The following is a 115,343-nucleotide window of genomic DNA, read 5'->3' on the forward strand; positions in this document are numbered from 1 at the left end:
TGGTGACTGGTGTATTGGAGGATGGGGAGGTATCGAGGCCTCCTACGACTTGGTCGACCTTATGAAGAGCGAGGGGATGATTGCTTCCAACGGTTTGTACGATAACCGATTGTACGGAACCCTTTATTTTAAAGATGATTATTACAATGATACAGAAACCAATGCAATGCAAGGATTTACATGGGATGTTCTTGTATCCGATACTTACGGCAGCCCAGACGCAAAAGATGGCAGTGCATACTTTAGGAAATGGTTGCCCAATTATGTTTGGGACAACGGTTATATTGGAATCAATTTAACTTTAATGCGCTATGCGGATGTACTCTTGATGTATGCCGAAGCACTGAACGAGACCGGCAGCACTGCTTTGGCCATACCAATAATAAATGAAATACGGGAAGTCCATGGTTTAATGCCCCCAACCACCGCTTCAACACAGGAAGAAGTGAGGGAACAGATTATACACGAACGTATTATGGAGCTTACCTTGGAGTCAACACGATTTTTTGATCTAAGGCGCTGGGGCATGTTAGATCAGGCTATGCAAGCGGCCGGCAGATCTGGATTTAGTGCAGCGGAACATTCTTATTTCCCAGTCCCTCTATCCGAAATTCAAGCCAATCCAATGGTAGGAGAATAAATTCAAGTTAATTTAATTCAGTTTTGAGTTTAGTTTTTGCACCTAGGAGTTTTTTAACTCTTAGGTGCTCTTTTTTTAAACACTAAAAGCTCATCAACTACTCATCAAAACTAAAAGAAAATAGAAACTGTTATCGGCTCTGGGCCTATGATGATTTGCTGTAGGTTTAAATTGATCAAAGTTATTTGATTTTGATCTCTTTTGCACCTTGTATTTTTTTGCTTACCTCAGGATAGGTGTCCTGGAAGGTTTTGAATATAAAATCAATAGGAACATCTTCAAAGTGACCGTAATCCTCCATATACTCCATAAACTGTTTGTTGTCCCTGTTATATTCCTGAAAAATGGAGTCTTGAGTGCCATCAAACTCCAAGGGAGCAACATTATAGCGATCACAGAGCTCTTTGTTAAAAGCAGGCGAACATTTGAACCATTTGCCATTGAAGAATACATCTACCAAACCATGAGGGGCTATTTCGTGCGAGCCCAAAGTTTCTTCTAAGTGTTCCGTCGCGATATGGTTGGCCACTTTGGCCAAACGTAATCTGGCAGGTATGTGCAGTGCGCGGAGCCCTGCTACATATAAAATAGCTTTATCGATACAGTGGCCTACCGTTTTTCGGGCAATGGCACTGGCTTTATAATGCGCAGGTGTCAATCCAATATTGTATGGGTTGTAACGCCAACCGTCTCTAACTTTAAGATACAATTGCTCGATTTTTTCCTGGTCGGAAACCAAATTTTTAATGCTCTCCACCATTTTTTGAATTTCTGGACTGGAATGATCAAAGTAAAAAGTCTCCTGAGTGTATACCATAATTTTAAAAGGAAAGGTTTTTGGTTAAAGTTCTCTTTTTAAGATATAATTTTTGGAACTAAATGTTTCTTGTAAAGATAAACTATCAAATTAATTAGATATTTCTTTTCTGATTATTTCCAGTAAGGGATTTATAAAAGTAATTATTATCGTAAACAGTTATTGAAACTCAACTTGAGTTGAAGGGTATAGGAGACATTATACTGCATTTTAAAGGTATGAACATTTAATTGAAACTAATAAAGGCGATAGGCTAAATAATATAATTGTGTGCCATTGCTTCCAATTGAATTGACCATATAACATTGAATTTAAATAGTTGTGGGAAAAAACTGTAATAATGTATGGATCAAGAGGTTTTATGCAGATTTTTTGAATTGAATAACAACAGGAACGACCTATTAGACACAACAAAGTTCGAAGATGACAACAAAAATATGTATACGAGGGCTTTAAGAGCTTTTTTTGTTTCAAGTAATACATTAGACCAACCTCAAAATGGCCAATTTTACCTCTTCGTACGCAGATCGTTTATTGAAAAGCATTTGCATTTTGTTAATGTTTTTTGCGTTTAACCAAGTACAAGCCCAGTTAAGTGATCTTCATTATCTTCCACCTTTAAAGCAAGGGCGAAACAACGAAGCTGTCCAGCAACAAGCAGTCTATCTGTCAACACCGGAGCCGGTAACTTTTGTGGTAAATGCCTATCGTGGGACGAGTGCAACACCGGTTGCCACATTCAATATTTCGAATACCAATCCAGCGGTATACACCTTGCCCAATGGGGATAACAATATCACTTTGGTTACCAATTCCAATACTGGGGTTGTACTGAACAATTCAGGCCTAAGGTTCGAATCTCCGAGCGGAAATAAATTTTACGTCAATTATCGGGGATATTCTGGGTCCCAAGCAGCATCGCTGACATCCAAGGGAAGAGTGGCGATGGGTACACGTTTTAAATGGGGAGGGGTGCCTAATTTGGGTTCACACGTATCAAAATCCAATACATTGGGAATAATGGCGACCGAGGACAATACCACGGTTACCGTTTTTGGGTACGATCCAAACTGTAGTTTTAGATTGGGTAACAATGCCTATGGTATTACCGACGACACTTATACCGTAACGTTGGACGCCAACGAGTCCTTTGTGTTTGAAAATTATGTAGGGAATTCTCCTTCCAACGCACATCGCGATGGTTGGATAGGGGCTTCCATTGTTTCAGATAAAAATATTGTGATCAGTAATGGTTCCATGAACTATGGACGACAAGCGAACAATAGTAATCGTGACGCGGGAATCGATCAACCCGTGCCCGAAAATAAATTGGGAAAGGACTATGTGTTTATTAGGGGCAATGGAGCTTCCAATGGATGGACAGAATTTCCTTTGATCATTGCCACCGCCGATAACACGCAAGTATACGTTAATGGGTCGGGAACACCTATTGCTACACTGGACAATGGTGAATTTTTTGAAATTCCCAGTAGTTATTATACATCCAATACAGCTGGGGCCAATATGTTTGTACAAACCTCAAAAGACGCTTATGCTTATCAGTGTATAGGGGGGGATAGTAAAGCTTATACCCAAGGATTGAACTTTGTGGCACCGGTAAACTGCTTGCTGCCCGATGTTATGGATAACATTCCCGATATACGGAACATGGCCGGTACCAATGTTACCGGGGGAGTTACTATTATCGCGGCCGTAAACACACCAGATGCTAATATTTCTGTGACAGATGGAAATGGATCTGTAACACTTCCTGCCTCTAATCCCGTTGCAGGATCAACAGATTGGAAAACGTTTTTTATTCCAAATCTAACAGGAGATGTCAGCGTTCAGTCCACAGGACCAATAGCCGTCGGATTTTTTGGCTATAACGGAAACAGGGGTGTTGCCGGATATTTTTCCGGGTTCGATACGGTCCCCGAAGTAACTCTTGAGGTTAGGGGAGGTACCGGATGCTTTGTGGGGTCCGAAATATATGAGGCAACAGGAAACTTTGATGCATACCAATGGTACGAAGATGGTGTGGCCATACCTGGGGCCAATGGACCCAGCTTTGCAGCAACACGTGCCGGGGACTATTTTGTTAGAGGAACCAAAGGGCCATGTACCTACGATTCGCAACCCTTAACGGCCCTGTACTGTGATCCCGACGTAGCACTGGAAAAAACGGTCGATAAACCTGAAATAATGGAAGGGGAAACGGCAACGTTTACAATTAAGGTGAGAAACTTTGGAGATGGACCATTGACCAACCTTCAAATAACAGACAATATCCCTGCCGGACTTACTTTGGTCTCGGCATTCACAATTACGGGAAGTTGGAGTGGAAACACTTGGAATGTCGGAACCTTGAATGGTGGCGAAACCGCCTTTTTGGAGCTAGAAGTACAGGCAGATGAAATTGACACACTTCCTTTGTTGAGTTTGATCAATACAGCAGTAAATACACAAGATCAAACCGATACCAATATTACAGAAGATGTCCCATCCGCCCGTATAGTGGTTCACAACGATTCGGATAACGATGGGGTAAATGACATCACCGATCTAGATGATGACAATGATGGTATTTACGATGAGGACGAGTGCGATACCCTTTTGTTCAACATATCCAATGGTGACCCGCATAGTGGCAGTTTGATTAGTGTTGACAACTATTTGGTGTTCGACGTGTTCAGTTTGGACAACTCGTTCAACTTCAATATCAATGGAGTAGATGTGGCAGGTGAAATACAGTTCCAGCTTGGCGCAAGTGGAAATTTTGCCCGTTTTAACGATGGAACTACCTACGGAGAAGGAGGAAACCCCGATATATGGACAATTACAGGAACGCATGGCAGTCCCTTGCTGCGTGTAGTGGTAGATCAGGCCGGGGAGTTCCAAATATACGGTGCAAGATCCTCGGGTGGTCCTCTGGAGCCAATGAACCTGACCACGCCAGCAAATGTGGTAAATTGGGATCCGACCGGAAACAACACGGTGTCCATAGGACAAGATATTGTAGGGCCCACCAACATGCGGGGCGTATTGTTAACAGCAGGCTGCGATACCGATTCCGATGGTATTCCCGATTCACTCGATTTGGATAGTGATGGCGACGGTTGTACCGATGCCGTAGAATTTTATAAAGATGAGAATGCCGACGGTGGAGATGGCGGGGAATACGGTTCAGGAGTTCCAGTGGTGGACCCAACCGATGGAACTGTAAATGCTGCCTCCTACACCCAAGTATACGCCCCTGAAATATTGCTTGGCAATACATCCGAAAATTTAAGCGCGGTGGATATCAATGGCCAAGGAATCAGTTTAGGGCAAACCTTTCAGTATGTGCTCCGTTTTCAAAATACCGGGGACGATGATGCTACAAACTTCGAAATAACCGATATCCTGCCCAACAATGTTACATTGGACAATGTGGATGTTTCCAATGCCTTGGGTACGACACATAGTTATGACATCAATACAAATACACTGCAATTCCAGGTCCCAGATGCACTTGTAGAAATCGGAGACCCGGAGTATAGCATAAAAATCACAGTGACCGTTTCAGGAAACTGCTCCGATTTTGTCGATGCCTGTTCATCCGAGTTGCAGAACTTGGCTTACGCATCATTCCAAGGGGTCGTTAATTCAACCACTTACACCGATGAGCCCGGTTCTTCCAATTTCCCGTGCGATGTAACCCCACAAGTGGCCACTAACAATATTTTGGACGACTTGGCCAATTGCGGTCAAGCCAGAACAGTTCAATTATGTGGAGATGATGCTCTATTAACGGCAGGTTCCGGATTTGCAACCTATACTTGGGCATTGGATAACAATGGGAATGGTCAAATAGATGGTGCCGATACCATCTTGGATGATGGTGATGCCGACCCAAGTACACTATTGGTAACAAATATTGGAAACTACATTGTGGAGAAATCAGGAGGAGGAAGTTGTCCTGATTTAACAGAGCTTATCACTGTAGAACGTTTTGGCGACACACAGACCAATCCCATAATAAGCTATTTTAACCAGGTAAATGCCGATAGTAATCCAGATAACAACATACAGGGAGAAATCGTAACGTGTTCCGTTGATGGTGATTTATTGCCTAAAATATTTTTGTGTGGTGAGAATGATGAAGTTACCCTTCAGCTCGGTATAACCGATGCTCTGGACATCGTTTGGCAAAAACTGGACGAAGGCAGTTGTTCGGATGCAGGTGATGATTGTGCCAACAAAAGCAATATGTGCACATGGAGCGATGTAGTGGTGCAAGACAATTTTACAGTTACCGAAAGTGGTAAATATCGAGTGGTCATCAATTATAAGAACGGATGTTTTAGCCGTTTCTATTTCAACGTGTTCAAAAACACCTTGGATATTGACTATACGCCGACGGATATTTTGTGCAGCACTCCTGGAAACATTAGAGTCAACGGAGTAGGGGCCAATTACGGGTTCCAATTGATAGATGCATCCAACGGAAACATTGTGGTGCCATTTTCTGCCAACAATGGACCTAGTTTTGATATAACCACAAGTGGTACTTATACAGTTCAGGTTACTCAATTGAACCCATCAACAGGAGATCCTATAGAAGGAAGCTGTATTTTTGAAACAGAGGATATTGGTATCTTGGAAAGAAATTTTCAGGTAGATGTCGATACAACACCTGCCGATTGCAATCAATTGGGAACCGTAAGTATCCAGGCATTGAACGTACTGCCCAATTACAAATACGAACTTAGGCTGGACGATGGCTCCAATAGTGGTCTCGGAACCTTGATCGCACAACAAAATCCAACCACGGACAACACCCATACGTTTAACAATGTAAACCCAGGAAACTACAATGTAATCACCACAACGGATGACGGCTGTACCGATACCAAACAAATTACGGTAAATGAAATTCCTGAATTGACGCTTACCGCATTGACCACCGATAATATAACCTGTACCGCGGGAGTAATTACCTTGACCCCCTCGGGTGGTACTCCGACCCCGGATTATCAAATGGCCATTTGGAGCAAAGATGGGGTGGATTTGTATGCCGACCCGTCAGACGTTCCTACTTCCGAAATGCAGACCAATACCAACTTTTTGTTCGGATATAGAGGTACACCGACCACCTATTTCCCAAATGAGGACGGTGATTATCAATTCATCGTTTTTGACGACAATGGTTGCTATGCTATCTCCAATAGTGTGAGAATGGAAGAACTTGGTGGCCTTACCGTATCTGCGACCCACTCGGGAATCGTATGTGCTGATTCATCTACGGCAACCTTGAGTGTATCCGTAACGGGAGGGACAGCACCTTACCAATATAGCTTGGATGGTGGAGCTACTTATCAAACCAATAACGATTTTGGCAACTTGCCTGCCGGACTTTATACCATTACCGTAATGGATTCCAGCGGTAATGCAGGTACTGGATGTGTCGAAAATTATGATTACGAAATAGACCAACCGTTTAGGTTGACGGCCTCGCCGGCCATTGTTCAGGACGCCTCATGTGACCCGAATGGTGCGTTGGTGAAGATATTGAATGCCAGTGGAGGACAAGCCCCGTACACCTATAGTTTTGATGGCGGTAGTAATTTTGTTCCCACCAACGACCGTTATTTAATGCCCGGCAATTACAATCTTGTCGTTAGGGATAATTTAGGTTGTACGTACCCTATGGAATTAGAGGTTCCTGCTATGGCAGCAGACCCAGACTTTACAACCACAATCGATTATGCTTGTGATGGATTGGCTACCATTTCCATTGGAACATCCAACGCAACGGATTTTGATTATACCTATAGTTTGAACGGTTCGCCCAATACTCCGGTCGATAATAATATATTCAACAACATTGGAGACGGAACACATACAGTTACCGTAGGATACTCCAGTAGTATCGCTCCGGATCAAAGCACACTTTTTCAAGAAAACTTTGGAACAGGGATTACTACCCAAATTGGAGAAATTGGATCCGGTTATTGTTATGAACCACAAGATGGAACAGAAACAGCATGTAATTTGGGGCCTGCCGGTATTTTGGTAAACGGCGAATATACTGTAACCAACTTCGTGACCAATCCAATTCCCGCTTGGAGAAGTCCTAACGATCATACTGGTTTGACAGATGGTCGCTTTTTGGCTATCGATGTGAGTACCTTAGCAGGAGACTTCGGTGTTCTTTGGGAAAGGAATGGAATAGAGGTGCTTCCTAATCAAGATATCACCTTCTCATTTTGGGCCTATAACCTTATGGTAACCTCCGGCAATGGAAACAATCCGGAAGTTTTGGTAGAGTTGGTGGATGGCTCGGGTACCGTAATTTCTAGTATCCCTACCAACGAAATCCCTAAAAACACAAATGCGGACGATTGGCATTTTAGAGAAGTAACCTTTAATCCAGGAGCAAATACTACCGTTGGCATCGTATTAAGAACCAATTTGAACAGTGATTATGGAAACGACCTAATTTTGGATGATATCCAGGCAGTACAATCGCCGGAAATCTGTGAAAAAACTCAGGATATTATTGTGGTTGTGGAACCCAATAAAGCATTTGAAGCTCAATTGTTGACCGTTGACGACCCAAGTTGTAACGGTGCAGCCGATGGCTCCATTACTTTTGAAGTGGGCAACTTTGATGCTGTGGCAGGATTTGAATACTCTTTGGATGGAGGTGCCACCTGGATTGCTTCAATGTCATCTCCTGTGACAACGGCATCCAATTTGGCCGATGGAAGCTATACCGTTATGGTCAGAAAAGCAGATGAAACCACCTGTTCGGTAAGTTTTGCAGCTACTTTAACGGAACCTGCCGCCATCGTACCTTCATTGAACTTAACGGCCGACTATACCTGTTTCAATACAGGAGCAACATTAGAAGCTTCAGTTACGGGAGGAACACCGGGTTATACCTATCAATTGGAGGATACCTTGGGGAATTTGGAAGTCGCTTACCAATCTAATCCTATTTTCTTAAATGTAGCGGATGGCGATTATTTAGTGCGGGTAAGGGATGCCAATGGATGCGATGTGCTTTCTGCAGCGCCGGTCGCGGTATCGCCTCCTGAGACCATTGCTTTCACTACTTCGTCCACGGCATGTTACGATGGTTTGAACAATGCTACCATTACGGCAACGGTTACCGATGGAAATGGAGATTATACCTTTAGAATAAATGGAGGGGCATGGATAACTCCGACACCGTCTACCGATACCGAGTATACGTTTACAGGATTGGCAGAGGGTAGTTACGATATAGAAGTGGCGGACGGATATGGCTGTGGACCTGTATTGCAGACCGTTGTAATTCTGCCCACGATTACCGCTCAAGTAGATAAGCTGGATGTAACCAGCTGTGGAGATGGCAATATTACCGTTACTCCAACTGGCGGTGATGGAAATTATGTGTATGCCTTTGTGCCCACAGGATCAACTCCTTTGGCAGGTGATTTTGGAGGGTTGAATACGGAAACAATTACCGCCGGAAACGAAGGTACATTTGATGTATTCGTAAGAGATAACAATGGGACTGCTCCCTATTGTGAATATAAAGAAACGGTTACCGTGTCGGCAGCACCAATTTTGGCCTTCACAACAACGCCAACAGCACCAGAATGTCACGATGGTATGGGTAGTATTGCGGTGAATATCACATCTGGGGATGCACCATTTACCATCGAGATTGTAGATTTGGACAATGGAGGGGCATCGGACCAGATCCTTAACAACGTACTGTCCAATACACATACATTCTACAACCTGTCACCAGGGAATTATACCATCAATATTTCCGATACGTACGGTTGTCCTTTGTCGGAAACCCCGGTTACCATAAATAATCCAGATGAGCTAACTGCTGATATTATTGGAAGATATCCATCAAACTGTGGAGGTGGACCAATGGACTTCGGATTTGATTTTGTTAACTATCCATTGACCTTGGGCACCCTGGAATTTAGTGATGATGGTGGTGCTACTTGGCAAGCCACAGATCAACTCAGGGGATATAATTCAGGAGATTCTGTATATCCTTCCATAAGAACTTTAGACGGAACGGGCAATCCAATTTGCCAGACCGATTTCCCTGAATTTATTATTCCATATCCATTGGATGATCTGGATATTACTATTTCTGCCGTGGTCGTGAACTGTAATGAGTTGCAAGTAAAAGTCCAGGGATCGGAAGGTGTGGCACCCTACGAATATGCTTATTCGGACGATCCTTCCAGTTTTGATCCCGCTACGGCAACATGGATTGTAGGTGGCAACATCGATGATTCATCAGGGACTCCGGTAGTAGTTCCAGCTGGTCATGGAAATCATGTATGGACAGGTTTGGTGCCCGGAAGAACTTATGTGTTCTATGTTAAGGACAACAATGGTTGTGTAAGGCAGAGTAATGTAAACGTAAATGATCTCTTTGTTCACCCATTTGATATAACATCCAATATTACCCCAGCTTGTAATGGATTGAACAATGGAAGTATTGAATACACCATAGTGGAAAACACCGTGTCACCTGGCTCCGAAATTGAGTGGACTTTCTACGATATTTCTTCCGGTACGCCTGTGGTGGTAACTACAAGCGGCGTAAATGTTCCATTTTCTTCTCCTCAATCGCTAACGTTCAATGCTTTGGGTGAAGGGGAATATTTCCTTGAGGTAACTAAAAAGGATGGCGCAAGTTCCGGATGTGTCAGTGCTTCTGAAAACGAAGCGTTGGAGGAACTGGATGCCTTGTCCGGAAGCCCTACGGTACTGCAGGATATTACGTGTAGCAACCCAGGCCTTATCCAAATCCCGGATATTTCTGGAGGTGGAGGAACCTATTATTATGATGTTACCGGACCAGCCGGGTTTGCTGGAGTCTCTGGCACGTTGGACAACCCTATCGAAATCCCGGCCAATTCACCGGCAGGAACTTATAATGTATCTGTTGCCGATCAATATGGTTGTTCACAAAGTTTGGGAAGCGTACATTTGGACCTTGCCCCAAACCCAACAATAGATAGTATTGTTGTGGATAATTGTGATACCCAGGCCGATGTAAATATTGTTATGGCCACAGGCGCCATGCCATTCTATTACTCTTTGGACGGAGGTGCTAATTATGTAAACAATGGAGGAACTTTCACCAATGTGGTTCCCGGAACATACACAGTAAGTGTTTTGGATAGTAACGGCTGTACCGCTACAGATACCGTTACCGTACACCCGACCATGCAGGCAAATGTTAGCTTGGCAGAAACTTTAGGTTGTGGAGCCGGTAACGAAGCTGAAATTTTGATCAATGTTACCAATGGTTCCACCAATTATGAATATGAAATATTGGGTACTTCCAGTACTTTGGTTGGAAGACAGGCAATGGGCGGTAGCACAGTTACCGAATTGGTAACGGTTGCAGATACCTATACCGTAAATATTTACGACATTGGGGTGGAAGGTCCTGAATGTTCCAGAACATTCACAGTTGAGGTTCCTGCCGCAATCCAGCCAAGTTTTACGGCCACTCCGACCGCTGTATCTTGTAATGGAGCATTGGATGGAACCATTGCAATCACAGAGAACAACAATGGTATTAATCCGTTGACCTATACATTGAGTCCAAATGTGGCGGTCTTCGACCCTACGACCAATAGTTTCAATAATTTACCTGGAGGTACTTATGAGGTAACGGCCGTGGGTCAAAATGGATGTGATACAGTTGTTTTGAACATTGTAGTTGCAGAACCCAATCCTATCACTTTTGATGTGCCAACCGTAGATCCATTTGGTTGTACTGCAGGTAATGCTGCCGACAATGCCACAATTACGATCAACGTTGCTAGCATTTCCGGTGGAAGTGGCACATACGTGCGCTACGAATTTATCGATGACGCAACTTCAACAATGCTTCAATCTGGAGCGAACCCCAGTTATATCCATGCAGATTTTGCAGGAGGCAATATCATTGCAAGAGTGGTGGACAACAAAGGATGCTCTGCCGAAATTATGGTCAATATTCCAGAGTTCGATGAAATGAATACGCCGACAATTCACGTTGATGATCCGATCAGCTGTGTCAATTTGGGCGAGGATGTTACCATTAATGTTACAAGTAGCCTAACAAGTTACGCCACAGATCCGACCAACTATCAATTTAGATTGTTGCCATCGGCAGTATATCAAGCATCCAATCAATTTGTAGATCTTCCAGCAGGAAACCACACCTTTGGCGTATTGAACGTTGCTACGGGTTGTGAAATTACAATCAACCATTTAGTGGAAGAACCCAACACGTTCGATGTAATTGTGGACAAATTGACCGATGCCGTTTGTTTTGGGGACGATGGTAGTATTCAATTGACTTTGGTGGATGCTTCCTATGCATCAGGTTTTCATTGGTATATTTTTGATACCAATGGTACACCGGCCGATCGTTCCGATGATGGAGCCTCAATATTGAACGGTTCATCTATCAACCTTGGACCAACAGCTCCGATATTTGTTCCTGCCGGAGATTATGTAGTGGAAGTAGTGCAGGACGCATTCCCAGAGTGCAGCCAAGTACGATTGTTCAGTATTGCCACACCTTCGGCCCCTGTTACATTGAATCCAATAGAATTAACCGATGTAGGTTGCACCAATGATCAAGGAAGTGCTTTAATTTCTCCTGCTGGCGGACAAGGGCCATATTCCATGGATTTGACCCATGTGGGTAGTGGAATAACCACAAGTGTTACCGGAGTGAACAGTCACCTGTTCCAATCCTTGGTTGCCGGACAGTACAATGTAACCGTGACCGATGCATTGGGATGCACCCAGGTCTTCAACAACGCTTTTGAACTGTTGCTGCCCGACCCCATATCCGGGTCCATTACCAATACTGGTTTAGTTTGCGAGGGAGATACCGATGCCTCCGTGACCATAAGTTTAAACGCTAGAAATGTGACCACGAACTACCGATATGTGTTGAATACATATTCCGATGCTTTGGGAACAACACTGTTAAGTTCGTCCACAACCTCAACATCGCCAACTTTCGATAATTTGGGAGCAGGGTTCTATAGTATTTCGGTAACGGACGATATGGCCTGCGACTTCGAATCCAGTATTGTGGAAATAGTACAGCCTACCGATGTGGATGCTATGTTGGTTACACATCAACCATTAAGTTGTCAGTCGGATGCTGAATTACTGTTGGTAGCATCTGGAGGAACAGCACCTTATACTTGGAGTACAGATGGCGTTAACTTTACCGCAATGAACGGGACTGTTGCTTCCGATACACATCTATTGCAAAATATCACGGCAGGAAACTACAGATATTATATAAGGGATAGTTTTAATTGTGTATCCACAATTTCCAACGAAATAACCATTGCCCCAATAGAAACCCTTACCGTGGATTTGGACATCTCGGCGGCACAAGTAAATTGTAATGGTGAGAGTACGGCTTTTGTTGAGGCATTTGCCAACGGGGGACTTGGAAATTACCAGTATGCCTTATTTGCTGATTTGGCTTTGACCAACCAGATCAGGCCCGATCAAACCAATGGCAGGTTCAGTGATTTGCCTGCAGGAAGCTATTATGTACGGGTGCAAAGTGAAGATTGTATCGTCATCTCGGAAGAGATCGTTGTAGAAGAGCCTACACCTTTGGTGGTAACCCCTACCATTAACAATATTAGCTGTAATGGTGCTAACGATGGTAGTGTGGTTCTGGATGTACAGGGCGGATCCGGTGATTATCAGTTTGCAATATCGCCCAACCTCAACCAATTTGTGGACGAGAATAGTTTTGATGATTTATCACCAGGCGATTATCGGGTAATCGCACAGGACAGCAATGGATGTTTTGAATTGATCGAGTTCACATTGACCGAACCCGATGAGTTACAAACAAGCTCAACCGTTACCAACGAGATTTGCTTTGGAAGTAGCGATGGAACCGTTTCATTACAAATTTCGGGAGGTACAGCTCCATACTATACGAGCTTAAATACCAATAACGATACGGATTTTGTTCAAGACCGATTTACTTACCAAGATTTGAGCAGTGGCACACACGTATTGTTTGTTAGGGATGCCAATGGTTGTGAAATGGCCGAGGTGTTCGAAGTGCAGGCCGGAGCCAACTTAAATGGAGAGGCCGAAATTTTGTACGAATGTGACACTATGGGAGCTGCGTCCAATGCAGTTCGGATTCTACTCGAAGATTCCGATGTTTACAGTGATGTGATTTTCGGATTGGATACCGATGATCCCAACCAGATGCAATTAGATCCTTACTTTGAAAATTTGACGGCAGGGCAACATTACATTACGGCACTGCACAGCAATGGATGCATCAATACGTTCGAATTTAACATAACCATTTTTGAACCATTGACATTGGAGTTGAGCGATCAAGACATCAACCGTATAAAAGCATTTGCAGAAGGAGGTGATGGTAATTATTCCTATAGTATAAATGGAGGTCCGGAAACCTCGGATTCTGAATTCCATATTACAGCGACCGATACCTATACCATTACAGTTACAGATGGCAACGGTTGTAGTGTGTCGCAGGATATATTTGTTGAGTTTATAGATATAGAGATCCCAAATTTCTTTACTCCGGACGGTGATGGGCAGAACGATACTTGGGCCCCTAAGAATATTCAGCAGTACCCGAATATATTTATCAAAATATTTGATAGGTACGGTAGAAATCTGTTCCAATTCAAAGGCAATCAGGATGAGTGGAACGGAGAGTACCAGCTAAAAGGATTGCCAACAGGTGATTATTGGTACATTATCCGATTGAACGGAATAGAAGACCAAAGGGAATTTGTTGGACATTTTACCCTATATCGTTAAATGAAGAGGAAAATAAACAGTGTAGTTTAACCTAAAAACGACATTCGCAACATGAATTAGGGCTTTTACAACCAAAGGTTGCGCTTTTTTAAGGCTAGTATTTATTTTGTGTCAAGAATATAGAAAAATGAGGTTTAGAAAAACGATTGCGATACTGTGTTTTATGATGGCAAACTGGTCGTTCGCACAATTGAGCGACCTCCATTATTTGCCACCTTTGCGACAAGGACAAAATAATGGTGCCATACAACAGCAATCGGTGTACCTGTCAACACCCGAAACAACTCCATTCACGGTAAATGTATATCGGGGAACCAGTGGAACGCCGATAACTTCTTTCACGATTTCGAATGCAAGTTCTGGGCTGTACAATTTGCCCAATGGAAACAACAATATCACTTTAGTGGATGATGGCAATACAGGAGTGGTACTCACCAATGGAGGATTACGATTTATTGCACCGGGCGGGAACAAATTCTATGTAAACTATCGCGGAAGGTCCGGTTCGCAAGCCGCTTCTTTAACATCGAAAGGGCGAGCAGCTTTGGGAACTAGCTTTAAGTGGGGCGGGGTGCCCAACTTGGGAACCCATGTGTCAAAATCCAACACTTTGGGCATTATGGCCACGGAAGATAATACGACCATAGATATTTTTGGTTACGACCCTAATTGCGAATTTAGAGTGGGTTCCAATCGAGCAGGAATTACCGCGGACAGCTATCAAATTGTGTTGGATGCCAACGAATCTTTTGTTTTTGAGACCTATATCGGAAACAATGCGACCCAGGCCCATGAAGATGGGTGGATAGGGGCATCTATTGTATCCGACAAGGATATTGTGATCAGTAACGGATCCTTGAACTATGGACGGCAAGCCAATAGCAGCAACCGTGATGCAGGAATAGATCAGCCCGTGCCCGAAAACAGACTTGGTAAAGAATATGTTTTTGTAAGAGGAAATGGAAGCACCAATGGAGCAACAGAGTTCCCATTGATCATCGGTACCCAAAACAATACGGAAATTTATGTGAATGGTTCGGTAACACCGATTGCAACCATTAACAATGGGGATTATTTTGAAATACCCAGTGGCAATTATTCCTCAAATACGGTCGGCGCCAATATGTTTGTTAGAACCTCCAAAGATGTTTACGCTTACCAATGTATGGCAGGCTCAAGTGCAGTATATACCCAAGGATTGAACTTTGTGGCGCCCGTTAACTGCCTTATGACCGATACCATGGACAATATTCCGGATATCCGAGATGCGGCAGGTATTAACGTATCAGGTGGTATTACGGTCATTGCATCTACCGCTACACCAGATAGTAATATTGTAGTTTCCGATGCAAGTGGAACCGTAGGATTACCTTCGGCCAACACGGTGGCCGGAAGCTCTGACTGGAAAACCTTTTACATACCCAACCTCAATGGAGATGTCAGTGTTCAGTCAACCGGGCCTATTGCCGTTGGATTTTTTGGGTTTAATGGAGCAAGAGGTATTGCAGGTTATTATTCAGGTTTTGATACAGCACCGGATGTAAATTTACAGATAACAGGTAATTATTGCTTGCCCGGTGCCTCATTGGGGATTGCCAGTGGGGAAACCTTTGATGCCTACCAATGGTACGGGGACGGAGCTCTGATTCCCGGTGCAACCTCGGCAACATATAATGCCAGTATGGCGGGAGATTATTATTTGCGGGTGACCAGGGGACCATGTACCTACGATTCCAATACGATCGAAGTATACTATTGCGATGCCGATATTGTTCTCGATAAATCTACGGTCGATGTTTCCGTGAATGAAGGAGATCTTGTCACATTCGATATTTCGGTGGAAAGTTTAGGGCACGATCCTGTTACCAATCTACAAATAACAGATTTATTGCCCACAGGTCTGGATTTTGTGTCCGCGAGTGTATCCAAAGGATCGTTCAGTTACCCCAATTGGAATGTAGGCACCATGAGTAGAGGCGAACTGGTGACCATGACGTTGGTAGCGAAGACCCGATTGGATAATATTTACAATGCATCCGTAACCTACACCAATACCATTACCAATTCACAAGATCAAACAGATGGCAACATCACGACAGATAATCCATCAGTGGATGTTCAGGTCAATCGGATTGCTCCAACATCGGTAATTACCAACCGGAGAATTACCGTTCGCGTAAACCGAAATTGACGGTTTCAACGAACGTGCCTTTTGATCAAAAGTAGGCAGGAAATGCAATCAATAACAATCCATTCTTAATTGTCCATTGCTTTGGAGTAGATCAAGGTCCAGCTCAGTGTGTTCCAGAAGTATGGATTCCAAAACATCCAGCACTTGTCTTTGCATGGCCAAGGAACCACAGATCATAATACAACCGCCATCTTTTATAGTTTTCAAGATATGGTCTTCTTGTTTGGAAAGCATGTCCTGAACGTACATCTTATTTTCCTCTCTCGAGTAAGCGATATATTGGGCAATATTGGTATTGTGCCCGATGTTATTTTCTATATACTCACAGTATAAATCTGTGGAAGATGTATAACGCACCCCCCAGAGTAGGCTGATTTTAATAGTATTGTGTTGGTGGATCATTCCCAAAAATGGTGCAATCCCCGTTCCATTTGCAATGAGAATGGCGGAAGGTGTTTTTTTAGGAAAATGAAAGTGTGGATTTTTGTCGATACTTGCCATCAGGGTGCTTCCTTGCTCCAATTCGGATAGAAAGGTTGAACAAAGGCCGAAATCATGCTTTTTAATACTTAAAACAATGTCTTTTCCAATTTTAGCTACCGAATACTGTCGGGCAATATCGGAACCCTTGGGGTAAATGGACAACAGATCGCCAGAAGTACAATCAACCCTGTTTTTGGGCCTCAGCCTGAGTAAAAAGGTATCATCAATGTTTAAATCCGAGCGGTGGACGACGTCAAAAGGGACAAGTTTGATTTTTTTCTGTTTTTTTGAAGCGGGTCGTAGAGAAAATTCAATTTTTGAGGCTTTGCTCCACTCCTTTGCCCAGTCATTAAACGTAGAGAACGCAGCATTATTTATTTTTTGAAGCGGCAAAAGAGGTGTAAAGTTTTCCCGATGGTTAAGGGCATTGTCCACTTCAATGGCATATTTGCAATAATCAGGATATTCGGTAGAGCCAAAACCAACAACCGAATAGTTCAGGTCTTTAGGTTGATGCACTGATTTTATCCTACCCAGAAATTTTCTGGCATTGGTCGGGGAATCGCCCTCACCATAGGTAGAGGTCAAAATAATAATGTGCTCTGCGTTTTGGAATGTGGTGTAATGGTTCAACTCGGTAAGGTAGACTTTTTTATTGGTCGAACTCATTGATCGGTATAATTGCAGTGCAAAATCGTAGGTGGTTCCGGTTTCCGAGCCCACCAAAATTATAATCTCGCTCTCATCCTTATCCGGCATTTGATCTAAAGTAATGTGCTTTTTACCACGTTTTATCCGTTTTACCGACATCACAGCCCCGGAATAGATAAAAAACAAGATCGAAGCGCTTGCCAAAAGTAGGACCAAAGACCACACAAAACTGCCCTCTCCCGTATGCAGGTTAAAACTCACCCTGGAAGCTAAGGCCACAAAAGGATAGGAAGCACTGGCGACTATGTCGCCAGTTTCTTGGTTTACCTGGATTTCTTCGTACTTTAGTGAGATTTGGTAAAACTCTTCCGGATCCTCGGAGAAAGGAAACTCTACCATTCTAACATCCTGAAGTGTTGTGTTTTTGAAGAAAGGGATATTTAGAACACTATTGTATTTGTTCTGGGACCGGATTTTCTGTTCTACCCAATGTTTTGTGCTGGTGTCCGGAAGTAAATTGAATTTTTCCAACGAAAGATAAACGCCGGTAACGGAAAGGATGATAATCGGGATAAAAAACCATCGACTTAAAATTACATGATAGCGAAGCTCCATATAATCTTGCTGTACCTTGGAGAACAGTTTTTTTATCCCTCCTTGTCGCTTGGCCAACAGCACCAATCCGGTTAGGGCGATCAAGAGCAATAAAAACGAAATTGACCCCACAAAAAACCGCCCAATGCCCTTTAAGAACAGTGAGCGGTGTAAATTGGTGGCAAAACTATAAATGCCAGGTCGGTCTTGAACCATGCCCAGTTGTTCACCCGTTCTTGGATCGATATAAATATCATGTGTTTCCAAATCCATGGTCAGAACCGAGGCCTTTACAAAATGGGATGATTCTACCTCAAAGGAGAAAACCTCCTCATAATTTTGATTAAGTGCATGGATCGTGGTTGCCAGCGAAATTTGGTCCAAATCATTGATTGCATGCCCTTTGGCTTGATGCTGTATAGGTTCCACGGCCAATATTACACCGGTAACGGAAGCAATCAAAAGAAATATGGATGAAACCAGAGCCAATAAAAAATGGCTGTATCGCCAAATGGATATGGTCATAGATCTTTTTTACTGCGCGAGCATTCGCACGTAGCGGATAAATCCTTTGCCCTCTTTCTTGCTTTTCAGGTTATCCGAAGTCAGCTCAAATTGGATGTCATCCATGTAATACTCCTGATCTTCAACGGAAGTCTCAAAGCGAATACGATATCCTTTATCAATTTTATCCTCGGGTATCTGCAAAACGGTAACAGTACGTTCGCCCCCACTTATGGTTTCACCGGAAATACCATCTATATTGGGACGATATTTGCCATAGAACTTCCACCATTCGGGAATTTCACTGTACCATTCACTATCCTTACCTTGGACATAGAGGGTTTGATCATATTCACCATCAGGTTTAAGGAGAGAAACCACCAAATACGCACCTTCACCAGTATAATTGGTCATTTGGATTAGACACTTTACCGTTTTGGTCTGGGTGGGTGCAAAGGCGGTGAACAGTAATCCTGCAAGCATAAGTACAGGAACTAGTTTAATCAATTTTTTCATCTTACTTTAAAAAGGTTAATACGATGTTTTGTTGTTGTAAGAGTTCATTTTCACTGGCCAGATCATAAACCGTTTCCTCAAAGTCGGTCTTGATGTTTATATCGGCACCTTTTGATATCAAATACTTCATTAATTTATCATCATCGGCTTTCATTGCAGCTAAATGCAATGGCGTGAGCCCCTCGGCGTTTTTGGCATTCACGTTGATACCAAGACCATCCAGTTTTTTGGCAAGGGATACGTTATTGTTCTTGGCCGCCAAATGGTACAAGGTATTGCCATCGGCCTGTGCCGTATCGAATACCACATCCTTATTCTCCAACATCTTTCTTTTTTCTTCAAAGGCTGCTATATTTTTGGCGTTATAAGAGGCTGCCCAATAGTAGGCCATTGAATTTCCAGAGTTGTCGCTCAAAGTGGCATCGGCGCCTTTGGAAAGCAAATATTCCACCACTTCGGGAGTGTTGTTTTCCAAGGCGAGCATTAAAGGTGTCTGCCCTTCGTTGTTTTTTGCATTGAAGTTTGAAACATCTGTTGATAGTAGTTTGACCATCTCTATATTGTTTCGGGCAGCAGCATTGATAAACGGAGTAGTACCATTGATATCTTTCTGATTTACATCTGCTCCGGCCGCAAGGAACAAATTAAAAATAGCTTTGTCCTTATTGTTGTAGGCCAAACGGTGAAGAGGCGTATAGCCATCTTGGGTTACCATATTGGGATTTAACCCTAGGTTTTTTAAATACTCATAGACAGATATTGGGTTGCTAAATCCACGCCCTCCTTGTGCTGCAAATAGAAAAGCATTGGCACCTTCCTTGTTTGGTGTTTTATAATCGACCCCTTTTGATATGAGCAAATCAAGGAATTGAGTATTTCCTTTTTTTGCAGCGTAATTAAAAATACCGTTGCCTGATTGGTCTTTACTGTTCAACTGGAATCCTTTATTTAGGAAAAAGTTGAGCTCTTTTTCATTGTTCAGAGCTGCCGCTACCAATAAAAGAAGGTTGGCACCGTTGTCGCTTTTTTCTTCGGTAAGAACTACTCCATGCTTTTCGAACGTATTGTACAGTTCTGGATTTTTTTGACCAGAATTGGCGGCAAAAGCCAAGGGAGTGTATCCATGACTGTCCAAATCGGTCACCGAAGAACCTTTTTCCAGTAAATAATCTACCATCTCAATTTTTCCTGCGTATGCTGCCCAATGGAGATAAATACGGCTATCGTGGGTATTCTTGTCCACGGAATTTCCTTCTAAGGATAACAAATAGGTAATAACCCGGTCGTCCGCTTTTTCCAAAAGGGCGTACACCACTGCATCAAAAGCATTGGCATTGAGCGCCACAGGGTCGTTGCCTTCTTTGATTTTGTTTTTTACGGTTTCAACATCTGGGTTGCTTTTCCAGAAAGCTCTATCAAGTAAAACATTGCTGTTTTGCGCGACCAAGGAAAAGGTAGGCAAGAACAGACCCAATAAAAGTATTTTCTTTAGTGATTTCATGTATTGGTTATTTTACAAAAGCTTCGATGATCTCATCAATTTTGCCTTTTTCGTTGTAGGCCTCTTCATCCAACAAATATTTAAAAAGAACTTTGTTGTCCACTTTGTTCTCTAGTTGCAGATCAGTGTTTCTGCCGTAGACCTCGTCCCATTTGGCGCGAACCATGGCCCATTTTTCTTGGTTTTCCTTCCACCATTTGGCAGCTCCGGCACATCGGCTATCATCTACTTTTACATAGGTATTGTACCCTTTTTCTTTGGCCAAAACAAAGTCTTCTTTCCCCTTTTCACGTATGATCTTTGCGTTGTCCTGTTCGTGCAACCATCCATAATCCGTTATTTCCTGGCGGTTTCCCCTCATGGTCAGATTGTAGTCGCTTCGGGTGGTATATTCTCGACGGGGGAGGGGAGCAGGAGTTGTATTTTCCCAATAGCTTTTTCCATCTACGTGTACCCAGGTGGCGGAACCTTCGTAGCGGGGACTATCATCCACTTGATATACCTTTTGGGTCCACTGACCTTTAACTTCTGCCGGGTCCAATTGTTGGTAGGTCCACTCATTATTGGCGTTGAACTTATACAGGTCGGTATTCTCGAACAACCAATCCTGTCTCCAGTGTTTTACAATGTAGGGCTCATTTGGGTTGCCTACCTGTAATAGGTGTTGTATGGAAATCTTGTTGTCCTCATCAGTAACCAATTGTGCCCACTCCAATCCCTTGTCCACTTTTGTTTTAGAGGGTTTGTATAGGGAATCGTTGGCATAATTAAAGGTTTCGGCAAAGTTAAAAGTAACCTCGTAGCAACCACACATATTCTTAATGGCTTCGCGATCTTTATCTTTTTTTTCGGTTTGAGAAAAAGCATTGGCGGAAATCAAAACAACCAATGCAGAGAACATGATATTTTTCATCAGGAAAGTTTACATTATTTAGTTACGCTGACAAAAATAATTAAATATAATTAATCTAAATAAGAATAGTGGAGCTTTATTTTATTGAAGCGTTTTGTGCCCAAAAATTAGAATTCTAACTCTTGCTATTGAATTGAAAATAAATTGCTTACTACAGTTTTTATTTGGGATGAAATATGTTTGCCTTTCGATTTTTAAGATTTTATCTTTAAAAACAACGAAGGTTTCATAGAATCGGTTGCAGTACTTTCCATACATTTTCGGCAACCAATTTTTGCCCTTTTATGGTTGGGTGAATGCCGTCACTTTGGTTAAGATGGGGGATGCCTGCCACATTTTCCAATAGGAAAGGAATTAAATATATTTCTTCGGATGAGGCCAGTTTTGGAAAGATTTCTTCAAATTCTTTGGTATATTCGGGTCCCATGTTTGGTGGGATTTTCATTCCGGCCAAAATAATCCTTGCGTTTGGCAAGGTTTCCCGGACGGTATCCACCATGCTTTTTAGGTTGGACTCTGTTTCCGACAAGGGAATGCCCCTTAGACCATCGTTGGCACCCAATTCTATAATTACAATATCAATATTTTCTTCGAGAACCCATTCCAATCTGTTTTTTCCACTGGCCGTGGTCTCTCCGCTTAATCCGGCATTGATCACGGCATAATCCAAATCAAGGGAATCTATTTTTTGTTGAATTAAAGTTGGAAAGGCCTGACCCATTTCAAGTCCATAACCTGCGGTTAGGCTATCTCCAAAAAATAAAATTTTTTTATCGGAACCTTCGGTCGTAATCGTTTCGGTTTTTTCAGCTGGATTGTCCTTGATCGCGTCTTTCTTAACGGATTTATCACCACAGCCAATTAAGAGTAAGATCAAAAAATAACAAAACATTAACGGCCTAGGGAAGCTTGGTATTTTCTTGGACTTGTCCATTTTAGTATTTTGAGAGTTTTAACCAAAAACGAGTTATGTCAAAGATATTAAAAGTTCAACACCTCTCTAAAACCTACCGGAGTGGTGAGCAAGATCTTACTGTTCTGAATAATGTGTCTTTTGAAGTGGATGCCGGAGAAAGTTTTGCGATTGTTGGGCCATCCGGAAGTGGAAAAACCACATTGTTGGGACTTTGTGCAGGGCTTGATACTACTGATGAGGGGGAGATTTGGCTTTGTGGCCAAAATTTGTTGAAATTGGATGAGGACGGAAGGGCACGGTTAAGAAATCAGAATGTAGGTTTTGTTTTTCAGGACTTTCAATTATTGCCCACTTTAACGGCTTTGGAAAATGTTATTGTTCCCTTGGAGTTAAGAAGGGTTAAAAAAGCCGCTCAGCAAGGAAAGGAGCTTTTGGTTAAAGTCGGTCTTGGCGATAGGGCCGGACATTATCCTTCACAATTGTCCGGAGGAGAACAACAACGGGTTGCCCTGGCCAGGGCTTTCGCCAACAAACCATCCATTCTTTTTGCGGACGAACCAACAGGAAATTTGGATGATGAGACTGGGACAAAAATAGAGCAATTACTTTTTGAGCTAAACAAAGAACAGGGCACTGCTTTGGTGATAGTGACCCACGATCTGGAACTCGCCAAAAAAACAGATAAGAGCATAAGGCTAAGGTCTGGCAAAATAGAGCAAACTGTAGTTGGGTAATGGGAAACAACAATACTGGGATTTCTTGGTTGGTAAAAATGGCATGGCGAGATGGTAAAGCAAGTTTTGGCAAGCTAATACTGTTCGTTTTTTCCATTACATTGGGAGTGGCAGCTGTGGTCAGTGTATACTCGTTCAGTGGGATTTTAAAAAAGAACATTGCTTCGCAATCTAAATCACTTTTGGGTGCAGACTATTTAATCGAAAGTGATAAACCCGTCAACGATAAGGTACGGGCTATTATAGACTCATTGGGTGGAGCCGACGCCAAGGAAATCAATTTTTTGTCCATGGCCGCTTTCCCCGGTTCCAATGGCACAAAGCTCTTGGAGGTTAGGGGAGTGGAAGGTGGTTTTCCATTTTATGGTGAATTGGAAACAATCCCAAAATCAGCAGCCAAAGATTTTGTGCAGAGTGGAGCATTGGTAGATGCAACCACAATGCTGCAGCTCGATCTAAAAGTAGGGGACAGCATTAAATTGGGCGCGATTACACTCCCTATTGCCGGATCGCTGGAAAATGTTCCAGGAAGCACATCGGTTTTTGGTGCAATTGCACCGCCGGTACTTATACCTTATATATATATAGATGCAACAGGACTGATACAGACAGGAAGTAGAATTGAATACAAATATTACTTTAAGGCCGATGAGAATGAAGACTTGGTATTGTTAAATGACCAACTAGCCCCGGTGCTGGATGCCGAAGAAGCAGACTTGGATACCCATATTTCGGAAGCACGACGTTTGGGCAGACGCTACGAAAACTTTGGCAAGTTTCTGAACCTGGTCGGGTTTATAGCTTTGCTTTTGGGTTGTGTGGGCATAGCAAGTGGCATGGGCATTTATGTTCAAATGAAATTAAGGAGCATAGCCGTACTAAAATGTTTGGGAGCATCAAAAAGGCAGAGTTACTTGATTTTCTTTATACAAATTGCAGCCATGGGTATTGTAGGAGGGTTGTTGGGTACAACGGTCGGTTATCTTCTTCAACAATTGTTCCCGGTACTTTTGGGCGATTTACTGCCTGTGGATGTCGACATTAGCATGTCATATCAAAGTATGGTTCTAGGTGTCGCCTTAGGCTTGGTGATGTCCATTTTGTTTGCATTATATCCGTTGATGAAAACTTTATATGTCTCACCATTGCAGGCATTGCGTGTGGTGGGGGATACAAGGTCGCGTCCAAAAAGGGCTACAATGGCAGTGGGATTGGGCATTGTTCTTTTTGTACTGTGTTTTTCCTATTGGCTGTTGGGCAATTTTGAACGCTCTCTGGCTTTTGTTGGAGGTTTATTGGCCGTGTTTTTGGTCCTAACTGCGGTTGCCCGTGCTTTTATGGCCCTGTTGAAGAAGTTTTTTCCAGATTCGTGGGGTTTTATTCCCCGCCAAAGTTTAAAGAATCTGTTCCGACCGCAAAATCAGACTTTGGTTTTGGTGCTGTCCATAGGTATAGGAACATTTTTGATCAGCACCTTATATTTTACCAAGGATTTGCTTTTGGAAAAAGCCTCCATAGAAGATAGTGCAAACAGCGCAAATATGATTCTTATGGATGTACAGAGCAATCAGGTCAGCGCTATATCCAAAACCATTACGGATTCAGGTTTGCCCGTCATTGATCAAATTCCGATTGTTACCATGAGAGTGGAAAAACTCAACGGAAAACACGTGGAAGAAATTCGCAAGGACACCACGTCTCAAGTCGGTCGGTGGATTCTGAACCACGAATTTAGGGTTACCTACAGAGATATCCTTATCGGCTCGGAAAAAATAACCGAGGGCAGTTGGAGGGGTACGTCCAGTTCAAATACCGATATTCCCATTTCAGTAAGTAGTGACTTTGCACGAATGGCACGGGTAAGCGTCGGAGATCCAGTCGCCTTTAATGTGCAAGGAAGAATTATGGATACCCGGGTGCAAAGTATACGCGAAGTAGATTGGAGCAGGCTACAACCTAATTTTTCTGTGGTATTTCCAAAAGGAGTATTGGAAAATGCACCACAATTTGGCGTAATCACCACAAGAACAAAGACCGATGTGGGTTCGGCAAAGCTACAGCAGCAATTGGTCAAACAATTTCCTAACGTTTCAATCTTGGATTTAAAACGTATCTTAAGTTTGTTGGAAGAAATATTGGGTAAAATAAGCTGGGTCATCAATTTTATGGCATTTTTCAGCATATTTGTTGGTATTGCTGTTCTTATGGGAGCCATATATAGCAGTAAGCACCAACGGGTAAGACAGGGAGCCTTGCTCAGGACTTTGGGTGCCAAAGGTCACCAAATTTTAAAATTGATTGCCATCGAGTATGCTATTTTAGGCTTTTTAGGTGCGTTTATGGGCGTTGTGCTGGCTGTTTTCGGAAGCTCACTTTTGGCATGGGTCTTATTTGATACGGCATTTGCACCATCCTGGATTCCATTTGCAATAATTCTTCCGGCCATTACGTTGTTGGTATTTGTGTTGGGAGTGGCCAATAGTTTAGGAATTGTGAGAAACTCCCCACTTTCGGTTTTAAAGAAGGAAAAGAGTTGATCATAGTTTAAAAACTTAGATGTATTTCCTTTATACTGTGTAGGGACTCGACTTTACCCATTATCTAGATGATTAAAAACTCAGGGGGTTTTCAGGAAATCATAAAAAAAATTGCTCAAAATATTTTTATTAAAGTTTTTTTTATAATTTGTTAACGTTTTTTGGTAGTATTTCAATTGGTTTTTAATCGAATCTAGGAAATAACAGCAACTTTCCTTTATTAAAGATTCTCTCTTTAAAAGAGAATATTAGGCGTCGGTACTTTTTTTGTTGAAAACTTAAAAAGATCCTCATATGGTTTGTTCTAACTGTTCTGTGTTATGTAATGATGATATGTTGAGAATTGGCAAAAAATTGCCCAATGCGAATAATATTTGGATTGTGACATACCTAAAAAGAAAGGTGAAATAATGGGCCAAAAAAGTTTTACAAACGAAACCTACCTCATTGAACAGCTGCAAAATGGCTGTAAAGAGGCCTATGCCCACTTGTTTGGCCTATACCATAGGGAGTTGTGCAATTATATGACTGCAATTTCGGGTAACCAAAAAGCTGCAGAGGATATTGCCCAACAGACTTTCATCAAAATTTGGGACAACAGACGAAAACTTTCCGTTTCCGAAAATAAATTAAAGCGCTATTTATTTAAAATTGCCTATAATTTGTTTATCGACTCACAACGCAAAAAGAAGAAAGAATTTCAACTTTTGGAAAAATTAAAGGACGAAGCCTATTTGGAAATGGCCGAAACCGACAGCTCACTTTTTGAAGAGCGATTGAAAAAAGTAGAGCAAGAGATCGATAATTTGCCCGAACAATGCAAAAAAGTGTTCATTATGAGCAAAAGGGAAGGATTAAAATATCGGGAAATCTCGGAACAACTTCAAATATCCATTAAAACAGTAGAGGTGCACATGGCCAAGGCCATGAAACGACTTAGGGCACAATTGACTGTTTTTTTATAATTATTTACTTCTCAAATGTCTGATTACTGGGATTTTATAGTCAATAAAACCCTTCTTTAATCATGGATTTCACATTTTAAATGTTAAAATTTTAAGTCCTTGTAAGGGTTTTTTAAAAATCTTGCGTCTCTTTTAAAAGTGACAATAATACTCAGATGACCAAGATTGATATCAGACGAATAATTACAAGGTACATCAACCAAGAAGCTTCGCAGGACGAATTGACGATTTTGTTCGAATGGATCCAAAAGGGAAATAATGCAGAAGTGTTCAAAAAGTTGGTGCAGGCAGATTTTTTGGTCAAGTACGAAGATAAGCCTTGGGCTACCGAAGCTGCTTTTGAAAGTTTCTTGGATACCATTAAAGAAAAAGAAAACAGAAAGATCAGGTCGTTGTTTGTGCGAGAGCATGTTTGGAAGTATGCTGCCGTGATCATGATTGTTTTAGGTTCCTCACTGTACTTTTTGCTCAATCAGAACCCGTTGGGGGACATTCAGGTGAATTTAGACCCCAATCAAATTACCATACAATTGGATAATGGTGAGATTTTGACCATTGATCCAGAAACCAATGCTACGGTAAAAAGTAAAAAGGGCAATACGGTAGTATCTTTTGTAAATGGAGTTTTGAGTCAAACCGAAGAAGGTGAGAACAAAGGAGAGGTTGCTCATAATACCATTAGGGTTCCTTACGGCAAAAACCTTTCCGTTACGTTGCAAGACGGTTCCGTGGTGATGTTGAATTCTGGTTCAAGCCTTACGTATCCTTCCAGTTTTGAAAACTTGGACAAACGGGAAGTTGCCCTAAACGGAGAGGGCTATTTTGAAATAGCGAAAAACCCCGAAAAACCTTTCATAGTTAAAACAGAAACTATGTACACTCAGGTTTTTGGAACGGTATTTAATGTTTCCGCCTATAAGGAAGATGGTCCAAGCGAAGTGGTGTTGGTAGAAGGGTCAGTTGGTGTTGGTGAGCTTAATGGTTTGGTAAACAGCGATTTACAAATGATAGTGCCATCGCAAAAAGCTACCAAATCCAAAGGAGAGGGCTTTATCGTGGAACATGTGGATGTGTCCTCATATATATCGTGGACCAAGGGAATATTGGCTTTTGAAAATGAATCCATGGCACAGATCATAAATCGTTTACAGCGTCAGTACGATATAAAAATCGTAAATCAATATAGAGAATTGGGAGAGCGGAGATTTACGGGTATGTTCGATGAGGAATCAATAGATAATGTGCTCAGAACCATACAGGCACATACCCATTTTAAATACGAAGTTGAAGGAAATACGATAACAATAAAAAAGAACAAATAAGAATAGTGCCTATGATGTGAAAACCTTTAGAAACCAAAAAACTTAAATTACTAACTAGACTAATTCAATTATGAAAAAAACCAAGACTATATGTGCCATAGTTCCTAAACTCGGGCAAAAATTGCTTTATGGATTTTTCCTGCTCTTTATGTTTGGGCAAGTCAATGCAGCGTCTTGCGCGCAATATGATAAAGTGGCCGCGAACTTTGATGACACACGATTGAGTGATGTGTTCGAAACCATCACAGAAACAACAGGTTATAAGTTCTTTTATGAGGCCACCGAGGTCAACATAAACCGAAAAGTAACCGTAAACGGTGCAAATCTTTGCATCGAGGATTTCTTAAAAGAGGTATTTAAAGGTACCGACCTTTCTTTTGAGATCATTGCTAGACAAATAGTGGTGAAAAAGAAAGAAAAGACTTTGAAAAGCCTAGTTCCACAAAAGAAGATCAATGCTGAAAACCCACCACAGTCCAACTTAACCGGGGTTGTATTGGATAATGCAGGAATTCCGTTGGCAGGAGCTACCATTATAGCAAAGGGTACCACGGTTGGGGCTACTACGGATTTTGATGGTAATTTCGAAATTACCATGCCATCCGGTGTAACGGTAATCAGAGTTACCTACATTGGTTTTAAGGCAAAAGAAGTCGATGTTGCCGGACAAACTTCCGTTAATATCACCCTGGAACAAGATGCTGCCGCTCTAGAAGAGGTAGTAGTTGTTGGATACGGTACATTGGCAAAGAAAAAAGTAACCGGGTCTGTGGTTTCCATTACTCCGGAAACCATAACCGAAGTACCGGCTCTGACTCCGGAAAGCGCCCTTATTGGACAAGTAACAGGTGTTCAGGTGCAAGAAGTTTCTGGTGAACCAGGTGCTGCACCGAATATTCGAGTTAGGGGGTCGGGATCTATTTCTGCGGGAAACGATCCATTGTTCGTGGTAGATGGGATTCCTATTTCGAGAAACCTTACATCATCTAGTCAATTGGGTGGGGTGGCAAGCCAAAGAGCTGCGTTTCAGCCTCCTACAATTAACCCATTGGCAACCTTGAACCCAAATGATATTGAGTCTATCCAAGTATTGAAAGATGCAAGTGCCGCTGCCATTTATGGTTCAAGAGGTGGTAACGGTGTTCTTTTGATCACTACAAAAAAAGGATCTAACAATGATGAAGGAGTTTTTTCCTTTGATTCTTATGTGAGTATTCAATCGGTAGCCAACAAATTGGATTTGATGAATGCCGAGGAACTCATAGATTTTACGAGAGATGCAAGAAACAATGCGTATCTTCAGGATGTTCCGGGAGCATCTGTCGATGATCCGATCGGTCCTGGTGATAGAGGAAATGCTAATTATGAGATGCCGGAATCATTCCTTAACTGGGATGGAACCGATACCGATTGGCAAGATATTATGTTCAAGACAGGGGTAGTGCAGAGCTATAACTTTTCCTATGCATCACCGGTAAGAAATAAAACTAGTTTTTACGCTTCTACAGGATATTTTTCGCAGACTGGTATTATTGACAAGGCCAAGTTTGAAAGATATTCCGTATTGTTGAACGTAAATTCCCAATTAACGGAAAAACTGAACCTTGACCTAAGATTGGCTCCTACGGTGACAGAGAACCAAAGGGTTCCGGCAAATTCACCATATTTTGGAACACCTCCTGGAATTGTATATTCCGGTATAGTTCACTCGCCAACAGTTGCTCCATACAATCCCGATGGAACAATCAACCAGCTGAACAACCAGTCTTATTTAGGAGGAGGTACAACTACAGCGAGTAACCCATTGGCCATTATTGAAGCGGTGGATGATCAAATATTCCAGTTTCAAACAAGAGGTAATCTTGCCTTGACCTATGATATTCTTCCGGAATTAAGCTTCAAGACCTTTGGTGGGGTTTACATCAACCTATACAACCAAGATTTTTACAGGGCCAGTACATTGTTATATCGTAATTCGGCAGATGGGAATCCATACGGACAAGCATCTTCTTCTACGGAGACCAACTGGTTGTGGGAGAACACCTTGAACTGGACCAAGGAGTTCGGCGATCACTATATAGACGCAGTAGTTGGTTATACAGCGCAAAAGGACAATGTACACCTGAAAAGTGTTTTGGCCAATAATTATCCGGACGATCTTGTGCCGACCGTTAGTGGTGGACAGGTGTATGGCGGTACTGCCATTAAAGAGCAGTGGTCTTTATTGTCCAGCTTGTTTAGGGTGAATTATAGTTACAAGGATAAATATTTGTTTACTGGAACTTTCCGTTCCGATAAATCTTCTCGTTTTGGTAAAAACAACCAAACAGGATACTTCCCTTCCTTTTCTTTGGGATGGAGATTGAACGAAGAGGACTTTTTGGCGGATTCAGAAACTATATCCGAACTTAAATTGCGTGCCAGCTGGGGACAAACAGGTAACTTTGAGATTCCGAATTATGGGGCTGTTGGTCTTTTATCGCCTCAGAACTATAACCTTGGAGGAAACCAAATCAATGGTCTTGTACAGAGCACAATTCCAAACCCAAACCTAACTTGGGAAAAATCCGAGCAAATAGATTTAGGTATAGAATTAGGGTTGTTCAACAACAGAGTTTTCCTTTTGGCCGATTACTACGACACTAAAACAAGGGATTTGTTGCTTAACGTGGCCATTTCTTCAGTTTCTGGTTTCGAGACCACTTTAAGAAATTTGGGAGAAGTACAAAACAGAGGTTTTGAACTTGCTTTGAGCACCAAGAACTTTGTAGGTGAGGATTTTACTTGGAATACCGATGTTAATTTCTCCACCAACAAAAACGAAGTACTTTCCCTGAACGAGGGCAATGAGCCTATTTATTCTTCAGGTAGTGCGGGTGTACGACACGTAACCAGGGTAGGAGATCCTATAGGTAGCTACTATGGTTATGTAGTGGACGGAGTATATCAATCCCAAGCTGAGATTGATGCTGCACCATTCGATACACAAGCGCCCGATCCAGCACCTGGGGATTTCCGATTCAAGGATATCGATGGTGACGGAGAGATCACTCCAGATGATAGAACCGTAACAGGAAGTTACTTTCCGGATTTTAACTGGGGTATTAACAACAGGCTGACCTACAAGAACATCGATTTCAGTTTCTTGATTCAAGGTGTGGAAGGCAATGAAATTCTAAACCTGACTTCAAGACACATGAAGAACGGTGAGGCCAACTTTAACTCCTATGCCATATTCAATGACCGTTGGATATCGGAATCCCAGCCAGGAAGCGGTTCTGTGCCAAGGGCGGATAGGGTATCCGGAAATCACGGTAACAACAATAGACCTTCTTCTTTTCAAGTAGAGGACGGTTCTTATGTTCGATTAAGAAATGTAACCTTGGGTTACACTTTGCCGACCGATAAGTTTTTTGGAAGCAAAATTCAGAAACTTAGGTTCTATGTTACGGGAACAAACCTCTTTACCATTACCGATTACCTCGGTTATAACCCAGAGGTTAGTAGCATTACCACGAATAGTTTAACCCCTGGGGAGGACTATGGAGCATTTCCATTGGCTAAATCCTTTACCTTGGGCGTAAACCTTAAGTTCTAACCTAAAAACTGAGAAAAATGAAACGAATTCTATATATAATGCTATGCACGGCACTATTTACCGGGTGTAGTGAAGATTTTACCGATCTAGCACCAATTTCCAATAGGAACGAGGCGGACTTCTATAACACTGCGGAAGATTTTGAAGCCGCTGTTACCGCCAGTTATGCCGGTCTTCAAAGCACTGGTGTATATGGTAGAGGGTATTGGACCATGTTCGAGATGCGAAGCGATAATACAGATCAAGGTCCGGATGCTACCGGATTGGCACGTCAGTATACCGAAATAAATGCATTTACCGAAGACGCCTTGAACGAGCAGGTTACCTCTGCATGGAGCGAATCTTACAGGGTAATAGCCAATTGTAACGTTATCTTGGATCGTATTCCAAATGTTGAGTTGGACGCAGCACTTAGTGATCAACTTGCTGGTGAAGCATTGTTTATTCGATCTTTAATGTATTACCATTTGGCAATCGGTTTTGGCAATATTCCCTTGCAGTTGACCCCATTTGTGGCTGGAGACGAGCTTACGCAAGTGGACGAAACTACAGTGCTACAACAATTGGTCACCGACTTGACCACTGCAGAACAAGGTTTGCCAGTATCCTACAGCGGAAGCGAAGTGGGTAAAGCGACCAAGGGAGCTGCAGCAACATTGTTGGCCAAAGTATTGTTGACATTGGGCGAAAATTCCGCCGCAGAAACCGTGCTCAGAAGAATCATTGCCAACTATGGTTACGAATTAGTACCAAATTATTCGGATCTATGGGGCGTGTCCAACGAGAACAATGTAGAGTCCATTTTCGAAGTGCAGTATATCAGTGGAGGAATTGGTCAAGGTAGTTTGTTTACCAACGATTTTTCACCAAGTACCGATCTGCAGACCGGATCTGGTTTTGGTAGAAACCGTCCAACGCAATCTATGATGGATGCTTACGAAGATGGAGATTTGAGATATGATGTTTCCATGGCAGCTACTTACGAAAACCTTGAAGGTGAAACCGTTGAGCAGCTACATGTGAAGAAATATCAATCAGATTTGGCCATAGAAAACGATTCTGATATCAATTTTGTGGTGTTCCGTTATGCCGATGTATTGTTGATGCTTGCCGAAGCCTTGGGTGAAACATCGGAAAGCTACGATTTGATAAATGAAGTTAGAAATAGAGCAGGATTGGCAGATATCGATGCATCCAGCCCAGGAACTTTTGAAGAAAAGTTGTTGCAGGAAAGAAGAGTTGAACTCGCATTTGAGAACCATCGATGGGCAGACCTTAAACGTTTCAATGCAACGGATAAGGTAATTGATGCAGAGGACTTTATAACAGGCACAAGAGAATATTTCTATATCCCACAAAGGGAGATGGACATCAATCCAAATTTTGTGCAAAACTAAAGATCGACAACGAAGTATTCGTGAGTTTATGTTTTGTTTTCATTCATTAAGTTAGTTTGTTTGATCGGTCCCAAACCATGGATTACCTACTTATACCTATGGACGATCAACTAACTTAAAGTGTTGAAAAAGAACAGTGTAGTTGCTTTTTTATAAAGCGACCAGAAACAGAATTGTAAAATAATAACCTAATAAATAAAATAGTAAGATGAGAAAGTTAATTATGGCTGTTTGCTTATGCTTTGCCGTGGCAACATTGCAGGCACAACAAAAAAAAGTGTTGAATATTCTGGCCATCGGAGCACACCCGGATGATTGTGATTCCAAATTTGGTGGAACTGCAGCTTTGTTCGCTAAAATGGGACACAATGTAAAGTTCCTATCGTTGACCAATGGTGATGCAGGCCACCATGCAATGGGAGGTGGTATTTTAGGCAAAAAGCGAAGACAAGAATCTGTAAATGCCGCTAAGGCATTGGGCATTGCAGAGTACGAAGTATTGGACAATCACGATGGTGAATTGTTGCCTACTTTAAATGTTCGTTTGGAGGTAATCCGCAGAATACGTGATTGGAACGCAGATATTGTTTTGGGCCTTAGACCCAACGATTATCACCCAGACCATAGAAATGCAGGTTCAGTGGTACAAGATGCAGCTTACATGAACATAGTTCCCAATGTAGCTCCCGATACCCCACCACTAAAAAAGAACCCGGTATTCCTTTACATGAGCGATCATTTCCAAAAGCCTTATCCATTCATAAAGGATATAGCGGTAATTGTGGACGATGTAATCGATGTAAAAGTAAAAGGTTTGGCAGCTCACGATTCCCAGATGTTCGAATGGTTGCCTTGGACAAGAGGTGTAGACCTTTCTACCATACCAACAGAGGAAAAAGCAAGATTGGCATGGCTAAAAGAAAGATGGATGGACAGAAAACCGGATGCAAGCACATTGGAAGCTGTTAAAAAATGGTACCCAAATGTAGATGTGTCAAAAGTTAAACAAGTAGAGGTTTTCGAAATTTGTGAATACGGAAAGCAACCTACCGAAGAGGAAATCAAAGAAATGTTCCCAATGTTGGGTTCTAAATAAGAAAATAGGCATTGACCACCCAGGAAAAATCCAAGTGTAATTAACCAACCAATTAAAATGGAGAACAGCAAGCCCACGACCAAAAGGTATATACATATTATAGGCTTGGTAATGATCGTATTTTTTGTGATATCGTTCATTACTAATATCCTTAATTCGATTATCGTTGATGTAAAGGACAGTTTTGACCTTAGTCTTACATTGACAGGATTATTGCCTTTCACCTTTTTTATAGCATATGGGATTATGTCCATACCAGCCGGGTTTTTATCAGAAAAATACAGTGAACGGACACTACTATCCGTTTCATTTTTGGTCATGGCGCTTGCTTCCCTGGGTTTTGCCCTATTACCGCAATACGCTGTTTTTAGTATTACCCTTTTTGTATTGGGTTGTTGTATGGCCGTATTACAGGTAATTATCAATCCAATGTTGCGCGTAGCGGGTGGCGAAGAGCATTTTGCCTTCAACTCGGTACTGGCACAATTGGTATTTGGTGCAGCCTCCTTTTTAAGTCCCTATTTGTACAAATATTTGGTGAGCAAGGACAACACGGACGATACCTTGGCAGAAACATTGCGCGGATGGGTCCCACAAGATTTACCATGGGCCTCATTGTATATCGTTTTTGCAGCAATCGCGTTGATCTTGTTCTTTTATGTATTCTTTACCAAGTATCCGAAGTTTGAAAAAACGGAAGAGGAAAAAGCTGGGGACCGTAGTTCTTACTGGGACCTTTTAAAAAATAAATGGACCATACTTTACTTCCTGGGAATATTTTGTTACGTGGGAACGGAACAAGGGGTGGGTAACTGGATATCACAGTTCCTAAGTCAATATCACGGACTGGATCCACAAACGGTAGGTGCGAATACAGTATCCTATTTCTGGGCCATGTTGACCGTAGGCTGTTTACTGGGCTTGTTATTGCTTAAGTTTATGGATAGCCGAAAACTCTTGATTTTGGCCACGTCCATTACCATAGTATGCTTGGTGGTGGCACTTACCGGTTCCGCCCAAATGGCATTGATCGGCTTCCCAATGGTAGGCTTCTTTATCTCTGTAATGTATTCCATAATATTCTCATTGGCCTTGAATTCGGTCAAGGAACATCATGGATCATTATCCGGAATTTTATGTACCGGTATAGCTGGTGGAGCAGTAATACCTTTCATAGTTGGAGGGCTAGGGGAAATCATGTCCCTACAATCGGGAATGTTCTTTCTGATCATTCCTTTGGGCTTTATCCTATCTATCGGATTTTGGGCCAAACCTTTAGTAAACAATAAAACCATCAGCTTAAAGAAAGACTAGTGGCAGAAGAAACACGAACAGTTTTGGGAGTGGATATCGGAGGAACCAAGATCAAAACAGGCAGGGTTTTGGGAACACAAGTGGAACGGACAGGTTTTTCCATGGTGGATAAAAATGATTCCCTGGAAACTTCACTGGCCAAATTATACGAAACCATTGAAGAAGTGATGAACGACTCCGTTACCGCCATTGGCGTAGGTGTGCCGGCAGTGGTCGACGCAGATTCCGGCGTGGTGTTCGATGTACAGAACATTCCATCTTGGAAAAAAGTACCATTAAAGCAATTCTTACAGGATAAGTTCAATGTACCGGTTTTCTTAAACAACGATGCCAATTGTTTTGCATTGGGAGAAAAGCATTTTGGAAAAGCTACCGATTATAAAAATTGTGTAGCCCTTTCCTTGGGAACCGGTCTCGGTATGGGAATCATAATAGAAAATAAATTGTACAACGGAGTTTTGTGTGGTGCAGGGGAAGTTGGAATGCTATCGTACAAAGATGGAATTTTGGAACAGTACACGGGCAGTTTCTTTTTTGAAGATGCCTATGGTACATCTGCAAGAATTCTCTACGCAAAAGCTTTGGAAAATGATATAAAAGCTATCGCTGCCTTTAAAGAATATGGTATGCATCTGGGCGAAGCGATAAAGAACATATTGTATTTGTTTGCTCCGGAAGCCATAATTCTAGGTGGCTCCATAAGTAAAGCCCATCCTCTATTTAAATCCGCATTGGATGATGCGCTCAAAACATTCGCATACCAAAAGCAATTAGAAAATTTTAAAATAGAAATCTCGGATCTGGTGGATTCGCCCATCTTGGGTGCTGCTGCACTTTGTCTTTAAAAAAATAACCTTACTGAACCAATGAGAATATTACTAACACTAGTTCTGGCATGCTTGCTGCTTCAATCCTGTGCTGAACCCAAAGTAGCGGGAAATCAGCTGAGCATTACAGTCGAAAATAATAAAAAAGGGGCGCCCATAACTTTAGGGATACCTTTTCCAAAAGGAGAATTAAACTCAGTGGACCATATTCGTTTACTGACATCAGATGGTACCGAAATCCCGTGCCAGACCACAGAAGTGAGTACTTGGGGCCCTATCGATGATAGTATAAAATGGGTGTGGGTATTTTTCTTCTCCGAAGAAACCACAGATTATGTGCTGGAGTATGGTGAAGGAGTTGTACCAATGCGTCCTACGGAAAAAATAATATCGGCCAACAACATGAGGCCAAGTGGTGGAATCGAAGTAAATACGGGAGCCATTTCCTTTAACATTCATAAAAAAGGGGACGGATTTTTGGATGAAGTCTTTTTAGATTCCAATAACGACGGCGAATTTTCAGAGAAAGAGCTGATTGCATCTTCACCGGGCAGTAATAGAGGTTCTTTTTTCGATTTACTCGATGATGCAGGTATCGATTCATCCAAAGCGGTGATCAATGAAGTGTTCCGTGAAAAAGGCTCAGGTCCAATGCATTCCATTTTTAGGATAGAGGGAACCTATACCTTCAGTAGGGACGATAACAACTTATCGCCTTTTACCATCTGGCTGCACGCATATGCAGGAAAAAGTTACATAAAAGTGTTGCATACCATGACGTATACCGGAGTTCCGGATAAGCACAAAATTCAGGAAGGGGAGCACGCAAATATTGCCACACAGAAAGAAAAAATTATTTCGGAGAACACAGCCGACGACGAAGGTTGGACCCAGCCCAATGATCAAATAGCGGGAATTGGACTTCAGTTAAAATACCATTTGGACGAAAATGCAACCGTTTCCATGCCATTGCAAGAAGGCTCTTGGAAGAAAGATAACGCTCCATCAACAATGAAAGAGACGGGTCTCGATGGCTCATCCATACAATTGCTACAAAAAGGACCGGCCAAGAAAAGTCCACCTACCTTAAGGGATGTTTATCTGGGCCAAGCCACAAAAAATAGTGATGGTGCAAACAAAATAGACGAAGAATTCCAGGCAACGGTAACCCATGGAACAGAAGAAGTCGCAAAATCACAAAGAGCCAAAGGTTGGTTGAACGTAACAGATGGCAAAAGGGGAATTGGCGTAGGGATACGAAACTTTATGAAAGAATATCCCAAAGGGATAAAAGTAGATCCCGCCAATAATTTGCTTTTGGGAAGCATTTGGCCGGAAGAGAATGGGCCCATGAGCTTTGAAAGACACCATACGGCCATGGACGGCGGAATGTTGTCCAATTTTGCCCAAGGGATAACCAAAACTACCGAGTTCATATATTACTTCCACGACAACAAGAACGACGTTGCCGAAAAAATGGATTATGTAGTCGAAAGCCCAGTCGCACACGCCACACCGGAGTGGTACACCAATTCCAAGGTGTATGGCAATATGGCACCCGCATCATCCGAACATACTGAGTTCGAAAATGCCCTTCAATATAGATATCAATGGTGGGCCTACAACCAAAAAAATCAGCCATGGTACGGCATGTTCAACTATGGTGATGGAAAAACCTATTACTATAACGGCCATTGGGTACAGTGGACCAACAACGAGCCCACAGTGGATTTTATGTTGTGGACCAACTTTATGCGAACGGGCGACCCCAAGTATTTTGAACTGGCCCAAGCCATGAGCAGACATACCATGGATGTGGACAACATACACTGGCCGAAAAAGCGAACGTATTATGGCCAGATCAACGACGCCATCGACTTTTGGAACTTTAAGGACGAGCCAGAATCCACACCATATTTGGGAATAGGTAGACGACATGCCGCAGAACACTGGTATTCGTTATTAAGTGCACACGTTTGGATTCAGGGTTGGATCGCCGATTACTATCTAACAGGCGACCATAGAGCCTTGGAAGTAGCTAAAATGACAGGAGACACCTACATTAACCGAATATGGGGTGAACACGATTTGCGAGGTAGAAGGTTGTATTTGTCCGTACTCAATATGGTTGAGTTGTACGATGCCACAAAATTGCAGAAATATAAGGATGAGCTGGACGATAGGGTACGATTAATGCTCGAATTCCAAGAACGCCAAGGCGGAAACCTATTGTTGGATAGATATGGATATTCCCAGCCCTATGTGGCGCAAGGACTATATAAATATCAACAGATTACAGGTGATGAAAAAGTACGCAAGGCCCTATTGAAGCACGCCAGATGGGTGCGCGATGTACCTCCATTGAACCACGAAATGGAATCGTATTTGGCTACCATTTACCCTCTATTGCTAGGTTATGAGATAAGTGGACAGCAAAGCTACTTGGACGAAGCCTTAGCAAGGGCGGAAATACTTAAAGTAGGTGAATTGCCAAAATCACCTGACCAATACGATTCAACAGAAGACTATAGTAAAGACCTTTTGGGAATATCCAATCTGCCCATGAGCAAGGGACGATTTACCAATTGGCAGACCAACCAAGGACTGCGTGTTTTTGGATGGACACATGCATATAACATTCCTTATTTACTATACTGGATGGATAAGGAAAATATCGACTAAATCTAGTAATCTTCGGAAGGGGGTGGTGTAGCTTTAGGGCCACCATCCCTTTTTTATTTGCACAAAAACTAACTATCCAACTCCTATGTCCTACAAGAAATTCGGTCTAGTATTAGGCCCGCTACTTTTTATCCTGATTCAGTTATTCTTTAAAGATGAAACACTCTCCGTACAGGGCAAAAACGTGCTGGCGGCCACCGTGTGGATTGGAGTATGGTGGGTTTTTGAAGTGTTGCCCATTGCGGTCACCGCTTTATTGCCCATACTAATGTTCCCCCTTTTGGATGCTGTTGCATTGAGCGATACCACTGCGAGCTATGGACACAAGTATGTTTTTCTGTTTATGGGTGGTTTTATTTTGGCGGCAGCCATTGAAAAGTGGAACCTTCATAAGAGGATAGCACTGCAGATCATTAAAACCATCGGAACCAATATGTACACCATTGTATTGGGATTTATGGTGGCCACTGCGTTTCTTTCCATGTGGATCTCCAATACGGCAACAACCGTAATGGTAATCCCAATGGCCGTTTCCATTGTAAAACAATTAAAGGACAATCCGGATACACCGGAGGATGAAAATAAAATATTCAGTAAATTATTAATGCTGGCCATTGCCTATGCCGCTTCGATCGGTGGGATTGCAACTTTAATCGGAACACCCCCAAATTTGGTATTTGCCGGATTCGTTCAGAAGACCTACGGCGTGGATATTAGCTTTTGGCAATGGATGAAATACGGACTGCCCGTATCTTCTATACTTTTAATACTGGCCTGGCTTTATCTTACTCGAATTGCATTTCCTTTAAAACAGACCCGGTTTCCAGGGGGCAAAGAAGAAATAAATAGGCTATTGGCCGAATTGGGACCCTTGGGAACAGAAGAAAAGCGGGTATTGTTCGTTTTTGTGTTCACGGCCTTTTGTTGGATCACAAGATCGTTCTTGTTACAGCAGTTCATGCCCAATATGGATGATACCATTATAGCCATAGGTGCAGCAATTATCCTTTTTATGATTCCGGCCAATAAAACAGGGGAGCCCTTGATTAACTGGAGAGAAGCGGTACAAATACCATGGGGAATCATATTATTGTTTGGTGGAGGAATGGCAATTGCAAAAGGATTTCAGGATACTGGTTTGGCCAACTATCTTGGTGGACAAATGACAGTTTTTGAAAGCTTGCCATTGTTCGTTTTACTGCTTTTGATCATAACCTGTGTAAACTTTTTGACCGAAGTTACCTCAAATTTGGCCACCACCGCCATGATGCTGCCCGTACTGGCACCGTTGGCGATAACGCTTGGCGTAAACCCTTATTTATTAATGGTCGCGTGTACTTCGGCCGCATCTTGTGCATTTATGCTTCCCGTGGCCACACCCCCTAATGCTGTGGTATTTGGTTCGGGCTATCTACGTATACAGGATATGGTACGAACCGGATTTTTAATGAATATATTGTCCATAATAATTATGGCAATTGCGGTATTCTTTGTTTTGCCGTACCTGTGGGGGCTTTAATCGACCCAATTACCCCTTATTGGTAAAATTGATGAATGTCATACCGTTCTCCTAAAAGGATGTTTACTTTAGTAATATGGCAAACAATAAACTCCAAATTACTAAATCTTCCGGTGAACAGGTCAAGTTTTCCATCGATAAATTGGAAAGATCCCTTCAGCATTGTGGGGCCAACGAAGAAATGGTACAAGAGGTCGTAAGTAGGGTAGTGGATGAATTGTATCCCGGAATTTCGACCCGGGAAATCCATAATAGAGCATTTGCCCTTCTTAAAAAGAAAAAATCCATTTATGCATCCAAATACAAATTAAAAAAAGCTATTTACGAACTGGGCCCGACCGGATTTCCTTTTGAAAAGTTCATCAGTGGGATTCTATATTATTCAGGATACAAGACACAAGTTGGTGAAATGGTCCACGGTACCTGCGTTGCCCACGAAATAGATGTTTTGGCCATTAAGAATGGTACAATGAACGTAATCGAGTGTAAATTTCATGGAGATGATGGACTAAAATGCAATGTAAAAGTACCATTATATATCAATGCACGATACCAAGACGTAAAAGGTCCCATGGAATCCAACAAAGATAAGAATTACACATCGACCCTTGGTTGGGTTGTGACCAACACAAGATTTACCAAAGATGCCCTTGCTTACGGCAATTGTGTGGGATTGTATTTATTGAGCTGGGACTATCCGGATGGCGATGGACTTAAGGAAAGGATAGATAGGTTGCGGTTATACCCCATTACCGTATCCACATTATTATCTGGTAGGGAAAAACAGTTTTTGCTGGAACGTGGGGTAGTGCTTTGCAGGCAATTGGAAAAAGATAGTTTTTACCTAGACCATTTGGGCGTATCCAATGGCAGAAAACAGCGAATTCTTAAAGAAATGAAATCATTGTGCAATTCGTAAGACGTTATGAATAAACTGGAAATACACTTTTTGGGCGGGTCTGGGACTGTTACGGGATCTAAGTTTTATTTGCACACCGAAGAAATAAAAATTTTGGTGGATTGTGGATTGTTCCAAGGTATTAAGGCGCTAAGGGAAAAAAATTGGGAACGCTTGCCCATAGATGTTTCCCAGATCGACTATGTTTTGCTCACCCACGGTCACCTGGATCATTGTGGGTATTTGCCTCTTTTGGTAAAACAAGGTTTTCGAGGAAAAATTTTAGGTACCGGACCAAGTCTGGACATTGCAAGGATCATTCTGGAAGACAGTGCCAAAATACAAGAGGAAGAGGCAGAAAGAGCAAATAAAGAGGCATACAGCAAACACCATCCGGCGCTGCCATTGTACACTGCCGAAGATGTGGCTTTCGCTTTGAGGTTCTTTGAGCAAGTCGACGAAGGCGGGCAAGTCTCATTGTCCGAGCATTGCGATGCCCGATTCCTGTACAATGGACATATTATTGGTTCAACCTATATAGAAATTGATCTATTTGGTAAACGCCTGGTTTTTTCAGGGGATGTGGGCAGGCAGCAAGATGAATTACTGGATCCACCAAAACAACCCGAATGGGCCGATTATCTGTTGGTGGAAAGCACTTATGGAGATAGGCTACATCCCATAGAGGATGTTGGGCAGAAGCTGGTAGAGCTGGTCAATGATACCTTGTACAAAAAAGGGACCTTGATTATACCTTCTTTTGCGGTGGAACGATTACAATCGCTCATGTACCAATTGTGGAAACTCTACAAAAAGAACAAGATTCCCAATATCCCCATTTTTGTGGATAGTCCAATGGGCAACAATGTTCTGCAAGTATTTGAACATTACCCTGACTGGCATAAACTTACACCCGTAGAGTATCGGAATATGTGTAACCATATCAATATAGTGAGTTCTTATGCCGAAACCTGGGAAACCATTGACGACCCCAGGGCAAAAATTGTAATTGCCGGTAGTGGTATGGTAACGGGAGGAAGGGTTCTTACCTACATTAAACAATTGGGCGATATGATATCCACTTCGATATTACTTGTTGGGTACCAGGCGGAAGAAACCCGTGGTAGAAAACTTCTCGAAGGAGCGACAGAACTCAAGATCTATGGCAAAACAATACCCATAAATGCACAGGTACACCACTTGGAAAGCTTATCCGCACATGCGGACCAAGGTGAGTTGGTGAACTGGATGGGCTCCATTAAAAACGTTCCAGAAAAAGTGTTCCTGGTACATGGTGAAAAGTCCGCAATGGAAGCCTACAAGGACAAAATCCGGGAAAATTTCGGTTGGGACTGCCATATCCCTAACATTCACGAAGTTGTTGAAATTATACTATAAAACTTAAAAGATTACAGTTTAGGGCCATAACTTAAATCACCAGCATCACCAAGCCCTGGAATAATATAGCCTTTGCTCGTTAAGTGTTCGTCCACCGTAGCGATCCAAAGTTGAGTGTCGCTTGGAAAGACCTTTTCCACTTTGGCAATCCCAGATTTGGAACCAATTACCGATAGGATATGAATCTGTTTTGGTGTTCCATGACTCTTTAGGGCATTGAGCACATTCTCCAAAGTTTTTCCTGTTGCCAGCATGGGGTCGGTGAGTACCAAAACCTTACCATCCAAAGATGGTGCGGCAAAATATTTTACGATCACCTCAAAATCATCATCATCGTTGGGGTGGTGTCTGTACGCCGAAATAAAGGCATTCTCGGCCCGGTCAAAATAATTTAACATGCCCTGATGTAGGGGCAATCCGGCCCTTAGGACCGAACAAAGCACTAGGTCGTCCTTGCATCCAAAGGTTTTTTTGGTGCCCAAAGGCGTTTGTATTTCTCTAGCTTCATAATCCAAGGACCGACTCAATTCATAAGCTAGAACTTCGCCGATTCGTTCAATGTTTCTTCGAAAACGCATGGAATCCTTTTGGATCTCCACATCCCTAATTTCGGAAATAAATGTGTTGAGTACCGAATTGGTCTGGTCAAATTGATGTATGATCATTTGAATAGAAATTGTTTCTTTTTTAAAGGTATGGGATGTTCCTAAAATATAAAAATGAAAAACCATAGGTCCACTATGCGAACCAATTGACTGATATAGGTCATTGGAAAGAAGTAAGTTTTTTATAAAAATTTGAAAGAATCTTTTATTCAAATGATTTTTAGGTTGTACCACTAAGATTTTGTGACCATTTATGGAGTTTATCGATTATTATAAGGTTTTGGGGATTGATAAAAAGGCGTCGCCCGAACAAATAAAAAAGGCATATCGCAAATTAGCGAGGAAATATCATCCAGATCTTAACCCGAATGATGCCGAAGCGGAGAAAAACTTTAAACGGGTCAACGAGGCCCATGAGGTACTCTCGGATACCGAAAAAAGGAAAAAGTACGACGAATATGGCAAGGACTGGCAGCACGCCGAAGCGTTTGAAAAAAACAAGCGATCCCGCACCCAATATGCTGGACAAAATGATTTTGAAGGGTATACCTATCGTCGCACTGGAGGGGCGAACCAAGATTTTTCCGATTTTTTCGAGTCCATGTTCGGTGGAGCATCAAGTTTTGGTTCCAAAGGCAAAAAGGTCCATTTTCGTGGCCAAGATTACAATGCCCAGCTCCAATTGTCGTTGATGGATGTGTACACGACACAAAAACAGACCCTTACCGTTAACGGAAAAAATATCCGATTGACCATCCCTGCCGGTATCGAGGACGGACAGACCATTAAAATAAAAGGACATGGAGGTCCGGGAATCGATGGAGGCCCTGCCGGGGACCTTTACATTACATTTTCCATTGTAAACCATACCGCTTTTAAACGAGATGGAGCAAACCTGTACAAGACGGTTCAAATTCCATTGGTGAAAGCGGTACTTGGAGGCGATATTCAGGTCGAAACTTTAACGGGTAGGGTTAAATTAAAACTGGCACCGGGGACCGATAATGGCACCAAAGTTAAACTCAAAGGGAAAGGATTTCCTAAATATAAGAAAGAAGGAGAATTTGGGGACCTCTATTTAACCTATACCGTTAAAATTCCAAAGCACCTTACACAAGAACAGAAAAGCCTCTTCGAATCCTTGGCAAAGACCAATCTAGCATAGCACAGTCATGAAAAAAGAAAACTTTATATCCATCAAAACATTTTGTGAAAACCATGGGGTAGGCGAATCTTTTATCTATTCCATGTACGAATACGAAATTTTGCAGGTCCAACAGGAAAAAGAAGCGGGAATGCTCCACCTGGACGATCTTCCCCTTTTGGAAAAAATGGTGCGTCTGCATCATGACCTCGATATAAACCCGGAAGGGATACAAGCCGTGCACCATCTTTTGGGGCAGGTGGAAAGTTTACAGCAAGAGGTCGCCTTACTTAAAAAGAAACTGGACAGATTGGAGTAAAATCCGATCGAGGTTTGGATATGACCTAGATCATTGGAATTAAAATACACGAAACCTAATTTTAGTCGAAATAAAAAAATGGAAATGGTACAGGGTATTGCCGAACAAGGCAGTACTTGATTTGGTAGCCAATGTCATTTTTCGCAAACCATGGATATTATGAAAAAAATACTGGTTCCCGTTGATTTTTCCGAACACTCGGAATATGCTTTGCATGTAGCCGCCATTATTGCCAAACAGCATAATGCAGGCATTGTTTTGCTTCATATGATCGGAATGTCCGATTCGGTTCTGGCCAATTCCGAGATCGCAGAGGAGGCAGAAGCCAAATACTATCTTAACTTGGCGAAGGATAAAATCAAACAATATACAGAAAAAGAATACCTCAAAGGAATATCGCTAGAGGCCATTATCCAAAACTACAAAGACTTTGAGGAGGTAAATAATGTGGCCGAAGAGAAAAATTGTGATTTGGTGGTGATGGGGTCTCACGGTACCAGCGGGATAAGCGAGCTTTTTGTTGGGTCCAATACGGAAAAAGTGGTACGTACATCCAATGTTCCGGTAATAGTGATCAAAAAACCACACCAAGATTTTACCATAAAGAAAATGGTCATGGCCACTGATTTTGCCAATAAAAGTGTATCTGCTTATATTAAGGCCGATACCTTTGCCAAATTGTTCAATGCTAGTTTAGAAGTGGTCTATGTGAATACCACAGGGGCCAACTTCATTGGATACGACATTGTGGATAAAAGACTGAAAGCCTTTAAAAAAGAGCTGGGCAAGGACGTCAACATTAATTTCTACAGTAGCCCAAGTGTAGAACGCGGAATTCTTAAGTATTGTCAGGAAAAGAATGCCGATCTATTGGTAATTCCAACACATGGTAGAAAAGGTCTGGCACATTTTGTTGTGGGCAGTTTGGCCGAAAATGTTTCCAACCATGCGCAAATGCCTGTTATGACGATAAAAATGTGATCAACGGTCAAAAAGCAGCTGTAAACGCCCCAATAAGATCAATTCCGATTTGTTGCTGCCATAAAACGAAGCTGTGATCGCTCTCGAAGTGGACATGGCCAAATTTTTGATCTTTGGGGTAAATAACAGTTCGTGCTCCGTATAAAAAGCTTCGAATTCTTCATAAATTTCCTCGGGGTCTTTTTCATATTCCAGTAGCCCATCAAAAACGGTGATTATCTGCAGTGCGGCGTCGGCACCAAATTCGTCCTCAATATCATCTACTTCCAACCATTGCTCACGGACCACCTCGTTAAATTTCTCCATTTCGTTCATATGCACACTGTGATCGGCCATGGCCATGGCATAGAATAGTTTCCCCAAATTCTGATATAGTTCGTTGCCCATTTTCGTCCTGTGTGTCATGATCTTTTGTGTTTAAGTGCTCAATCAATAAATATACTTATCAGTAAAGTTTTTCTACATGATGTAAATCAGTAAATTTATTTGCTGTTATGGAAGGATTTAAAGAAATAGATGTACTGGATATTTTATCGGAAATCATTTCTGAGGGAATCCTGATTGTGAATGACCAACATAGTATTACGGCTAGCAACCATGCGGCAAATGTAATGTTTGGCTATGGTGAAGGAGAGCTCATCGGCGAACCATTGGATGTTTTGATACCCAAAAGCTCCAGAGCCGACCATGGCAAACTTGTTTCTGGTTTTATGCAACATGGAAAGGCCCGGCAGATGGGTAAAGGGTTGGATTTGCTCGGTCGATGTAAAAATGGGGATGAGTTTCCACTGGAAATAAGCCTCAATCCTTTTAAATTGAACAGTAAAAGGTATGTATTGGCCTTGATCATGGATATCACCGAAAAAAAGAAGGCCAAAGAAACCATAGATTATTGGTTTAAAATTTTTGATGAATCCCTAAATGAAATCTATGTTTTTGATCCAGAAACATTGGTTTTTATCAATGTAAACCTCGGGGCTCAAAAAAACTTGGGCTACAGCATGCAAGAGTTGGCACAAATGTCGGTGTTGGATATTAAACCGAGCCTTTCGGAAGCGGTAATGAGACGTTTGGTTTCCCCATTGTTGTCCAAACGCAAACAAAAGGTTGTATTTGAAACAGAACATAAGCGCAAAGACGGATCTACCTATCCTGTTGAGGTACATTTACAGATTTCCTTTATAGGGAAACGAAAAGTATTTGTGGCCATTGTTTTGGATATTACGGAAAGGAAAAATTATACCCAGCAACTGGAGAAGACCGTCGAGGAAAGAACACAACAATTGCAAGAGGCCCTAAAGGCCGAAAAGAAGCTCAATGAACTTAAAACAAAGTTCCTCTCATTGGTGTCGCACGAGTTTAAGACGCCGTTGACCAGCATTCTCACCTCAACATCGTTATTGGCCAAATACACCGAATCCGAACAGCAAAACAAAAGGGACAAACATATTGCCACTATTAAATCAAAAGTAAAGTACTTGGATGGTATCCTAACGGACTTTTTGTCCATAGAACGGTTGGAGCTGGGCAAGGTAAAATATGAGTTGACCACATTCCCCTTGAGCAAGGTAATCAATGAGGTGATCTACGATGCCAATATGCTGCTAAAAGAAGGACAACGAATAAAATACCCGAACAATATCGATGGCATTGTATTGGATTTTGATGAGAAAATGCTTGTTCTGGCCTTATCCAATTTGGTCCATAATGCGATAAAATATTCTCCCGAGGAAACGGATATAGAGCTTAGGGTAACCATGGAGCAAGAGCAATTGAATATTGAGGTGGTCGACGAAGGCTTTGGAATACCACCAGAAGACCGACCCTTTATTTTTGATAGGTACTACCGGGCCTCCAATGTACTTACAGTTCAAGGAACCGGAATCGGGTTGAATATTGTGAGGCAACATATGCATAACCTCGATGCCAATGTTACTTTTAAAAGTAACAAGGAAAAAGGATCCACATTTACACTGCACATACCAATTAAAAACAAGGAAAATGAAAAAAATCTTACTGGTTGAGGATGACACCTCGCTAAGGGAGAATGTAGCGGAACTGTTGGAATTGTCCGGTTATACCGTATGTTCGGCATCAAATGGAAAAATAGCCGTTCCAATGGCCATAAAGGAACGTCCCGATCTGGTTCTTTGCGATATCATGATGCCGGAAATGGATGGGTACGAGGTATTGGAGGAATTATCTACAAAGGAATCCACAAGGTATATCCCGTTTATATTTATATCGGCAAAAACGGAAAGGCAAGATGTAAGAAGGGGTATGAACCTTGGTGCAGATGACTATTTGACCAAGCCGTTCGAAGAGGAGGAGCTATTGGGCGCCATAACCTGCCGACTGGAAAAAGCTGAACAAATGCAAGCTGTACTATCCAATGAGTCCAGTAATAAAAATGGGGAGGGTGAAATACGATCTCTGAACGAGCTCAAAAACTTTTTTGACGACCATGGTCAGTTGCTTTCTTATGCCAAGGACGACATTATCTACAATAGAGGAGATCATTCCAATATGGTTTACCTCATATTAAAAGGGGTCATAAAGAGCTGTGCCTTGGACGAAGAAGGCAAGGAGCTGATTACCGCTATATATTCGGAAGACGATTTTTTGGGATTTACATCCCTTACGGACCATTTGCCCTATCAGGAATATGCCATTGCCATTGAAGATGTTGAGTTAGCAGGAATCTCCAAGGAAAAGGTCAAGGCAATTTTGGAAGATAATAAAAGCGTTTCCTTGGAACTGATGGATGTAATCACCGATAATTTGTCCGACATTAAAAAACAATTGCTGCAAATGGCCTATAGTTCGGTAAGAAAGAAAACCGCACAGACCTTATTGCGTTTTTCTCGGGCAATAAACAAGAACAAACGTGGACCATTAAAAATTGCGCGCAGCGATTTGGCCGGAGTGGCAGGCATTGCCACCGAGAGCCTGATCAGAACCCTTTCCGATTTTAAGCATGAAGGACTAATTGCCATAGAAAATAGAAATATTCTTGTGTTGGAACCAGAGGCATTGGAGCAGGTCCACTAAAAAATCACGTCATAAATAGGGCAAGTGATATTTATCATTCCGTTTGTTTTAATCAATAGCAATCTTACACCATCAATTTATGACAAATGAAGAATATTCTGGTCCCCACGGATTTTTCGGAAAATTCCATTCAGGCGCTAAAGTATGCCCAAGTGCTGCTCAGCGGAATGGAATGCAATTTCTACGTGTTATATGTTGGCACCCTACTGGATACCAGAGCTGATGCAGAATCGCTTCGAGAAAAAACGGACGAGACCAGAAAAAATACTAAAAGGCGACTGAATGATCTGGTACGGGCGGAACGTAAAAAAAGTACTGAGGCCAATCACTTTTTTTTCGCTTTGCACGAGTATGGATTCTTTATTCCGATCATAAAAAAACATCTGGAAGAACAAGATATCCATCTTATTGTAATGGGTACCAAAGGTGTTTCCGGTGTTCGGGAAAAAGTGGTGGGAAGCAATGCCGGCGATGTTATTACCAAAGTGCAGTGCAATACTCTCGTGGTTCCGCAGCATGTTGATTTGTCCAAACCCCGAGAAATAGCTTTCCCTACGGACTTTAATATATTTTATTCCTTAAAGATCTTGCTCCCCATGGTGGAAATGGTGCAGTGCAGCAATGCGCAACTAAGGATCATGAATGCCTTGAAATATGGTGATACCCTAAGTGAAGAGCAACAGAAAAATAAGGAATATCTTATGGACTTTATGGAAGAGACCTTTCCGAAGGTGCACAGTTTTCATACCATTACCAATCAAAAGGTAAAGTCGGCCATACAATGCTTTGCGGAGAGCAGGGAGGTCGATATGATGATCATGGTGGCCAAAAACCTAAATTTTATACAACAGATTCTGTTCGATTCCATAGTAGAGCAAATAAGTTTTCATACCAAAATTCCATTTTACGTAATTCACGAGTAGTGTTTTAATTAAATCGTTCGGTTGGTTTTTGTGTGTGATACCTAAACCGATCATCCTCAAGTTTTTGTGATAGGTGATGGAAATCATAGTATAGAATAAACTAGCTAAATAGCTTTGTTACGATAAGGGATTTTAAATAATTGAGCTATGTTCAGAGTTGTATTGCCCACCGATTTTTCAGATAATGCATTCCATGCCATTTCCTATGCAGTAAAACTGTTGGAAAAGTCCACTTGTATTTTTTATCTGGTACATGCATATACCCCACCAGTGTACAGGGCCGATTATACTTTGGGCAGCCCGGGCCAATTGGGATTGCCCGATAAAGAAAAGTACAAAGCCGAAGAAGCTTTGGAAAATACAAGGCAAAAAATCAAGGCACAGTTCAATATACCGACCCACACGTATGTAACCCACGCTGCTTTTAATTCGTTGGCAGATGAAATCGCAACCATAACCAATAAGGAGAACATCGATTTTGTGGTAATGGGTACACAAGGGGCAACAGGAGCGAAGGAAATTTTATTTGGCTCCAATACGGTGCATGTAATTCAGAGAACTAGTGTTCCAATTCTTGCCATACCCTCGTTTTTTGAGTTTAAACCCCCACACAATATATTGTTTCCAACCGATTTTGAAGTAGATTACGATAAGGCCAATATTGATTTTTTACTCAAGCTTTCCAAACTATGGCATGCTAAACTGCATGTTTTACATGTATCATCGCCAAGCGGATTGGATGCCGATCAAGAAAAGAACAAAACCTATTTACAGGGCATGTTGTTAGAAGAGAATACTGTTTTCTACGATGTACCGGACCAAGAACTGATAGAAGGCATCAATGGGTTCCAGAACGATACCCAGGTCGAACTGTTGGCCATGGTGAAAAACAAACACTCATTTATTGAACGCCTTTTTATAGAACCGATCATTAAAAATATAGGGTTACATGCCAGAGTTCCTTTTTTGGTTCTCCCCTATAACCAATAATTAAATTATGTTACAGATTTTAGTACCCACCGATTTTTCAAACAATTCTTACAATGCGCTGTTCTATGCCGCTAAATTGTTCAAGAACAAGAAAAGTACATTTCATATTGTAAATGTGTGCAGTACCAAGAACGAGCCAAAAAAGGAAGAGGCCAAATTGGAATCGGCCCAAGGATTGGATGCATTGGTACATCGGCTGATCAGGGATGTAGGAGAGAATTCGAACCATGACTATAAAAAAATATCGCTATGTTCGGATTTACCCGAGGGGATTGCTGATTATGCCAAAACAAACAAAGTGGACCTTACCGTAATTGGAAACAAGGCACAAGAAGAAGTCAAACATATTCTGTTCGGGAACAATGCCATGCAGTTAGTTCGAGAAATAACCCATTGCCCTGTATTGATCGTGCCCTTGGAAATCGATTTTAAAAAGGTGGATAAACTGGCTTTTACATCCAATTATACCTATCCTATTGCAGAAGAAAATAGTAAGGCCATCATTTTTTTCAGTGAATTGATGGATAGTGTTGTTGTGCCAATGCGCATTCAAGAAAATAAAGGGAACGATACTGCCGAAAAGAACAGAACCCAATTTTTAAATGCGATTGCCCATAAAAGTGGAAAAGAGGTCGAGTTGCCCATTTTCGATGGCAAGGTGAACACGATTTTGGAATTTGTAGATCTCTGGAAAATAGATATGCTCTGCATGGTGTACTACCCGCACCACTTCTTTTTGGAGTTTATAGGCAATGGCATTATAAAGGAACTGAATACCAAATTAAAAGTCCCTTTTTTAATTTTGCCCAACCGCCAAAGTTGACGAAAATCATGGCATAACCTATTGAATCATACTAAATTTCAGGAAAATGAGATTACGTATGGACAAAAGGATTTTGTTGCCTACCGATTATTCCAAAAATGCATTGAACGCCATTAGGTACGCCCTGGAGTTGTATAGAAATGTACACTGCGACTTTTATATTCTCAATGCGTTCCATATATCCAGCTACACCTTGGATAGCATGAGGGTCCCGGAAACAGGCGAACCGTACTACGAAGCTGCAAAACAAGAAGCGGAAGCAGGTATGGAGCGACTAATGCAAATGGTCAGGCTCCATCCACAGAACCATAAGCACGAATTCCATACCATAACGACCTTTAACAGTGTTACCGAGGCGATCAGAAATGTTGTCGATAAAAAAGATATCGATATGATTATCATGGGAACCAAAGGTATCACCGAATCCAAGGCTCGGATATTCGGCACCAATACCGTAAATGTAATGGAACGGATCAGGGAGTGCCCCGTAATTGCAGTGCCCAATAATTATATGTTCGAAGAACCAAGGGAAATTGTTTTTCCAACCGATTATAAATCCCCTTTTAAGAAAAAAGAGATGGCAGATGTAATTGAGTTGGCACAATTGTTCAATGCTACCATCCATGTATTGCACATTGATAAGGACAAAGACGGTAAACTGGAAAGGAAAGAGCAAGGCAATAAGGAATTGCTCCAAGAAATTCTGGAAGGGGTAACGCACCGGATGCACTTTGAGCCTGCAGCTAAGATCAGTGATGGGATCAACGCATTTGTCGATAGGCACAAATGTGATATGATCGCCTTTTTGAACAGAAAGCACTTATTTTTTGGAAGCATACTTACCAATCCTTTGGTGAAGAAAATAGGGTACGACCCCAAAGTGCCCATATTGGAACTTAACGATAACTAAAAAATTGTAACTATGAAACAGATAGGAATTTGGTTGGATAAACAAGAAGCCAACGGCGTAGTATTGGAAAACGGGAAGGAAAGTCTTTTTACCATTCCATCGGAACTCGATTTTTTTAACCCTAGAGGCGGTTCCCGATCCAAGACCAAATGGGGTCCGCAAGATGTGGTTCAGGACAGTAAATACCTTGAAAAGGAAAAGCATCAACTAAGAAACTATTTTGAGAAGATTGCGGAAAAAATTTCCGATGCGGACGAGATAGCCATATTTGGTCCTGCCGAAACACCGGAAAAATTGGTTGGGGCTTTGCAGACGAAACATCCTGGCTTGGCCAACAAAATAAAGATGACCAAAACTACGGACAGTATGTCCCAAAACCAGTTTAAAGCGTTGGTAAAACAATCTTTTGGTCTGGACGACCGATATCCTACGGGTAAATAAAAGTGAGCAAAATGATTTAGATCATTTTAAAACTAAGGGCTAAACCCTATTTTCAAAGGTAAAATTCAATCGAACTCCAAGATAATGGCATGGCAGAGGAAAATAGAGATGATGCGAGACGATCTTCAAAACTGGAAATCTTACATTCAGTTTATCGGGGACGAGATGGTGTTTATCCAAAAATTACTTGATTCTTACATTTTTGAACCAAGAACGCCCAACCTGTTTGAACGGTTGGAGAACTTTAAACAGCTTTTCAACGCTTCAAAGCAGAAAAGGGCATCGCTACTGGAATCCATCAAAATACATGGGAATAGACTTGGCGGTATTTTTGAATGTACCCAAGAAGAAAGCGATAGTCAATACTACGAAAATCATCTGGACCTGAAAGCCAATGTCACGGGCTTTATTAAATCCTATCTTGACCAAAAAAAGGAAGTTTACGAATATGCCGGATCTATACTAAAGAAAAAGAAGCCCTAGTGCTGGCATGATCAAAAGGGTATACCTCCTTTGGTCTGTGCCGGATTGTTACATGCTCATTAACCATTAAAGAATGTAATTACGTATACTATGGAAGCAAAACCCATTAAAAGAAAGTTTAGGGAATGGTTCAGTGCAGATGAGTTGCACCAAGAATCCAAAGAATGGCTCTCCGAATTGCAATTTGCCGCGGACGAGCAACAGTTTTTGAACCATATGGTCAAAGATTATACTTTGGATATTATAGATTCCGATATGTTCAAGACCGTTCAGCCTGTTGTGGAAAACTTGAACAAAATGGAGAAGCAGTTGGTGGAACTCCTCAAGAAAGTACAATTGCACGAAAACCAACTTCAGATCATGGTGGACGATATCAATCAAGAAAAAATGGAGTCCGCCTATTTGGACACACATAACGATCTGGGCATGGAAGTGTCCGATTATATTATAAAATATAGGGAGTCCAAAATCAGGATTTTTGATATCGTGTCCGATTTTATCAAGCGCAAAAAACAAAAAAGATTGCTCAATTAACCCAAGTTATACCAAAAAACATGAAAGTACTTGTTTACAGTGCCAAGGATTTTGAGATAGAATATTTAAAAAAAGTGAACGATGGCAAACACAACTTAAAGTTTGTGCCGGAAGCGCTCAATACCACGACCGCGGTAATGGCAGCTGGCTTCGATGCCATCTGTATATTCTCCAATGATGATGCCTCTTTGGTGGTACTGGAAATTCTTCAGGAACTGGGAGTAAAATATATAACACTACGATCTACGGGCTACAATAATGTAAGCGTTAAGTCTGCCAAGCGGATCGGGCTCAAAGTCGCTTATGCTCCGGAATATTCGCCACATGCCATTGCGGAACATACAGTGGGACTTACTTTGGCACTAAATCGGAAGTTGATTTTGGCCAATGCCCAGGTGCACCAATATAATTTTATGTTGGACAATCTGATCGGTACTGAGATCTTTGGCAAAACCGTGGGTATTTTTGGAACAGGTAGAATAGGCTCTATTTTAGTAAAGATCTTTCATGCTTTCGGGTGTAAAGTTTTGGCGAACGATATAGAACGTAACCAGTATTTGGAAAACCATTACGAAGTGGAGTATGTTCCCTTGGAAGTACTGTGCCGTAGATCGGATATAATCAGTATCAACACGCCATTGACCTACGAAACACACCATATTTTTAATGAAACGCTGTTCTCCGTTATGAAAAAGGGGGCATTGTTGGTGAACACAGCTCGCGGTGGGATCGTAAAGACCAATGATGTTATAACCGCCCTTAAAAATGGAAATCTTGGAGGGTATGCAACCGACGTTTATGAACAGGAAAGGGGTGTTTTCTTTAAGGATAACGGTAAATCGGGCATTGCCGACGAGCTGTTGAAAGAGTTGATCGATCTGCCAAATGTGTTATTGACCCCTCACCATGCATTTGCAACCAAAGAGGCGCTTGAGCGCATTGCGGAAACCACCATTTATAACTTGGATTGTTGGGAAGAGGGCAGGAGCTGTAAAAACGAATTGGGGTTTCAGACAATCACTTTATAGAAGCGGACTTAAAAGTTTGGCAAAACCTTCGATCAGTTTTTTGCCCCATGAGCGCGATTTAAATTTTTCGTAATCGGACAAGAGGGTGGACTTATCACAATCCGACAAAAAATCGGATTTCATTTTGCGGCAAAGCTCGTTGTCATAGACAAAAACTTGTGCCTCATAATTCTGCTGCAGGCTCCTATTGTCCAAATTGGCCGTTCCAATGCTTGCAATCTCATCGTCGCACAACATTACCTTGCTATGTAAAAAGCCTTCTTCGTACAGATAAATTTTTATACCTGCCTTTAGATAAGATTCAAAATAGGCACGTACACACCAATCCACCAACTTGATATCGGTACTGGAGGACATTAATATCTTTACATCCACCCCGCTGAGCGCTGCGGTGATCAATGCTTGTAAAATGGCGTGGTTGGGAATAATATAGGGATTAACGATGTAGAGGTATTTTTCCGCACTGTTTATTATGGAAAAATACACTTGCTCCATAACATCAAAATCGTCGTCGGGGCTACTGGGAACAATTTGGAGCGATGTGCATTTTTTTTGCGTCCGGTAGATTTTTAATGTATTCAGATCTACTTTTTTTGCACTTGCCAGAAACCAATCGGTTACAAAAGTGCGGTTGAGGAAATCCACAGCTTCGCCTTCAATTTTTAAGTGGGTATCGTGCCATTTGCCCAGAGCGGGATCTCCTTTCAGATATTTGTCGGAAATATTGATGCCCCCCGTAAACCCGATCTTATTATCGATCACTATGATCTTTCTATGGTTTCTATAGTTAAGGGAAGAAAGGAATCTTCCAAATTTAAAAGGCAGGAACTGTGCCGTCTCCACCCCGATGCCCTTGAGTTTTTTTAAATACTTTTTGCTTAGGGAGTAGCTGCCAATACCATCATAAAGGAGGCGAATGGTGACATTTTCAGCTACCTTTCTTTCAAAAACCTCCAATAATTTATCGGCCAAAAGACCGTCCTCGAAAATATAATATTGCAAATGAATATGCTCTTTGGCTTCCTCCAAGGCATTAAAAATGCTTTCGAAAGTGTTTCTTCCATCTTTAAGCAATTCTAAATGGTTATAACAGGTAACCGGGCATTTGGAGGTATTGCTGATCAAAGAGGTTATTTTTTCCTTGTTTGCTGAGATTCCTGGACGACAATCTTCATTTTTAAATTGATCATTTGGAGCAGTTTGATGTTTTTGGGAGAACATTTTACTTTTCCGTCGGTTTCGACCAAATAAAATATAAAGAAGTGCGCCTGCCACTGGGATGGTAAATATGGCCAAAAGCCAAGCCAGCGTTTTACTGGGGCGTACACCGTTCAGCAAAAGGCTGATCACCATTGTTAGGGAGATGATTACGTAAAGTGTAATAAGAATGGGAACGAGCATCTTTGTATTGGATACAATTTGTAAACCACCGACAAGTTAGCAAAAGAAAATGGCGCTTGTAAGCGCACAACCAATAAACGTAGAAATTCTTTTTAAAATAAAAGAGTGCTACTAAAGGGCCCGAACGAGAGTCTGGTTTAATATTTAATAGAATGTCCCGTTTCAAGAAGCTTCTTTGCTTCTTTCCAGTTAGGTAATTTTTCAGAATCAACAGTTACGGTCCTAATTTCCCGGGCAATCTGTTTGCCGATTTTCATCGCCTCTAAATGAGCTCCGCTTTTGGTAAATTGTTTTAGTTCTTTTTCACTTTCCCATAGGGTCATCGTGTAATGGGTATTCCATAATCCTCTTTTTTTAAAATCTTTGCAGTTTGTTGCTTTTAACTGTTTAATAACTTTTAGAGCGTTAGCCGATAATGCGAAAAATTTCAGTGGTCCTTTTAAGCGGATTGATGTTATTGTTGCTTTCATGTTGTAATTGTTGCTCTGTTCAACTATAGATTGATTTTAATAAAGATTACGAAAGCTCGTGATTTTTAATTACAATTACAGTTCGGGATGTATACTTACCTGTTTTGACTTTACCTATGCCCATTTTGAATTGATGATTCATCTCGCTTTGACCGATATTGCCAAAAAAGTCTTAAGGTATCCTTCAGAAGAGATAAATAATAAACAAGGTTATTTGATCAAGTTAATGTGCCGGATATTTTTCATTATCTCAATTCGATTGATCAGAGAATCAATGATCAATGCATAAAGTTCATCGCCCAAGAGTTCATCCTCTACCCCAAAATCAATGTTCGGGTTGTCGTTTACCTCTATCACATACACTTTATTGTCCACAAATTTAAGGTCTACCCCGTACAATCCATCCCCAATTAACGAAGATGCTTTCACAGCTGTATTTAAGATCTGTTCCGGTACCTGTTCTATGGCCACGGTTTCATGGTTTCCGGACTTTTCTTCCTCTTCGCTGCTCCAATTATAAATTTGCCAATGATCTTTGGTCATAAAATACTTGCAGGCATATATTGGCTTGTTGTCCAGCACTCCTATTCTCCAATCGAAGTCCGAGTATAGAAATTCCTGTCCAATTACCATATCCGTTTTTTTAAAAAGGGACTTTAGTTGGTGTATTGCTTCGGTTTTATCGTTCACTTTTATCACCCCCAAGGAGAATGCGCTATCGGGCTGCTTTAAAACGGCCGGATAGTTCAACTGTTCCAGAATGTTATCTTCGGACATATTTTTTGTAAGGGCAATGGTCTTGGGTGTCCTGATTTTATTTTTCTTAAAGAGTTCATGCTGATAAATCTTATTCGAACACCGTAAAATGGACCAAGGGTCGTCTATTACCACCAAACCTTCTGCATAGGCCAAACGGGAAAGTTCGTAGGTATAATGGTTTACATTGGTGGTTTCGCGTATCAAAAGTGCGTCGAACTCGTTTATTTTATTGATGTCGTTCTTGCTTATAAACTCCACATACATCCCTTTTTTGTTTGCGGTTTTGCGGAATTTTTCAAGGGCCTCCTTATTGGATGGCGGATATTCCTCAAAGGGGTTGATCAATATGGCAAGATCGTACTTGTAATTGTTCAACTTTGGAAAATGGTACCGCTTTTTATTGAAGTATTTTTGGGCGGCATGGTACACCATATCTTTCTTTTCGGTGTTTAGGTCCTTAAAAGTCAAGACCTTTATATTTTTAATGATCCATTTTTCCGCTTTAATAAAATTGATGGAGAACAACGGGACTTCAAAAACCTGAAACAATTTGGTAGCCAATGTTTTGTATGCAGAAATAGATGTTTGTCCAAAATAGACTTCCAATAGGATGCTTTCCCCTTTATCCTTGCCAAGAACACGGTTTACTTGTTCGTTGAGCTCGTATGAAAGGGATTGCACCACATTGGCCAATTGCACATCTTTAATTGTGGACGAACTCGGAATGGCGCGCTGTCCTCTAGCCGATGCTAGTAAAGATACATAGTACCCAAAACTTTGATACTTGTACGAACTGCACAAATTAAAAACCCTAAAATTCGAATTGTTCTGGTACAATGGGTTATTGATGTAATCCTTTACCGAAATCACCGTTGCCTTTATTTCGGATTTCTCCCAAGAATAAGGTCTATCGATAACGATTAGGTTTTTAGTGTCGTGGTCTGTGCTGGCTGATCCTATTCGTATACCCATTTTAAGGGCATCTTCGTTGGGTTGGTAGTAATCTCTCAGTGTTTTAATCACCAAAAACCCGTTGGAGAGATACCAATCCACCAGTTTTTCATTTTTGGCCCTAACCTCTAAGGTGATGCTCGTAAAATTTTTGGACAAAGCAAATGCTTTTATATGCTCTAAAATTTTGGAGCCAATGCCATAATTTCGAAATTCGGGTAAAATACTGATTGAGTACAGCCGGAGCATGTGCTTGTATTTGAACAAAATGGCGGAGCCGATCCTTTTACCTGTAATGTCTGCATCTTCCACAACCATTATTTCCTGAAAAGAACTCTTGATCCCCTTTTTTAAATTGGCCTTTGTAGTTTGCTGAAAATCAGGGAACGATTTCTTTTCGAGCATTAAAAGGAAATCGACATCATTATGGTCCGCTATGCGAAAATATAACTTCATCTAATTGGAATATGCTGATCTAGGAGCCTGTCTACTAGTACAGTTTTAAAGGTAAAGGTATAATTCATTTGAATACACTGATCAAATAAAAATTGGTGTTTACCGATTAAATGAAGTTGTTTTTTTTTGATTTAAGATGGTAATCTAAAGAGTATCCATAAGCCCAAAACAAAGTTGGTCAATATGTATCATGGGGTCTCCGAGTGCAGAAACGTTGGATAGTACAATAACCCCATTCTTGTTTTTCGTATTCATAACCAAACAGGAGGTATAACCGCCCGTTCCTCCATTATGCCAAATCCACTTTTCGCCTGATGGTTCCGTGCGTATGTGCCAACCTAAACCAATACTGGATCTATCCTTAATGGTATGGGTCTTGGTTCTGGTAAGTGCCAAAGTTTCATCATTTTCCTGAAATTGCGCCATAACAAACTTGGAGAGATCTTCTGTGGTAGAAATAATATCCCCAGCACCGGATAGCGATGCCAAGTTCCAGTTTTTCACAGGTTTACCTTCAGGACTTTGGCCTTCGACTAAAAAAGTGGATACATTTTCGCTCCCGATAGTGCTGTTGGGCATATTATATTTTAAAAATATTCTTTCCTGGAGCAGCTGGTTCAAGGTTTTTTTTCCAATTTTAGATAAGGTATGGCCCAATAGTCCAGCCCCTAAATTGGAATACTCGTATGTGCCATCTTCATTGAAAGACAATTCCATTTCGTAGGCCAAATATGTTTTTAACTTTTCACTGTCGTAGGAAGCAAATGGATCTTGGTTATTAATGTCAAAGTCAAGGTTGGAGGGCATGCGTGGAAGGCCCGAAGTGTGGTTCGCCAAGGCCTTGAAAGTAATGTCTTGCCCATTGTTGAATTCAAAATCATAGTAGGGGTTTATGGAATCGTCCAGCTGTACTTTGTTTTCCAGAACAAAGTCCGCAAGTAGGGTAGCATTGAAAACTTTCGTGATAGATCCAATCTCAAATGCATTTTGTTGATTTTCAATGGTAAAAATGGTGTCGTTCCTTTTTTCGACACCGTAAAATTTCACATTGCCATTTTCAATAAGAGCAAATGCAAGTTGGGTATTATCGGGAAATACTTTGCTATGTTCAAAAATCAGCTCGGATTGTATGTCCGTTATCCTTTCATCATTCAGGGTTTGATTGTTGACTATTTTGTTTGTCTGCGAATTATCGCAACTCAAAACCAGAGAAAGGATGGTAAAAAGAAGTAAAAATAAATTTTTCATGGTAAGATTTGATGTGTGCCCAACGTTTGATTTATCCTAAAGGGATACGTTTAAATTCGGAGTCGGTTACAATGGCTGACCCTTACCTTTTTGAGTTTTATTTTTTCAAAAACCAAAAGACGCCCAAAGGGCGCCTTTTTAGTTTATAATATCACATCGGACGGAGTCGAGATATGAATAAATAAGTTCTCGACTGCGCTCGAACTGACCATGTTTTACAAATTCGGAATCACCAAAACCTGATCGGGGTGGATTACATTGGGGTCTTTTAAAATATTGGTGTTGGCATCAAAAATTTTGGTGTACTTCATCGGGTCGCCATAATAATGTTTGGCAATCTTGCTCAACGACTCACCGCTCTTTACGGTATGTCTGTGGTAAACGGATTCGTCTTCAACGGTGATGTTGGCCTTGATGTCGGAAGGTTTTTCTCCGCCGATTTCCTTGATTTTGTCCCACAGTAGATTTTTCTCATATTGGGTATGGGTCGTACCTTTAATTTTAATAATGTCGCCCTCAACATTTACATCACCATTTTTAACTCCCAATTGTTCGCCTAGATCCAATACTGGCTGATATTTTGCTTTTACACTCATAATTAAGATTTTTTACAGTTAATAATTAGAGGTTTCAAGATAGGCAATCCGCTTATATTTTACCATGAATTATTTGTAATACTTTTAATGGTCTTTAATGGATCAATCGTATATATTGCTTCTAGGATAAGGTTTCATACCGGTATGGGAATTCCATCGCACAGTGATCCAAGGTTTTGATCCAAACCGTGGGTATAGCCAATTAAATACAAGCCTTAGTTTTGAAAGGCATTAACAAGTCATCATTTTTTCATTGAAAACCATATGTGTAGGCTTTGTGAATCAATAATTTAATTGTATTTTTGCACACCTTTTTAACAAGGAGGCAAGAGAAAAGGGAATCTAGAAAATTATTTAAAACCACTTCCGCGGTAATTGTTTGACTCTTGTAAAACGTGGAATACAAATTTAAATCAGCAGCATGGCTGAAGAAAAACAAAACGTTGAGGTAGAAGAAACTGCCGCAGCACCAGTAGTAAAAGAAGAAACACAGCCCAAACAAGATCCACAAGAATTTCTTGAAAATTTTGACTGGGACAAGTACGAAGAAGGAATTGAGCGTGTAGATGATACAAAGCTTAAAGAGTTCGAAACGCTTGTGGAGGAAAACTTTGTGGACACTGCGGACGAGGAAGTAGTGGAAGGAAAAGTTGTTCACATGACTGACCGTGAGGCCATCATCGACATCAATGCAAAATCCGAAGGCGTAATTTCCTTAAATGAGTTCCGATATAATCCAGACCTAAAAGTTGGGGATAAAGTCGAGGTGCTTATAGATATTCGCGAAGACAAGACCGGTCAATTGGTATTGTCTCACCGTAAGGCTAGAACCATTAAGGCTTGGGAGCGTGTCAACAACGCACACGACAAAGAAGAAATCGTTACCGGTTTCGTTAAATGCCGTACCAAAGGTGGTATGATTGTTGACGTATTCGGAATCGAAGCTTTCTTGCCAGGTTCCCAGATCGATGTGAAGCCTATCCGTGATTACGATCAGTACGTAGGTAAGACCATGGAGTTCAAAGTAGTAAAAATCAACCACGAGTTCAAAAACGTAGTGGTGTCGCACAAAGCTTTGATCGAAGCGGATATCGAAGAACAGAAAAAAGAGATCATCGGCCAATTGGAAAAAGGTCAAGTATTGGAAGGTGTGGTCAAGAACATTACATCTTATGGGGTATTTATCGACCTTGGAGGTGTGGATGGTTTGGTTCACATTACCGATCTTTCCTGGAGCCGTATCAACCATCCGAACGAGGTTGTGGAGCTAGACCAGAAATTGAACGTGGTAATCTTGGACTTCGATGATAACAAGTCTAGAATCCAGTTGGGTCTTAAACAATTGGAGAAACACCCATGGGATGCCCTTGGCGATGAGATCAAAGTAGGTGACAAAGTTAAAGGTAAGGTAGTGGTAATCGCAGATTACGGTGCATTTATCGAAGTTGCCGAAGGCGTAGAAGGATTGATCCACGTTTCTGAAATGTCGTGGAGCACCCACCTAAGATCAGCACAAGACTTCGTAAACGTAGGTGATGAAGTTGAAGCTGTTGTATTGACCTTGGACAGGGAAGATCGCAAAATGTCGTTGGGCATCAAGCAATTGACCCCAGACCCATGGACCGATATTACTACTAAATATCCTGTAGGGTCAAGACATAAAGGAATCGTTAGAAACTTTACCAACTTTGGTGTATTCGTAGAGTTGGAAGAAGGAATCGATGGTTTGATTTATATCTCCGACCTTTCATGGACCAAGAAAATCAAGCACCCATCCGAGTTTGTTACCGTAGGTGACACTTTGGAGGTGGAAGTATTGGAATTGGACGTGGATGGACGAAAGTTGAGCCTTGGTCACAAGCAGACCACAGAAAACCCTTGGGATAAATACTCCGAGGAGTTTGCTGAAGGAACAATTCACAAAGCTGCAATTGCAGAGGTTGTTGACAAAGGAGCGACTATCAACTTCAACGAGGACATCGTTGGGTTTGTTCCACAACGTCACATGGAAAAAGAAGACGGCAAGAAATTGGTAAAAGGAGAAGAGGCCGAATTCAAGATCATCGAGTTCAATAAAGATTTCAAGAGAGTTGTGGCCAGCCACACGGCAATCTTTAGAGAGCAAGAAGACAGAAATGTGAAAGCCGCTGCCAAGAAAAGAGCCACGTCTAGCGACGAAGCTGCTCCGACCCTTGGAGATGCCAACTCACAGTTGCAAGCATTGAAAGACAAGATGGAAGCCGATTCCAAGAAAAAGTAATCGGACTTTTCAATGATACTAAGCCCCGCTGGAAACAGTCGGGGCTTTTTTATGTTCCGAACATTTTAAAGAATTGCTTACTTTTGTGGTCAACCGAGTTGGTCGCACACAGCATATGAGTCAAAAAGTACTGCTTACTTCAAAGGAAATCAACATCATACTGCACCGGTTGGCCTGTCAGCTAATGGAAAACCATTTGGATTTTGCCAATACCGCACTCATAGGTATTCAGCCCAGAGGCGTTTTTTTGGCAGAAAGATTGGTGAAAATCCTCAAAAAAGAATACAAAGTCAAACATATTGACCTTGGTTTCTTGGACATCACATTTTTTAGGGACGATTTTGGACGAGGGGAAATCCTTAAGGCCAATTCCACACAAATGAATTTTTTGGTAGAGGACAAAAAAGTAGTGTTTATAGATGATGTTCTTTACACAGGAAGAAGTATCCGGGCGGCCCTTACCGCCATCCAATCCTTTGGAAGACCGAGCAATATTGAACTTTTAACCTTGATCGATCGTAGATTTAGCAGGCATTTGCCCATTCAGCCGACCTACCGGGGCCGACAAGTGGATGCCATAAACGAAGAAAAAGTAAAAGTGATGTGGCAAGAAAACGACGGCGAAGATAAAGTATATTTAGTAAGCAAATAATAGATAATGAGCGAGTTAAGTGTAAATCACTTGTTGGGAATAAAATATCTGAACAAAAAGGATATATCGCTCATTTTTGAAACGGCAGACCATTTTAAGGAGGTCATCAACCGTTCCATTAAAAAGGTGCCTACCCTTCGGGATATTACCATTGCCAACATCTTTTTTGAGAACAGTACCCGAACGAAATTATCTTTCGAGTTGGCAGAGAAACGACTTTCCGCCGATGTGGTCAATTTCTCGGCAGGACAATCTTCCGTTAAAAAAGGGGAGACCCTTATTGATACCGTAAATAATATCCTGTCCATGAAAGTGGATATGGTAGTGATGCGCCACCCTAACCCTGGAGCAGGAATATTTTTATCCCAACATGTAAATGCCTCCATCGTAAATGCAGGGGACGGAGCCCATGAACACCCAACACAAGCATTGTTGGATTCTTTTTCTATAAGAGAGAAACTGGGCGACGTAGGTGGTAAGAATGTAGTGATAGTAGGTGATATTCTACATTCCAGAGTAGCACTCTCCAATATATTTGCCTTAAAATTACAAGGCGCCAATGTTAAAGTTTGTGGCCCAAAAACACTGATTCCAAAATACATAGAGTCCTTGGGTGTAGGGGTGGAGACCAATTTGAGAAAAGCCTTGGAATGGTGCGATGTGGCCAACATGCTTCGGGTACAGAACGAACGGATGGATATCAGTTATTTTCCTTCCACCAGAGAATACACCCAACAGTTTGGGGTGAACAAGGAGCTGTTGAACAGTTTGTACAAAGAAATTGTGATTATGCATCCAGGTCCCATTAATAGAGGTGTGGAAATTACCAGCGATGTGGCCGATTCCGATCAGTCCATTATTTTGCATCAGGTTGAGAATGGTGTGGCCGTTCGAATGGCGGTACTTTACCTATTGGCATCAAAAATTAAGTAAGACATGATTTTCGATAAAGAAGGCACAACAACCATAGTTTTCCAAGAGAACACAACCCTTTCTGGTTTTCTGGAAAATTTGAACAAAGCCTACCCAAAATTAAAGCATGATAACATAGTTATCAATCTATTTTCCTTTGACCAGCTGACGGTGAGCAACATTCTCGAGTTTTTGGATATTTCCAACACTCACAAGGCATCAGGACAATCTTTTGTTTTGGTTACAGATAAACTGGGTTACGACGAAATACCGGAAGAGATCAGTGTGGTACCCACCTTGCAAGAAGCCAAAGACCTTATCGAAATGGAAGAAATTGAACGTGACCTTGGAATTTAAAATTAAAGATGAAGAATTGAAAATGCTATTGCTTGGGTAGACAAAATACTATACAAAAGAAGAGTTTTGATTTTGCCTTGGAAATTTTGCGGATTACCAAGTATTTGGAAAAAAAGCAAAAGGAGTTTGTGTTGTCAAAACAGTTATTGAGGTCAGGAACCGCAATTGGTGCATTGGTCAGAGAAGCAGAGCATGCTGAGAGCAAAAAAGATTTTATCCATAAGATGTCTATTTCTTTAAAAGAAGCAAATGAGACAAGGTATTGGCTGGATCTTTTAAGAGAATCCGATTCAATTGGAGATTTGGATTTTAGTAAGGTTGATGACGAAATAGAGCAAATAATTCGACTGCTGGCTTCTATCGTAAAATCATCCAAGTTGAATTACTCTAAAACGTAATGGGAATTTTTAACTTTCCATTTTAAATTTATTATTTGTGAAACTAACAGTGTTAGGTTGCTATGCCGCTACACCACGAACATTTACCAATCCTACCTCTCAGGTACTCGAAATAAAGAACCATCTTTTTTTGATCGATTGTGGTGAAGGGACCCAAGTCCAATTGAGAAAATATAAGATCAAGTTCTCCAGAATCAACCATATTTTTATTTCACATCTCCATGGCGATCACTTTTTTGGTTTGCCTGGCCTTATATCCACTTTCCGATTACTGGGCAGAGATAAAGAAATGCACATTTACGGTCCTAAAGGCATTAAACAGGCCATTACTGTACTTTTAAAATTGGGCGATTCTTGGACCAATTACCCTTTGGTCTTCCATGAATTGGAATCGAAAGAATCCGAAATTGTCTACGAAGACGAAAAGGTGACCGTGCGTACCATTCCATTGATCCACAGAGTGTATACCAATGGATTCCTATTTCAAGAAAAAGAAGCGCCCAGGACTCTGAATATTGATGCGGCCAGAAAACATGGAGTAGATAAAAGTCAGTTCATTAAAATAAAGGAAGGGGTCGATGGTCTGGATAAGTTTGGTAAGACGGTGCCCAATAAACAACTCACTTTAGATCCACCAGCACCAAAAAGTTATGCTTTTTGCAGCGATACGGTTTATAATGAAGGGATTTTGCCCATTATAAAAGATGTCACCGTGCTCTATCACGAATCCACTTTTCTTGAGTCGGAATCGCATTTGTGCGAAAAAACAAAACATGCCACGGCCAAACAGGCAGCTCAAATTGCCCATAAGGCCAACGCAAGTCTTTTGGTGTTGGGACATTATTCCACTAGGTACAGATCAATTGAGCTTTTTAAAAAGGAGGCCAAAGAGGTTTTTCCTGTAGTGGAACTCGCCGACGACGGTAAAGAGTTTGACTTTGGAGTATAAAAAATTACCATTCTTTTACAGGCGCATGGCTTTGAGTTGAATCTATTTTTGACGAACTTCACAACATGCAAAAAGACCTGAGCAATTATAGAAAATCTTACGAAAAAAGTGAGTTGACCGAGGCAACCGTAAAGGAAAACCCCCTTGAGCAATTCCAAAAATGGTTCTACGAAGTTGAAGCCTCGGACGGCGTGGACGAACCTAATGCCATGACGGTATCTACCCTTGGCCTGGATGGATTTCCAAAAAGTAGAGTAGTGCTGATGAAGAAGTTTACTTTCGAGGGCTTTATATTTTACACCAACTACCAAAGTGAAAAAGGCAAGGCCATCGAGGCCAATCCATCCATATGCCTATCCTTTTTTTGGCCAAACATGGAACGTCAAGTGATCATAAAGGGCAAAGCAGAAAAAATTGCCGAGAATCTATCCGATGGTTATTTTGAATCGCGACCTACTGGGAGTCAACTTGGAGCGGTGGTTTCCGACCAAAGCGAAGTAGTGCCTTCCCGGGACTATCTCGAAAAAAAACTAAAGGAGCTGGAACAAAAGTATGAAGGACAGGAAGTGCCACGACCCGAATATTGGGGAGGTTATTTGGTAAGGCCCATATCCATAGAATTTTGGCAGGGACGCCCCAACAGGCTCCACGATAGGATACGATATACACTTCAAGATGATTATGATTGGAAAATAGAACGGTTGGCCCCCTAAACCCTATAAACGATGAAACAACTGATATTGATGCGTCATGGGAAATCCTCTTGGGATTACGATGCTTCCGATAAGGACAGGCCTTTAAAGGAGCGTGGTATCAACGATGCCCATTTGGTGTCCAAAACCTTTAAACTCCACGCTCCGCAAATGGATTTTATATATTCCAGTCCGGCGAATCGTGCACTGCACACCAGTATGATTTTTGTTAGAAATCTCGACTTTGATCTTTCCAATTTTAGAATAAATAATGAGTTATACGATTTTTCGGGAGATAATGTGGAGAGGTTTGTACATCGATTGGACAACAATTTGAAAACAGTGGCCATATTTGGTCACAACTACGCCTTTACTTCACTTGCAAATACATGGGGAGATCAGTATATTGAAAACGTTCCCACGGCAGGACTTGTGCACATTACATTTGGTGTGGACGATTGGTCCAAAATATCCAAGGGCATTACAAAGCAAATGGTCTTTCCAAAACACTTGAAAAAATAGATGGTAAAAACAAAGAACGAATATATCAACAGGGAAATCAGTTGGCTGCAATTTAACGCCAGGGTGCTGCAAGAGAGCAAAGATCCTAGGGTTCCATTGATCGACCGATTACGGTTTCTAGGGATTTTCAGTAACAATTTGGATGAATTCTTCAAGGTTCGCTATGCTACGGTTAAACGAATCGTTGACGCGGGAAAAACGGGAAAGAGTGTTTTAGGGGGAGAAAAGGCCAAAGATTTGTTAGAGGAAATCACCAAAATAGTGATCGATCAACAGGCCCGTAGTCTGGTTATCTTCAAGGAGATTGACAGAGAGCTTAGGGAGAAGAACATTTTTATAATTCGAGAAACCGAGGTCAACCAAAATCAGGCCGAATTTATAAGGGACTATTTCTTTAAAAAGGTGAATCAAGAATTAATGACCATTATCTTGAACGACCTTACGGAATTTCCACTTTTGAAGGATACGGCAGCTTATTTGGCCGTAAAGATCGTAATGAAAAACGGTTCTCCCGGAGGAAAACACAATCGATATGCACTGATCGAAATTCCAAAAGGTATCGACCGTTTTGTGGTTTTGCCCAAAGAGGGAGATAAGGACTATGTGATCATGCTGGACGATCTTATTCGTTTTTGCTTGGACAGTGTTTTTACCATGTTCGATTTTGAATCCATTTCCGCGCACATGATCAAGATTACCAGAGATGCCGAGTTGGATATCGATAATGATTTAAGTAAAAGTTTTATCGAGAAAATTTCTTCGAGTGTAGAACACAGAAAAATAAGCGACCCGGTTCGCTTTGTTTACGATAAAAGTATCGACAAGGACACTCTTCAGTTCCTAAAGGAAAAAATGGACATTATGGATACCGATAGTGTTATTCCCGGTGGACGTTACCATAACAGAAGGGATTATATGGGTTTTCCGAGCTTGGGGCGCCAAGACCTTATGTACGACAAAATAGAACCTTTGCCGGTAAAAGGGCTGAGCATGAAAGGGAGCTTGTTGGATATTATCGCGCATAAGGACTATATGATCTATGCTCCTTACCATACATTTAGTTATGTCACCAAATTTTTGCGCGAGGCGGCCCTGGACCCCCAAGTCCGTAGCATTAAAATCACCATTTATCGATTGGCCAGCGATAGCCAAATAGCCTCGGCATTGGTAAACGCGGTAAAAAATGGAAAGCAGGTAACCGTACAGATAGAACTGCAGGCCAGGTTCGATGAGCAGAACAATATCGAATATGCCAATTATCTACAGGACGAAGGTGTACAGTTGATTTTTGGCGTGCCCGGCTTAAAGGTGCACAGTAAGATCTGTTTGGTGGAGCGCGAGGAAGATAGCGGGCTAAAACGATATGGGTTTATAAGTACCGGTAATTTTAACGAGTCCACGGCAAAAATCTATACAGATTACACCTTGTTTACCGCCCATCAGGGCATATTAAAGGATATGAACAAAGTGTTCGGATTCTTTGAGACCAATTACAAGATCAACAAGTACAAACACTTGATCGTATCACCACACTACACAAAATCAACTTTTATGAAGTTGATCGATAGGGAAATAGCCTGCGCACGCGAAGGAAAAGAGGCCTACATTAAAATAAAGATGAACAGTCTTACCTCCTATAAAATGGTAGATAAGCTGTACGAGGCCAGTAGGGCCGGGGTAAAAATAAAAATGATTGTCCGCGGAATCTGCTGCTTAATTCCCGGTGTCGAGGGAATGAGCGAGAATATTGAGGCCATAAGTGTAGTGGATAAGTTTTTGGAACACCCCAGGCTATTTATTTTTGGAAACGGGGGAGACCCGAAAATTTATATATCCTCCGCAGATTGGATGACACGTAACCTTGATTTTAGGGTAGAGGTGGGTTGCCCTATTTATGATGAGGACATCCGACAAGAACTACTGGATACTTTTGAGATTTCCTGGAACGATAACTCAAAGGCCAGAATATTTTCGGCCAAACACGACAACGCCTACAGAAAACGGTCCAAGGGAGCGGCCGAGTTTAGGTCGCAGTTTGAAGTGTACGATTATTACAAGCGAAAACTGGAATCTTAAGATCACTGGATTTGGTAATAAAGAAATTTGCAGCTATCGATATTGGTTCCAACGCGGTCAGATTGTTGATCAACAATGTAATCGAGTACCAAGATAGGCCCACTAAGTTCAAAAAAAGTGAATTGGTCAGGGTGCCGGTTCGTTTGGGGGAAGATGCCTTTTTGAACGGTGAAATCTCCGAACGGAACCTTGATCGATTGGTAAAGACCATGCAGTCCTTTAAACTTTTAATGGACGTTTATGGTGTGGAAAAATACATGGCCTGTGCCACTTCGGCACTTAGGGAAGCCAAAAACGGGAAGCAGGTAATAACTAGGGTAAGAAAGGGATCGGGGGTCGATATTCAGATCATCGATGGTAAAGAGGAAGCATCGATCATTGCTTCGACCGATCTTAAGGATATTATTAAAAATGATAGGCTCTACCTGTATGTGGATGTAGGGGGCGGCAGTACGGAATTTACTATAATCGACAAGGGGTTGCCTATTTTTTCCAAATCATTTAAAATAGGTACGCTCCGGATTTTAAACAATTTGGTGAATGATGCAGTTTGGGACGAGATAAAAACCTGGATCAAATCCAATCTCCCTTCGGATGCCACCGTCGAAATTATTGGTTCTGGCGGAAACATAAATAAATTGCACAAAATGTCCGGTAGAAAGGTCGGTCAGCCCCTTTCCTATATTTGGTTGAATGCCCAATACCATTTTTTGGACAGTATGGCCTACGAAGACAGGATTTCGGAACTTGGCCTAAATCAAGACCGTGCAGATGTAATTATACCCGCGACCAAAATATTCTTAAACGCAGCAAAGTGGAGCAAGGCCAAAAAAATTCTTGTTCCAAAAATTGGTCTTGCCGATGGTATGATCAAAACTTTGTACCATAAAGAGGATTAACCGTGCATGGTTTCCTTTTTGCCGAGGTCTTTCATTAATTGAGCTTCTTGTTCCAACAGCGCTTCCCATTTTTGATCGACTTCCTCTCGATTTCCGTATTTGCGCGCAAACCTTAAAAACATGGTGTAGTGATTGGCTTCACTTACCATTAAGTTGCGATAAAACTCGGACAGTTCTTCGTCGTTAATCTCTTCTGATAGCAATCTAAAACGTTCGCAACTACGAGCCTCTATCAATGCAGCATACAAGAGTTTGTGTACCAAATGTGTTTCCCTGCTTCCACCTTTTGGGAAAAACTTCATGAGTTCTATAACGTACTCATCCTTGCGTTCACGGCCCAATACCCATCCCCGCTGTATAATTTTATCATGGACCATGTTAAAATGCCCCATCTCCTCACGGGCGAGGGCCGTCATTTCCTTTACCAATTCCGACTTTTCTGGAAAACCAATGATCAGGGAAATAGCGGTACTTGCCGCTTTTTGCTCGCAATAGGCATGATCTGTCAAAATTTCTTCGATGTTCTTTTCAACAATGTTCACCCATCGTGGGTCCGTTGGTAGTTTTAGGCCTAACATGTATCAGTTTTAAATTTATGGATACAAAGATAAAAGTATTGTGCGGTATGTTTAAAAATCAAGGTCGAACTCTTTGCGAAGGAGTTCGATGTTTGGATTTTTCTCCTTCAATTTTTCATATTTCTCCTCTGGGGTAAAGGCAAATTTTTTCGCAACTTCCTCGTTCACCGTAATATGGAGTGAAATTGAATAATTGTTCAACTTTTGTTTAAGGTAATCCAGCATCAGACTTTGTTCCCGTTCAATTTCCTTTTTCATGGTGCTGTTGGGAAGCTCGATCCAAATCGTATTTTCGTTCTTCATTTTGGGAACATCTGTTTGAAGGTTGCTAGCCAATATTTTTCGGCCTTGTTTTTCCAACTGTTGCACAAAATCGTCCCAATGTTTTTGCATGTCCACCTCTAAAAACGTATCGTGTGGTAAATCCTCCTCGTTTACTGTTGGGGATTTAATGTTCTCGTGCTCTTTTTTTATTTTGATACTGGACAGCGAAAGTCCCGAAACACGTTTTTTAGGACTTTTAATGTTTATTTTTTGAGTCGGGTTATCCTCTTTTGGGGAGTCGATTTTTTTTGTTTCTGCCTGTTGGGGCATAGGAACTTTCTCTTCGACGGTTCTAACCTCTGTCGTTGATGGTTGGACTTTCTTTTCCACCGAGGAAGCTATAGTCTGAACTTTGGCTTGACCTGCCTGCGTGTCGCTGGTTTTGGGCGTGGATTGTGTGGTAAACCGTGATGCCGGAATTATGAAATTAGAGTTTTTTTTTTCTCCATCGTAGGTGATGGATGCTAATTTCATAAGGGTTAGTTCTACCAATAAACGTTGATTTTTACTGCTCTTATACTTTAGGTCGCAATCATTGGCAAGGTCTATGGCCTTTAAAAGAAAATCTTTGGTAACTTTTTTTGCCTGATCTTGGTATTGTTGCTTAACATCGTCTCCAACCTCCATAAGATGTAAAGTGTCCGGATGCTGACAAACCAATAGGTCTCTAAAGTGGGATGCAAGGCCACTTATAAAATGATGGCCATCGAACCCAAGGGAAAGGGTTCTGTTGAACAAGATCAAAAGTTCTGGAATATTGTTTTCTAGAATTAAATCTGTTGCGGAAAAATAAATATCATAATCAAGGACATTCAGGTTTTCCGTGACCGCCTTACGGGTAAGTTCCTTTCCAGAGAAGCTGACCACCCTATCAAAAATGGAGAGGGCATCGCGCATGGCCCCATCTGCTTTTTGGGCAATAATATGTAAAGCACTTTCTTCTGCCTGTATACCTTGTTGTTCGGCAATGTGCTTAAGGTATTCCGCTGCATCTTTTACCGTGATCCGTTTAAAATCGAAGATTTGGCAACGCGATAATATGGTAGGGATAATTTTGTGTTTTTCGGTGGTCGCCAGAATAAAAATAGCATGCTTAGGCGGTTCCTCCAAAGTCTTCAAAAAAGCATTGAATGCAGATTGTGAGAGCATATGCACCTCATCAATAATATACACTTTGTACTTGCCCGTTTGTGGAGGAATGCGTACCTGATCAATTAAACTACGGATGTCATCCACGGAGTTGTTGGAAGCTGCATCCAACTCAAAAATATTGAAGGCAAAATCTTCATCCTCCTTTTCTGTACCATCTTGGTTTATCTTTTTTGCCAAAATACGGGCGCAAGTGGTTTTGCCAACGCCTCTTGGTCCACAAAATAATAATGCTTGCGCCAAATGATCGTTTTCAATGGCGTTCATTAAGGTATTTGTGATGGAGGACTGCCCCACCACATCCTTAAAGGTTTGCGGTCTATATTTTCTAGCTGATACTATAAATGGTTCCAATGCTGGGAAAATAGAATTAATACAAATATAAAAATAGGATCGGGCAAAGTGGACTGCTCGAGCACAGTTAAGCTGTTTTTTATTAACAATTGAACTACCTTTGTAAACAGCAGGCCACCTTATCGCTGCAAGTACGGGCAACCAAGCTTGGAGAGGAAAGTCCGGACACCAAAGTGCGGCATAGCGGGTAACGCCCGTCCGTTGTAAGACGAGGACCAGTGCAACAGAAAGCAAGTACAGTTCGGCTGTAGTGAAATCGGCAAACTCTATGCGGTGAAACGTCATGTAAACCAACACTTGAGGGCTGCACGCTCGAGTTGGAGGGTAGGCGGTTGGAACACTTGGGCAACCATTTGTCTAGATAAATGATAAGGAGCTCCCTACATTGATTTGGGGTCTACAGAATCCGGCTTATGGCCTGCTTTTTATTGAGCTTCAAAAAAACTGAAAATACTTCCGCCATATTTTCTCTGCTCCGTGAATTTGGGGTGCTCGGAAAGAGTTGTTTGTTCGGAATGCTCAATAATAAGGAGACCGTCTTCGAGCAATAGTCCATTGTCAAAAACCAGGTCGGCGATTTTTAAAAACTGCCCCTTATCAAAATCATACGGTGGGTCGGCAAAAATAAGGTTGAACTTTTCTGGAGTGGCCTGTAAAAATTTATATACATCGGATTTTAAGGTAGCGATGGAAAAATCCAGCTCTTGTGTTGTTCGGGCAATATAACGGACGCACCCTTGATGTCCGTCCACGGCAGTTATCTTTTTGCATCCCCTGGAGGCAAACTCATAACTTATGTTGCCTGTACCGGAGAATAGATCGAGCACATTTAGCTCATCAAAATAAAACCTATTGTTCAAAATGTTGAACAGTGCTTCTTTGGCCATGTCGGTAGTTGGGCGAACAGGTAATTTTTTCGGCGCAGTGAGGCGCTTCCCTTTGTATTTACCGGATATGATCCTCATTTAGAGAGAACTTAAAATGGAAAAATCTATACTCTCGTTCTCCAGTTGGTCTACAGGAAAAACCGTATTGCCGGGCACAAATACGGAAATGTTTTTAATGTACTGGTAGCAAAGGTCGTAAATAGGGTCTCCTTCTTCTATGGTCCCGAAGAGTTTGAGCTGCACTTTTTCCAAATCCATTTGTAATTGCTCCAAACTGAATAAAAGGTAGTACAAAAAGTCCTCTTTGGTGCTGTACTCGAACTGATTGTAGAACAACAGTTTTTTGTTGGAGATTACCATTACCTCCATTTCTCGCTCAGCAATCTGAACATAACAGATGGGTTCGGAAGAAGGTCTGTTTTGGTTGAGCAAGGTATTGATGAGAACCGTTCCGCTATGCTTGAACTCAAATTCTCCAAAAAGCTCAAAAATATAGTTGTTGATATTGGTATAGGGAATATACACATTAATGATATCCTGATTTGGGACTTCATCGTACGCGATAAGGTCGTTTGCCATAATTTTGGCATTGAACTTAAGGTAGTTTGGGAGTTCCCCTTCATTAAATATGGGCTTGGGCACCAAGCTGAACATACTGTTCTTGTGTATTACCATTACTTCGGAAAAATTTTGCCCAATTTCTTCCTGATTGCTAAGTTTTTCTTTCAACTCTTTTAGAACGAGGTAGGGGGTGAGCTGAGTTTTAAAACTTTGTCGCTCAAAAGCAAGAATTTTATTTGTAATGGTATCCATTACACAAAAAGAAAGTCCATTCAAGCCAGCTTGAATGGACAATTTTCTATAGGTCTTATTTGTTTCTTTCTGTACTATAACTAGTTATTCTTTTTCCTATCGTAAATAGGGGGCCAATTACCATTGGTACTTACATCTGTTAGGGAACCAACTTTAATTTCTGTACCATTTACTTCTTCCACACTTTGGTAAGAGTTCTCCTTTTCTACCAAATCTTGCGGTTGATCGTATAGAACAACGTTCTTTTTTACTTTAGCTTCAAAAACCGGAGCTTTGTATCCGCTCTTGTCGATAATATCAGCTTTCATTTCAAACTTTTCGTTGTTTTGGGCAAAAGGAACATCCATCATGTTTTTGTAGCGGGTGTCCGCACCAAATAGGGAATCTTTGACCTTAACAGTGCCCAATGTATCGATGATGATTGTATCTTGTTGCATATCAATTTGATAGGATCGGTCATATCTCATAAAAGACGAGTCCCTTTGCGTGGTAATGGTATAGCTCCCAGTGTCAATAAACTTGATCAAGCTCTCAAAATCACCTGCATATTTACCGTTTACTGTTTTGTACGCTTCTTGGGAATCTCTAATGTCCTTAAGCTTGTCGATCACTTTTGAGAACCTTTCGTTCCTTACCTTATTGAACTCAATGGGGGCGTTGATAGAATCGTAAATCTTGAAACCTAGGAAGATACTTAGAATACCGAAAAGAATTACTAGTACCGGCTTTATTTTTTGAGGTAAAAATCTATCGATCAAAAATACAAGCCCTATGGTCACAAGGCATATGATTACAACAATAAGAATTAAATTTAACATATCTGATACTGTCTTTCAAAGTTAATTTAGTGGTTACAGACAAATCTACAATATTTTTTTAATTGCGAAACTTTTTGCTTTAAAAAAGAGCGCCCTATATTTAGCGCTCATGAACGATTTTACCGCACCAGGATTTTTAAAGATTTTAAACGAAAAATTTCCGCACGAACCTACCATAAAACAAGGTCTGGCACTTAAAAAGCTGTCTAACTTTGTGTTAGATGGAAAAAAGGATGAGCTCTTCCTTTTAAAAGGGTTCGCTGGAACGGGAAAAACTACCTTGATCGCTACCTTGGTGAGTAGTTTATGGAAGGTTAAAATGAGTGCTGTTTTAATGGCGCCGACAGGACGGGCAGCAAAAGTTATGTCGGTTTATTCGGGCAATACAGCTTACACCATCCACAAAAAAATATATTTCCCCAAAAAACAAACCGGTGGAGGAATCCAATTTGTGTTAGCTCCGAACAAGCACAGGAATACGATTTTTATTGTAGACGAGGCATCCATGATTCCGGACTCGCCAGCCGATTCCAAATTGTTCGAGAACGGCTCCTTGTTGGACGATCTTATGCATTATGTTCACTCTGGTCATAACTGTAAATTAATATTGATCGGGGATACCGCACAGTTGCCCCCTGTAAAATTGGAACTCAGCCCTGCCCTTGATGAAGATCGTTTGTCCTTAAACTATAATAAGGAAGTAGCGTGTTTGGAATTGAACGAAGTCATGCGCCAAGCTGATGACTCCGGAATCCTATACAATGCAACCAATCTGAGGGAGCAACTACAGTCGGATTTTTTTGACGGCTTCAAGTTTGAATTGGGCACATACACGGATATAGTGCGCCTGTTGGAAGGGAACGAGATACAGGAGGCCATTGATTCCTCTTACAGTGAGAACGGAAAAGAACAGACGGCGATCATAGTTCGCTCCAACAAAAGGGCCAACCTATACAACCAAAATATTAGGGAACGTATTCTTTTTCTTGACAACGAGATTTCGGTAGGCGATTATATGATGGTGGTCAAGAACAATTACTTTTGGCTAAAACCAAACTCCGAGGCTGGTTTTATAGCCAATGGGGATATAATCGAAGTACTGGAGCTGTTTGCGATCAAAGAACTTTATGGGTTCAAGTTTGCCGAGGTAAAAGTAAAAATGGTGGATTATCCCAATCAGAAACCCTTTGAAACTGTTCTTTTACTGGACACTATAACGGCCGAAACACCATCCTTATCTTACGAAGACGGCAATAGACTTTACCAAGAAGTAATGAAGGACTACGCCCACGAAAAATCCAAATACAAAAAATTTCTAGGGGTAAAGAACAATAAGTTCTTCAATGCGCTACAGGTAAAATTTTCTTATGCAATTACTTGCCATAAATCACAAGGAGGGCAATGGGATACCGTTTTTGTTGAACAACCTTACTTGCCCAATGGGGTGGATAAAGATTATTTGAGATGGTTGTATACTGCAGTTACCAGGGCCGAAAGAAAATTATACCTTATAGGTTTTAAGGATGATTTTTTTCTTGACTAGGAATATCCTATTTTAGACATCGGCATGAATATAGAACCAGATACATTAATAAGTTTGTTCCTAGGGATTGGTTTAGCGGCTTCCGTGGGCTTCCGTGTTTTTTTACCACTTTTTGCTCTAAGTTTTGCGGCATATTTAGGGGTATGGGAACTCAACGAAAGCTGGCAATGGATAGGTAGTCTAACAGCATTGATAACCTTGGGGGTTGCCACAATTGTAGAGATATTTGCCTATTTTATTCCATGGGTGGACAATGCCTTGGATAGTCTAGCCATACCTTTGGCAGGGATTGCAGGTACCGCAGTTGTAGTTTCTACTGCTGCCAATTTAGACCCTGTGGTCACCTGGTCTTTGGCCATTATTGCAGGTGGTGGGACCGCAACTATGATCAAAGGGGCAAATGCGGCCGGCAGACTGGCATCTAGCGGAACAACGGGAGGCTTGGCCAACCCATTGGTGTCCACGGTGGAGACCGGGACCGCCGTTGCAGTAAGTACTGCATCGATCTTAGTGCCGCCCATAGCCGCCATTCTTGTAATTATCATATTATTGATCATATTCAGGATCTACAGGAAGCTCAGACCCAAAAGATAACATCCAATCATATATAAATAGTAGTGAAAATAATATCAATGATACCCGCCCGCTATCAAGCATCAAGGTTTCCTGCCAAACTAATGCAGGACCTTGGGGGTAAGCCCGTAATTGTGCGCACATACGAAGCAGCTGTAAACACAGGTCTTTTTGATGAAGTATACGTTGTGACGGACAGCCCTATCATTTCTGAAGTGATAGAAAACATAGGCGGAAATGTGATCATGAGCAAAAAAACTCATGAGAGTGGTAGCGATAGAATAGCGGAAGCCGTGGAGAATATGGAGGTGGACATTGTGATCAATGTGCAGGGAGACGAACCATTTATTGATGCAGATAGCTTGGCGAAGATCATAAAGGTCTTCAAAAATGATGAAGAAAAAGAAATCGACCTTGGCTCCTTGATGACACCCATTACGGATTGGGAAGAAATATCCAATCCCAATACGGTTAAGGTGGTTGTGGACAATCAAGGTTTTGCGCTCTATTTTTCCCGTTCTCCCATTCCCTATCCAAGAGATAAGGAAGTGGATGCGACCTACTATAAACATAAAGGTGTGTATGTTTTTAGAAAAAGGGCCCTAATGGATTTTCAAAGGCTGAAAATGTTGCCCCTCGAGGCGAAAGAAAAAATTGAGGCCATACGTTTTTTGGAGTATGGAAAAAAAATAAAAATGGTAGAAACCAACGTGACAGGCATCGAAATAGATACACCTGAAGATTTGGAAAGAGCTAGAAAGGTATGGAAGTAGATTTCTCCAACATAAAAGTAATAGGATTTGATGCAGATGACACCCTTTGGGTTAACGAAACCTATTTTAGGGATACCGAAGAAAAATTTGCGGAACTATTGGACGGCTATGAGACCAAAAACAAGATAGACCAAGAACTGTTCAAGATGGAAATGGCCAACTTGGAAAGCTATGGCTATGGGATAAAGGGGTTTATGCTCTCCATGATAGAATCCGCACTGGACCTCTCCAACAATAAAGTGCCGCAACAGACCATTTCCGAGATTTTGAACCTTGGAAAAAAGATGATTGCACACCCGGTGGAATTGCTGGACGGAGTAGAGGAAGTGCTATCCAAATTGGCCGGAAAGTATAGGTTGATAGTACTCACCAAAGGTGATCTATTGGACCAGGAACGAAAATTGGACAAGTCCGGGCTTTCCAAGTATTTTCATCATGTAGAAGTGCTTAGCGACAAAAAAGAAAATAATTATAGTAATTTGTTGGAGCATTTGAATATAGATGTCAACGAATTTTTAATGATCGGAAATTCATTGAAATCAGATGTCCTTCCTATTCTCAATATAGGAGCAAAGGCCGTGCACGTGCCTTTTCACACCACTTGGGCACACGAGATGGTAGCCGAAGATGAAATGGTGAACAACCATCTCAAATTAAACAACATCAAAGATATTTTGAAGTATTTGGATAATTAATGAAGACAGAGAACAACTTGAAAAATCAACAAACCTCATCGACCCGTAAAACTATGTACAAGAACTTTCCAATGGTGCCGAAGGTAATCTTTGGGGCGGGAAGCTTTTCGCAATTGGGAGATGTTTTGTTGCCCAAGCGAACAAGTTCGGAAGCACCGTTTATATTTTTGGTCGACGATTATTTCGAAAATAGTGAGTTCCTGTCAACTTTGCCCCTGTTGTTCAACGACGAGGTTATATTTATTTCTGCAGAAGAAGAACCCAAAACCGCTCAAGTTGATGCGTTGGTTTCCCAAATACGTCAAAAATATGAAGAGGCGCCCTCCGGTATAATCGGTATAGGCGGAGGTACCCTTTTGGATTTGGCAAAAGCCGTTTCCATACTACTGAACAACAAAGGATTGGCCAAAGATTATCAAGGATGGGATTTAGTGGGCCACCCCGCACTTTATCATGTTGGGATACCTACCATAAGTGGGACCGGAGCAGAAGTGTCCCGAACCACAGTATTACTGGGACCGGAAAAAAAACTGGGGATAAATTCAGACTATACAACCTTCGACCAAGTTATTTTAGATCCGGATTTCACCAAAAGTGTTCCCAAGGAGCAATGGTTTTATACGGGAATGGATTGTTTTATTCACTGTGTGGAATCTTTGACCGGAACATATTTAAACGCCTTTAGCCAAAGTTATGGGGAAAAGGCCATGGAACTTTGTCTGGAAGTGTACCTGAACGACATTCCCTCCGAAGAATCAAGGGATAAATTAATGATGGCATCTTGGCATGGGGGAATGAGTATTGCCTACTCTCAAGTAGGTGTTGCGCATGCCATGAGCTACGGACTTTCTTATTTATTGGGGGTTAAGCACGGTATAGGAAACTGTTTGGTTTTCCAGCATCTGGAGGAATTTTATCCGGAAGGGGTACAACTGTTCAATAAAATGATGGATAAACACAATATTACACTGCCACAAGGTGTTTGTGCCGACCTTACCCAAAACGATTTTGATGTGATGGTGAATGTTGCGATGGGATTGGAACCCCTTTGGGAAAATGCACTGGGCAAGAATTGGAAAAACATCATGACCCCGGAACGGTTACGGGCATTGTATCAAAAAATCTAAAATTTGTTCCGGATCTGATTATGGACAAATAACATGAAGCCCATGCAAAGGCTTGCCAAATTCATATATTTTAAAATTTTGGGATGGAAACTCAACGGTTCTTTTCCCCAAGTGGATAAATGCGTTGTAATTGTGGTTCCACATACCCATTGGTTGGATTTCTTTTTGGGCTTGTTGATCAGAAAGGTAATAAACCAAGAAATCAATTATATCGGAAAAAAGAGTCTGTTCAAACCGCCTTTCGGATGGTTTTTTAGGTGGACCGGAGGTGCGCCGGTAGATCGTTCCAAAAATTCCAATACCGTGGACAGCATTGTTCAGGTTTTTAATGAACGAAAGGTCTTCAGGTTTGCACTGGCACCGGAGGGCACACGAAAAAAAGTCGCCCAGTTAAAAACCGGATTTTATCATATTGCAAAAAAGGCCAAGGTACCTATTGTAATGGTTGCCTTTGACTTTGGAAAAAAGGAAATCAAAATAGGTCGACCATTTTTTACGACTACTGATCAAGAAAAGGATTTCGATAAAATTCACGCCTTCTACCAAGGCGTAACAGGAAAAGTACGCGAATATAGCTTTTAAGTGTCCTGTCAACTTTATATTCATCATCATTAAATATGCGGTTCCACTACTTAAATCGAAAAAAGATTTTTGATGGTAACACGAGCCGAAGATAGCTTGGGTCGAGGGTGGACTTAGACGCCGAAATATCTTATATTTAGGCAACTAATAACCAATCAAATTATGATTCAAAAAAACTCAACTAAAAATTGCTTTAAACTATTTGTAGCGGCCAGTTTAATGTCCACTTCAATTATTTCGGCACAAGACTGGCAAGGATATACACCAGCCTCATTACAGGAGCAAGAAAAATTGGAGGAGACCTTTAAAAGCCAAGTGGATTATCCAAAATTTAGGGAACATCTAAAAACATTAACGGAACGGCCCCACGTGGCAGGAACAGCTGCCAATGAGAAAGTCGCGGCATACATGGCGGGTGTGATGGAAAATGCGGGAATGGACGTAAAGTTATATCCCTATGATATTTACATGACCACAACAGGTGGAAGTTCCGCGGTGGAATTGGTGACACCGTTGCGTATGCCACTAAATCAACAAGAGGATATCTTGGCAGAGGACAAGTTTTCCTCGGATCCTACCTTGGAAAAGGGATGGAACGCCTATTCCGGTAGTGGCGATGTTACTTCTACCGTAGTATATGCCAATTATGGAACCAAAGAGGATTTTGAAAAGTTGGAGGAGATGGGAATCAATGTAAAGGGCAAAATTGTTATTGCCCGTTACGGTCGTAATTTCCGCGGTTACAAGGCCAAGTTTGCCGAACAGTACGGTGCTGCAGGACTTATTATGTACACCGACCCAGAAGATAGTGGTTATATGAAAGGCCTTGTATACCCCAACGGACATAATTATAACGAGAGCGGCATTCAGAGGGGCTCCGTACTGACATTGGATTATCAGGGCGATCCTTTGACCCCATTTGAACCTGCATTGCCATTGGATGGCAAAAAGAAGGTCGATCGGTTGGACCCCTCCGAAACGAATCTGCATACCATTCCGGTGTTGCCATTGCCCTATGGTTCGGCAAAGGAAATATTGGGCAGGATGCAGGGAAAACCTGTTCCCAATGCTTGGCAGGGAGGATTACCCTTTACATATAGGTTAGAAGGGGGAGATGGGCTCACGGTACGTGTAAAAGTAGATCAGCCCAAAGAGTTTGTTCGAGTAAGCAATGTGGTAGGTACTTTTAAAGGAACCGAATACCCGGACGAGTGGATTATTCTTGGTTGCCATTACGATGCTTGGGCTTTTGGCGCTACAGATCCTAACAGTGGTACGGCCATGCTGTTGGGCTTGAGCGAATCCATTGGTAAACTTGTTAAAAAGGGTATGGCCCCCAAAAGATCCATTCTTATTGCCCATTGGGATGCGGAAGAGCATGGAGTGATCGGATCATCGGAATGGGTAGAACAATTAAGGGACGAACTTGGTGCTAAGGCTGTAGCCTATCTCAATTTTGACGGTGGTGTTTCCGGTAAAAATTTCGGGGCCTCATCTTCTCCGACATTAAAGAATCTGGTTACCCAAATGTCCAAAAAAGTAAATTATCCCTACACTGATAAAACACTCTATGATCAATGGAGGGGCGATAAAGAGGAGCCTCGTATTGGAAACTTGGGAGGAGGTTCCGATCATATCGGATTTTATATGCACGTAGGTGTTCCATCCGTTAGTGGAGGAGCAGGAGGACCAACACTTTATCACACGAATTACGATAGTTTTCACTATTATAAAACCTTTGCAGATCCAGAGTTTAAAATGGGAGGTACCATAGAGCAGTTCGCAGGTTTAATGGCTCTGAGATTGGCCAATGCAGAAGTTATTCCGTATGACGTGAAAAGATATTCCACTGATTTAAAAGGACATTTTGCCAACGCTGTTAAAAAGATCAAGACATTCGATACAGAATTTAAGGGCTTCGGTAAAGTTGAAGCATCTATTAAGGTGTTGGATAATAACACTGAAATTTTGGACAAAGCCCTATCCGATGTTTTGGTATCCGGTACGTTGTCCAAAAAAGAAATTAAAAGTATCAACAAGCAATTGTTGGCTTTGGAAAAAAGCTTTATTGATGAAAAGGGCATGTACTATGGCTCTTGGTTTAAGTCGATATATGCATCCACGGACCCTTTTAGCGGCTACGCATCCTGGATGTTACCAGGTTTGGAATATGAGATTTCCTTGACTTCTTCCGAAAGGTTGGAAGAGTGGGACGAGCGCTATGCCGCTGCCATACAATCTTTGGCCGATAAGATTCTTAAATTGGCACAGAGCATCTCGTAGTTGAACACCTTTGTACATACTAAAAAGGGCGCGATTTTAATCGCGCCCTATTGCTTTTAAGATGTTTGGAATTTATTCCTTCATGCTGTGGAACACGTTCTGTACATCGTCGTCTTCCTCGATTTTTTCCAAAAGCTTTTCCACATCTGCCGCTTCTTCTTCGTTAAGTTCTTTGGTTACTTGCGGAATACGGTCGAATCCGGAGGAAATTATTTCTATCTCGCGCGATTCCAATTCTTTTTGAATGGCTCCAAAATTTTCGAAAGGTGCATAAATGTGGATACCATCTTCGTCCACAAACACTTCCTCAGCACCAAAATCGATCATTTCGAGTTCCAATTCTTCCGGGTCAAGTCCTTCGGACTTTATGGTAAAGTTACAAGTATGGTCGAACATAAACTCAACAGAGCCAGATGTACCCAAACTTCCGTTACATTTATTAAAATAACTGCGGATATTGGCCACGGTTCTGGTATTGTTGTCGGTTGCGGTCTCGATCAAAATGGCAATGCCATGTGGGGCATACCCTTCAAAAAGGACCTCTTTGTAATCTCCTTGGTTTTTATCGGAAGCTCTTTTGATTGCTCTTTCAATGTTGTCCTTTGGCATGTTTACTGCCTTGGCATTCTGAATTACGGCACGGAGCTTTGCATTGGCATCGGGGTCGGGGCCACCTTCCTTAACGGCCATTACAATATCTTTACCAATCCTGGTAAACGCTTTGGACATGGCTGCCCAACGTTTCATTTTTCGTGCTTTTCTAAACTCGAACGCTCTTCCCATAAAATCTTAAATTCTGGATGAGGGCAAATTTAACAAAAAATGCCCCTTTGTCAAGTTGATTGCTTTCAACTTTATCTTACAATTTTTTCGATGGTTAGTGCCAGGTCAATATCCTTTCGGGTAATTCCGTTCGCATCGTGTGTGCTGAGCTTTATCGTAAGGGAGTTATACACATTTTCCCAGTTGGGATGATGGTTTTTTGCTTCGCATTCAAAAGCAATTCTTGTCATTACGGCAAAAGCCTCTTTAAAATCGGTAAAAGTGAATGCTTTTGTGATCGTTCCATTTTCCAAGATCCATCCCGGTAAATCTTTCAAAGCCAGTTCAATTTCGTTTTGGTCCATTGTTTTCATATTCGGATTTTAGAAAAGATAGCGAATAAAACCACCAAAAGAAAACTAGACCGGTAAATGATGATCGATAATCTCTTGGCAACTAATACGAAGATTTTTGGGAAGGATATTCTCTTTGGGCAAAGCCGCCAGATAACGATCTTCGTTAGTGGTGTACACCCTTTTGTAAACAGGGTGATAATTTCCCAAATGCGCTATAACCTCTTTAATGAATTCCTCGTGCTGGATGAGGTCGTTACTGCCCAAATGGAAGATGCCCGTTTTGTTCCTGTTGATGAGGTAATGGATTTGTTGGGTAAGCCTATCGTCGTTGGTAACATTAATGATCAGGTTCGGAAACACCTCTATGGGCTCTTTGCTGTCCAAATGCTCCTTGAGCTCCTTTATCCTGGGCGAAGTGTTTCCAAAAACCATAGGGACCCTTAGAATTGCCGCTTTTCCTTTGGGTAATCGCATGATCATATTCTCTATTTTGATTTTTAATCGCCCATATACACTTAGGGACAGGGTTTTATCATTTTCATAGGATGGGAATTTACTGTAGGCATCGAATACATTGGCGGAGGAGATAAAATATAGTTTGGCTTCAGATTTCACCAAATATTCCATAAGATGCTGATGTGCCTGAATCTGGGCCGGAAAATTACCGCGTAGGGCAGATACTATAACATGGGGTCGTACACGCTCCAGTATCTGAAAAATATCATCTTCCTCGAGGTCATATCTCAAAAATTGTTTATTTGTGGCAAAGGCACTATTGGTGTAATAGGTGCCATAAGTATCAAAATAGGAGCAGAGTTCTTTGTAAATAGCATTGCCTACAAATCCACTCGCTCCTAGTATCAATATCTTTTTTTTATCCAAAAGCTGCTTACGTATTTTTATAGAATGGTAGTTTTACAATGGTGGCCGGTACCTTGTTAATTCTAATCTGGATGAACACTTTACTGTCCAATGCAGCATTCTCTTTTACTACATAGCCCAGACCTATTCCTTTGGAAAGGGAAGGGGACATGGTTCCCGAGGTTACTTTTCCTATTTGTTTGCCATCCACATCCAATATAGGGTATCCCGCTCTTGGTATGCCACGTTCTTCCATTTGAAAAGCTACCAGTTTTCGTTTTGATCCTGTTGTTTTTTCTATGGAAAGATTTTCGCTGTTCACAAACGCTTTGGTAAACTTGGTTATCCACCCCAATCCGGCTTCAAAAGGAGAAGTGGTATCGTCGATATCGTTTCCGTAAAGACAATAGCCCATTTCCAAGCGCAGGGTATCTCGTGCTGCCAAACCGATGGGTTTTATACCAAAATCGGCACCCGCCTCCAAAACTTTGTCCCAAACTTGTTTTACTTCGGAATTCTTGCAATAAATTTCAAATCCGCCGGAGCCGGTATATCCCGTGGCCGATATGATAACATGCTCAACACCGGCAAAATCACCTACAACAAAGTTGTAGAATTTAATGGCAGAAAGATCCACAGATGTCAACGATTGCATAGCTTCCACTGCTTTTGGTCCTTGGATGGCCAACAGGGAATAATCGTCGGATATATTTCGCATTTCGGCTCCTATGGCCTCATTGTATTTGGAGATATGGTTCCAATCTTTCTCAATATTTGCTGCATTCACCACCAAAAGGTAGGTTTCTTCTTTGATCCTATAGATAATAAGGTCATCCACAATCCCACCGGTTTCGTTGGGCATACAACTATATTGTGCTTTGCCCACGGTCAATTTTGAAGCGTCGTTGGTGGATACTTTTTGGATCAGTTCCAATGCCTTTGGTCCTTCTATTAAAAACTCACCCATATGCGACACGTCGAACACCCCGACAGCTTTGCGTACAGTTTCGTGTTCAATGTTCACACCCTCGTAAGAAACGGGCATATTGTAACCCGCAAAAGGTACCATTTTGGCTCCAAGGGCCTCGTGCGTTTTGGTAAGAGCAGTCTGTTTCATTCCTTCTGGTTTTGTAGCAAATTTATCGATTTCGTTGCAGATGGAACTTTTTCCAAAAGAATGTTTTGAACAGCCTTTTGTTAAAATGTGATATAAAAATGCTAACTATCCATTAAATAGGATTTTAACTCTTCGTAACCAGAGATTTTATGTGATTTTTTCTCTTTGTCCATTACCTGTAGTATTTGGGTTGGAATTTTTGGTTGTATTCCCAGGGTTTCCTCCACCACATCCAAAAACTTAACAGGATGTGCCGTTTCCAGGAAAATGCCAAATGTGTTCGGATGTTCTTTTTGGTATTCCTTTAAACCTAAGTAGCCAACGGCTCCATGTGGATCTAAAACATAGCCCGCCTCCGAGTGCACTTTTTCCATGGTAGTTTTAGTGGTTTTGTCGGAAAAGGAATAGGACGAAAGGTTATTGCGCAAGGTGTCCAAATTATTTTGATATAATTCCCGGATTCGGACAAAATTGCTCGGATCTCCCACATCCATGGCATTGGAAATGGTCGCCACGGATGGCACTGGCTCGTAAACTCCATTTGCCATAAATTTTGGCACCACATTATTTGCGTTGGTAGAGGCCACAAAATGTTTTACGGGCATTCCCAATTTTTGAGCTACCATCCCGGCACAAATGTTTCCGAAATTCCCCGAGGGTACGGAGAAAACAATTTCTTTCCCTTTAGCTTTGGCCTGTTTGTATGCAAACAAAAAGTAAAATAGCTGCGGAAGCCATCGTGCAACATTGATGCTGTTTGCGGAGGTTAGCTGTTTGCAATCGGTAATTTCTTTATCTAAAAAAGCTGTTTTTACCATGCGTTGACAATCATCAAAAACGCCATCCACTTCCATGGCCTCAATGTTCTCACCTAAGGTGGTCAATTGTTTCTCTTGGATTTCGCTTACTTTTCCACTCGGGTAAAGGATTACCACTTTTACACCATCAACCCCCAAAAAACCATTGGCAACGGCTCCGCCGGTATCTCCGGAAGTGGCTACCAAAACGGTAACATCTTGTTTTTCTCCTTTAGAAAAATAGCCAAGACAGTTGGCCATAAAACGTGCACCAACATCTTTAAATGCCATAGTGGGGCCATGAAAAAGCTCCAGGACAGCAACATTATCCTCAATTTCTATTAGGGGGAAATCAAAGTCCAATGTGTTTTTAATGATTGTTTTTAAGTCTACATCCGGTATGTCTTCTTTTACAAATTGATGGATGGCCCTAAATGCAATTTCATGATCGGACAACTCGTCCAATTTTTCAAAAAAATCGGCAGATAGGGGAGTTATGCTTTCTGGAAAATATAATCCTTTATCGGGAGCGATTCCGGCAATTACGGCTTCTTTGAACGAAGCTTGGATAGTTGGGTTGTTTAAGCTGTAAAACCTCATGGGACTAGTTAATTTTTTTAACGCCTTGGTTGTTGATTTTGGAAATGTGGATATCGAAATCCACTCCGATATTTTGATAGGTCTCGGTCATGGAATCAGCCACGTGCCTTGCAATTTTTTCTCCTCTGCTCAATGCAAAAATGGAAGGTCCGGAGCCCGAAATTCCACTTCCTAGGGCCCCTGATTTTAGGGCGTTGGTTTTAATTTCATCAAATGCTGGAATCAAAATTGAACGAATTGGCTCCACAATATGGTCGTGCAATGAACGGCCAATAAGATCGTAGTCATTTTTGAACAGTCCGGCGATCAATCCTCCTAAATTGCCCCATTGCTGTATGCCCTGTTGCATGGAAATCGTGGTTTTTAAAATTTTTCGGGAATCCGAGGTCTTAATCTCAATTTGCGGATGAATGACCGTTGCGTACAGCTCCGAAGGTGTAGGTATGGAAACAATATCCAGGGGTTCGTAGCTTCGAACCAATGTGAATCCACCGAAAATGGCAGGTGCTACGTTGTCCGCATGGGCCACATCGCTGGCCATTTTTTCTCCTTGCATGGCAAATTCAACTAGTTCAAGATCGGAAAATGGCCTGTTCAATAATTCGTTCATGGCCCAAACGGCACCTGCGGAACTGGCGGCACTGCTTCCAATACCGCTACCAGGTTTTATACGTTTGTCAATCTCGATCTCAAACCCCCCTTGGTAGTCGCTTTTTTCCAATAAGGCCGTTCCCGCTACACCAGCTACATTTTTTTCGGTTGCCAATGGTAGGTCCTGTCCCGTAATCTTGGTGATTCGGATTCCGTTTTCCGATGTTTTGCGAACTGTCATCCGGTCACCTACCGAGTCCAGGGCCAATCCGAGTACATCGAACCCACAGGAGACATTTGCAATGGTTGCCGGGCAAAATACTTTGATTTCTTCCATGGTTTAAAAATTTCCGATTCGCACCACATCCGCAAAGATACCCGATGCGGTAACATCGGCACCGGCACCGGCGCCCTTAATGATCAAAGGTTGCTCTACGTATCGGTCTGTATAAAACAGCACAATATTGTCGCTGCCCTCCAAGTTATAAAAATCATGGCCCTTAGGAATTTGCTGAAGACCAACTTTGGCATTGCCATCTTCAAATTGGGCAACATATTTAAGTTTGCAATCGGCGTCTTTGGCTTGTTTGTACATTTTTTGAAAATCGGATTCATACTTTTTCAAACATTCAAAAAAGGCTTCGTTGGAATTGGTCTCCAAGCTTTCTTCGGGCAGAAAAGCATCGTTCTCAATATCATCGATCTCCAATTGATGGCCACTTTCCCGTGCTAGGATTAGAATTTTGCGCATTACATCTACACCGCTTAGGTCTATGGTTGGGTCGGGTTCGGTATAGCCTTGATCCTGAGCTTGTTTCACTACGTCGTGGAATGTGATGGAATCGTTGAACGTATTGAACACAAAGTTTAAACTACCCGATAAAACAGCCTGTATTTTTCGAACCTTATCACCGGATGCGATCAAGTGCTTTAGGGTATCGATAATGGGAAGGCCTGCACCAACATTGGTCTCGAACAAATAGGGTGCATTGTATTCCTTGGCCAATTGTTTCAATGCTTTGTAGTTTGCAAAGTCCGACGAGGAAGCAATCTTATTACAGGTAACTACCGAAATACTATTTTTTAGGTAATTGGCATAGCTTTTTGATACATCAGCACTTGCCGTATTGTCCACAAAAATGCTGTTTCGGAAATTAAGTGACCTAACTTTTTCGAAAAATCCCTCCATATCTGTCCGTACACCTTGGTCCAATGCGTTTTTCCAGTCTTTTAGGGAAATTCCATTCTCGTCAAATACCATTTTCTTGGAGTTGCTGATTCCGATAACCCGGACATTTAGTTTTAACTCTTCTTTTAAATACTTTTTTTGTTGACGGATTTGCTCCAAGAATTTGGCTCCTACATTGCCCACTCCCATAACAAAAAGGTTGAGCTGTTTGATGTTTTCTTCGAAAAAGGTCTCGTGCAATGAATTCAGTGCCTTTTTTACATCCTCTTTTTTAATGACTGCGGAGATGTTCCGCTCCGATGCCCCTTGCGCAATAGCTCTAATGTTTACATTGTTCTTGCCCAAGGTGCTGAACATTTTTCCGCTCAAACCTTGGTGGCTTTTCATATTATCACCGACCAGGGCCACAATGGTTAGGTCTTTTTCGACCATTACGGGCTTTATTCTTTTTGAGGCAATTTCATATTCAAAAGTCTCGTTTACCGCCTCTGCGGCCAAATCTGCATCATCATCTGCAATTCCAACACAGATGGAGTGTTCGGAAGATGCTTGGGTAATCAATACAATACTGATGTTCTTTACCGAGAGGGTTTCAAAAAAGCGCTTTGAAATGCCGGGGATACCAATCATTCCGGGGCCTTCCAGAGAAAGAAGGCTAATATTGCCTACATGACTGATGCCTCTTACTGTTTTTCCGTTGCCGTTGTTGTTTTGGGAAATGAGCGTACCCGGGTTTTCCGGGTCGAATGTGTTTTTTATGGCGATCGGTATGGCTTTTCCCAACACGGGTTGTATGGTTGGCGGGTAGAGTACTTTTGCACCGAAATGGGACAGCTCCATGGCTTCTTGATAACTTATGGAAGCTACACATTTGGCCTGCTTCACCAGTTTGGGGTTTGCGGTGTACATACCACTGACGTCGGTCCAAATTTCTAAAATATCGGCATTTGTTGCGGCAGCGATTATAGCAGCGGTATAATCGGAACCGCCTCTTCCCAAAGTGGTAAGGTCCCCGTTTTTGCTGGATGCCACAAATCCTGGTAACAAGGTAATGCCATGTTTGTTTTTAGAAAAGAAATTCTCGCAGTTGGCATTGGTCAGTTTAAAATCTACCGTAGCCTTGCCAAAGTTATTATCGGTTATGATCAGTTGTCGGCTGTCCTTGAAAATGGCGTCCAACCCTTCAGATTTTAGGAACTCACTAATAATAAACGACGAAAAAAGTTCACCATAGCTTACAATTTTATCCGATAGTTTTGGAGTAAGTTCACCGATCAAAAAAGCACCTTCCAATAAAGTTTCCAGCACGTTAAGATCGCTCTTAACCTTGCTAAGGGCCGCACTTTGCGATTTTACCGGAATAAGTTCCCGAATGGCGGCTATATGTCGGTCCTCAATTTCTTTTACGAAGTTTTTATAGGATACATCTTGTTCCGACGCACGTTTTGATGCATTGAGAAGAAGATCGGTTACGCCCCCAAAGGCCGATACCACAACGGCCATGGAGTGGTTTTTTTGTGATTTTAGGATAGATTTTACCTTATTTATATTCTCTGGATTGGCTACCGAAGTGCCTCCAAACTTTAAGACTTTCATGATGAAATGATATTGTGAAAATTGAAAAAATAGATTAAAACGGACGGAATTATATATAGCAGACTTACCCCAAAGGGGTGGTGGTAGTAATCGTAGAAATAGATGAAGGAGTATTCATCAATTTTAGATTGTTATCCGTTTCTTTTAAGTTCATTGCTTTATAAATGAGATGATAAAAGTAGTACTTTTGAATACTTCATCAAATCATTGGTGATGTTTTTGCGATATTGTTACGAATACACATTTTTTATTGCTGAATGAAAATTTTTTCCTCACATCAAATATATCAAGCTGATAAATCCACAATTCAAAAAGAACAGATAACCAGCGATGCACTCATGGAACGGGCGGCCACACAACTGTTCGAATGGATGCATGCTCGCTTACGGGGCACCCAGGTGAACATAAAACTGTTCTGCGGCATTGGTAACAATGGGGGAGACGGCTTGGTGTTGGCCAGAAAATTGCATGAGCATGGTTATTCCATTCACGTATTTGTGGTAAACTATAGTGATAAGCGCTCGGAAGATTTCCTGTTGAACCTTGAACGCTTGAAGGATGGAAAGGTATGGCCGGATTTTATCAATAACGATAGTGGTTTGCCCAATATTTCCGAATCGGATATTGTTGTCGACGCCATTTTTGGAATTGGTCTGAACAGGGTTCCCGATGATTGGGTCGGTAATTTAATAGCCCATATTAATGCTTCCAATGCCTTTACACTATCTGTGGATGTACCGTCTGGATTACCTGTGGATAGATCTCCTTGGGAACCATCTTATGTGATCAGGTCTAGTTATGTGTTGAGTTTTCAGTTGCCCAAATTAATTTTCTTTTTGCCAGAGACGGGTGCGTATGCCAATCAATGGGAACTATTGGATATTGGATTGGACGCCGAGTTTATTGCAAAAACGGAAACGGATTTTGAGCTGATAGGGCGACCGGAGATTTTGCCAAAGTACCGACCCAGGTCGAAGTTCTCACACAAAGGAACCTATGGACATGCGGTTATTATTGGAGGCAGTTATGGAAAAATAGGGGCTGTTCAGTTGGCGTGCAATGCCTGTTTGAGCGTTGGTTGTGGACTGGTTACGGCTGTTGTGCCGAAAAGTGGTTACCATTCCCTACAAACTGCTGTGCCCGAAGCTATGGTACTTACCGGTTCCCGGGATAAAATTATTTCACGGATAGAAATTCCTTTTAGTCCAACTGCTGCTGGCATAGGGGTGGGAATGGGCAAGGATGAGGATACGGTCCAGGCTTTGGCTGTTTATTTGAAGGGTTCAGGTGCTCCTATGGTTATTGATGCCGATGCATTGAACATTCTTTCCGAGAACCGGGATTTGCTCAAAGATGTACCGGAAATGTCCATTTTGACCCCTCATCCCAAGGAGTTGGAGCGACTGATAGGCCCGTGGACATCAGATTTTGAAATGTTGGATAAGGCCAAGTCGTTTGCTGATCGATATAACTTGGTGGTGGTAATCAAAGGAGCCCATACTATTACTTTGTACAATGGTAAGGGATATGTTAATACCACAGGTAACCCTGGTATGGCAACTGCAGGAAGTGGTGATGTTTTAACCGGAATGGTCGCAGGGCTTTTGGCTCAAGGATATCCACCAGCCGAGGCTGCAATATTTGGGGTATACCTTCACGGGCTGGCCGGAGACATCGGTGCTTCCAAAAATGGATATGAAGCTCTTAAGGCTTCGATTATTGTGGGCAATATTGGTAGTGCTTATTCGGAACTGTTCCGTAAACCTGAAGCGGAGCAAAAAGAAAATCCCAGGTAAGGATGAGAATCAAGCACTGTTTCTGCTTTTTCTTGCTTTCAATCTTTTCTGGATCCAACTCAGAGCGTTGTCGAATTCAATAAAAAACTCCATAGGCTTTTTGTAGAACATTTTTTCAATATTGAAATTGTGCATGTCTATTTCCTTTTTGGAAACAATGGCGAAAGCGATAAGGTTGTCCATGCCCCGTAAATAATTGTATACCGTTGGGTCAATGGCGTACGAGTTCTTTCTTAAACTGATGTATGCGAAATCCTTTTCTCTAAAATGGATCTCTGAAATGCCTATTATTTGGTAAGCCCTTTCCAAGGTAATGGTGGTTCCTTCATCAAAAGAAGCAACCATATAATTGTTGAAAACCTGAACGGTTCCAATGTCCAGTTGATACTCGCGTACCACAACCGTCTTCTTATTAGAAGTAATTTTCATCCCCAAGTAATTATAGTGTCTCGCCAACGAAATTATGAGGGTTGCGCACCGTGAGGAAAAATAATAGATTAAACGCTAAAATATCGTGTGTATGGTAATTACAGGGCATAAAAAAAGCTGACGATCGTCAGCTTTTTTTAAGTGTTGTTTCAAATTATTTTTCGGCTTCGGGCGATTTCTCGGCCTTTTTTATTTTAATGGTGAGTTCATCATTTTTCTCGTCCAGATCCATAAAAATACTGTCGCCTTCTTCCAACTTAGAATTCACTATTTCCTCTGCAAGGGCATCTTCAATATATTTTTGGATGGCTCTTTTAAGAGGTCGTGCACCATATTGTTTATCGAACCCTTTGTTGGCGATGTAGTCTTTTGCTTTTTCGGATAGATTCAGGTCATAGCCGATTTCCTTGATTCGCTTGTACAGCTTGTTCAATTCAATATCGATAATTTTATGGATATCTTCTCTTTCCAAAGCATTGAATACTACGACATCATCGATCCTGTTAAGGAATTCCGGAGCAAATGCTTTTTTTAAGGCGTTTTCAATTACACTTTTTTGATGGCTATCGGCCTGTGCCTTTTTTGCAGCGGTTCCGAAACCTACACCTTGTCCAAAATCTTTTAACTGTCTGGCACCTATATTGGAGGTCATAATAATTATGGTGTTCCTGAAGTCGATCTTACGTCCAAGACTATCGGTCAAGAATCCATCATCCAATACCTGTAAAAGCATATTGAAAACATCGGGATGTGCTTTTTCCACCTCGTCCAACAATACTACGGAATAGGGTTTGCGGCGTACTTTTTCCGTTAACTGACCGCCTTCTTCGTAACCTACGTATCCGGGAGGGGCCCCTACCAATCTCGAAATGGCGAATTTTTCCATGTACTCGCTCATATCTATGCGAATAAGGGCATCTTCGGAATCGAACAGTTCCTTGGCCAGAATTTTGGCCAATTGGGTTTTACCGACCCCTGTTTGTCCCAAGAAAATGAACGAACCTATTGGTTTGTTAGGGTCTTTGAGTCCGGCACGGTTTCTTTGAATAGCCCGTGCAACTTTGGTTACGGCTTCGTCCTGGCCTATTACAAAGCCTTTGATCAAATTGGGCAGTTCTGCCAATTTGTTGCTTTCGGTCTGGGCAATTCTGTTCACGGGTATTCCACTCATCATGGAAACCACGTCGGCAACGTTGTCCTCGGAGACCGTTTCCCGATGTAACTTGCTTTCCTCTTCCCAGCGTTCTTGGGCGGATGCCAATTCTTTTTCGAGACGTTTTTCGTCGTCTCTAAGTTTGGCGGCTTCTTCGTATTTCTGTTTTTTGACAACGCTGTTCTTAAGTTCGCGAACGTCTTCCAACTGGCCTTCCAGTTCCAGAATTTGTTTGGGAACATCCATGTTCACGATATGCACTCTTGATCCAGCCTCGTCCAAGGCATCGATGGCCTTGTCCGGTAAAAAGCGGTCCGTCATGTAGCGGTTGGTCAATTTTACGCAGGCCATAATGGCGTCGTCCGTATAGTTTACGTTGTGGTGCTCTTCGTACTTCCCTTTGATGTTCATCAAAATCTCGATGGTCTCTTCCACGGAAGTAGGTTCTACCATAACCTTTTGGAATCGACGCTCCAAGGCACCATCTTTTTCTATATATTGTCTATACTCATCAAGCGTAGTTGCTCCGATACATTGTATCTCACCCCTTGCCAATGCGGGTTTAAACATATTGGAAGCATCCAAGCTGCCTGTTGCACCCCCGGCACCAACAATGGTATGTATCTCATCAATGAACAAGATGATATCGTCGTTCTTCTCCAACTCGTTCATTACGGCTTTCATTCGCTCTTCAAACTGGCCACGGTATTTTGTGCCTGCCACCAACGAAGCCAAATCCAAGGTCACCACTCTTTTGTTGTAAAGAATACGTGAAACCTTTTTGTTGATAATGCGCAGTGCCAAACCTTCGGCAATGGCACTTTTACCAACTCCTGGCTCACCAATAAGCAATGGGTTGTTCTTTTTTCTACGACTCAATATTTGGGAAACACGCTCAATTTCCTTCTCTCTGCCCACAACGGGATCGAGTTTGTTCTCTTCGGCCAAACGAGTGAGGTCCCTGCCAAAATTGTCCAAGACCGGTGTCTTGGATTTTTTGTTTCCCTTTGGAGCGGATCCGGAACCAAAGGAACTTTCTTTGCTATCGCCCATATCGTCTGCGTCCCCAGGGAAAGATTCTGCCTGAGGGGAATCAATATAATCATCGTCACTGGTGATCATGGATTTGAACTGTTCCTTTACATTGTCGTAATCCACTTTTAGCTTGTGCAACAATTTTGTTGTAGGATCATTTTCGTTCCTAAGAATACAGAGCAAAAGGTGCGCTGTATTTATGGAGGAACTTTGGAAAAGCTTTGCCTCCAGGAAGGTGGTCTTCAATGCTCTTTCCGCTTGGCGCGTAAGGTGAAGATTTTTTTTATCCTTCTGTATTGTTCCTGTATTGGGATTTGCAGGACTCAGTATTTCCACCTTTCTGCGAAGGTGGTCCAAGTCCACGTCCAGTGCGTCCAATATGTTTATGGCCTTGCCATTCCCGTCTCTTAAAAGACCCAGCATAAGGTGTTCCGTTCCAATGAAATCATGGCCCAATCTCAGGGCTTCTTCCTTGCTGTATGCTATAACGTCTTTTACGCGGGGGGAGAAATTATCGTCCATACGTTTCTTTTTCAGCAATTAAAATTAATAAAAGTATTGTTACGATGGGCAAATACCGTACCCTTATTCGATAAAGTAGTGCTAAATGTCGGAATAAATAACTTTTTTAACCGGATTTAACAAAGCTTTATTGGCAGCTCGGTTATCAATCCGAACTGTTGATAATTTTTTTAATAAAGTCTTAGTAAAGGGCTATAAAGGCTCGTATTTTCTGTATATTGCCATGATAATTTAACCACAAAAAAACAATAATAAATAAGCATGGCGGAAGGAGAAAAGTTAATTCCCATTAATATTGAGGATGAGATGAAATCTGCCTACATTGATTATTCAATGTCGGTCATTGTGTCACGTGCCCTGCCAGATGTTCGTGATGGTTTAAAACCTGTACATAGGAGAGTGCTCTACGGAATGCACGATTTGGGTGTAAGGGCCAATAGTTCACACAAAAAATCGGCCCGTATTGTAGGGGAGGTTTTAGGTAAGTATCACCCGCATGGGGATTCTTCTGTGTATGATACCATGGTGAGAATGGCACAGGAGTGGAGTCTCAGGTATATGCTGGTAGATGGTCAAGGTAACTTTGGCTCTGTAGATGGCGATAGCCCTGCGGCCATGCGTTATACCGAGGCCAAAATGCGCAAGATCGCCGAAGAAATGTTGGCCGATATTGACAAGGATACGGTAGATCATCAGCTTAATTTTGATGATACCATCCAAGAACCCACCGTATTGCCCACCCGTATTCCCAACTTGTTGGTGAACGGGGCATCCGGTATCGCTGTGGGTATGGCAACCAATATGCCTCCCCACAATTTATCGGAAGTGGTGGATGGTACTGTTGCCTACATAGATAACCATGATATTGAAATAGATGAACTGATCACACACATTAAAGCCCCGGATTTTCCAACGGGTGGAATTATTTATGGCTACGATGGTGTAAAGGAAGCTTTCCACACTGGTCGTGGACGTGTGGTAATGCGTGCAAAGGCCACTATTGAGGAAGTACAAGGTAAAGAGAGTATCGTGGTTACCGAAATCCCATATCAGGTGAACAAGGCGGATATGATCAAAAAGACCGCCGACCTCGTTAATGAAAAGAAAATCGAGGGCATTTCTACCATTCGGGATGAATCCGATAGAAATGGTATGCGCATCGTTTACATTTTAAAGCGCGACGCCATTCCGAACATCGTACTTAACATGTTGTACAAGTACACGGCGCTTCAATCCTCTTTTAGTGTCAACAATATTGCATTGGTCAATGGTAGGCCGGAGCTGTTGAACCTAAAGGACATCATTCACCATTTTGTGGAGCATAGGCACGATGTCGTGGTCCGTAGAACCAAGTTCGAGCTTAAAAAGGCCGAAGATCGTGCGCATATCCTGGAAGGACTCATTATAGCTTCCGACAATATAGATGAGGTAATTGCGATTATCCGAGGGTCCTCCAATGTAGAGGAGGCCCGTAACAATTTGATCGAACGCTTTAAATTGACAGAGGTTCAGGCGAAGGCAATCGTAGAAATGCGCTTGCGTCAACTTACCGGTCTGGAGCAGGACAAATTAAGAGAAGAGCATGCCGAACTTTTGAAGACCATCGAGGATCTAAAAGATATTCTTGCGAAGAAAGAACGAAGAATGCAGATCATCAAAGATGAACTTCTTGAGATAAAAGAAAAGTATGGGGATGATAGAAGATCGGAAATCAACTATGCAGGAGGTGACTTGAGCATAGAGGACATGATCCCGGATGAGCAAGTGGTCATAACCATTTCGCATGCAGGATACATTAAACGAACTTCGCTAACCGAATATAAGACCCAGAACAGGGGCGGAGTGGGCCAAAAGGCATCGTCCACAAGGAACGAGGATTTCTTGGAGCATTTATTTGTAGGGACCAACCATCAGTACATGTTGTTCTTCACTCAGAAAGGAAAATGTTTCTGGATGCGTGTATATGAAATTCCCGAAGGAAGTAGAACTTCAAAAGGAAGGGCTATCCAAAATCTTATCAATATAGAACAGGATGATAAGGTCAAAGCCTTTATCTGTACCCAAGATCTTAAGGACGAAGACTATGTGAACAGTCACTATGTGATCATGGCCACAAAGAAGGGAACCGTTAAAAAGACTTCCTTGGAGCAATACTCAAGACCTCGTCAAAATGGAATCAACGCCATAACCATCAAAGATGGTGATGAGCTATTGGAAGCAAAGCTAACCACGGGCACTAGTCAAATATTCTTGGGACTTAAATCCGGTAAGGCCATCCGTTTTGAGGAGTCCAAGACCAGGCCAATGGGTAGAAACGCGTCCGGTGTAAGAGGTGTATCCTTGGCAGATGAAAACGATGAGGTGGTAGGAATGGTATCCGTACATAATTTCGAGGATGACATTTTGGTGGTTTCCGAAAGAGGTTACGGAAAACGATCCAATATTGATGACTACCGAATCACCAATAGAGGAGGTAAAGGTGTAAAAACCATTTCCATTACCGAGAAAACCGGAGGACTTGTCGCCATAAAGAATGTTACCGATACCGATGATTTGATGATTATCAATAAATCGGGAATCGCCATTAGAATGGGTGTAGAAGATCTTAGGGTAATGGGCAGGGCCACACAAGGAGTCCGCTTGATCAACTTAAAGGACAACGATTCCATTGCCGCGGTAGCCAAAGTAATGAAAGAAGATGACCCTGTGGACGAAGTGGACATTAGGGATATCGAGGTGAACGGTGAAGATGGCACAGCTATTGATAATAACACCGAGGATAAAGAATAATTTCAACTAAGTAATAATAGGTAAACACTAAATAATTAGAATTTTTAACATGAGAACAAAAATAATTGTACTTCTGGCCATGGGAATTTCCACAATGGGATTTGCACAGAAGGATGAGATGAAGGCGGCGGAGAAAGCACTTAAAAATGGTGATGCGGCTGCGGCAAAAGCAGCCTTGACCAGTGCCGCCTCAACAATCGATTCGGCCAAGGAAAGGGAACAGGCCGAGTATTACGCGCTTTTAGGAAACGCCAATTACGATTTGGCCAAGAAAGGAGACGTTTCTGCTTTTCAATCAGCCGTAGATGCCTACAATAAGGTAATCGCTGTAGAAGAAGCTAGTGGCAAAGCCAAATTTACTGCTGTAGCCCAAGAAAAAATGTCTCAAATGACAGCTGATTTGGTTAACTCTGCAGTAGAGGACAACAACAACAAAAAGTTCGGTGAGGCTGCCGAAAAGCTTTACATGGGGTATAAACTAAGCCCTAAGGATACGGTTTATTTGTACTATGCAGCAAGTAGTGCAGTAAATGGTCAAAACTACGAAGAGGCCTTAAAGTACTATAATGAACTAAAGGAATTGGGCTATAATGGTGAATCTGTAAGCTATACTGCGGTTAATGTCGAGTCCGGTGAAACAGAAACTATGGACAAAGCCACCCGAGATCTATATGTAAAAGCCGGAACGCACAAAGACCCTAAGGAAGAAGTAAGCCCGTCCAAAAAGCCGGAAATCGTAAAGAATATTGCCTTGATCTATCAACAAATGGGCAATAACGAGAAGGCGGTGGAAGCATATGCAGATGCCAGGGCGGAAAACCCAGATGATGTGAACCTAGTGCTTGGAGAAGCCAACCTATACTATGCCATGGGGCAAAAAGATAAATTCAAGGAGTTGATGGGGCAAGCTTCCGCAATGGCCCCGGACAATCCTGACTTGCTTTACAACATTGGAGTAATAAATATGGAGCAAGGCAACTTAGAGGACGCTAGAGATGCCTACAAAAAGACTTTGGCCATTGATCCAGGTTACATCAATGCGTTATTAAACCTTTCCACTACATATGTAAACGAAGGAAACGGTCTTATCGATGAAATGAATGCTTTGGGAACTTCTAAGGCGGACATAGCCAAGTACGACGAACTTAAAGATGAAAAGGACCGCCTTTTTAGAGAGGGAGCCAAAGTTTTGGAAGATGCATTACAATCCAATCCTGACAATGAAAGTATTCTTACACAGTTGAAGAATATTTACGGAGCATTGGGTGATAACGATAACTACATGAGAATTAAAAAGCTTTTGGGAGAATAATCGTAATTCTTCTATAAAAAAAGAGCCCCGCTAAAACGGGGCTTTTTTTATATCACTTTTTTAATGACCCTTAATTGATGGGTATAGAGTTTCTCTTCGGAATTAAAGATTCCCGTGTGGTCAATCCGATCAATGCGAACATGACCATGGACATGGATAATGTAGTTGTCCTTTAAGATTATGCCAACATGATCGATCACCCCTTCGTTGTTATCAAAAAAAGCAAGGTCGCCTGGTTCACTTTCTTCGATAAAGCTCAAAGCTTCACCTTGTTTGGATTGATTTTCGGCGGTTCTTGCCAGCGAATGCCCATTTATTTTGTAAACCATTTGAGTAAACCCGGCGCAATCAATACCAAAAGGAGTTTTTCCACCCGATAAAAAAGGAGCTTTCAAGTATAAAATGGCCGTATCCACCAAGCTTTCCTTTGGAGTTTTTCCAGTATGTATGCTTCCTTCAAAAGTGTGGTTCAGCAATTCCGGGGCATTGATCATGGAGCCCATAAGAATGGGCAGTAACATTCCGTTTTCCGTGCAAATATGGGATATTACGTCGGCACATATTTTTTGAGGATCCATTGCATGTATCCTTTCAAAAGTTTGCTCTTCGATAAAGGTTAGCTGATTATTGGGTGTCCAACCTTCAAAATTGTCATAAGCTGACCGAATCCTGCTCCATTTCTTCCTTTTCTCCAATACCTTAAAGTGCTCCCCGTATAACAACTGGGAAGTCATTTCGGCACCATCGTCCGGATTTGTTCGTATAGGAACAACACTTAGAGGACAAATTCCATATTGCATTTACTGTACGGCTTGAATCACTAATTTCTTTCCAAAACAATTGAGGAGGCGCCACCACCACCATTACAGATGGCCGCAGCCCCAAGTTTGGCATTATTTTGTTCCAAAATGTTCAACAGGGTAATCGTGATTCGAGCACCGGAACATCCTAGCGGGTGCCCTAGGGATACTGCGCCGCCATTTACGTTTACATTGGAATCATTTAGTCCAAGAATCTTCATGTTGGCCAATCCGACCACTGAAAATGCTTCATTGAACTCAAAATAATCAATGTCTTCTATGGAAACGCCTGCGCGGTCCAGTGCTTTTGGTAAAGCTTTGGCAGGTGCCGTGGTGAACCATTCAGGTTCGTGGGCGGCATCGGCATATCCCTTAATGGTTGCAAGAGGTTTTAATCCCAGTTCATTCGCCTTTTCCTCACTCATCAAAACAACGGCGGCTGCACCATCGTTAATGGTGGATGCATTTGCTGCTGTTACCGTACCATCCTTAGAGAAGGCCGGTCGCAAAGCGGGTACTTTCTCAAGCTTTATATTTTTGAATTCTTCGTCTTCACTAACCACAATTGGCTCGCCTCTTCGCTGTGGAACTTCCACGGGAACCACTTCGTTGTTGAATTTTCCTGCTTTCCATGCGTCGGCTGAGCGTTTGTACGATTGAACCGCGTAAGCGTCTTGATCTTCTCTACTAAACTTATATTCGGTTGCGCAGGCATCGGCACAAACCCCCATGGCGTTTTGATCATAAGCATCGACCAAACCGTCCTTTTGCATACCGTCCACCATAGTGGCAGGACCAAATTTGGTGCCCTGTCTCATATTTACATAGTGTGGGATCATACTCATATTTTCCATACCACCGGCAACAACTATGGAGTTTTCGCCCAGGGCAATGGATTGTGCGCCCTGCATAATGGTTTTCATTCCGGAAGAACAAACTTTATTAACGGTGGTACAAGGAACAGTATTGGGAATTCCGGCAAAAATGGCAGCTTGTCTTGCAGGTGCCTGTCCAGTACCTGCTTGTACCACATTGCCCATCAAAACCTCTTCGACAAGTTCGGGCTTAAGGCCGATTTTCTCCAATGCGCCCTTAATGGCAACTGCACCTAATTTAGGGGCTGGAACACTGGATAGGGCTCCCATAAAACTACCTATTGGCGTTCTGGCAGCGGAAACGATTACAACTTTTTTCATATGTGCATTTTTACTCCTGCGAAAATACTAAATTTAAATGCAAACCAATGGGGAGTTCGGTCAACGGACTTCTTAGTTATATATTTTCTATTTTTGAAGCTAATAGAATAAGGGAATGGGAAAAACTTTGGACAATGTATACAAACATCAATCGCTGGTCTACAAGTATTTCCTGTATGTGGTCTCGGTGGCCTTGATCGTGTTTTTTTTTCCAAAAGGAGGAAAATTTAAATACGAATTCCAGAAAGGTAAGCCGTGGCAATATGAGAATTTATACGCTCCCATTGACTTTTCCATACATAAGACCCAACAAGAGGTAGAGGAGGAGCAATCTACCATTCGAACCAATAAAACGGATTACTACACGTATAGTTCAACTGTTGTTTCGGAGGTGAGGGCAGAAGTCTCGAATGGGATAAATACCTTGTTCCAGACCGAAATTTTTACATCAAGCCAACGGGAATCATTGAGAAATTTATCCGAAGAAGTTCTCACAAATGTATATGACCATGGGATTTTTCAAAATATGCCCCAGTCCCGAGCAACAGTGGTGGTAAAAAATAATGAGGCACAACCCATTGCTCCCAATGATTACCAGAATGTAGAGCTCGCCAAAAAAGCAGTGACCGAATATTTGTCCGATGCCAACAGTTATGGCACGGATAGGTTGTCAGGGATTATCAGGAACAACCTTAAAGCCAATTTGTTCTACGACAATGTTCTAACCGAAAGTGCCCTGAACGACGAACTTTCTAAAATTTCCTATACCCGTGGAGAGGTGGACCAAGGAAAACTGATCATATCAAAAGGTGAAATAGTAGAGAATGAAGATTTTAAAGTGCTGAGCTCCCTTAGGGATGAGTATGAGTCCGAATTATGGATGGGAAGCAATTATTATTTTATACTACTTGGGTATACGATATTGGTGGCCTTGGTGCTCATTATGTTGTTTCTGTTTTTGAAACGCTACAGAAGCGATATTTTTCTGAACAACAATAAGGTTACTTTTATTTTCTTCAACATTTTGTTGATGGTCGTCGCTACAACATTAATGGTGAAACATTACGAAAATTTTGTTTACATGGTGCCTTTGTGCATACTTCCCTTGGTGCTAAAGAATTTTTTTGATGCGAGATTGGGTCTTTTTGTCCATGTGCTAACAGTTCTGATTCTTGGTTTTGTTGTACCTAACAGCTTTGAATACATCTTTTTACAGATAATCGCAGGTATTGTTACTATTTTAACGGCTTCCGAACTTTACAAGAGAGCAAATCTATTTATATCGGTAGGTCAGATCACCTTGATCTACATTGTGGGATATTTTGCCTTTCATGCCATACACGAGGGGAATCTGGACAATATAGAGTGGGTTTTGTTCGGGGTTTTTGTTTTGAATGGACTTTTGACTCTTTTTGCGCAACCGCTAATTTATATGTTCGAAAAAATTTTTGGTCTTGTATCCGACGTGTCGTTATTGGAACTGTCCGACACCAACTCCAAATTGCTCAAAGAATTATCGGATAAAGCACCGGGCACGTTCCACCATTCCCTGCAAGTGGCCAATTTGGCCGAAGCAGCAGCAAACGAGATCGGGGCAAATGCAATGTTGGTAAGAGTGGGTGCGCTATACCACGATATTGGAAAAATGGAGAATCCGACCTACTTCACGGAAAATCAGATTACCAATGTAAATCCGCACGACGATCTACCGCCAAAGGAAAGTGCAAAGATTATAATAGACCACGTAATTAAAGGTATTGAGATTGCAAGAAAAAACAATGTTCCCGATCGGGTCATAGATTTTATTCGAACGCACCATGGAACCACACTGGTGTATTATTTCTTTAAAAAACAACAAGAGTTGGATAAAGATGCCGATCCGGCAAACTTTAAATACCCAGGACCTGTGCCATTCTCCAAGGAAACAGCTATTTTAATGATGTCGGATGCAGTTGAAGCGGCTTCCAAAAGCTTAAAGAACCCAACTTACGGTATAATAGATGCGTTTGTGGAGAAAATTGTAAAAGGACAAATGCAGGCCGATCAGTTTTTAAATGCCAATATTACGCTCAAAGAAATCGAAATGGTAAAGAAAGTGCTTAAACAGAAGCTCACCAATATCTATCATTTAAGGGTGGAATATCCTGAATAGCAGGATGATGATAAAAGTTGTAATAAAAAAATGAAAAAATAGTTGCGATCTTGTTTCTGAAAAGGTACATTTGCATCCGCATTTTTAGAGTGCACGTTCATAAAAAATAGGAGAGGTGCCGGAGTGGTAACGGAGCAGATTGCTAATCTGTCAGCGCGTAAGTGCTGCCCGGGTTCGAGTCCCGGTCTCTCCGCTATTTCCAAAATATTACCTCGGGGTGTAGCGTAGCCCGGTTATCGCGCCTGCTTTGGGAGCAGGAGGTCGCAGGTTCGAATCCTGCCACCCCGACTTTTTAACATATCAATTGTTACTAAAAACCTGTTAATCGTATGATTATCAGGTTTTTTAGTTTTTAAAGAAATCAAATGGTTCGATTTAATGCGTCAACAAAAGTCAACAAATCGGATAACAAAACCGTTTTAACATTTGTGTTGACCTAATTGTTAAAGCAGCCTTTTTGGTTTGGTAAATAAATGTATCTTTATAAGTGATTTGGCTTTCGTCTGACAACACCTGTTGTTAACTAAAAGACGAAACAAATGAAAACATCGACCACCTTCAGTATTTTGTTCTGGGCAGACTTCGCAAGGGCAAAAGACAAACAAGCCTCCCTCTACGCCAGAATTACCGTAAATGGAAAACGGGCGACCATTAGCCTAAAACGAAAAACTCTGGTCTCCGATTGGGACATCCACAGAAACAGGGCGAAGGGAAACAACCAAAAATCCAGAATACTCAACAGCTATCTGGACGAAACCTACACTTTTCTTTTTGAGTGCTATCGGGAATTAAAGATGGAACGCAAACTGATTACCGCCCAAGCTGTAAAAGCAAGGTATTTTGGAGAGGACGACGAAAGCCGTTCCATTATGGACATCATTAATTACCATAATGAGGATATGGAGGGCAAGCTGAAATGGGGCACCCAAAAAAACTATTTCACTACCCAGCGCTATATTTTCAAATTCCTTAAAAAAGCATATAAGACTACCGATAAGTATTTACAGGAATTGGATTATGATTTCATTATTAAGTTCGAAAAGTATCTGCGGAGCTACCTTCCGGAGGACCACCAGAAACCGATGGGTAACAATACCGTAATGAAACATATTGAACGGTTCAGGAAGTTGGTACACCTGTCCCAAAAATTAGGATGGATAGAGCTTGACCCTTTCATCAACTTCAAATCCAAGTTCATAAAAAAGGAACGCGGGTTTTTGAGTCTGGACGAACTCCAGGAAATCGAAAATAAGGAACTGACCATTTCAAGGTTGCAAATGGTAAGGGATTTGTTCGTTTTCAGTTGTTATACGAGTTTGAGCTATATCGATGTCATCCATTTGACGGAAGATAACATCTGTATAGGCATTGATGGAGAATTATGGATTCATTACAGACGTGAAAAAACGACCAAACCCGTCCGCATACCGTTGCTTCCAAAAGCTTTGTCCATTATCGAAAAATACAGGAACAATCACAAAGCCGTTGCCCAAGGCAGGCTCTTTCCCAAAATATCCAACCAAAAACTGAACTCTTATTTGAAGGAGATTGCGGATGTCTGTGGTATCAAAAAGAACCTGACTTTTCACATTGCCAGACATACATTTGCCACTACCGTTACATTGAGCAATGGTATACCCATTGAAACGGTATCGAAGCTGTTGGGTCACTCGAAAATTTCGACCACCCAGATTTATGCCAAGGTCATTGAGCGTAAAGTAAGCGATGATATGCAAAAATTAAGGGTGCAATTTTCTGACCAGAAAAATGATTCAAACAAAGCTTATCACAATATGTGATAGGTACTTTAATAACCAAAAACTATAAAATGGAACTATCAATAATAAAAGAAAAAATCTTTACGATTAGAGGGTATAAAGTCATGTTGGATTTTGACCTTGCCGAACTTTATGGAGTTGAAACAAGGGTGCTGAAACAGGCTGTGAGACGGAACATTGACCGTTTCCCCGATGATTTTATGTTTGAACTGACCAAAGAGGAGTTGGAGAATTGGAGGTCACAATTTGTGATGTCCAATGAATCTAACAAAATGGGATTACGATATGCTCCCTTTGCATTTTCTGAACAAGGGGTTGCCATGCTCTCCAGTGTACTGAAGAGTAAAAAGGCAATACAGGTAAACATTTCCATTGTTAGGGCTTTTGTCATGTATAGAAAGCATCTTGCGGACTATGGGGATTTAAAGGAACAAGTAGCCAAGCTTGAAAAAGAAATGAACGTTAAATTCAAGGACATCCACCAAGCGTTGAACTACCTATTGCAAAAAGATAAAGTACAGATTGACCAACAGAATAGGGAACGAATTGGGTTTAAAACCAATGATAAAAAACCAAGCCGATAAAGCTTGGTTTTTTAGGTTTATATAGTACAGTAATTTTGTTAAAGAGTTGTCTCCAATACCACTTTTCTGCTTCCGTTCCGTTCCTTCAGTTCCAGCATCAACTTTTCATTGTCGCCCAGGACAAACTTCGGAAACACATACACAAACCGTTGTGATTGCCCATTAATAATGGAATAGGGCATTTTATGTTTGTAAATAATCTCCTGGTGCAATCGTTGGTAAGAGGCTTTCCGTTTGTTGTTTCCATTGTTACGGTACACATTTAGATAGTCGATTTCAAAATCGATTCCGGATTTGTTCTTGACCTCCATGACCAAATACACCTCGGAAGCATCGTAGACCATTTTCTGTAACTTTAATCGGATTCCTTTTTTACGTTTTACGGCAATGGTTTCAGAACCGGATCTGAGTAAATATTCACTAGCTCTTTGAAAATAAGCGGTTCTATCCTTATTGGTGGCGGTTGCTGGATTTTCAGTTTTGAGTATTTCCATTGTGGGGCTTTCATTGCCGATACTTTCAGCTTTATCAATAAAGTAGTTCAATTTGGGAAGTTTGTCGGCATATTTCAAGATATAGGAATACACCTTGCCGTCACTGGTAACGGCCAAAAGATTGCTTTCGGTTCCTGGTTTGGCCTGTAATAGCCCAAAATACTGTTCCTTCTCACGGTTGTAGGTGAACACAAAATGGGAAGCTCCCGTAATACCTTGTCGAATAGGATTAGGAAAGAACAAAGCAACGTTCTTTTGGTCATTGGCATAAATGGTATCGAGTGGTCTCTGTGCCTGTATCGAGATTGTAAAGGCCAATAACAGTAAAGTGATAAAAGTTTTCATAAGATTGATATTTAATAATTGTCCATTATGGGCTTTCCTTGAAATTTGGTCTTGGATATTTTTAAAATGAGCTTGTAGTTATCGGTAATCGTCACTTTAACATTGCGGTGGTTTCGCTGGAAAATCTTCTTGAACCCGCTTACCTGTGGTACTCCGGCAATGTTGATATCGTCCACCATATCGCCGACAATTTCATTGCTAACTTCCGCCCTAAAACTGTTCTCCACATAAACCCCTTCGCTACCATCCTGATAGTCATGTGCCCTTAATTTTACGGGTCGATGGTCGATGTTTTCAATATCGATGATGGCCCGGTTGGGCTTAAAGCTGATAAACCCATAAATGGGCGTATTCCTTGGATAACGCTGCCCATAAATCATGGCATCCTTTAGGAGTCGCATCTGTAGGCGATAATTGTTCTTGACGGTCTGCGTACCATCCACACGGACGTATATGAACGTGTCCGTATTTTTTGCGTTCAAATCGTCATTCTCAATGGGGTGTGATGCAAAAAAGAGCTGATGTTCCAAAGCACGTTCCTTGACCCCGACCTCGGTTTCCTGTCCGTCAATGACATCCATCGTGTCCCTTTCCTTCACAATGGTGGGTTTTGAAGGCCTGTACCTCGGATTGATATGTTCATAGGATTGCTCCGAATATTTAATCTGCCCCTGTTGGTAGATACTATCCACCAGCCGCATTTTCTTTTTATCCAATAAATCCGGGTCATATACGCCCGTAGAATCCAGTAGGCGTTCATCGTAGATGCTCGGGGCGTTGGTCTGCCTGACTTCCTTTAAGTCGTTCAGTGCATCCAATTTGGAATTGTACTGTTTTTGGTCGTCCTCCAATTCTGGCACTAGAACCTGGTTGTTCTCTAGGGTTGGTTCTTCATCCTCTCCCAATACTAGTATGGCATAGCTTCCTATAAAAAGTAGGATACATACCAATACAATGGAAAAGATGATTTTGTTTTTTTCTACTTTCATTTTATACGGGTTTTATTGTTCATCATTGATTTTTCGTAATGTTTTTTCAAAAAAGTCGGCAATCAGCAATCCGTGGGTATTGTTCGGAAAGTTCCTATCCACCTTGATAAGGTTGCCCGTTGTGATAAGCTCGTAGGTATCGGTTATGGAACCCCGGTTGATTTCAAAAACGGTCCTGGTCTCAAACCTGTAAGGCTCGTTTTGGATATCTACTTTGGATTCTATGCCCAACACTTTTTGCACCAATGAATACTGTAACAAACGGTTATAGACCCCATCGGCCTTTTTCTGTCGATAGAGGGCATCCACTGAGCTGTTGCCCAGCCATAATGCCTTTTCCAGATTCTTTTCGTAATTGCTCGCATCGATATTGTAGAAATAGGTATGGAACAGCTCCAGATGGGCCAATGCCTCCACGTTCAAATTTTCCTGTTGGGAAACCAATTTCAGGGGAATCACACTTCCGTCCGAATTGACCACAAAGGCATTATTAACTGTTTCCTTATGTAATTTGATGACCATCAGTATGGAAACAATACAGGTAAGCACAGCTCCAATAACGACCGTCAAAACAATAAAGCGGTTCAGCTTTAGGATGTCGTATATGTTTTTATAAGGTGTTTTCATTAAGTATGGATGATTAATTGCCTAATACGCCTTTTAAAATGTGCTTTAGGCGCTGAAAAGTTTAAAGGTGAAGGAGATGGCTCTACGGTACAGTTTGAATTTCAGGAATACGATAAACCCGATAGAACCCAATTGCAATAGCGGAGCGAAAAAGCTGCTTCCCCAATCCGTCCCGAAGAGGTTGCCCCAAAAATTGGTGTTGATTTCGGTGTAGAGGTTGTTCACGAATACATTCACCAAAAAGAAGGCCGGCACCAACATATACACCCCGGCATAGAGCTTAAAGAAATTGTACGCCATCGACCTAAACTTTTCAAACACGGCCAAACTAATGACCAACGGGAAAAACGCCTGCATGATGCCCAAAAGGAAAAAACGCTCCGCCAAGAACAAGGGATAGATGAACAAATCCAACAACCATAGGAAAACCCCGATGATAAAGGCCAGCATCTTCATCCCGTACAATGGTGTAACCAAGGCTTCATAAAGGATGGCCATTGCCTTTTTGGCGGCTTCCAGGGCACCCACATCCTGTTCGATGTCGATATCCTGCATCTGCAACGGGAGGAGTGCCGGAGCCGTGTCCCGGTATTGGGTTTCGATGGCCACCAAAATGGCATCGAAAACGCCCAATACCTGTGTTGAGAAAATGACCAGAATGACCACGGCGAAGTTTTTTGCCAGTTCCGCAGGGGTCAGTCCCCAGGTATAGCCCTCATTGTTTGCTACGCCCTCGTTGTATTTTTTTAGGATGTTGACCAAGAAGAACAGTACCGCAAGGGCTTTCATGCCCCCAATCGTATATTGCGAGAAGTCACTATTTTTTATAGTTTGAAAAATAGTGTCCACATATTCCAGTCCTATGCCCAAAAAAATGCCCGACATCAATAATTGGTTTCGCGATTATTGATTTTATGCTGCATTTCCCGAAAGGCGATAATCTCCCGATAGCGTCTGGTCTTAGCTTCAATTTCCGCTACCATTTCCTTAGATTCCAGTTCCTTTTCCTTCAAGACTGCCGCACGTTCGGCATCTGTCATTTTCATATTGTCACTGGACAGGATCTGGTCAATGTATTCCATGCCCGCAATGGAATTTTCCAAAATGGCATCAAAGGAATCCGATATACGGGTGACTTCATCGGGCTTGATAAACGGGGAATTCAATATTTCCCTTAAATCGCCCTGCACCACTTGGTACAGACGTTGGTTGTTCTCGGCAAGTTCCTTTACCGCCTTTAACTGTTTGATGACATTGTTGACCTTATCGATGTTCTCCTTTTGCTGTTTGAGAAATTTGACGGTCTGCATCAGGTTACTGGTCTGCTTTGCGGATTCGACCAACGACTTCATAAAGGAAATGAAGTTGGTGTTGTCATACACGGGCATCCCCTGGGCCGTAGCACGGCTGGGCAATAAAATGACTAAGGTTATTGCCAATACTAAAATTTTGATTTTGTGTCTCATTTTTTTTGTTTTAAAGTGATTATTATTGTGATTCATGCAAGAAGCGGCCAATGGCCGTTTCCATATTGTTTGTTTCGTTATAAATAGCAATTATTGCCTCGTTTTCCTGTCCATCGGTGAGGTAGGCGGCAAAGACCTCAGACGGTACTTCCAATCGGAAAATATTGCTTTCCTTTCCTATTTTGATGAACATCTCGGTGTACTTTCTGTCCCCGGTCAAATTGTTCCGGATGGATTTTAACTGGTTCAGGTCGTGACTGGAGAGGTTCAACCTCTTCTTTAATTCTTCATATCCTTTCTCATTGCGGAGGCTGTAAATGACCTGAGTGTTTTCAAGGATGCTTGCCGATGTGGAATTGTTGGGCAATTGGTTGATGGATTGCAGAATAATCCCGATGGCACCGTTCTGTTTACGGATGGCCTGATAATAGAATTCTACGCTTTCCAGTACGTTGCCGAATTTGAGTTGCTTAGCAAACTCATCGAAGAGGATAATCCCCTTTTCGGCCTTGTTTCTCCAAATGGTGCGTTGGATAGCGGACTTGATGAGCTTCAACATTACCGAAAGGATTTCCTTATTGTCCTTCACTTCGTCCAGTTCAAACACAATCAAGCGTTTGTCCTCGATTTTATAGGTCTGGTCTTCGCTGACGTTGAACAGGAAACTGTACAGCCCGTCATCGACATATTCCGAAAGGATGTGCAGAAAATCATAGATATTGAAATGCTGTTCCTGGATGTGCAGCTCTTCCAAAAGGCTGTCCTTTTTTGCATCGACGAATCGGTATAGATTTTCCAAAGAATGGGTACTGTTCCTATTCTGTAAATAGTAGTGCCTCAATACTTTTTTAACGGCCACTTCTTCAGCTTTGGTGGTTACCTTTCCGGAAGCTAAAAGCTCTAAAAGAAAGATTGCTAAATCCTCTAATCGCTCGGGTGTCAAATCATTAACATTAGATATATAAAAGGGATTGATGCCCAGATTTTTCCTTTGCTCGTACCGCAAAATGATGTGCTTATCGGGATAGAGCTTGGCAAATTTTGAATACGAACCACCTAAATCAATAATAACCAACCGAACATTTTGCTCAAAGTATTGGCGTAGAATATTGTTTGCCAAAAAGGATTTGCCCTCGCCTGTTGGGGCGAAAATGGCAAAGTTCCGGGCCTTGATGCGTTTCTTCTTTTCGTCCCATACATCCTTTAGCACGGGAATGTTATGTTGCCTATCATTAAAGATGACACCTGTGGCATCGGATTGGTAATTAGTATTGTTGATATACAGACAAAGCGCATGTTTTAAGTCTGCCACATATAAATCCTCGTTGGAAAAGTTGGAAGCGAAACAGCAATAGGAGTTCAAAAAATAATTTTTCCGTTCCTCGCCCTTTGGGTAGTATGGCACGATGTCCAATTCCTTGAACTCGGTCTTGATTTTAGAAGCGATTCTTTCTAACTGTGCTTCCTCCTTATCCCAAAAAACAATGTTCAAATGTCCTCGAATAATCCGTGAACTGTCATCTTCATTGATTTTGTCAACGATGTCCTCGATTTTCTTTAATACGACCTTGTTCTGTGTACCGAAATTGGAACTCTTCTTCAGTTCCTCGATTTTTTTATCGAGCAGCTTTCGCCATTTGTGTTTATCGTCCAGATAGATGATTTGGTTGACGATATGGTTTTCATTAATGTTCAGTCCCAATCCATCGATATACCCTTGGTGGAATACAAAATCGTCCGAAGTGAACCTGTCATTTGTCTTGCTGCTCTGCACCACATCGCCAAAACATAGTTCACTATTGATGGCTAATACATCAAAATGGTTTTCACCGATTTCAATATTCGACTTCTTGAGTTGGATATCGGTATCAAAACCCTCGTTGAACCCGTTAAAATAAGTATTGGTCAGTTCGAGGATTTCGTTTTCTTTTAATGGTATAAGGGACACCCTTCGGCTATTGTTGACAAAGGAAACGGCATCGTTCACCGAAGCGATGAACTCCTTTACGGTATGGTCCATCTGTTTATGGATGCCCTTTTCGACCTTTCGGAATGGATTGACAAACTTTGGTGCATTCAAAGCTTTGTTGTGCGGAAGAACAAAGAACAGATAGCAACTATGTTGCAGATAACCACGTCCCTTAAAATAATCGTGAGTCGCCTTTTGAAGGAAGGTATCATTGGGCAACTTGTTCGCCGTATAATTGCTTTTCCGGTAAATGTCCTGTTTGTGGATGACCGTGGCTACGGGCAATGATTTGAACGCCTGAAACCACGAACCGTGCATGTCCTCAAAATCTTTTTCCGAAAGGGAGTAGATCTCGGGATTGTCCACTTGATAGCCCAAGACCACATTGCCATTGTTGGCAAAGATGGTATGGCCCTGGATGTCCAAAATGGGATGGTATGCCGATAGGTTAATCTTTTTCATAATTCAAGCGACTGCCTTTTTTATTGCTGATAGTTTGTGGAAATACCTTTTTGATGTGCATCAAAGCAGGGTTTCTGGTAAGGTGGGTCAGAACGGTATATAATGCCCCGTTCCATAGGAACACAGAAACGATGACCACAAAGCTGAACGAAAAGATGATGAACAGTAAAGAGCCGATAACGGATGTCATCATCAAGGCGAACAGGGATATGGGCAACCCCATAATCACCGCCCGCTTGCGTATGTTTTTATAGACCTCGAACCGTTTCATTACACTACTATACCTATTAAATAGGTGAAGATGCCCACTACGGCTCCGGCAATCAGCACAAAGACCAGTACGCGTGTAATCCCTTTTTTCAAATCGGCATTTTCACCAAAGAAATGTCCGGCATTGAATAGGAATCCGATAAGGAAGATAACCCCGAGGATAATTGGGAAAATGGCACGAATGGTGTCAGAAACGTCGTTGACGGAATCTTCGATGCCCCCGATTTGGGCAAAAGTCGTGCTTGAAAAGAACAGCAAAAGAATGGTTACATAGAGTGATTTTTTCATAATGAAATGGATTTAAAATTTGCTTGATTTTGATATTTGAAAAATACTGTATATTGTAATTCAAATAATTGATAATCAGTTATTTGTGAATAAAATAAATTTTAAATCCGATTGTTTTTGTTTGATGCGAATTGGCATCAAATCGTATGGAAATTTGAAGGGCCTATGTTGATAACTCTAAAATTTTGGAAGGGGCTGGGCTTCAAAAACGTCAGTTTTTGGATTTTGCTCCTGCAATTCTGCTTTGTTTTTGGTCAGCAAAAAGTGATTGTCATCGACCCCGGACATGGGGGAACCGATTCCGGTGCAATAGGTATAAATGATGCATTGGAAAAAGATGTGGTTTTGAGTGTAGCCAAGGAAATTATAGTGCTTAACAAAACCATTTTTGACGAGAGGTTTGCCATCTATTTGACCAGGTATACAGATACCTTGATTTCGTTGAAAGATAGAGGGCAGTTGACCAGAGCACTCAAAGCGGATGTATTTGTATCCTTGCACTGCAATGCTTTGCCCAAAACATCAAAGGGGATGGAAGTTTATGTACATGACCCTAAAACTCTACAGCCACATATCAAAAAGTCCATTGGCTTGGGAGTGTCCATTTTAATCGAAAGCACAGGAAAGCTCGGTTTTAAGGGACGGGGCGTAAAGTTTGCCAATTTTCAGGTACTTCGGGAAACTGTGGCACACTGTTCGTCGGTACTTGTAGAAATGGGGTTTATGACCCATGCTGATGAAGCGGATTATTATTTGAAGAAAAAAAATATCAGGGCGATGGCATTGGCTATTTTAATGGGATTGTATAACTATTTTAATGCTGGACTATGAAGGAGTTCTTTGTTGAGATTGTGAAATGTTTAGGTCAGATTATTGATAAGATATTTAAAGATTTCATAAAGTTAGCATAAGTGCTTTATTAACATAGTGTTGAAAACTATAAAACCAAAAATCGTATAGTAAAATATTTTTTTTGTATTATTGCTATACGATTTAGTTTTAAATCATATCAAATGAATGACATAGGTAACAAAATAAAAGAATTAAGGACTTTAATGAACTTGTCATTGCAGGATTTAGCCAAACTTGTAAATGTCTCCAAGGCTGCAATTCAACAATATGAGAACGGTTCCACTAAACCCAGTAATCTTGTGTTGAAAAATATTGCGTCGGCTCTTACTGTTAATGTTTGGGATTTTTATAGAATACCTAAATATAGTCTAGATGTCAACTCCATTAAGTTTAGGGATGCACATACTCTTTTTGATGCAAATAAAGAAGCCGATATAATAAAAAAGGATGTTATAAATTTTATTGAAAATTATATAGAATTAGAAACTATTTCAGGAAATGATATTGATTTTGAGAATCCAATAGATGATATGGTTATCTCTGATTATACCGATGTAGAGCGTGCGGCGAAGAAAGTTAGAAAAAAATGGAAATTAGGAAATTCACCGATAGATAGTGTTTGTAATCTTATTGAAAGTAAAGGGATAAAAATTATTACTATTAATAGGAATACTGGTTCTGGAGGTCTTAGTGCATGGGTAGATAATGTTCCTGTAATCATACTCAATGATTATTTCGAACATACAAGGGAGACGACTAGAAGAAGATTTACGATTGTTCATGAGCTAGCACATATCTTAATGAGATTGGGCGAAAATATTGACAAGGAGCAAGAAGAGTATTTCTGTAATCGATTTGCGGCTGCTTTTCTATTAGTTGATGAAGCGGCCCATTCTTATTTTGGAAAAGATAGAACCTCAATTTCTTTGGGAGAATTAAAAGAGATTAAATTGATTTATGGAATA

The 115,343-nt window shown here is 41.6% G+C and carries 91 protein-coding genes, 2 tRNA genes and 1 other RNA gene (2 of these 94 cut by a window edge); 57 read left to right on the forward strand and 37 right to left on the reverse strand.

All coding sequences use genetic code 11. The annotated features are described in order from the left end of the window. Positions 1-640, forward strand: the final stretch of a protein-coding gene (locus tag AB9K32_RS11320) for a RagB/SusD family nutrient uptake outer membrane protein (RefSeq protein ID WP_252079308.1). The gene continues 911 nt to the left of window position 1, outside the view; the window shows 640 of its 1,551 coding nt (coding positions 912-1,551); its start codon lies off the left edge, out of view; the stop codon is at positions 638-640. A gap of 181 nt (positions 641-821) precedes the next feature. On the opposite strand, the gene AB9K32_RS11325 is transcribed toward AB9K32_RS11320, so the two are convergent. Next, the gene (locus tag AB9K32_RS11325; RefSeq protein WP_224834918.1) at positions 822-1,457 is read right to left on the reverse strand and encodes a transglutaminase family protein; all 636 of its coding nucleotides are present in this window, start codon (positions 1,455-1,457) and stop codon (positions 822-824) included. Between the two features lie 498 nt (positions 1,458-1,955). Between AB9K32_RS11325 and AB9K32_RS11330 the strand changes: the two genes are divergently transcribed. Both AB9K32_RS11330 and AB9K32_RS11335 read left to right on the forward strand, forming a co-directional pair. Further along, positions 1,956-14,315 (forward strand): T9SS type B sorting domain-containing protein, encoded by a 12,360-nt coding sequence (locus tag AB9K32_RS11330; RefSeq protein ID WP_369885221.1) that lies wholly within the window; start codon positions 1,956-1,958, stop codon positions 14,313-14,315. Between the two features lie 127 nt (positions 14,316-14,442). Further along, positions 14,443-16,506, forward strand: a complete 2,064-nt coding sequence (locus tag AB9K32_RS11335) for a DUF11 domain-containing protein (RefSeq protein WP_369885222.1) — start codon at positions 14,443-14,445, stop codon at positions 16,504-16,506. A gap of 48 nt (positions 16,507-16,554) precedes the next feature. On the opposite strand, the gene AB9K32_RS11340 is transcribed toward AB9K32_RS11335, so the two are convergent. The 5 genes from AB9K32_RS11340 to AB9K32_RS11360 form a co-directional block, all read right to left on the reverse strand. Next, positions 16,555-18,759 (reverse strand): PepSY domain-containing protein, encoded by a 2,205-nt coding sequence (locus AB9K32_RS11340; protein WP_369885223.1) that lies wholly within the window; start codon positions 18,757-18,759, stop codon positions 16,555-16,557. 9 nt (positions 18,760-18,768) lie between these two features. After that, the gene (locus AB9K32_RS11345; RefSeq protein ID WP_369885224.1) at positions 18,769-19,254 is read right to left on the reverse strand and encodes a DUF2271 domain-containing protein; all 486 of its coding nucleotides are present in this window, start codon (positions 19,252-19,254) and stop codon (positions 18,769-18,771) included. Between the two features lies 1 nt (position 19,255). Beyond that, the gene (locus AB9K32_RS11350; RefSeq protein WP_369885225.1) at positions 19,256-20,755 is read right to left on the reverse strand and encodes an ankyrin repeat domain-containing protein; all 1,500 of its coding nucleotides are present in this window, start codon (positions 20,753-20,755) and stop codon (positions 19,256-19,258) included. Positions 20,756-20,762: 7 nt separating this feature from the next. Beyond that, positions 20,763-21,668, reverse strand: coding sequence for a DUF6607 family protein (locus AB9K32_RS11355; protein WP_338194132.1), 906 nt, complete (start codon positions 21,666-21,668; stop codon positions 20,763-20,765). Between the two features lie 226 nt (positions 21,669-21,894). Further along, entirely contained in the window at positions 21,895-22,602 is a 708-nt protein-coding gene (locus AB9K32_RS11360) for an arylesterase (RefSeq protein ID WP_369885226.1), read from the reverse strand. Positions 22,603-22,637: 35 nt separating this feature from the next. Here AB9K32_RS11360 and AB9K32_RS11365 point away from each other — a divergent pair, with 35 nt between their 5' ends. The 13 genes from AB9K32_RS11365 (at position 22,638) to AB9K32_RS11425 (ending at position 42,871) form a co-directional block, all read left to right on the forward strand. Then, on the forward strand, positions 22,638-23,318 hold the full coding sequence (locus tag AB9K32_RS11365) for an ABC transporter ATP-binding protein (protein WP_369885227.1): 681 nt from the start codon (positions 22,638-22,640) through the stop codon (positions 23,316-23,318). Continuing rightward, complete coding sequence (locus AB9K32_RS11370; protein WP_369885228.1) at positions 23,318-25,855, forward strand: ABC transporter permease; 2,538 nt, start codon at positions 23,318-23,320, stop codon at positions 25,853-25,855. The genes AB9K32_RS11365 and AB9K32_RS11370 overlap by 1 nt, the downstream gene beginning before the upstream one ends. Positions 25,856-26,265: 410 nt before the next feature. Beyond that, the gene (locus AB9K32_RS11375; RefSeq protein ID WP_224834908.1) at positions 26,266-26,820 is read left to right on the forward strand and encodes an RNA polymerase sigma factor; all 555 of its coding nucleotides are present in this window, start codon (positions 26,266-26,268) and stop codon (positions 26,818-26,820) included. A 155-nt stretch (positions 26,821-26,975) separates the two neighbouring features. After that, positions 26,976-28,142, forward strand: coding sequence for a FecR family protein (locus tag AB9K32_RS11380; protein ID WP_369885229.1), 1,167 nt, complete (start codon positions 26,976-26,978; stop codon positions 28,140-28,142). A 70-nt stretch (positions 28,143-28,212) separates the two neighbouring features. Continuing rightward, positions 28,213-31,740, forward strand: coding sequence for a TonB-dependent receptor (locus AB9K32_RS11385; protein WP_252079320.1), 3,528 nt, complete (start codon positions 28,213-28,215; stop codon positions 31,738-31,740). A gap of 17 nt (positions 31,741-31,757) precedes the next feature. After that, complete coding sequence (locus tag AB9K32_RS11390; protein ID WP_369885230.1) at positions 31,758-33,137, forward strand: RagB/SusD family nutrient uptake outer membrane protein; 1,380 nt, start codon at positions 31,758-31,760, stop codon at positions 33,135-33,137. Positions 33,138-33,345: 208 nt separating this feature from the next. Beyond that, positions 33,346-34,233 carry a PIG-L deacetylase family protein gene (locus tag AB9K32_RS11395; RefSeq protein ID WP_224834904.1) on the forward strand — a complete coding sequence of 296 codons (888 nt, stop codon included), beginning with the start codon at positions 33,346-33,348 and terminating at the stop codon, positions 34,231-34,233. A gap of 57 nt (positions 34,234-34,290) precedes the next feature. Further along, positions 34,291-35,547, forward strand: coding sequence for an MFS transporter (locus tag AB9K32_RS11400; protein WP_224834903.1), 1,257 nt, complete (start codon positions 34,291-34,293; stop codon positions 35,545-35,547). Beyond that, positions 35,547-36,392 (forward strand): ROK family protein, encoded by an 846-nt coding sequence (locus tag AB9K32_RS11405; protein WP_369885231.1) that lies wholly within the window; start codon positions 35,547-35,549, stop codon positions 36,390-36,392. The genes AB9K32_RS11400 and AB9K32_RS11405 overlap by 1 nt, the downstream gene beginning before the upstream one ends. Positions 36,393-36,413: 21 nt before the next feature. Next, the gene (locus AB9K32_RS11410; protein WP_369885232.1) at positions 36,414-39,056 is read left to right on the forward strand and encodes a hypothetical protein; all 2,643 of its coding nucleotides are present in this window, start codon (positions 36,414-36,416) and stop codon (positions 39,054-39,056) included. A gap of 85 nt (positions 39,057-39,141) precedes the next feature. Beyond that, the gene (locus tag AB9K32_RS11415; protein WP_338194151.1) at positions 39,142-40,575 is read left to right on the forward strand and encodes an SLC13 family permease; all 1,434 of its coding nucleotides are present in this window, start codon (positions 39,142-39,144) and stop codon (positions 40,573-40,575) included. 76 nt (positions 40,576-40,651) lie between these two features. Beyond that, positions 40,652-41,494 (forward strand): ATP cone domain-containing protein, encoded by an 843-nt coding sequence (locus AB9K32_RS11420; RefSeq protein WP_369885233.1) that lies wholly within the window; start codon positions 40,652-40,654, stop codon positions 41,492-41,494. 6 nt (positions 41,495-41,500) lie between these two features. Continuing rightward, on the forward strand, positions 41,501-42,871 hold the full coding sequence (locus AB9K32_RS11425) for an MBL fold metallo-hydrolase RNA specificity domain-containing protein (RefSeq protein ID WP_369885234.1): 1,371 nt from the start codon (positions 41,501-41,503) through the stop codon (positions 42,869-42,871). An 11-nt stretch (positions 42,872-42,882) separates the two neighbouring features. Here the strand turns inward: AB9K32_RS11425 and upp are convergent, their stop codons facing one another. Beyond that, positions 42,883-43,536 carry a uracil phosphoribosyltransferase gene (gene upp / locus AB9K32_RS11430; RefSeq protein ID WP_224834897.1) on the reverse strand — a complete coding sequence of 218 codons (654 nt, stop codon included), beginning with the start codon at positions 43,534-43,536 and terminating at the stop codon, positions 42,883-42,885. Between the two features lie 193 nt (positions 43,537-43,729). Here upp and AB9K32_RS11435 point away from each other — a divergent pair, with 193 nt between their 5' ends. The 3 genes from AB9K32_RS11435 to AB9K32_RS11445 all read left to right on the forward strand — a co-directional run bounded on the left by AB9K32_RS11435 (position 43,730) and on the right by AB9K32_RS11445 (position 45,920). After that, positions 43,730-44,641, forward strand: coding sequence for a J domain-containing protein (locus tag AB9K32_RS11435; protein ID WP_338194158.1), 912 nt, complete (start codon positions 43,730-43,732; stop codon positions 44,639-44,641). A 7-nt stretch (positions 44,642-44,648) separates the two neighbouring features. Further along, positions 44,649-44,939, forward strand: a complete 291-nt coding sequence (locus tag AB9K32_RS11440; RefSeq protein WP_224834895.1) for a chaperone modulator CbpM — start codon at positions 44,649-44,651, stop codon at positions 44,937-44,939. Positions 44,940-45,098: 159 nt separating this feature from the next. Then, on the forward strand, positions 45,099-45,920 hold the full coding sequence (locus AB9K32_RS11445; RefSeq protein WP_224834894.1) for a universal stress protein: 822 nt from the start codon (positions 45,099-45,101) through the stop codon (positions 45,918-45,920). Here AB9K32_RS11445 and AB9K32_RS11450 read toward each other — a convergent pair whose 3' ends face one another. Further along, the gene (locus AB9K32_RS11450) at positions 45,921-46,325 is read right to left on the reverse strand and encodes a hypothetical protein (RefSeq protein WP_224834893.1); all 405 of its coding nucleotides are present in this window, start codon (positions 46,323-46,325) and stop codon (positions 45,921-45,923) included. A gap of 89 nt (positions 46,326-46,414) precedes the next feature. Here AB9K32_RS11450 and AB9K32_RS11455 point away from each other — a divergent pair, with 89 nt between their 5' ends. From AB9K32_RS11455 to AB9K32_RS11500, 10 genes are all read left to right on the forward strand, one after another. Next, positions 46,415-47,944 (forward strand): PAS domain S-box protein, encoded by a 1,530-nt coding sequence (locus AB9K32_RS11455; RefSeq protein ID WP_369885235.1) that lies wholly within the window; start codon positions 46,415-46,417, stop codon positions 47,942-47,944. After that, entirely contained in the window at positions 47,922-48,971 is a 1,050-nt protein-coding gene (locus AB9K32_RS11460; protein WP_369885236.1) for a response regulator, read from the forward strand. The genes AB9K32_RS11455 and AB9K32_RS11460 overlap by 23 nt, the downstream gene beginning before the upstream one ends. Before the next feature lie 86 nt (positions 48,972-49,057). Beyond that, complete coding sequence (locus AB9K32_RS11465; protein ID WP_369885237.1) at positions 49,058-49,894, forward strand: universal stress protein; 837 nt, start codon at positions 49,058-49,060, stop codon at positions 49,892-49,894. A gap of 147 nt (positions 49,895-50,041) precedes the next feature. Beyond that, complete coding sequence (locus AB9K32_RS11470; RefSeq protein WP_369885238.1) at positions 50,042-50,884, forward strand: universal stress protein; 843 nt, start codon at positions 50,042-50,044, stop codon at positions 50,882-50,884. Between the two features lie 7 nt (positions 50,885-50,891). After that, on the forward strand, positions 50,892-51,707 hold the full coding sequence (locus tag AB9K32_RS11475; protein WP_369885239.1) for a universal stress protein: 816 nt from the start codon (positions 50,892-50,894) through the stop codon (positions 51,705-51,707). A 46-nt stretch (positions 51,708-51,753) separates the two neighbouring features. Next, the gene (locus tag AB9K32_RS11480; RefSeq protein ID WP_369885240.1) at positions 51,754-52,617 is read left to right on the forward strand and encodes a universal stress protein; all 864 of its coding nucleotides are present in this window, start codon (positions 51,754-51,756) and stop codon (positions 52,615-52,617) included. 12 nt (positions 52,618-52,629) lie between these two features. After that, positions 52,630-53,058, forward strand: coding sequence for a hypothetical protein (locus AB9K32_RS11485; RefSeq protein WP_338194174.1), 429 nt, complete (start codon positions 52,630-52,632; stop codon positions 53,056-53,058). Between the two features lie 84 nt (positions 53,059-53,142). Beyond that, positions 53,143-53,541 (forward strand): hypothetical protein, encoded by a 399-nt coding sequence (locus AB9K32_RS11490; RefSeq protein ID WP_369885241.1) that lies wholly within the window; start codon positions 53,143-53,145, stop codon positions 53,539-53,541. 90 nt (positions 53,542-53,631) lie between these two features. Then, the gene (locus tag AB9K32_RS11495; protein ID WP_369885242.1) at positions 53,632-54,075 is read left to right on the forward strand and encodes a hypothetical protein; all 444 of its coding nucleotides are present in this window, start codon (positions 53,632-53,634) and stop codon (positions 54,073-54,075) included. Positions 54,076-54,095: 20 nt separating this feature from the next. After that, positions 54,096-55,103, forward strand: a complete 1,008-nt coding sequence (locus tag AB9K32_RS11500; RefSeq protein ID WP_369885243.1) for a 2-hydroxyacid dehydrogenase — start codon at positions 54,096-54,098, stop codon at positions 55,101-55,103. On the opposite strand, the gene cls is transcribed toward AB9K32_RS11500, so the two are convergent. The 5 genes from cls to AB9K32_RS11525 all read right to left on the reverse strand — a co-directional run bounded on the left by cls (position 55,098) and on the right by AB9K32_RS11525 (position 60,984). Further along, positions 55,098-56,504 carry a cardiolipin synthase gene (gene cls / locus AB9K32_RS11505; RefSeq protein WP_369885244.1) on the reverse strand — a complete coding sequence of 469 codons (1,407 nt, stop codon included), beginning with the start codon at positions 56,502-56,504 and terminating at the stop codon, positions 55,098-55,100. The two genes, AB9K32_RS11500 and cls, sit on opposite strands and share 6 nt — an antisense overlap. 137 nt (positions 56,505-56,641) lie before the next feature. After that, entirely contained in the window at positions 56,642-56,974 is a 333-nt protein-coding gene (locus tag AB9K32_RS11510) for a DUF3291 domain-containing protein (protein WP_224834881.1), read from the reverse strand. Between the two features lie 210 nt (positions 56,975-57,184). Next, positions 57,185-59,140 (reverse strand): GNAT family N-acetyltransferase, encoded by a 1,956-nt coding sequence (locus AB9K32_RS11515; protein ID WP_369885245.1) that lies wholly within the window; start codon positions 59,138-59,140, stop codon positions 57,185-57,187. A gap of 144 nt (positions 59,141-59,284) precedes the next feature. Next, entirely contained in the window at positions 59,285-60,388 is a 1,104-nt protein-coding gene (locus AB9K32_RS11520) for a serine hydrolase domain-containing protein (RefSeq protein WP_369885246.1), read from the reverse strand. A gap of 215 nt (positions 60,389-60,603) precedes the next feature. Continuing rightward, entirely contained in the window at positions 60,604-60,984 is a 381-nt protein-coding gene (locus AB9K32_RS11525; RefSeq protein ID WP_224834878.1) for a LysM peptidoglycan-binding domain-containing protein, read from the reverse strand. A gap of 421 nt (positions 60,985-61,405) precedes the next feature. Between AB9K32_RS11525 and rpsA the strand changes: the two genes are divergently transcribed. From rpsA to AB9K32_RS11575, 10 genes are all read left to right on the forward strand, one after another. Continuing rightward, positions 61,406-63,244: a 30S ribosomal protein S1 gene (rpsA, locus tag AB9K32_RS11530; RefSeq protein WP_224834877.1), complete on the forward strand. Its 1,839-nt coding sequence runs from the start codon at positions 61,406-61,408 to the stop codon at positions 63,242-63,244. Positions 63,245-63,359: 115 nt separating this feature from the next. Beyond that, complete coding sequence (pyrR, locus tag AB9K32_RS11535; protein WP_224834876.1) at positions 63,360-63,896, forward strand: bifunctional pyr operon transcriptional regulator/uracil phosphoribosyltransferase PyrR; 537 nt, start codon at positions 63,360-63,362, stop codon at positions 63,894-63,896. Between the two features lie 6 nt (positions 63,897-63,902). Further along, positions 63,903-64,829: an aspartate carbamoyltransferase catalytic subunit gene (locus AB9K32_RS11540; protein ID WP_369885247.1), complete on the forward strand. Its 927-nt coding sequence runs from the start codon at positions 63,903-63,905 to the stop codon at positions 64,827-64,829. Positions 64,830-64,832: 3 nt separating this feature from the next. Further along, positions 64,833-65,165 carry a ribonuclease Z gene (locus AB9K32_RS11545; RefSeq protein WP_293295933.1) on the forward strand — a complete coding sequence of 111 codons (333 nt, stop codon included), beginning with the start codon at positions 64,833-64,835 and terminating at the stop codon, positions 65,163-65,165. A gap of 32 nt (positions 65,166-65,197) precedes the next feature. Further along, positions 65,198-65,563, forward strand: coding sequence for a four helix bundle protein (locus tag AB9K32_RS11550; RefSeq protein WP_293295931.1), 366 nt, complete (start codon positions 65,198-65,200; stop codon positions 65,561-65,563). Between the two features lie 37 nt (positions 65,564-65,600). Next, positions 65,601-66,512: a ribonuclease Z gene (locus AB9K32_RS11555; protein ID WP_369885248.1), complete on the forward strand. Its 912-nt coding sequence runs from the start codon at positions 65,601-65,603 to the stop codon at positions 66,510-66,512. 65 nt (positions 66,513-66,577) lie between these two features. After that, positions 66,578-67,225, forward strand: coding sequence for a pyridoxamine 5'-phosphate oxidase (pdxH, locus tag AB9K32_RS11560; protein WP_224834872.1), 648 nt, complete (start codon positions 66,578-66,580; stop codon positions 67,223-67,225). Between the two features lie 12 nt (positions 67,226-67,237). Beyond that, on the forward strand, positions 67,238-67,726 hold the full coding sequence (locus AB9K32_RS11565) for a histidine phosphatase family protein (protein WP_369885249.1): 489 nt from the start codon (positions 67,238-67,240) through the stop codon (positions 67,724-67,726). After that, complete coding sequence (gene ppk1, locus AB9K32_RS11570; protein WP_369885250.1) at positions 67,727-69,802, forward strand: polyphosphate kinase 1; 2,076 nt, start codon at positions 67,727-67,729, stop codon at positions 69,800-69,802. An 11-nt stretch (positions 69,803-69,813) separates the two neighbouring features. Beyond that, on the forward strand, positions 69,814-70,701 hold the full coding sequence (locus AB9K32_RS11575) for a Ppx/GppA phosphatase family protein (protein WP_369885251.1): 888 nt from the start codon (positions 69,814-69,816) through the stop codon (positions 70,699-70,701). Here the strand turns inward: AB9K32_RS11575 and AB9K32_RS11580 are convergent. Continuing rightward, positions 70,698-71,279: a tRNA-(ms[2]io[6]A)-hydroxylase gene (locus AB9K32_RS11580; protein ID WP_369885252.1), complete on the reverse strand. Its 582-nt coding sequence runs from the start codon at positions 71,277-71,279 to the stop codon at positions 70,698-70,700. The two genes, AB9K32_RS11575 and AB9K32_RS11580, sit on opposite strands and share 4 nt — an antisense overlap. A 51-nt stretch (positions 71,280-71,330) precedes the next feature. Then, a complete protein-coding gene (locus AB9K32_RS11585) occupies positions 71,331-73,106 on the reverse strand; it encodes a DNA polymerase III subunit gamma/tau (RefSeq protein ID WP_293295919.1) in 1,776 nt (591 codons plus the stop codon). A gap of 106 nt (positions 73,107-73,212) precedes the next feature. Between AB9K32_RS11585 and rnpB the strand changes: the two genes are divergently transcribed. Beyond that, positions 73,213-73,535, forward strand: an RNA gene (gene rnpB / locus AB9K32_RS11590) — RNase P RNA component class A. Here the strand turns inward: rnpB and rsmD are convergent. The 3 genes from rsmD to AB9K32_RS11605 are packed head-to-tail and all read right to left on the reverse strand — an operon-like array spanning position 73,532 to position 75,537. Continuing rightward, entirely contained in the window at positions 73,532-74,071 is a 540-nt protein-coding gene (gene rsmD, locus AB9K32_RS11595; RefSeq protein WP_369885253.1) for a 16S rRNA (guanine(966)-N(2))-methyltransferase RsmD, read from the reverse strand. The two genes, rnpB and rsmD, sit on opposite strands and share 4 nt — an antisense overlap. Beyond that, positions 74,072-74,884: a DUF3822 family protein gene (locus AB9K32_RS11600; RefSeq protein ID WP_224835646.1), complete on the reverse strand. Its 813-nt coding sequence runs from the start codon at positions 74,882-74,884 to the stop codon at positions 74,072-74,074. It abuts the gene before it with no gap. Between the two features lie 2 nt (positions 74,885-74,886). Beyond that, a complete protein-coding gene (locus AB9K32_RS11605) occupies positions 74,887-75,537 on the reverse strand; it encodes a hypothetical protein (protein ID WP_369885330.1) in 651 nt (216 codons plus the stop codon). Positions 75,538-75,733: 196 nt separating this feature from the next. Between AB9K32_RS11605 and AB9K32_RS11610 the strand changes: the two genes are divergently transcribed. From AB9K32_RS11610 to AB9K32_RS11640, 7 genes are all read left to right on the forward strand, one after another. Then, a complete protein-coding gene (locus AB9K32_RS11610) occupies positions 75,734-77,167 on the forward strand; it encodes an ATP-dependent RecD-like DNA helicase (protein WP_224834865.1) in 1,434 nt (477 codons plus the stop codon). Between the two features lie 24 nt (positions 77,168-77,191). Then, positions 77,192-77,761, forward strand: coding sequence for a DUF4126 domain-containing protein (locus tag AB9K32_RS11615; protein ID WP_262902797.1), 570 nt, complete (start codon positions 77,192-77,194; stop codon positions 77,759-77,761). 38 nt (positions 77,762-77,799) lie between these two features. Next, positions 77,800-78,513: a 3-deoxy-manno-octulosonate cytidylyltransferase gene (gene kdsB, locus AB9K32_RS11620; RefSeq protein WP_369885254.1), complete on the forward strand. Its 714-nt coding sequence runs from the start codon at positions 77,800-77,802 to the stop codon at positions 78,511-78,513. Then, a complete protein-coding gene (locus AB9K32_RS11625) occupies positions 78,504-79,208 on the forward strand; it encodes an HAD family hydrolase (protein ID WP_224834863.1) in 705 nt (234 codons plus the stop codon). Before kdsB ends, AB9K32_RS11625 begins: the two co-directional genes overlap by 10 nt. After that, a complete protein-coding gene (locus tag AB9K32_RS11630; RefSeq protein ID WP_369885255.1) occupies positions 79,208-80,335 on the forward strand; it encodes an iron-containing alcohol dehydrogenase family protein in 1,128 nt (375 codons plus the stop codon). Before AB9K32_RS11625 ends, AB9K32_RS11630 begins: the two co-directional genes overlap by 1 nt. 42 nt (positions 80,336-80,377) lie before the next feature. Further along, entirely contained in the window at positions 80,378-80,917 is a 540-nt protein-coding gene (locus AB9K32_RS11635; RefSeq protein ID WP_224834861.1) for a 1-acyl-sn-glycerol-3-phosphate acyltransferase, read from the forward strand. Between the two features lie 162 nt (positions 80,918-81,079). Next, on the forward strand, positions 81,080-83,200 hold the full coding sequence (locus AB9K32_RS11640; protein WP_369885256.1) for a M28 family peptidase: 2,121 nt from the start codon (positions 81,080-81,082) through the stop codon (positions 83,198-83,200). A gap of 72 nt (positions 83,201-83,272) precedes the next feature. Here the strand turns inward: AB9K32_RS11640 and AB9K32_RS11645 are convergent, their stop codons facing one another. From AB9K32_RS11645 to thrA, 7 genes are all read right to left on the reverse strand, one after another. Beyond that, entirely contained in the window at positions 83,273-83,983 is a 711-nt protein-coding gene (locus AB9K32_RS11645; RefSeq protein WP_224834859.1) for a YebC/PmpR family DNA-binding transcriptional regulator, read from the reverse strand. 71 nt (positions 83,984-84,054) lie between these two features. Then, positions 84,055-84,336 carry a 4a-hydroxytetrahydrobiopterin dehydratase gene (locus tag AB9K32_RS11650; RefSeq protein ID WP_224834858.1) on the reverse strand — a complete coding sequence of 94 codons (282 nt, stop codon included), beginning with the start codon at positions 84,334-84,336 and terminating at the stop codon, positions 84,055-84,057. A gap of 45 nt (positions 84,337-84,381) precedes the next feature. Further along, complete coding sequence (locus AB9K32_RS11655; protein WP_338194214.1) at positions 84,382-85,200, reverse strand: sugar nucleotide-binding protein; 819 nt, start codon at positions 85,198-85,200, stop codon at positions 84,382-84,384. 7 nt (positions 85,201-85,207) lie between these two features. Further along, positions 85,208-86,296 (reverse strand): glycine cleavage system aminomethyltransferase GcvT, encoded by a 1,089-nt coding sequence (gene gcvT / locus AB9K32_RS11660; RefSeq protein WP_369885257.1) that lies wholly within the window; start codon positions 86,294-86,296, stop codon positions 85,208-85,210. A 101-nt stretch (positions 86,297-86,397) separates the two neighbouring features. Continuing rightward, a complete protein-coding gene (gene thrC / locus AB9K32_RS11665; protein WP_369885258.1) occupies positions 86,398-87,693 on the reverse strand; it encodes a threonine synthase in 1,296 nt (431 codons plus the stop codon). A 4-nt stretch (positions 87,694-87,697) separates the two neighbouring features. After that, positions 87,698-88,621, reverse strand: coding sequence for a homoserine kinase (locus AB9K32_RS11670; protein WP_293295907.1), 924 nt, complete (start codon positions 88,619-88,621; stop codon positions 87,698-87,700). A 3-nt stretch (positions 88,622-88,624) separates the two neighbouring features. Next, positions 88,625-91,069, reverse strand: a complete 2,445-nt coding sequence (gene thrA / locus AB9K32_RS11675; RefSeq protein WP_369885259.1) for a bifunctional aspartate kinase/homoserine dehydrogenase I — start codon at positions 91,067-91,069, stop codon at positions 88,625-88,627. 257 nt (positions 91,070-91,326) lie between these two features. Here thrA and AB9K32_RS11680 point away from each other — a divergent pair, with 257 nt between their 5' ends. Then, the gene (locus AB9K32_RS11680) at positions 91,327-92,865 is read left to right on the forward strand and encodes an NAD(P)H-hydrate dehydratase (RefSeq protein WP_369885260.1); all 1,539 of its coding nucleotides are present in this window, start codon (positions 91,327-91,329) and stop codon (positions 92,863-92,865) included. A 9-nt stretch (positions 92,866-92,874) separates the two neighbouring features. Here AB9K32_RS11680 and AB9K32_RS11685 read toward each other — a convergent pair whose 3' ends face one another. Together AB9K32_RS11685 and AB9K32_RS11690 are read right to left on the reverse strand one after the other, a co-directional pair. Next, positions 92,875-93,294, reverse strand: coding sequence for an STAS/SEC14 domain-containing protein (locus AB9K32_RS11685; protein WP_293295901.1), 420 nt, complete (start codon positions 93,292-93,294; stop codon positions 92,875-92,877). Positions 93,295-93,448: 154 nt separating this feature from the next. Then, the gene (locus tag AB9K32_RS11690) at positions 93,449-96,004 is read right to left on the reverse strand and encodes an ATP-dependent Clp protease ATP-binding subunit (protein ID WP_224834850.1); all 2,556 of its coding nucleotides are present in this window, start codon (positions 96,002-96,004) and stop codon (positions 93,449-93,451) included. Positions 96,005-96,265: 261 nt separating this feature from the next. Between AB9K32_RS11690 and gyrA the strand changes: the two genes are divergently transcribed. Next, a complete protein-coding gene (gene gyrA, locus AB9K32_RS11695; protein ID WP_224834849.1) occupies positions 96,266-98,794 on the forward strand; it encodes a DNA gyrase subunit A in 2,529 nt (842 codons plus the stop codon). Between the two features lie 49 nt (positions 98,795-98,843). After that, the gene (locus tag AB9K32_RS11700) at positions 98,844-100,106 is read left to right on the forward strand and encodes a tetratricopeptide repeat protein (protein WP_224834848.1); all 1,263 of its coding nucleotides are present in this window, start codon (positions 98,844-98,846) and stop codon (positions 100,104-100,106) included. Positions 100,107-100,153: 47 nt separating this feature from the next. Here AB9K32_RS11700 and AB9K32_RS11705 read toward each other — a convergent pair whose 3' ends face one another. Further along, a complete protein-coding gene (locus AB9K32_RS11705; protein WP_224834847.1) occupies positions 100,154-100,906 on the reverse strand; it encodes an NlpC/P60 family protein in 753 nt (250 codons plus the stop codon). Between the two features lie 20 nt (positions 100,907-100,926). Further along, positions 100,927-102,102 (reverse strand): acetyl-CoA C-acyltransferase, encoded by a 1,176-nt coding sequence (locus AB9K32_RS11710; protein ID WP_224834846.1) that lies wholly within the window; start codon positions 102,100-102,102, stop codon positions 100,927-100,929. A 115-nt stretch (positions 102,103-102,217) separates the two neighbouring features. On the opposite strand from AB9K32_RS11710, the gene AB9K32_RS11715 reads away from it, so the two are divergent. The 5 genes from AB9K32_RS11715 to AB9K32_RS11735 all read left to right on the forward strand — a co-directional run bounded on the left by AB9K32_RS11715 (position 102,218) and on the right by AB9K32_RS11735 (position 106,616). Beyond that, positions 102,218-104,254 carry an HD family phosphohydrolase gene (locus AB9K32_RS11715; RefSeq protein ID WP_369885261.1) on the forward strand — a complete coding sequence of 679 codons (2,037 nt, stop codon included), beginning with the start codon at positions 102,218-102,220 and terminating at the stop codon, positions 104,252-104,254. A 109-nt stretch (positions 104,255-104,363) separates the two neighbouring features. Continuing rightward, positions 104,364-104,447: transfer RNA gene (locus AB9K32_RS11720), tRNA-Ser, on the forward strand. A gap of 20 nt (positions 104,448-104,467) precedes the next feature. Continuing rightward, a tRNA-Pro gene (locus AB9K32_RS11725) sits at positions 104,468-104,542 on the forward strand. A 251-nt stretch (positions 104,543-104,793) separates the two neighbouring features. After that, the gene (locus tag AB9K32_RS11730; protein ID WP_369885262.1) at positions 104,794-106,053 is read left to right on the forward strand and encodes a site-specific integrase; all 1,260 of its coding nucleotides are present in this window, start codon (positions 104,794-104,796) and stop codon (positions 106,051-106,053) included. A gap of 29 nt (positions 106,054-106,082) precedes the next feature. Further along, positions 106,083-106,616: an ORF6N domain-containing protein gene (locus tag AB9K32_RS11735; RefSeq protein ID WP_369885263.1), complete on the forward strand. Its 534-nt coding sequence runs from the start codon at positions 106,083-106,085 to the stop codon at positions 106,614-106,616. A 38-nt stretch (positions 106,617-106,654) separates the two neighbouring features. Here AB9K32_RS11735 and AB9K32_RS11740 read toward each other — a convergent pair whose 3' ends face one another. The 8 genes from AB9K32_RS11740 to AB9K32_RS11775 are packed head-to-tail and all read right to left on the reverse strand — an operon-like array spanning position 106,655 to position 113,526. Next, on the reverse strand, positions 106,655-107,455 hold the full coding sequence (locus AB9K32_RS11740) for a DUF4138 domain-containing protein (protein ID WP_369885264.1): 801 nt from the start codon (positions 107,453-107,455) through the stop codon (positions 106,655-106,657). 11 nt (positions 107,456-107,466) lie between these two features. Next, positions 107,467-108,444, reverse strand: a complete 978-nt coding sequence (traM, locus tag AB9K32_RS11745) for a conjugative transposon protein TraM (protein ID WP_369885265.1) — start codon at positions 108,442-108,444, stop codon at positions 107,467-107,469. Between the two features lie 12 nt (positions 108,445-108,456). Then, entirely contained in the window at positions 108,457-109,071 is a 615-nt protein-coding gene (locus AB9K32_RS11750) for a conjugal transfer protein TraK (RefSeq protein WP_369885266.1), read from the reverse strand. A 45-nt stretch (positions 109,072-109,116) separates the two neighbouring features. Next, the gene (locus AB9K32_RS11755; RefSeq protein WP_369885267.1) at positions 109,117-109,956 is read right to left on the reverse strand and encodes a hypothetical protein; all 840 of its coding nucleotides are present in this window, start codon (positions 109,954-109,956) and stop codon (positions 109,117-109,119) included. Next, positions 109,956-110,537, reverse strand: coding sequence for a conjugal transfer protein (locus AB9K32_RS11760; protein WP_369885268.1), 582 nt, complete (start codon positions 110,535-110,537; stop codon positions 109,956-109,958). The genes AB9K32_RS11755 and AB9K32_RS11760 overlap by 1 nt, the downstream gene beginning before the upstream one ends. A gap of 22 nt (positions 110,538-110,559) precedes the next feature. Next, positions 110,560-112,968: a TraG family conjugative transposon ATPase gene (locus tag AB9K32_RS11765; RefSeq protein ID WP_369885269.1), complete on the reverse strand. Its 2,409-nt coding sequence runs from the start codon at positions 112,966-112,968 to the stop codon at positions 110,560-110,562. Then, entirely contained in the window at positions 112,955-113,239 is a 285-nt protein-coding gene (locus AB9K32_RS11770) for a hypothetical protein (protein WP_369885270.1), read from the reverse strand. Before AB9K32_RS11770 ends, AB9K32_RS11765 begins: the two co-directional genes overlap by 14 nt. Beyond that, a complete protein-coding gene (locus AB9K32_RS11775; RefSeq protein WP_369885271.1) occupies positions 113,239-113,526 on the reverse strand; it encodes a hypothetical protein in 288 nt (95 codons plus the stop codon). The genes AB9K32_RS11770 and AB9K32_RS11775 overlap by 1 nt, the downstream gene beginning before the upstream one ends. A 264-nt stretch (positions 113,527-113,790) precedes the next feature. Here AB9K32_RS11775 and AB9K32_RS11780 point away from each other — a divergent pair, with 264 nt between their 5' ends. Both AB9K32_RS11780 and AB9K32_RS11785 read left to right on the forward strand, forming a co-directional pair. After that, complete coding sequence (locus AB9K32_RS11780) at positions 113,791-114,357, forward strand: N-acetylmuramoyl-L-alanine amidase (RefSeq protein ID WP_369885272.1); 567 nt, start codon at positions 113,791-113,793, stop codon at positions 114,355-114,357. A 182-nt stretch (positions 114,358-114,539) separates the two neighbouring features. Continuing rightward, positions 114,540-115,343, forward strand: the 5' portion of a protein-coding gene (locus AB9K32_RS11785) for a helix-turn-helix domain-containing protein (protein ID WP_369885273.1). It continues 273 nt past the right edge of the window; 804 of the gene's 1,077 nt are visible here — the first part of the coding sequence; the start codon lies at positions 114,540-114,542; the stop codon falls past the right edge of the window.

The organism is Allomuricauda sp. XS_ASV26 (assembly GCF_041224615.1).
Classification (GTDB): Bacteria; Bacteroidota; Bacteroidia; order Flavobacteriales; family Flavobacteriaceae; genus Flagellimonas; species Flagellimonas alginolytica.

Coding starts and splice junctions, on each gene's coding strand:
- AB9K32_RS11325 (WP_224834918.1), bottom strand. CDS start 1,457: ATGGTATACACTCAGGAGACTTTTTACTTTGATCATTCCAGTCCAGAA.
- AB9K32_RS11330 (WP_369885221.1), top strand. CDS start 1,956: ATGGCCAATTTTACCTCTTCGTACGCAGATCGTTTATTGAAAAGCATT.
- AB9K32_RS11335 (WP_369885222.1), top strand. CDS start 14,443: ATGAGGTTTAGAAAAACGATTGCGATACTGTGTTTTATGATGGCAAAC.
- AB9K32_RS11340 (WP_369885223.1), bottom strand. CDS start 18,759: ATGACCATATCCATTTGGCGATACAGCCATTTTTTATTGGCTCTGGTT.
- AB9K32_RS11345 (WP_369885224.1), bottom strand. CDS start 19,254: ATGAAAAAATTGATTAAACTAGTTCCTGTACTTATGCTTGCAGGATTA.
- AB9K32_RS11350 (WP_369885225.1), bottom strand. CDS start 20,755: ATGAAATCACTAAAGAAAATACTTTTATTGGGTCTGTTCTTGCCTACC.
- AB9K32_RS11355 (WP_338194132.1), bottom strand. CDS start 21,668: ATGAAAAATATCATGTTCTCTGCATTGGTTGTTTTGATTTCCGCCAAT.
- AB9K32_RS11360 (WP_369885226.1), bottom strand. CDS start 22,602: ATGGACAAGTCCAAGAAAATACCAAGCTTCCCTAGGCCGTTAATGTTT.
- AB9K32_RS11365 (WP_369885227.1), top strand. CDS start 22,638: ATGTCAAAGATATTAAAAGTTCAACACCTCTCTAAAACCTACCGGAGT.
- AB9K32_RS11370 (WP_369885228.1), top strand. CDS start 23,318: ATGGGAAACAACAATACTGGGATTTCTTGGTTGGTAAAAATGGCATGG.
- AB9K32_RS11375 (WP_224834908.1), top strand. CDS start 26,266: ATGGGCCAAAAAAGTTTTACAAACGAAACCTACCTCATTGAACAGCTG.
- AB9K32_RS11380 (WP_369885229.1), top strand. CDS start 26,976: ATGACCAAGATTGATATCAGACGAATAATTACAAGGTACATCAACCAA.
- AB9K32_RS11385 (WP_252079320.1), top strand. CDS start 28,213: ATGAAAAAAACCAAGACTATATGTGCCATAGTTCCTAAACTCGGGCAA.
- AB9K32_RS11390 (WP_369885230.1), top strand. CDS start 31,758: ATGAAACGAATTCTATATATAATGCTATGCACGGCACTATTTACCGGG.
- AB9K32_RS11395 (WP_224834904.1), top strand. CDS start 33,346: ATGAGAAAGTTAATTATGGCTGTTTGCTTATGCTTTGCCGTGGCAACA.
- AB9K32_RS11400 (WP_224834903.1), top strand. CDS start 34,291: ATGGAGAACAGCAAGCCCACGACCAAAAGGTATATACATATTATAGGC.
- AB9K32_RS11410 (WP_369885232.1), top strand. CDS start 36,414: ATGAGAATATTACTAACACTAGTTCTGGCATGCTTGCTGCTTCAATCC.
- AB9K32_RS11415 (WP_338194151.1), top strand. CDS start 39,142: ATGTCCTACAAGAAATTCGGTCTAGTATTAGGCCCGCTACTTTTTATC.
- AB9K32_RS11420 (WP_369885233.1), top strand. CDS start 40,652: ATGGCAAACAATAAACTCCAAATTACTAAATCTTCCGGTGAACAGGTC.
- AB9K32_RS11425 (WP_369885234.1), top strand. CDS start 41,501: ATGAATAAACTGGAAATACACTTTTTGGGCGGGTCTGGGACTGTTACG.
- upp (WP_224834897.1), bottom strand. CDS start 43,536: ATGATCATACATCAATTTGACCAGACCAATTCGGTACTCAACACATTT.
- AB9K32_RS11435 (WP_338194158.1), top strand. CDS start 43,730: ATGGAGTTTATCGATTATTATAAGGTTTTGGGGATTGATAAAAAGGCG.
- AB9K32_RS11440 (WP_224834895.1), top strand. CDS start 44,649: ATGAAAAAAGAAAACTTTATATCCATCAAAACATTTTGTGAAAACCAT.
- AB9K32_RS11445 (WP_224834894.1), top strand. CDS start 45,099: ATGAAAAAAATACTGGTTCCCGTTGATTTTTCCGAACACTCGGAATAT.
- AB9K32_RS11450 (WP_224834893.1), bottom strand. CDS start 46,325: ATGACACACAGGACGAAAATGGGCAACGAACTATATCAGAATTTGGGG.
- AB9K32_RS11455 (WP_369885235.1), top strand. CDS start 46,415: ATGGAAGGATTTAAAGAAATAGATGTACTGGATATTTTATCGGAAATC.
- AB9K32_RS11460 (WP_369885236.1), top strand. CDS start 47,922: ATGAAAAAAATCTTACTGGTTGAGGATGACACCTCGCTAAGGGAGAAT.
- AB9K32_RS11465 (WP_369885237.1), top strand. CDS start 49,058: ATGAAGAATATTCTGGTCCCCACGGATTTTTCGGAAAATTCCATTCAG.
- AB9K32_RS11470 (WP_369885238.1), top strand. CDS start 50,042: ATGTTCAGAGTTGTATTGCCCACCGATTTTTCAGATAATGCATTCCAT.
- AB9K32_RS11475 (WP_369885239.1), top strand. CDS start 50,892: ATGTTACAGATTTTAGTACCCACCGATTTTTCAAACAATTCTTACAAT.
- AB9K32_RS11480 (WP_369885240.1), top strand. CDS start 51,754: ATGAGATTACGTATGGACAAAAGGATTTTGTTGCCTACCGATTATTCC.
- AB9K32_RS11485 (WP_338194174.1), top strand. CDS start 52,630: ATGAAACAGATAGGAATTTGGTTGGATAAACAAGAAGCCAACGGCGTA.
- AB9K32_RS11490 (WP_369885241.1), top strand. CDS start 53,143: ATGGCATGGCAGAGGAAAATAGAGATGATGCGAGACGATCTTCAAAAC.
- AB9K32_RS11495 (WP_369885242.1), top strand. CDS start 53,632: ATGGAAGCAAAACCCATTAAAAGAAAGTTTAGGGAATGGTTCAGTGCA.
- AB9K32_RS11500 (WP_369885243.1), top strand. CDS start 54,096: ATGAAAGTACTTGTTTACAGTGCCAAGGATTTTGAGATAGAATATTTA.
- cls (WP_369885244.1), bottom strand. CDS start 56,504: ATGCTCGTTCCCATTCTTATTACACTTTACGTAATCATCTCCCTAACA.
- AB9K32_RS11510 (WP_224834881.1), bottom strand. CDS start 56,974: ATGAAAGCAACAATAACATCAATCCGCTTAAAAGGACCACTGAAATTT.
- AB9K32_RS11515 (WP_369885245.1), bottom strand. CDS start 59,140: ATGAAGTTATATTTTCGCATAGCGGACCATAATGATGTCGATTTCCTT.
- AB9K32_RS11520 (WP_369885246.1), bottom strand. CDS start 60,388: ATGAAAAATTTATTTTTACTTCTTTTTACCATCCTTTCTCTGGTTTTG.
- AB9K32_RS11525 (WP_224834878.1), bottom strand. CDS start 60,984: ATGAGTGTAAAAGCAAAATATCAGCCAGTATTGGATCTAGGCGAACAA.
- rpsA (WP_224834877.1), top strand. CDS start 61,406: ATGGCTGAAGAAAAACAAAACGTTGAGGTAGAAGAAACTGCCGCAGCA.
- pyrR (WP_224834876.1), top strand. CDS start 63,360: ATGAGTCAAAAAGTACTGCTTACTTCAAAGGAAATCAACATCATACTG.
- AB9K32_RS11540 (WP_369885247.1), top strand. CDS start 63,903: ATGAGCGAGTTAAGTGTAAATCACTTGTTGGGAATAAAATATCTGAAC.
- AB9K32_RS11545 (WP_293295933.1), top strand. CDS start 64,833: ATGATTTTCGATAAAGAAGGCACAACAACCATAGTTTTCCAAGAGAAC.
- pdxH (WP_224834872.1), top strand. CDS start 66,578: ATGCAAAAAGACCTGAGCAATTATAGAAAATCTTACGAAAAAAGTGAG.
- AB9K32_RS11565 (WP_369885249.1), top strand. CDS start 67,238: ATGAAACAACTGATATTGATGCGTCATGGGAAATCCTCTTGGGATTAC.
- ppk1 (WP_369885250.1), top strand. CDS start 67,727: ATGGTAAAAACAAAGAACGAATATATCAACAGGGAAATCAGTTGGCTG.
- AB9K32_RS11580 (WP_369885252.1), bottom strand. CDS start 71,279: ATGTTAGGCCTAAAACTACCAACGGACCCACGATGGGTGAACATTGTT.
- rsmD (WP_369885253.1), bottom strand. CDS start 74,071: ATGAGGATCATATCCGGTAAATACAAAGGGAAGCGCCTCACTGCGCCG.
- AB9K32_RS11610 (WP_224834865.1), top strand. CDS start 75,734: ATGAACGATTTTACCGCACCAGGATTTTTAAAGATTTTAAACGAAAAA.
- AB9K32_RS11615 (WP_262902797.1), top strand. CDS start 77,192: ATGAATATAGAACCAGATACATTAATAAGTTTGTTCCTAGGGATTGGT.
- kdsB (WP_369885254.1), top strand. CDS start 77,800: ATGATACCCGCCCGCTATCAAGCATCAAGGTTTCCTGCCAAACTAATG.
- AB9K32_RS11625 (WP_224834863.1), top strand. CDS start 78,504: ATGGAAGTAGATTTCTCCAACATAAAAGTAATAGGATTTGATGCAGAT.
- AB9K32_RS11630 (WP_369885255.1), top strand. CDS start 79,208: ATGAAGACAGAGAACAACTTGAAAAATCAACAAACCTCATCGACCCGT.
- AB9K32_RS11635 (WP_224834861.1), top strand. CDS start 80,378: ATGCAAAGGCTTGCCAAATTCATATATTTTAAAATTTTGGGATGGAAA.
- AB9K32_RS11640 (WP_369885256.1), top strand. CDS start 81,080: ATGATTCAAAAAAACTCAACTAAAAATTGCTTTAAACTATTTGTAGCG.
- AB9K32_RS11645 (WP_224834859.1), bottom strand. CDS start 83,983: ATGGGAAGAGCGTTCGAGTTTAGAAAAGCACGAAAAATGAAACGTTGG.
- AB9K32_RS11650 (WP_224834858.1), bottom strand. CDS start 84,336: ATGAAAACAATGGACCAAAACGAAATTGAACTGGCTTTGAAAGATTTA.
- gcvT (WP_369885257.1), bottom strand. CDS start 86,296: ATGAAACAGACTGCTCTTACCAAAACGCACGAGGCCCTTGGAGCCAAA.
- thrC (WP_369885258.1), bottom strand. CDS start 87,693: ATGAGGTTTTACAGCTTAAACAACCCAACTATCCAAGCTTCGTTCAAA.
- AB9K32_RS11670 (WP_293295907.1), bottom strand. CDS start 88,621: ATGGAAGAAATCAAAGTATTTTGCCCGGCAACCATTGCAAATGTCTCC.
- thrA (WP_369885259.1), bottom strand. CDS start 91,069: ATGAAAGTCTTAAAGTTTGGAGGCACTTCGGTAGCCAATCCAGAGAAT.
- AB9K32_RS11680 (WP_369885260.1), top strand. CDS start 91,327: ATGAAAATTTTTTCCTCACATCAAATATATCAAGCTGATAAATCCACA.
- AB9K32_RS11685 (WP_293295901.1), bottom strand. CDS start 93,294: ATGAAAATTACTTCTAATAAGAAGACGGTTGTGGTACGCGAGTATCAA.
- AB9K32_RS11690 (WP_224834850.1), bottom strand. CDS start 96,004: ATGGACGATAATTTCTCCCCCCGCGTAAAAGACGTTATAGCATACAGC.
- gyrA (WP_224834849.1), top strand. CDS start 96,266: ATGGCGGAAGGAGAAAAGTTAATTCCCATTAATATTGAGGATGAGATG.
- AB9K32_RS11700 (WP_224834848.1), top strand. CDS start 98,844: ATGAGAACAAAAATAATTGTACTTCTGGCCATGGGAATTTCCACAATG.
- AB9K32_RS11705 (WP_224834847.1), bottom strand. CDS start 100,906: ATGCAATATGGAATTTGTCCTCTAAGTGTTGTTCCTATACGAACAAAT.
- AB9K32_RS11710 (WP_224834846.1), bottom strand. CDS start 102,102: ATGAAAAAAGTTGTAATCGTTTCCGCTGCCAGAACGCCAATAGGTAGT.
- AB9K32_RS11715 (WP_369885261.1), top strand. CDS start 102,218: ATGGGAAAAACTTTGGACAATGTATACAAACATCAATCGCTGGTCTAC.
- AB9K32_RS11730 (WP_369885262.1), top strand. CDS start 104,794: ATGAAAACATCGACCACCTTCAGTATTTTGTTCTGGGCAGACTTCGCA.
- AB9K32_RS11735 (WP_369885263.1), top strand. CDS start 106,083: ATGGAACTATCAATAATAAAAGAAAAAATCTTTACGATTAGAGGGTAT.
- AB9K32_RS11740 (WP_369885264.1), bottom strand. CDS start 107,455: ATGAAAACTTTTATCACTTTACTGTTATTGGCCTTTACAATCTCGATA.
- traM (WP_369885265.1), bottom strand. CDS start 108,444: ATGAAAGTAGAAAAAAACAAAATCATCTTTTCCATTGTATTGGTATGT.
- AB9K32_RS11750 (WP_369885266.1), bottom strand. CDS start 109,071: ATGAAAACACCTTATAAAAACATATACGACATCCTAAAGCTGAACCGC.
- AB9K32_RS11755 (WP_369885267.1), bottom strand. CDS start 109,956: ATGTCGGGCATTTTTTTGGGCATAGGACTGGAATATGTGGACACTATT.
- AB9K32_RS11760 (WP_369885268.1), bottom strand. CDS start 110,537: ATGAGACACAAAATCAAAATTTTAGTATTGGCAATAACCTTAGTCATT.
- AB9K32_RS11765 (WP_369885269.1), bottom strand. CDS start 112,968: ATGAAAAAGATTAACCTATCGGCATACCATCCCATTTTGGACATCCAG.
- AB9K32_RS11770 (WP_369885270.1), bottom strand. CDS start 113,239: ATGAAACGGTTCGAGGTCTATAAAAACATACGCAAGCGGGCGGTGATT.
- AB9K32_RS11775 (WP_369885271.1), bottom strand. CDS start 113,526: ATGAAAAAATCACTCTATGTAACCATTCTTTTGCTGTTCTTTTCAAGC.